The 115343-nt window shown below is 48.9% G+C and carries 124 protein-coding genes (2 of these 124 only partly in view); 37 read left to right on the forward strand and 87 right to left on the reverse strand.

What is annotated here, in order from left to right:
- Positions 1-512, forward strand: the 3' portion of a protein-coding gene (locus LCM29_RS08975) for an MBL fold metallo-hydrolase (protein WP_224862179.1). 250 nt of this gene lie to the left of the window's left edge; 512 of the gene's 762 nt are visible here — the last part of the coding sequence; its start codon lies beyond the left edge, outside the window; the stop codon is at positions 510-512.
- A 37-nt stretch (positions 513-549) separates the two neighbouring features.
- On the opposite strand, the gene LCM29_RS08980 is transcribed toward LCM29_RS08975, so the two are convergent.
- From LCM29_RS08980 to LCM29_RS08990, 3 genes are all read right to left on the reverse strand, one after another.
- Entirely contained in the window at positions 550-1032 is a 483-nt protein-coding gene (locus LCM29_RS08980; protein WP_214874893.1) for a DMT family transporter, read from the reverse strand.
- A gap of 16 nt (positions 1033-1048) precedes the next feature.
- On the reverse strand, positions 1049-1477 hold the full coding sequence (locus LCM29_RS08985) for a DMT family transporter (RefSeq protein WP_214744477.1): 429 nt from the start codon (positions 1475-1477) through the stop codon (positions 1049-1051).
- Between the two features lie 76 nt (positions 1478-1553).
- Positions 1554-1871, reverse strand: coding sequence for an ArsR/SmtB family transcription factor (locus LCM29_RS08990; RefSeq protein ID WP_214742031.1), 318 nt, complete (start codon positions 1869-1871; stop codon positions 1554-1556).
- 338 nt (positions 1872-2209) lie between these two features.
- Here LCM29_RS08990 and LCM29_RS08995 point away from each other — a divergent pair, with 338 nt between their 5' ends.
- Positions 2210-3154 carry a M23 family metallopeptidase gene (locus LCM29_RS08995; RefSeq protein ID WP_224862181.1) on the forward strand — a complete coding sequence of 315 codons (945 nt, stop codon included), beginning with the start codon at positions 2210-2212 and terminating at the stop codon, positions 3152-3154.
- A 32-nt stretch (positions 3155-3186) separates the two neighbouring features.
- On the opposite strand, the gene LCM29_RS09000 is transcribed toward LCM29_RS08995, so the two are convergent.
- From LCM29_RS09000 to LCM29_RS09040, 9 genes are all read right to left on the reverse strand, one after another.
- Positions 3187-3585: a cytidine deaminase gene (locus LCM29_RS09000; RefSeq protein WP_026825163.1), complete on the reverse strand. Its 399-nt coding sequence runs from the start codon at positions 3583-3585 to the stop codon at positions 3187-3189.
- A 129-nt stretch (positions 3586-3714) separates the two neighbouring features.
- Complete coding sequence (locus LCM29_RS09005) at positions 3715-5160, reverse strand: 6-phospho-beta-glucosidase (protein WP_224862183.1); 1446 nt, start codon at positions 5158-5160, stop codon at positions 3715-3717.
- Positions 5161-5174: 14 nt separating this feature from the next.
- Positions 5175-7007 carry a beta-glucoside-specific PTS transporter subunit IIABC gene (locus tag LCM29_RS09010; RefSeq protein ID WP_224862185.1) on the reverse strand — a complete coding sequence of 611 codons (1833 nt, stop codon included), beginning with the start codon at positions 7005-7007 and terminating at the stop codon, positions 5175-5177.
- 171 nt (positions 7008-7178) lie between these two features.
- Positions 7179-8018 (reverse strand): BglG family transcription antiterminator LicT, encoded by an 840-nt coding sequence (gene licT, locus LCM29_RS09015; protein ID WP_224862187.1) that lies wholly within the window; start codon positions 8016-8018, stop codon positions 7179-7181.
- Positions 8019-8244: 226 nt separating this feature from the next.
- Complete coding sequence (locus tag LCM29_RS09020) at positions 8245-9081, reverse strand: ABC transporter ATP-binding protein (protein WP_214687506.1); 837 nt, start codon at positions 9079-9081, stop codon at positions 8245-8247.
- Complete coding sequence (locus tag LCM29_RS09025) at positions 9082-10113, reverse strand: FecCD family ABC transporter permease (RefSeq protein WP_224862189.1); 1032 nt, start codon at positions 10111-10113, stop codon at positions 9082-9084.
- Positions 10110-11111 (reverse strand): FecCD family ABC transporter permease, encoded by a 1002-nt coding sequence (locus tag LCM29_RS09030; RefSeq protein ID WP_412093975.1) that lies wholly within the window; start codon positions 11109-11111, stop codon positions 10110-10112. The genes LCM29_RS09025 and LCM29_RS09030 overlap by 4 nt, the downstream gene beginning before the upstream one ends.
- A gap of 20 nt (positions 11112-11131) precedes the next feature.
- Complete coding sequence (locus tag LCM29_RS09035; protein WP_263600836.1) at positions 11132-12145, reverse strand: iron-siderophore ABC transporter substrate-binding protein; 1014 nt, start codon at positions 12143-12145, stop codon at positions 11132-11134.
- Between the two features lie 175 nt (positions 12146-12320).
- Positions 12321-12914, reverse strand: a complete 594-nt coding sequence (locus LCM29_RS09040) for an FMN-binding negative transcriptional regulator (RefSeq protein ID WP_224862195.1) — start codon at positions 12912-12914, stop codon at positions 12321-12323.
- Positions 12915-12984: 70 nt separating this feature from the next.
- On the opposite strand from LCM29_RS09040, the gene LCM29_RS09045 reads away from it, so the two are divergent.
- The 6 genes from LCM29_RS09045 to LCM29_RS09070 all read left to right on the forward strand — a co-directional run bounded on the left by LCM29_RS09045 (position 12985) and on the right by LCM29_RS09070 (position 17708).
- Positions 12985-13650 carry a haloacid dehalogenase type II gene (locus LCM29_RS09045; RefSeq protein WP_224862197.1) on the forward strand — a complete coding sequence of 222 codons (666 nt, stop codon included), beginning with the start codon at positions 12985-12987 and terminating at the stop codon, positions 13648-13650.
- A 58-nt stretch (positions 13651-13708) separates the two neighbouring features.
- A complete protein-coding gene (locus LCM29_RS09050; RefSeq protein WP_224862199.1) occupies positions 13709-14065 on the forward strand; it encodes a DUF2200 domain-containing protein in 357 nt (118 codons plus the stop codon).
- Complete coding sequence (locus tag LCM29_RS09055) at positions 14062-14493, forward strand: DUF1801 domain-containing protein (protein ID WP_224862201.1); 432 nt, start codon at positions 14062-14064, stop codon at positions 14491-14493. Before LCM29_RS09050 ends, LCM29_RS09055 begins: the two co-directional genes overlap by 4 nt.
- Positions 14494-14571: 78 nt before the next feature.
- Entirely contained in the window at positions 14572-15213 is a 642-nt protein-coding gene (locus LCM29_RS09060; RefSeq protein WP_214744494.1) for a TVP38/TMEM64 family protein, read from the forward strand.
- Between the two features lie 109 nt (positions 15214-15322).
- Complete coding sequence (locus LCM29_RS09065; protein WP_224862203.1) at positions 15323-16048, forward strand: polysaccharide deacetylase family protein; 726 nt, start codon at positions 15323-15325, stop codon at positions 16046-16048.
- Positions 16049-16175: 127 nt separating this feature from the next.
- Complete coding sequence (locus LCM29_RS09070) at positions 16176-17708, forward strand: methyl-accepting chemotaxis protein (RefSeq protein WP_224862205.1); 1533 nt, start codon at positions 16176-16178, stop codon at positions 17706-17708.
- Between the two features lie 38 nt (positions 17709-17746).
- On the opposite strand, the gene LCM29_RS09075 is transcribed toward LCM29_RS09070, so the two are convergent.
- On the reverse strand, positions 17747-18604 hold the full coding sequence (locus tag LCM29_RS09075) for an SDR family oxidoreductase (protein WP_224862207.1): 858 nt from the start codon (positions 18602-18604) through the stop codon (positions 17747-17749).
- Between the two features lie 146 nt (positions 18605-18750).
- Here LCM29_RS09075 and LCM29_RS09080 point away from each other — a divergent pair, with 146 nt between their 5' ends.
- From LCM29_RS09080 to LCM29_RS09090, 3 genes are all read left to right on the forward strand, one after another.
- Complete coding sequence (locus tag LCM29_RS09080) at positions 18751-19179, forward strand: Rrf2 family transcriptional regulator (RefSeq protein ID WP_224862209.1); 429 nt, start codon at positions 18751-18753, stop codon at positions 19177-19179.
- Between the two features lie 128 nt (positions 19180-19307).
- Complete coding sequence (locus LCM29_RS09085) at positions 19308-20225, forward strand: TerC family protein (protein WP_224862211.1); 918 nt, start codon at positions 19308-19310, stop codon at positions 20223-20225.
- An 87-nt stretch (positions 20226-20312) separates the two neighbouring features.
- Complete coding sequence (locus tag LCM29_RS09090; RefSeq protein WP_214694419.1) at positions 20313-20474, forward strand: hypothetical protein; 162 nt, start codon at positions 20313-20315, stop codon at positions 20472-20474.
- 46 nt (positions 20475-20520) lie between these two features.
- On the opposite strand, the gene LCM29_RS09095 is transcribed toward LCM29_RS09090, so the two are convergent.
- Both LCM29_RS09095 and LCM29_RS09100 read right to left on the reverse strand, forming a co-directional pair.
- On the reverse strand, positions 20521-21237 hold the full coding sequence (locus tag LCM29_RS09095; RefSeq protein ID WP_224862213.1) for a peptidoglycan DD-metalloendopeptidase family protein: 717 nt from the start codon (positions 21235-21237) through the stop codon (positions 20521-20523).
- A 194-nt stretch (positions 21238-21431) separates the two neighbouring features.
- On the reverse strand, positions 21432-21908 hold the full coding sequence (locus tag LCM29_RS09100; RefSeq protein ID WP_224862215.1) for a DUF305 domain-containing protein: 477 nt from the start codon (positions 21906-21908) through the stop codon (positions 21432-21434).
- Between the two features lie 168 nt (positions 21909-22076).
- Between LCM29_RS09100 and LCM29_RS09105 the strand changes: the two genes are divergently transcribed.
- Genes LCM29_RS09105 through LCM29_RS09115 form a run of 3 tightly spaced genes read left to right on the forward strand, consistent with a single transcriptional unit; the run spans position 22077 to position 24526 of the window.
- Positions 22077-22415: a hypothetical protein gene (locus LCM29_RS09105; RefSeq protein ID WP_224862217.1), complete on the forward strand. Its 339-nt coding sequence runs from the start codon at positions 22077-22079 to the stop codon at positions 22413-22415.
- 30 nt (positions 22416-22445) lie between these two features.
- Positions 22446-23120, forward strand: coding sequence for a response regulator transcription factor (locus tag LCM29_RS15265; RefSeq protein ID WP_224862219.1), 675 nt, complete (start codon positions 22446-22448; stop codon positions 23118-23120).
- Positions 23117-24526, forward strand: coding sequence for a sensor histidine kinase (locus LCM29_RS09115; RefSeq protein ID WP_224862221.1), 1410 nt, complete (start codon positions 23117-23119; stop codon positions 24524-24526). Before LCM29_RS15265 ends, LCM29_RS09115 begins: the two co-directional genes overlap by 4 nt.
- Before the next feature lie 18 nt (positions 24527-24544).
- Here LCM29_RS09115 and LCM29_RS09120 read toward each other — a convergent pair whose 3' ends face one another.
- Together LCM29_RS09120 and LCM29_RS09125 are read right to left on the reverse strand one after the other, a co-directional pair.
- Positions 24545-25489 carry a F510_1955 family glycosylhydrolase gene (locus LCM29_RS09120; RefSeq protein WP_224862223.1) on the reverse strand — a complete coding sequence of 315 codons (945 nt, stop codon included), beginning with the start codon at positions 25487-25489 and terminating at the stop codon, positions 24545-24547.
- Positions 25490-25547: 58 nt separating this feature from the next.
- Positions 25548-27560: a heavy metal translocating P-type ATPase gene (locus LCM29_RS09125; RefSeq protein ID WP_224862225.1), complete on the reverse strand. Its 2013-nt coding sequence runs from the start codon at positions 27558-27560 to the stop codon at positions 25548-25550.
- Positions 27561-27690: 130 nt separating this feature from the next.
- Here LCM29_RS09125 and LCM29_RS09130 point away from each other — a divergent pair, with 130 nt between their 5' ends.
- The 4 genes from LCM29_RS09130 to LCM29_RS09145 all read left to right on the forward strand — a co-directional run bounded on the left by LCM29_RS09130 (position 27691) and on the right by LCM29_RS09145 (position 31947).
- On the forward strand, positions 27691-29220 hold the full coding sequence (locus LCM29_RS09130; protein WP_224862227.1) for a multicopper oxidase family protein: 1530 nt from the start codon (positions 27691-27693) through the stop codon (positions 29218-29220).
- Positions 29221-29388: 168 nt separating this feature from the next.
- The gene (locus LCM29_RS09135) at positions 29389-30531 is read left to right on the forward strand and encodes a sensor histidine kinase (RefSeq protein ID WP_224862229.1); all 1143 of its coding nucleotides are present in this window, start codon (positions 29389-29391) and stop codon (positions 30529-30531) included.
- A 96-nt stretch (positions 30532-30627) separates the two neighbouring features.
- Entirely contained in the window at positions 30628-30771 is a 144-nt protein-coding gene (locus tag LCM29_RS09140) for a hypothetical protein (protein ID WP_026825140.1), read from the forward strand.
- A 90-nt stretch (positions 30772-30861) separates the two neighbouring features.
- The gene (locus LCM29_RS09145; protein WP_224862232.1) at positions 30862-31947 is read left to right on the forward strand and encodes a GGDEF domain-containing protein; all 1086 of its coding nucleotides are present in this window, start codon (positions 30862-30864) and stop codon (positions 31945-31947) included.
- Between the two features lie 40 nt (positions 31948-31987).
- Here the strand turns inward: LCM29_RS09145 and LCM29_RS09150 are convergent, their stop codons facing one another.
- The 7 genes from LCM29_RS09150 to LCM29_RS09180 form a co-directional block, all read right to left on the reverse strand.
- On the reverse strand, positions 31988-32662 hold the full coding sequence (locus LCM29_RS09150; protein ID WP_224862234.1) for a glycerophosphodiester phosphodiesterase: 675 nt from the start codon (positions 32660-32662) through the stop codon (positions 31988-31990).
- A gap of 1 nt (position 32663) precedes the next feature.
- Positions 32664-33971 (reverse strand): ABC transporter substrate-binding protein, encoded by a 1308-nt coding sequence (locus LCM29_RS09155; protein ID WP_224862236.1) that lies wholly within the window; start codon positions 33969-33971, stop codon positions 32664-32666.
- Between the two features lie 17 nt (positions 33972-33988).
- Positions 33989-34798, reverse strand: coding sequence for a carbohydrate ABC transporter permease (locus LCM29_RS09160; protein ID WP_224862238.1), 810 nt, complete (start codon positions 34796-34798; stop codon positions 33989-33991).
- Complete coding sequence (locus LCM29_RS09165) at positions 34795-35700, reverse strand: carbohydrate ABC transporter permease (protein ID WP_224862240.1); 906 nt, start codon at positions 35698-35700, stop codon at positions 34795-34797. Before LCM29_RS09165 ends, LCM29_RS09160 begins: the two co-directional genes overlap by 4 nt.
- The gene (locus tag LCM29_RS09170; RefSeq protein ID WP_224862242.1) at positions 35697-36788 is read right to left on the reverse strand and encodes an ABC transporter ATP-binding protein; all 1092 of its coding nucleotides are present in this window, start codon (positions 36786-36788) and stop codon (positions 35697-35699) included. The genes LCM29_RS09165 and LCM29_RS09170 overlap by 4 nt, the downstream gene beginning before the upstream one ends.
- Positions 36785-37372, reverse strand: a complete 588-nt coding sequence (locus tag LCM29_RS09175) for a glycerol-3-phosphate responsive antiterminator (protein ID WP_412093976.1) — start codon at positions 37370-37372, stop codon at positions 36785-36787. Before LCM29_RS09175 ends, LCM29_RS09170 begins: the two co-directional genes overlap by 4 nt.
- Before the next feature lie 202 nt (positions 37373-37574).
- On the reverse strand, positions 37575-39056 hold the full coding sequence (locus LCM29_RS09180) for a cryptochrome/photolyase family protein (protein ID WP_224862246.1): 1482 nt from the start codon (positions 39054-39056) through the stop codon (positions 37575-37577).
- Positions 39057-39120: 64 nt separating this feature from the next.
- Between LCM29_RS09180 and LCM29_RS09185 the strand changes: the two genes are divergently transcribed.
- The gene (locus LCM29_RS09185) at positions 39121-39750 is read left to right on the forward strand and encodes a class I SAM-dependent methyltransferase (RefSeq protein ID WP_224862248.1); all 630 of its coding nucleotides are present in this window, start codon (positions 39121-39123) and stop codon (positions 39748-39750) included.
- Positions 39751-39858: 108 nt separating this feature from the next.
- Here the strand turns inward: LCM29_RS09185 and LCM29_RS09190 are convergent, their stop codons facing one another.
- From LCM29_RS09190 to LCM29_RS09220, 7 genes are all read right to left on the reverse strand, one after another.
- Positions 39859-40797, reverse strand: a complete 939-nt coding sequence (locus LCM29_RS09190; protein ID WP_224862250.1) for a sensor domain-containing diguanylate cyclase — start codon at positions 40795-40797, stop codon at positions 39859-39861.
- A gap of 135 nt (positions 40798-40932) precedes the next feature.
- Positions 40933-41211: a hypothetical protein gene (locus LCM29_RS09195; protein WP_012727334.1), complete on the reverse strand. Its 279-nt coding sequence runs from the start codon at positions 41209-41211 to the stop codon at positions 40933-40935.
- 57 nt (positions 41212-41268) lie between these two features.
- Positions 41269-42318 (reverse strand): C45 family autoproteolytic acyltransferase/hydolase, encoded by a 1050-nt coding sequence (locus LCM29_RS09200; RefSeq protein ID WP_224862252.1) that lies wholly within the window; start codon positions 42316-42318, stop codon positions 41269-41271.
- A 63-nt stretch (positions 42319-42381) separates the two neighbouring features.
- On the reverse strand, positions 42382-44118 hold the full coding sequence (locus LCM29_RS09205) for a methyl-accepting chemotaxis protein (protein WP_224862254.1): 1737 nt from the start codon (positions 44116-44118) through the stop codon (positions 42382-42384).
- 95 nt (positions 44119-44213) lie between these two features.
- Complete coding sequence (locus tag LCM29_RS09210; protein ID WP_214784766.1) at positions 44214-44669, reverse strand: hypothetical protein; 456 nt, start codon at positions 44667-44669, stop codon at positions 44214-44216.
- Positions 44670-44680: 11 nt separating this feature from the next.
- A complete protein-coding gene (gene fabZ / locus LCM29_RS09215; protein ID WP_214694486.1) occupies positions 44681-45103 on the reverse strand; it encodes a 3-hydroxyacyl-ACP dehydratase FabZ in 423 nt (140 codons plus the stop codon).
- A 13-nt stretch (positions 45104-45116) separates the two neighbouring features.
- Positions 45117-45377, reverse strand: a complete 261-nt coding sequence (locus LCM29_RS09220) for a DNA-directed RNA polymerase subunit beta (RefSeq protein WP_214784769.1) — start codon at positions 45375-45377, stop codon at positions 45117-45119.
- A gap of 194 nt (positions 45378-45571) precedes the next feature.
- On the opposite strand from LCM29_RS09220, the gene mscL reads away from it, so the two are divergent.
- A complete protein-coding gene (gene mscL / locus LCM29_RS09225) occupies positions 45572-45949 on the forward strand; it encodes a large conductance mechanosensitive channel protein MscL (protein WP_214784772.1) in 378 nt (125 codons plus the stop codon).
- Positions 45950-45975: 26 nt separating this feature from the next.
- On the opposite strand, the gene LCM29_RS09230 is transcribed toward mscL, so the two are convergent.
- From LCM29_RS09230 to LCM29_RS09245, 4 genes are all read right to left on the reverse strand, one after another.
- On the reverse strand, positions 45976-47073 hold the full coding sequence (locus LCM29_RS09230; protein ID WP_224862256.1) for a glycerate kinase: 1098 nt from the start codon (positions 47071-47073) through the stop codon (positions 45976-45978).
- Between the two features lie 65 nt (positions 47074-47138).
- A complete protein-coding gene (locus LCM29_RS09235; protein ID WP_224862258.1) occupies positions 47139-47921 on the reverse strand; it encodes a flagellar hook-basal body protein in 783 nt (260 codons plus the stop codon).
- A gap of 11 nt (positions 47922-47932) precedes the next feature.
- On the reverse strand, positions 47933-48706 hold the full coding sequence (locus LCM29_RS09240) for a flagellar hook-basal body protein (RefSeq protein WP_214792958.1): 774 nt from the start codon (positions 48704-48706) through the stop codon (positions 47933-47935).
- Positions 48707-48804: 98 nt separating this feature from the next.
- Positions 48805-50760 (reverse strand): HAMP domain-containing sensor histidine kinase, encoded by a 1956-nt coding sequence (locus tag LCM29_RS09245; protein ID WP_224862260.1) that lies wholly within the window; start codon positions 50758-50760, stop codon positions 48805-48807.
- A 187-nt stretch (positions 50761-50947) separates the two neighbouring features.
- On the opposite strand from LCM29_RS09245, the gene LCM29_RS09250 reads away from it, so the two are divergent.
- Both LCM29_RS09250 and LCM29_RS09255 read left to right on the forward strand, forming a co-directional pair.
- The gene (locus LCM29_RS09250; RefSeq protein WP_224862262.1) at positions 50948-52729 is read left to right on the forward strand and encodes a sensor histidine kinase; all 1782 of its coding nucleotides are present in this window, start codon (positions 50948-50950) and stop codon (positions 52727-52729) included.
- Positions 52710-53489 carry a response regulator gene (locus LCM29_RS09255; RefSeq protein WP_224862264.1) on the forward strand — a complete coding sequence of 260 codons (780 nt, stop codon included), beginning with the start codon at positions 52710-52712 and terminating at the stop codon, positions 53487-53489. The genes LCM29_RS09250 and LCM29_RS09255 overlap by 20 nt, the downstream gene beginning before the upstream one ends.
- 40 nt (positions 53490-53529) lie before the next feature.
- On the opposite strand, the gene LCM29_RS09260 is transcribed toward LCM29_RS09255, so the two are convergent.
- Entirely contained in the window at positions 53530-54291 is a 762-nt protein-coding gene (locus tag LCM29_RS09260) for an SDR family oxidoreductase (RefSeq protein ID WP_224862266.1), read from the reverse strand.
- A gap of 187 nt (positions 54292-54478) precedes the next feature.
- On the opposite strand from LCM29_RS09260, the gene LCM29_RS09265 reads away from it, so the two are divergent.
- The gene (locus tag LCM29_RS09265) at positions 54479-54985 is read left to right on the forward strand and encodes a hypothetical protein (protein WP_224862268.1); all 507 of its coding nucleotides are present in this window, start codon (positions 54479-54481) and stop codon (positions 54983-54985) included.
- 68 nt (positions 54986-55053) lie between these two features.
- On the opposite strand, the gene LCM29_RS09270 is transcribed toward LCM29_RS09265, so the two are convergent.
- The 14 genes from LCM29_RS09270 to LCM29_RS09335 form a co-directional block, all read right to left on the reverse strand.
- A complete protein-coding gene (locus LCM29_RS09270; RefSeq protein ID WP_074035900.1) occupies positions 55054-56040 on the reverse strand; it encodes a rod shape-determining protein in 987 nt (328 codons plus the stop codon).
- Between the two features lie 81 nt (positions 56041-56121).
- Positions 56122-57423, reverse strand: coding sequence for a UDP-N-acetylglucosamine 1-carboxyvinyltransferase (murA, locus tag LCM29_RS09275; RefSeq protein WP_214874931.1), 1302 nt, complete (start codon positions 57421-57423; stop codon positions 56122-56124).
- 243 nt (positions 57424-57666) lie between these two features.
- Entirely contained in the window at positions 57667-57885 is a 219-nt protein-coding gene (locus LCM29_RS09280; protein WP_074035896.1) for a DUF1146 family protein, read from the reverse strand.
- Positions 57886-58085: 200 nt separating this feature from the next.
- Positions 58086-59276, reverse strand: a complete 1191-nt coding sequence (locus LCM29_RS09285; RefSeq protein ID WP_224862270.1) for an EAL and HDOD domain-containing protein — start codon at positions 59274-59276, stop codon at positions 58086-58088.
- 151 nt (positions 59277-59427) lie between these two features.
- Positions 59428-59838: a F0F1 ATP synthase subunit epsilon gene (locus tag LCM29_RS09290; protein ID WP_012727354.1), complete on the reverse strand. Its 411-nt coding sequence runs from the start codon at positions 59836-59838 to the stop codon at positions 59428-59430.
- A 28-nt stretch (positions 59839-59866) separates the two neighbouring features.
- Complete coding sequence (atpD, locus tag LCM29_RS09295) at positions 59867-61285, reverse strand: F0F1 ATP synthase subunit beta (protein ID WP_159562971.1); 1419 nt, start codon at positions 61283-61285, stop codon at positions 59867-59869.
- Positions 61286-61319: 34 nt separating this feature from the next.
- Positions 61320-62177: an ATP synthase F1 subunit gamma gene (atpG, locus tag LCM29_RS09300; protein ID WP_074035890.1), complete on the reverse strand. Its 858-nt coding sequence runs from the start codon at positions 62175-62177 to the stop codon at positions 61320-61322.
- A 36-nt stretch (positions 62178-62213) separates the two neighbouring features.
- The gene (gene atpA, locus LCM29_RS09305) at positions 62214-63722 is read right to left on the reverse strand and encodes a F0F1 ATP synthase subunit alpha (RefSeq protein WP_224862271.1); all 1509 of its coding nucleotides are present in this window, start codon (positions 63720-63722) and stop codon (positions 62214-62216) included.
- Between the two features lie 18 nt (positions 63723-63740).
- Positions 63741-64274, reverse strand: a complete 534-nt coding sequence (locus tag LCM29_RS09310) for a F0F1 ATP synthase subunit delta (protein ID WP_074035886.1) — start codon at positions 64272-64274, stop codon at positions 63741-63743.
- Positions 64274-64801, reverse strand: a complete 528-nt coding sequence (gene atpF, locus LCM29_RS09315) for a F0F1 ATP synthase subunit B (RefSeq protein WP_214816483.1) — start codon at positions 64799-64801, stop codon at positions 64274-64276. The genes LCM29_RS09310 and atpF overlap by 1 nt, the downstream gene beginning before the upstream one ends.
- Before the next feature lie 71 nt (positions 64802-64872).
- On the reverse strand, positions 64873-65094 hold the full coding sequence (atpE, locus tag LCM29_RS09320; RefSeq protein WP_012727360.1) for a F0F1 ATP synthase subunit C: 222 nt from the start codon (positions 65092-65094) through the stop codon (positions 64873-64875).
- 65 nt (positions 65095-65159) lie between these two features.
- Positions 65160-65897 carry a F0F1 ATP synthase subunit A gene (gene atpB / locus LCM29_RS09325; protein WP_074035878.1) on the reverse strand — a complete coding sequence of 246 codons (738 nt, stop codon included), beginning with the start codon at positions 65895-65897 and terminating at the stop codon, positions 65160-65162.
- On the reverse strand, positions 65897-66304 hold the full coding sequence (locus LCM29_RS09330; RefSeq protein WP_224862273.1) for an ATP synthase subunit I: 408 nt from the start codon (positions 66302-66304) through the stop codon (positions 65897-65899). The genes atpB and LCM29_RS09330 overlap by 1 nt, the downstream gene beginning before the upstream one ends.
- Positions 66301-66528, reverse strand: coding sequence for a hypothetical protein (locus LCM29_RS09335; RefSeq protein WP_026825087.1), 228 nt, complete (start codon positions 66526-66528; stop codon positions 66301-66303). The genes LCM29_RS09330 and LCM29_RS09335 overlap by 4 nt, the downstream gene beginning before the upstream one ends.
- A gap of 893 nt (positions 66529-67421) precedes the next feature.
- On the opposite strand from LCM29_RS09335, the gene LCM29_RS09340 reads away from it, so the two are divergent.
- Complete coding sequence (locus LCM29_RS09340) at positions 67422-68552, forward strand: ABC transporter ATP-binding protein (protein ID WP_214744558.1); 1131 nt, start codon at positions 67422-67424, stop codon at positions 68550-68552.
- Positions 68549-70138 (forward strand): glycine betaine ABC transporter substrate-binding protein, encoded by a 1590-nt coding sequence (locus LCM29_RS09345; RefSeq protein WP_214744560.1) that lies wholly within the window; start codon positions 68549-68551, stop codon positions 70136-70138. The genes LCM29_RS09340 and LCM29_RS09345 overlap by 4 nt, the downstream gene beginning before the upstream one ends.
- An 85-nt stretch (positions 70139-70223) precedes the next feature.
- Here LCM29_RS09345 and upp read toward each other — a convergent pair whose 3' ends face one another.
- The 8 genes from upp to glyA form a co-directional block, all read right to left on the reverse strand.
- Positions 70224-70853 (reverse strand): uracil phosphoribosyltransferase, encoded by a 630-nt coding sequence (upp, locus tag LCM29_RS09350; protein WP_074035874.1) that lies wholly within the window; start codon positions 70851-70853, stop codon positions 70224-70226.
- Between the two features lie 112 nt (positions 70854-70965).
- Entirely contained in the window at positions 70966-72165 is a 1200-nt protein-coding gene (locus LCM29_RS09355; protein ID WP_224862275.1) for a hypothetical protein, read from the reverse strand.
- Positions 72166-72356: 191 nt separating this feature from the next.
- Positions 72357-73052 carry a hypothetical protein gene (locus tag LCM29_RS09360; protein ID WP_224862277.1) on the reverse strand — a complete coding sequence of 232 codons (696 nt, stop codon included), beginning with the start codon at positions 73050-73052 and terminating at the stop codon, positions 72357-72359.
- A gap of 108 nt (positions 73053-73160) precedes the next feature.
- Positions 73161-74396, reverse strand: a complete 1236-nt coding sequence (locus LCM29_RS09365; RefSeq protein ID WP_224862279.1) for a sensor histidine kinase — start codon at positions 74394-74396, stop codon at positions 73161-73163.
- Positions 74397-74398: 2 nt separating this feature from the next.
- On the reverse strand, positions 74399-75076 hold the full coding sequence (locus LCM29_RS09370) for a response regulator transcription factor (protein WP_214744568.1): 678 nt from the start codon (positions 75074-75076) through the stop codon (positions 74399-74401).
- 65 nt (positions 75077-75141) lie between these two features.
- A complete protein-coding gene (locus tag LCM29_RS09375) occupies positions 75142-75390 on the reverse strand; it encodes a hypothetical protein (RefSeq protein WP_224862281.1) in 249 nt (82 codons plus the stop codon).
- A gap of 99 nt (positions 75391-75489) precedes the next feature.
- The gene (locus tag LCM29_RS09380; protein ID WP_224862283.1) at positions 75490-76434 is read right to left on the reverse strand and encodes a hypothetical protein; all 945 of its coding nucleotides are present in this window, start codon (positions 76432-76434) and stop codon (positions 75490-75492) included.
- A gap of 4 nt (positions 76435-76438) precedes the next feature.
- Positions 76439-77692, reverse strand: a complete 1254-nt coding sequence (gene glyA, locus LCM29_RS09385) for a serine hydroxymethyltransferase (RefSeq protein WP_224862285.1) — start codon at positions 77690-77692, stop codon at positions 76439-76441.
- 128 nt (positions 77693-77820) lie between these two features.
- On the opposite strand from glyA, the gene LCM29_RS09390 reads away from it, so the two are divergent.
- The 7 genes from LCM29_RS09390 to LCM29_RS09420 all read left to right on the forward strand — a co-directional run bounded on the left by LCM29_RS09390 (position 77821) and on the right by LCM29_RS09420 (position 82653).
- Positions 77821-78606 (forward strand): alpha/beta hydrolase, encoded by a 786-nt coding sequence (locus LCM29_RS09390; protein WP_224862287.1) that lies wholly within the window; start codon positions 77821-77823, stop codon positions 78604-78606.
- A gap of 82 nt (positions 78607-78688) precedes the next feature.
- Positions 78689-79126: a MarR family winged helix-turn-helix transcriptional regulator gene (locus LCM29_RS09395; protein ID WP_224862289.1), complete on the forward strand. Its 438-nt coding sequence runs from the start codon at positions 78689-78691 to the stop codon at positions 79124-79126.
- A 50-nt stretch (positions 79127-79176) separates the two neighbouring features.
- Complete coding sequence (locus LCM29_RS09400; RefSeq protein WP_224862291.1) at positions 79177-79830, forward strand: SDR family NAD(P)-dependent oxidoreductase; 654 nt, start codon at positions 79177-79179, stop codon at positions 79828-79830.
- Positions 79827-80363: an NAD(P)H-dependent oxidoreductase gene (locus tag LCM29_RS09405; protein ID WP_224862293.1), complete on the forward strand. Its 537-nt coding sequence runs from the start codon at positions 79827-79829 to the stop codon at positions 80361-80363. Before LCM29_RS09400 ends, LCM29_RS09405 begins: the two co-directional genes overlap by 4 nt.
- A 9-nt stretch (positions 80364-80372) precedes the next feature.
- Positions 80373-80711: a winged helix-turn-helix transcriptional regulator gene (locus LCM29_RS09410; protein ID WP_224862295.1), complete on the forward strand. Its 339-nt coding sequence runs from the start codon at positions 80373-80375 to the stop codon at positions 80709-80711.
- An 81-nt stretch (positions 80712-80792) separates the two neighbouring features.
- A complete protein-coding gene (locus LCM29_RS09415; RefSeq protein ID WP_224862297.1) occupies positions 80793-81500 on the forward strand; it encodes a type 1 glutamine amidotransferase domain-containing protein in 708 nt (235 codons plus the stop codon).
- A 16-nt stretch (positions 81501-81516) separates the two neighbouring features.
- Positions 81517-82653: a low temperature requirement protein A gene (locus LCM29_RS09420; protein ID WP_224862299.1), complete on the forward strand. Its 1137-nt coding sequence runs from the start codon at positions 81517-81519 to the stop codon at positions 82651-82653.
- Between the two features lie 117 nt (positions 82654-82770).
- Here LCM29_RS09420 and tnpB read toward each other — a convergent pair whose 3' ends face one another.
- From tnpB to rho, 11 genes are all read right to left on the reverse strand, one after another.
- The gene (tnpB, locus tag LCM29_RS09425) at positions 82771-83859 is read right to left on the reverse strand and encodes an IS200/IS605 family element RNA-guided endonuclease TnpB (protein ID WP_224862301.1); all 1089 of its coding nucleotides are present in this window, start codon (positions 83857-83859) and stop codon (positions 82771-82773) included.
- 249 nt (positions 83860-84108) lie between these two features.
- Positions 84109-84651 carry a TIGR01440 family protein gene (locus tag LCM29_RS09430; RefSeq protein WP_412093977.1) on the reverse strand — a complete coding sequence of 181 codons (543 nt, stop codon included), beginning with the start codon at positions 84649-84651 and terminating at the stop codon, positions 84109-84111.
- Positions 84648-85088 (reverse strand): ribose 5-phosphate isomerase B, encoded by a 441-nt coding sequence (gene rpiB / locus LCM29_RS09435; protein ID WP_074035852.1) that lies wholly within the window; start codon positions 85086-85088, stop codon positions 84648-84650. The genes LCM29_RS09430 and rpiB overlap by 4 nt, the downstream gene beginning before the upstream one ends.
- 4 nt (positions 85089-85092) lie before the next feature.
- Positions 85093-85593 (reverse strand): low molecular weight protein arginine phosphatase, encoded by a 501-nt coding sequence (locus LCM29_RS09440; protein WP_214694549.1) that lies wholly within the window; start codon positions 85591-85593, stop codon positions 85093-85095.
- Positions 85594-85614: 21 nt separating this feature from the next.
- Entirely contained in the window at positions 85615-86625 is a 1011-nt protein-coding gene (locus LCM29_RS09445) for an L-threonylcarbamoyladenylate synthase (RefSeq protein ID WP_224862305.1), read from the reverse strand.
- Positions 86606-87463 (reverse strand): peptide chain release factor N(5)-glutamine methyltransferase, encoded by an 858-nt coding sequence (prmC, locus tag LCM29_RS09450; protein ID WP_224862783.1) that lies wholly within the window; start codon positions 87461-87463, stop codon positions 86606-86608. Before prmC ends, LCM29_RS09445 begins: the two co-directional genes overlap by 20 nt.
- Positions 87463-88533 carry a peptide chain release factor 1 gene (gene prfA, locus LCM29_RS09455; RefSeq protein WP_074036532.1) on the reverse strand — a complete coding sequence of 357 codons (1071 nt, stop codon included), beginning with the start codon at positions 88531-88533 and terminating at the stop codon, positions 87463-87465. Before prfA ends, prmC begins: the two co-directional genes overlap by 1 nt.
- Positions 88534-88615: 82 nt before the next feature.
- Entirely contained in the window at positions 88616-89227 is a 612-nt protein-coding gene (locus LCM29_RS09460) for a thymidine kinase (protein ID WP_214744592.1), read from the reverse strand.
- A 106-nt stretch (positions 89228-89333) separates the two neighbouring features.
- On the reverse strand, positions 89334-90557 hold the full coding sequence (locus tag LCM29_RS09465; protein ID WP_224862307.1) for a cation:proton antiporter: 1224 nt from the start codon (positions 90555-90557) through the stop codon (positions 89334-89336).
- A gap of 99 nt (positions 90558-90656) precedes the next feature.
- Positions 90657-90899, reverse strand: coding sequence for a type B 50S ribosomal protein L31 (locus tag LCM29_RS09470; RefSeq protein ID WP_012727387.1), 243 nt, complete (start codon positions 90897-90899; stop codon positions 90657-90659).
- An 82-nt stretch (positions 90900-90981) separates the two neighbouring features.
- Positions 90982-92319: a transcription termination factor Rho gene (gene rho / locus LCM29_RS09475; protein WP_214784813.1), complete on the reverse strand. Its 1338-nt coding sequence runs from the start codon at positions 92317-92319 to the stop codon at positions 90982-90984.
- Between the two features lie 384 nt (positions 92320-92703).
- On the opposite strand from rho, the gene LCM29_RS09480 reads away from it, so the two are divergent.
- Positions 92704-93639: an SH3 domain-containing C40 family peptidase gene (locus LCM29_RS09480; protein ID WP_224862309.1), complete on the forward strand. Its 936-nt coding sequence runs from the start codon at positions 92704-92706 to the stop codon at positions 93637-93639.
- 40 nt (positions 93640-93679) lie between these two features.
- On the opposite strand, the gene LCM29_RS09485 is transcribed toward LCM29_RS09480, so the two are convergent.
- The 9 genes from LCM29_RS09485 to LCM29_RS09525 form a co-directional block, all read right to left on the reverse strand.
- Complete coding sequence (locus tag LCM29_RS09485) at positions 93680-94450, reverse strand: ABC transporter permease (RefSeq protein WP_012727390.1); 771 nt, start codon at positions 94448-94450, stop codon at positions 93680-93682.
- Complete coding sequence (locus tag LCM29_RS09490; RefSeq protein WP_224862311.1) at positions 94440-95366, reverse strand: ATP-binding cassette domain-containing protein; 927 nt, start codon at positions 95364-95366, stop codon at positions 94440-94442. The genes LCM29_RS09485 and LCM29_RS09490 overlap by 11 nt, the downstream gene beginning before the upstream one ends.
- Positions 95367-95443: 77 nt before the next feature.
- Positions 95444-96415 carry a class II fructose-bisphosphatase gene (glpX, locus tag LCM29_RS09495; RefSeq protein WP_074035838.1) on the reverse strand — a complete coding sequence of 324 codons (972 nt, stop codon included), beginning with the start codon at positions 96413-96415 and terminating at the stop codon, positions 95444-95446.
- Positions 96416-96429: 14 nt separating this feature from the next.
- On the reverse strand, positions 96430-97686 hold the full coding sequence (gene murA, locus LCM29_RS09500) for a UDP-N-acetylglucosamine 1-carboxyvinyltransferase (RefSeq protein ID WP_214784817.1): 1257 nt from the start codon (positions 97684-97686) through the stop codon (positions 96430-96432).
- Positions 97687-97713: 27 nt separating this feature from the next.
- The gene (fsa, locus tag LCM29_RS09505; RefSeq protein WP_224862313.1) at positions 97714-98364 is read right to left on the reverse strand and encodes a fructose-6-phosphate aldolase; all 651 of its coding nucleotides are present in this window, start codon (positions 98362-98364) and stop codon (positions 97714-97716) included.
- 152 nt (positions 98365-98516) lie between these two features.
- A complete protein-coding gene (gene fba, locus LCM29_RS09510; RefSeq protein ID WP_214694578.1) occupies positions 98517-99371 on the reverse strand; it encodes a class II fructose-1,6-bisphosphate aldolase in 855 nt (284 codons plus the stop codon).
- 161 nt (positions 99372-99532) lie between these two features.
- Positions 99533-99892, reverse strand: coding sequence for a response regulator (locus LCM29_RS09515; RefSeq protein ID WP_074035830.1), 360 nt, complete (start codon positions 99890-99892; stop codon positions 99533-99535).
- A 91-nt stretch (positions 99893-99983) separates the two neighbouring features.
- Positions 99984-100343: a DUF1093 domain-containing protein gene (locus LCM29_RS09520; RefSeq protein ID WP_224862315.1), complete on the reverse strand. Its 360-nt coding sequence runs from the start codon at positions 100341-100343 to the stop codon at positions 99984-99986.
- A 127-nt stretch (positions 100344-100470) separates the two neighbouring features.
- Positions 100471-102129: a glycerol-3-phosphate dehydrogenase/oxidase gene (locus tag LCM29_RS09525; protein ID WP_224862317.1), complete on the reverse strand. Its 1659-nt coding sequence runs from the start codon at positions 102127-102129 to the stop codon at positions 100471-100473.
- A 261-nt stretch (positions 102130-102390) separates the two neighbouring features.
- Here LCM29_RS09525 and LCM29_RS09530 point away from each other — a divergent pair, with 261 nt between their 5' ends.
- The 3 genes from LCM29_RS09530 to LCM29_RS09540 all read left to right on the forward strand — a co-directional run bounded on the left by LCM29_RS09530 (position 102391) and on the right by LCM29_RS09540 (position 104723).
- Complete coding sequence (locus LCM29_RS09530) at positions 102391-103506, forward strand: NADH-dependent flavin oxidoreductase (protein ID WP_224862318.1); 1116 nt, start codon at positions 102391-102393, stop codon at positions 103504-103506.
- A 211-nt stretch (positions 103507-103717) separates the two neighbouring features.
- The gene (locus LCM29_RS09535; protein ID WP_214774331.1) at positions 103718-103924 is read left to right on the forward strand and encodes a hypothetical protein; all 207 of its coding nucleotides are present in this window, start codon (positions 103718-103720) and stop codon (positions 103922-103924) included.
- Between the two features lie 46 nt (positions 103925-103970).
- Positions 103971-104723 carry a helix-turn-helix domain-containing protein gene (locus tag LCM29_RS09540; RefSeq protein WP_224862319.1) on the forward strand — a complete coding sequence of 251 codons (753 nt, stop codon included), beginning with the start codon at positions 103971-103973 and terminating at the stop codon, positions 104721-104723.
- An 11-nt stretch (positions 104724-104734) separates the two neighbouring features.
- On the opposite strand, the gene LCM29_RS09545 is transcribed toward LCM29_RS09540, so the two are convergent.
- From LCM29_RS09545 to LCM29_RS09565, 5 genes are all read right to left on the reverse strand, one after another.
- Positions 104735-105271, reverse strand: coding sequence for a GNAT family N-acetyltransferase (locus tag LCM29_RS09545; RefSeq protein WP_224862320.1), 537 nt, complete (start codon positions 105269-105271; stop codon positions 104735-104737).
- Positions 105272-105302: 31 nt separating this feature from the next.
- Positions 105303-106145 (reverse strand): TVP38/TMEM64 family protein, encoded by an 843-nt coding sequence (locus LCM29_RS09550; protein WP_224862321.1) that lies wholly within the window; start codon positions 106143-106145, stop codon positions 105303-105305.
- 138 nt (positions 106146-106283) lie between these two features.
- Entirely contained in the window at positions 106284-107879 is a 1596-nt protein-coding gene (locus LCM29_RS09555; RefSeq protein WP_214774324.1) for a CTP synthase, read from the reverse strand.
- Between the two features lie 247 nt (positions 107880-108126).
- Positions 108127-108606, reverse strand: coding sequence for a DNA-directed RNA polymerase subunit delta (rpoE, locus tag LCM29_RS09560; protein WP_012727404.1), 480 nt, complete (start codon positions 108604-108606; stop codon positions 108127-108129).
- 80 nt (positions 108607-108686) lie between these two features.
- Complete coding sequence (locus LCM29_RS09565) at positions 108687-110003, reverse strand: hypothetical protein (protein ID WP_224862785.1); 1317 nt, start codon at positions 110001-110003, stop codon at positions 108687-108689.
- Between the two features lie 178 nt (positions 110004-110181).
- Here LCM29_RS09565 and LCM29_RS09570 point away from each other — a divergent pair, with 178 nt between their 5' ends.
- On the forward strand, positions 110182-111480 hold the full coding sequence (locus LCM29_RS09570; protein ID WP_224862322.1) for a globin-coupled sensor protein: 1299 nt from the start codon (positions 110182-110184) through the stop codon (positions 111478-111480).
- 38 nt (positions 111481-111518) lie between these two features.
- Here LCM29_RS09570 and LCM29_RS09575 read toward each other — a convergent pair whose 3' ends face one another.
- The 4 genes from LCM29_RS09575 to LCM29_RS09590 all read right to left on the reverse strand — a co-directional run.
- Positions 111519-113645, reverse strand: coding sequence for a (Fe-S)-binding protein (locus LCM29_RS09575; RefSeq protein WP_224862323.1), 2127 nt, complete (start codon positions 113643-113645; stop codon positions 111519-111521).
- Positions 113646-113737: 92 nt separating this feature from the next.
- Positions 113738-114454: a hypothetical protein gene (locus LCM29_RS09580; RefSeq protein WP_224862324.1), complete on the reverse strand. Its 717-nt coding sequence runs from the start codon at positions 114452-114454 to the stop codon at positions 113738-113740.
- A 7-nt stretch (positions 114455-114461) separates the two neighbouring features.
- Entirely contained in the window at positions 114462-114980 is a 519-nt protein-coding gene (locus LCM29_RS09585; protein WP_214744620.1) for a GNAT family N-acetyltransferase, read from the reverse strand.
- 168 nt (positions 114981-115148) lie between these two features.
- On the reverse strand, positions 115149-115343 hold the final stretch of the coding sequence (locus LCM29_RS09590; protein ID WP_224862326.1) for a hypothetical protein. It continues 234 nt past the right edge of the window; 195 of the gene's 429 nt are visible here — the last part of the coding sequence; its start codon lies beyond the right edge, outside the window; it ends in the stop codon at positions 115149-115151.

Genomic DNA, 115343 nt, shown 5'->3' on the forward strand with positions numbered 1-115343 from the left:
AAGAGCTTCCGATCTTCGTTCAAAATGAAGCAGACCAAACCACAATCCAACAGGATGGATTCACAGATGTTCGCGTGTTGACTGAATCGACCGAATTCGAAGGTATTCATCTCGTCAAAACGGTCGGGGAACATGGTCGAGGCGACATTTTATCGTTGACTGGTCAAGTGTGTGGTGTCGTCTTTACACATGAAACCGAAAAAACATTATACGTCGTAGGAGATACAGTTTGGTATGAAGGTGTCGCTGAAACCATTCAATCACATCGTCCAGAGGTGATCGTCGTCAATGCGGGAGACAATCAATTCTTAGAAGGTGGTTCACTCGTCATGAATGAAGTGGACGTGCTTCATGTCGCAGAAGCTGCCCCAGAGGCTCGCATCATCGCCGTTCATATGGAAGCAGTGAACCACTGGAACTTGTCGCGCACTGACTTACGAGCTTATGCAGAAGAGCATCAATTTGCCGATCGACTATTTGTTCCTGAAGACGGTGAATCACTCAGTCTATAACAAAAATCACCTGAAACGCGTGTTTCAGGTGATTTTCTTATGAGGCGATCGATTTGGAAGTAGATCCTTCTTTCGCTTGTTTTACGTTCCCTACATACAATAATCGCAATGCGACAACCATTAGAATCAACGCAATCAACCGCTTCGTGTCGAATGGAATCACAGCACCTTCGAACCATCCAAAATGATCAATCACCATTCCCATTGAAAGTTGACCGATGATGGCTGCTAAATTCGCTGCAATGACACCTATTTTTGGAACTGCTAGAATCGTTAAAAATAGATAACCGACTCCGAGCCAGACGGCACTCAATTGCCAAATCGGAGCGTCTAAAATGCTTAAAATCTTCCCGCTTCCAAAGAACAAAACGAGTAAAAACAACATCATGGCTCCCGTAATGAATGTTAAGAATGCACTTTCTAATGTACCTGCTTTACGGCTGAACGCGCCGTTCACAGAAGATTGAGCGCTCAGTAGCGCACCTCCAAGAACGGTGACGAGTAATAATAAAATAGACATGTTTGCAACCTCCCGATCAATAAATTAAGAATAACGATACGATCATCAGTGCGACCGCAATGATTTTCTCTTTTCGAACTGTCACTTTCGGACTTCCGAGCCAACCGTTGTGTTCGATCACCATACTCATGATCAATTGACCGACGACGACACTGCTCATCGCCATACCGACCCCAATCAACGGGATCCCGACGACAAGAATCGTGAGATAAATCAATCCGAGTAATCCACCTGTCAACTGCCACTTCGGCGCTTCTTTTGTATACGACAACTTGCCTTTGCCGAAGAATAATAACGCCACACCTAAAATAATCGTACCGACAGCAAAGTTATATAAACTACTTTCGAGTTTTCCGATTGTCTCTCCTAAACTCGCATACATCGCTCCCTCAAGACTGAGCGCCACACCCGCTAAAAAAGCGAGGACATAAAAGATTGATTTCATCCTGTCTTCCTCCATTTCCATAAGCTGCTTATATCTATATTTCGAGAAAAGTCGAAATTAAAAGCGCGGAAAAGAGTCAAAGCTCTTCTCCGATATACCGAGACAGTTCTTGGAGCACTTCTTCATTTCTTCGATAGTACGTCCACTGCCCGTGTCGCTCTGACTCTAACAATCCAACGCTTTGCATCATTTTTAAATAATGTGAGACCGTCGACGGGGATAACGTGGTCTTCTCTTGGATATCCCCAACGCAGACTCCTCCCTTCTCGCTCATATTCTTCGTGAGATGCGCTGTCGGTTTGTCAAAGTGACGCATCGGCTCTTTCAACCAATGCAACATTTCGAGCCTCGTTTCATTTCCCAACACTTTAAATAGTTCCACAGCATTTTTCATACGCTCATGTTATTCGATAATTCTCGAAATGTCAAAAAAAGACTCTCATCTTTGATTGATGTGAGTCTTTTTATACATTTCAAATCTATTCTTCCATGATTCGTATAAGCTATGATGTGAAGTAGTTCTTATACTTTTATTGTAGTTTTCCCCATTTCCTTGTTTGCATTTAATCGACGTTCTGCATTCCTAGGGCTACCTAACAAATGAATCGTATACGTTCTCACAACTACCCATTCATGCTCACTATATATCAAAACATTTGCCTATTTTACGACGAATCATTTATAAATTTTTGTCCGTATATAAAATCAACACTCAACAAAGGCGGTATGTGTATGCATCACGAGAACAAAAAGTTCATTCACTTATTCAAAGACGGACAGTTCGATGACATTTATCATCAAATGTCCGATTCATGCAAATCTCATTATTCCATGGACACGTTTCATCACGAAGCGTCTTCTTTTCATCATGGAATTCGGCGCTATCGTCTGCTCAATGAGATGATGTTGAATGGGAATCGGTATGTATTATGGTCGGATTTCCGAAAAGAAAAGTTATTGTCCGTTCAATTCAATCGCGTGAATCAAATTGAATCCATTCAGATGACGGTCACATCCTCTTCAAAAGAGACTAATCCTTTCACGAAAAACAAATACCATCTTCCATTCAAAGAGCAGTGGTTCGTCGTCTCCGAAGGGACGAACGTCGGAATGTATCTTCATGAACCGATTCGAAAGAAACGTGATGGTTATGACTTTTTGAAAACAAAAGATCAGCAACCCTACAATCACAGAAAAGTTGGGATGAATGGCTCGTATGCGTTCGGAGAACAAGTTCTGTCTCCGCTCGACGGTACGGTTTATCAGGTCGTCGATGGATTAGCAGATGAACCAAATCCTGATCATCCACTCGGCAATCACGTCATCATTCAACACAAACATGATGAATACAGCCTTCTCGCCCACTTAGAGAGCGGTTCGATTATCGTCAAAGTTGGAGACCAAGTGAAAACCAAAAAGTTGATTGCCCGCTGTGGACGCTCTGGAAACACATTAGAGCCACGTTTGCATATGCGTGTCATGAATCACCCAGATGTGGACACCGCGACCGCTCTCCCGATTCGATGGAAAGGCCGAAAGCGACCTGTGCGTGGAAAAGTGGTCACCTCCCGCGAAGAGGATGCTTGGTCAAATGGGCTCGTAGCCCTCGATTTTTCAGAACTGCTTTTTTACATCATTCAGGCCATCCCGCGATTATTCTTTCGCTTTTTCGGATAAGAAAACCCCTCAGAAATCTGAGGGATCCGTGATCACATATCCAAATCTGTAAACGCGAGTGGAACGAGTTCCCCAAGCGTCACTTCTTTCACATCGGCGTTGCCGTTTGTAAGGAGTACTTTGAAGTCAGGGTCACCGAATTCGACCATGACCTGGCGACAGATGCTGCAAGGTGGCAAGAAGTCTTCCGTGTCCCCAGACACGGCAACTGCTTCGAAGTCACCTTTCTTGTATCCTTGTGCGATCGCTGTGAAAATCGCAGTACGCTCTGCACAGTTCGTTGCTCCGAACGAGACGTTCTCGACGTTGACGCCGTCGATGACCGTGCCGTCCTTCATGAGAAGTGCCGCACCGACGCGGAACTTCGAATATGGTGAATACGCATTGTCCTTCAATTGGCGTGCGCGCTCGACTAATTGTTGTTGGTTCATCTTAAGTCATTCCTCTCGAATATCGAATGAACTGATGCCAGTCCCCGTGCCTCTCATTTTTGGGCAGGATTTATAGCATACACCTCTCCGAATCAAGAAGTCAACAAAAATTTGAAAGCGGTCACAACTTCACTTCAAACTGGCTTCATATTCCACGTTTGCGCCGTTTGACGCGATCACTTGCTTATACCAATCAAATGAGTCTTTTTTACGACGTTCCATCGTTCCGCTACCATCGTCATGGTAGTCCACATAGATATATCCGTAACGCTTCGCATATTCTCCGGTCGACGCACTAACGAGGTCGATACATCCCCAACTCGTATACCCAATCAACTCAACGCCGTCTTGAATCGCCTCATGCATCTCACGAATGTGGTCCTTTAAATATGAGATTCTGTAATCATCATGAATCTGACCGTCCGTCTCGACTTGATCGAACGCCCCGAGTCCATTTTCAACGATGAACAATGGGAGTTGATAGCGATCGTATAACTGGTTAGCCGTTAGACGCAATCCTTTTGGATCGATTGTCCATCCCCATTCCGATTGTTGCAAGTAAGGATTTTTGACTGTCGGAAAGACGTTGCCTGCCGTCATCTTGTTGAGAACGTCTGGGTCCGTGCTGATGCACCGGCTTGAATAGTAGCTGAACCCGATGTAATCTACCGTATGTTCGCGTAACAATTCTCGGTCACCCGGTTCCATCACAATCTCGATTCCAGCTTCTTTTAACTGTCGGAGTGCATAGCCCGGGTAAGCACCTCTCGCCTGCACGTCGATAAAGAAGAAGTTCTCCCGATCTCGTTCCATCGCCTTCTCGACATCATCCGGATTACACGTATAGGGATACGTCATCGCGGCCGCGAGCATACATCCGATTTGGAGATCTGGATTGATAGTATGACCAATTTTGACAGCTGCCGCACTCGCCACTAATTGATGATGCGCAGCCTGATATTGAATGTGTCGTTTGTTCTCCCCTTCTTGGAAAACCAAGCCTGCCCCCATATAAGGGAGGTGGAACAGCATGTTGATTTCATTGAACGTCATCCAGTAACGTACTTTGTGATGATAACGATTTAAAATCGTCTCGGCATAGCGTTCAAAGAATGTTACCATCTTCCGATTGCGCCAGCTGCCGTACGTTTGAATCAAGTGAACCGGTACATCAAAGTGCGCCATTGTCACGACCGGTTCAATCCCGTGTTTCAATAACTCGTCAAAGACGTCGTCATAAAATTGAAGTCCTTCTTCATTGGGCTCTAGTTCATCCCCTTTTGGAAAAATACGAGCCCAGGAGATTGATAAACGTAACGCTTTGAATCCCATCTCGGCAAAGAGGACGATATCCTCCTTGTATCGGTGATAGAAATCGATCGCCTCGTGTGAAGGATAAGTTTGATTTTCAAGCGGTTCGTAACTTGGTAATTCGCCTAGCATAACTGCTCGTCTTGTCGGACCGCTCGGAATCAAGTCAACCGAAGCGAGTCCTTTCCCTCCTTCTACATATGCTCCTTCAGTTTGATTGGCCGCGATGGCGCCACCCCATAAAAAATTGTTTGGAAATTGCATCGACTCATCCTTTCTTATGCGAGCGCAGGATTTCCTTGCGTGCTCACCCATACTTGTGTTTGATCAAATGTGACGTGACGTTCTTCTGGTAAATTCGTAAAGATTACGGGCGTAATGACTTCATAGCCAGCCGTTTGAATCGCTTCGATGTCAAAACTGATTAACAACTCGCCTGCCTCAACGCGCTGCCCTTTTTCCACATGAAGGTCAAAATGCTTTCCGTCTAATTGAACAGTATCAATTCCGACGTGTACTAAAATCTCCAGACCAGAATCGGACTGAATCCCAATGGCATGCTTACTCGCAAATACGGCGGTCACTTCACCGGATACCGGGGCAGACACTTTTCCTTCTGACGGGATGACGGCAAACCCTCGACCCATGGCACCACTTGCAAAGACTTGGTCTGGAACTGTCTCAATCGAGACGATTTGGCCTGGCACCGGACTCGGAATCGTCATGCTGTCTGTCGTCGTTTCTGTCATCTCTTCTTCAATCGGATCGTCTTCAAAACCGAGTACATACGTTAAGACAATCGATAAGACGAATGAGACCGCGACACCAAGCAACAATCCGTAAAAGGCTGTCATGCTGTCACCGATAAAGACGGGTAACGTCAACAATCCTGGAGGACCTGATGCGACGGCGACACTGCCGAAGTGTCCGACGATCCCCCCACCGACGGCGGCACTGATGACCGCTGCGATAAATGGTCGTTTCAGACGTAACGTGACACCGTATACAGCTGGTTCTGTGATTCCGAACAAGGCGGTGATCCCTGTCGATCCGGCAAGCGTCTTCAATTTCTTATTTTTTGAACGTAGCATGACACCAAATGATGCACCGGCTTGGGCAAAGATGGCAGGTGCAGTCGCCGGCTTGATGTAGTCGTAGCCTTTCGTCGCGATATTGTTGATGAAAATCGGGACGACACCCCAGTGAATCCCGAAGATGACGAGGACTTGCCATACCCCAGCGATGAATGCACCCGCTAAAATCGGGTTGAATGCCAAGACTTTTAAAATGAATGCGGCAATTAAATCCCCTGATGTCACACCAATTGGTCCGAACACAATCAATGTGAGCGGGACAATCGTCACAAGCGAGATGAGAGGCGTGACGAAGTTTTTGACACTTTCATGAATACGTTGGTTGAAGAACTTTTCGATATAACTCATAATCCAGATGGCTAAAATGATTGGAATGACCGTTGATGTATATGACATCATCATGACCGGAACTCCAAAGAAGTCTGTCGGGACCGCCTCATTTTTCAACTGGATGATGGACGGATAGATCAATGCGCCCGCAACCGTCATGGCAACAAACTGGTTCGCACCGAACTTCCTTGCTGATGTAACCGCTAACAAAACAGGCAAGAAGTAAAATAAGCTGTCCGCTGTTGCGTTCAAGATAATATATGTCGTTTCATCCGTCGCGAGCCAGCCCGCGTTCGTCGCGATCGCCAACAATCCTTTCAAGATCCCCGCCCCTGCCATGACGCCAAGAAGTGGTGTGAAGATACTTGAGATAATATCGATGGCACGACCGAAAATGTTTCCTTTTTCTCCGTCTGACGAGTCGTCAGTCGGTCGGTCAATCAAGTTCGTCTGCTTCCCGATTGCCTGATACACTTCCGAGACGTTGTTGCCGATGACGACTTGGAATTGACCTCCACTCTCTTTCACGGTGATGACGCCGTCTAGACGTTCCATGTTTGCTTTATTGGCTTTTGACTTGTCTTTTAGCACGAAGCGTAAACGGGTCGCGCAATGGACAAGTGATTTGACGTTGGACTCCCCACCCACTTGCTGGATGATTTCTTTCGCGAGTTGATCGTATTTCATATGGCACCTCCATTTTGTTTGAAAACGAAAAGAAACCCAGACGAAAACGAGGAACGTGGCTCATGAATACACGTATCGTTTCATCTAGGTTTCGCCTGCATGACCAGTGACAATCCTAATGAATATTCATTTGATAACCATATAATAACTATATAATCAATTAAATGTCAATCAATATTTTTGATCTTTAATTAATCGAGTGAGATGGACGGTCAAATAAAGCTTTTCTTCATCCGTCAATGTATATTCATACTTCTTGCGAATGAACGTAGATACTTTTTCCGTGCACGCATAGGCCATCGGATATTGTGTTTTGACCAAGTCAAAAAGCGGTCCCTCTTCTCCCCCGTATTCCGTTTGTGTCACAAGACGCTGTGCAAAAAATTTAAGATGCGTCACAAAACGGTGATACGTCAAAGATGACTCATCCCACTCTAGAGAGAAATGATACTTCACGAGATTGAGAATTTCTTGAATGACTTTCGTCATCGCCACGATGTTCGGCATTTCCTCATTCAATTCCGCGTTGACGATATGTAAGGCAATATAAGCTGCCTCATCCTCCGGTAACGTGATCTTCAGTTTAGACTCCATCAGTTCTAGCGCTTGCAAGCCGACCCCAAACTCCTCCCCGTACAGGCGTTTGATTTCCCAAAGCAAGGCATTTTTGATGTCGAGCCCTTTCTCATGACGTTCGATGGCAAACTGTAAATGATCGGCAAGCGACACATATAGCAGTTCATTCAGCTTTTTCCCGAGCGTCAACTTCGCCAAATTAATGATATCGTCTGTCAATGTAATCACTTCTACTGGAATTTCTTCTAACAACAATTTGAATCGTTCATGGTTCCCTGCATCATCCAAGTAAAAAACCTTATCGACCTGTGATTCCGAAATGTGTTCTCCCGAACTACGCTTAAATCCAATTCCTTTTCCCATGACGACTCGCTCTCGTCCAGCCTCATCATATACACTGATCACATTGTTGTTAAAAATTTGATGAATAATCATGGTTGTCCTCCTTTCAGACCCATAAAAATAGAAAAACCCAAATCAAAAGACACGTTCCACACGTGTAACCTTTGATTTGGGTTTCGCCTGCATGACCAGTGACAATCCCTATTCCTCTTCTATATTAAACGATTTATGTATACGGTTACAAGAGTGTTTTTTCATATTCAATCAAAAAGGAGTCACGTCCCATTTTCACACGACGTAACTCCTGTTCATTCTCGCCTTATACCAACTCGAGTTGCGCAACAGGCGCCTCTTCCGTTTCTGTCTGCACGTGATGGCGACCAATCGGAATGACGGACGGTGAACCGGATACAGGGTCACACATGACCGAACAGCGAAGGTTGAAGACCCGATGGATCAAATCACACGTGATGACGTCCGACGGCTTCCCTTCCGCAATCAACTTCCCTTTATCGAGTGCGAAAATATAGTCCGCATAACGCGCTGACAAGTTGATATCGTGAAGCACCATGACAATCGTCGTCCCGTACTTTCGGTTCAAGTCCGTCAACAAGTCGAGAATCTCGACTTGATACGTGATATCGAGATACGTTGTCGGTTCATCTAAAAAGAGGACGTCCGTCTGTTGAGCCAGTGCCATCGCAATCCAGACGCGTTGACGCTGTCCGCCTGACAACTCGTCAATCGGACGATCCGCAAACTCCGTGATGTTCATCATCTCCATCGCCTCGGCGACGGCCTCGTAATCGGCTTTCGTCCATCCCTTCAAGAACGATTGATGCGGATAACGACCGCGACCGACGAGATCGGCGACCGTGATCCCTTCCGGTACGACCGGGGACTGTGGCAACATCCCGAGGACACGTGCGAGCTTTTTCGGTGCCATCTTCGAGATCGGCTTGTCGTAAAGCGTCACTTGACCAGCACTCGGCTTGATGAGGCGTGCCATCGTCTTCAGTAGCGTCGACTTCCCGCAACCGTTCGCACCGATGATGATGCTGATCTGGTTGCTCGGAATTTCAAGACTGATATCGTTCAAAATCATCTTGTCCTCGTATCCTGAGGTGAGATGTTCCACTTTCATAATGGATGCCATTTAGAAGTCCCCTTTCTGGTTCATCCGAATCAACAAGTATAAGAGATAAGGCGCGCCGATGATGCCGGTGATGACACCGACCGGATAGCGTGCCGTGAAGGCGAATTGTCCGACGAGGTCGGCCGCGAGCACTAAGATGATGCCGACAAGCGCTGCCGGCAAGATCCCGGCGTGGCTCGTCCCGACGAGCCGTTTGGCGATTGGTCCTGCCAAAAAGGCGATAAAGGCGATCGGTCCTGTCGTCGCTGTCGCGAGAGCGAGCATGAACACCGCCGCAACGATGAGAAGCAATCGGGTTTGGTTCGTATTGATTCCTAGCCCTGTCGCCGCCATTTCACCGAGCTCGAGCATCTCGAGCTGACGGGTGAGTAACAATACAATCGGTAAACAGATGAGTACCGTGATGATTAAAGGCGGCAACTCCTCTAGCTTCGCCCCATTCAAGCTTCCTGTCAACCACCGCATCGCCATCGCGACATCGTTTTGTCGGCTGATGAGCAGTAAATAGTTGATGACAGCTGTCAGCATCGCTTGAATCCCAATCCCAACCAAGACGAGACGACCAATGGAGAACGCGGCACCTTTGGATAGGAAATAGATGACGAGCACGGTGACGAGTCCTCCGATAATCGAGGCAATCGAGATGACCGCTTCGCTCGACTGGAGAACGACGATACAGAAGACGGCAGCCGCACTCGAACCGGTCGTAATCCCGATGACATTCGGATTAGCGAGCGGGTTACGGAGCATCGTCTGGAAAATCGTTCCCGCGGCACCAAACGCCGCCCCGGCGAAGACACCGGCGAGCATGCGTGGTAAACGAAGGACCTCTACGGCGAACGTTGCCCCTTTCACATCTTCTCCGAGCAAGACGCGGATGACATCCTGAACGGGATAAATCGTATTGCCTAGCATAAGCATCAAGCCGCTCAATGTGAGCGCGATGACGGTCAAGAGAAGCGTCATCCCGACGTAGCGACGACGGCGCTTCATGCGTCCTTGTCTGATTTGTTCAATCGCTGGTTGCATCATAATCCTCGTACTTTCACTTTCATCGTCAATAGAATCAAGATCGGGGCCCCGATAAACGCCGTCACAATCCCAACCTCAAGCTCTCCCGGACTACCAAGCAAACGTCCGATGACGTCCGAGAAGGTCAGAATGATGGCACCGGCTAGGGCAGACATCGGCATGAGATAACGCTGGTCTGGACCGAGCACGAGCCGAATCAAGTGCGGGGCGAGTAAACCGATGAAGCCGATCGGGCCGGCAAGCGCCGTCGCCGCCCCGCATAGAATGACGCCTGCGAACGAGGCGGTCAGCTTCAACGTACCCGTTCGAACCCCAAGACTCTTGGCCATCTCTTCCCCGAGTGCGAGTGCGTTCAAGGAAGGTGCGGTCACGACTGCAATCACGAGACCAATCAATAAGAACGGTAAAAACGTATAGATGGAATCGACATTCCCCGCGCCGACGCTCCCGACTTGCCAGAAGCGGAACTGATCCATGACGTTTGACCGCGGGATCATGAGGGCCATGACGAGGGATGACAACGCCGCACTCGTCGCTGCTCCCGCCAAGACGAGTTTGAGCGGGGTCGCCCCACCTCGACCGAGCGAGCCGATGCCAAAGACAAAGATGGCCGTCAACAACGCCCCGACGAGCGCGAACCAGATGAACGCACTCGCTGTCGAGATATTGAAAAACGCGATTCCGATGACGACAGCGAGCGCTGCTCCCGTGTTGACCCCGAGAATACTCGGGTCGGCGATTGGGTTACGCGTCACCGACTGCATGAGTGCCCCCGCCACACCGAGCGCTGCCCCGCACATGAAACTGAAGATCGTCCGGATGACCCGCTCCCGGACGATGTCCGCTTCATACGACTGAACAGCCGGGCGGAATAAACCGTCCAGCAGTTCATTCCACCCGACTGTCCGTGAGCCGAAGGCAAGGGATGCCAGAATACATATCACCGTCAGTACGAGCGTCCCGATCAACAGGAGCGGGAAGTGCTTCGGGGTATGCATCTGCTTCACCTGATGTTGCATCATTTTACTTTCGCGAGCGCATCCGATACGCGTGAGACGTACTCATCGATCGTATATTCAATCGAGAGCGGCGTCGGTGTACCTGCCGCTGCGAGTGGCGTGTTATCTTCGATCAAGACGACCGATCCGCGTTCGATGGCTGGCACTTTACTGTAGAGTGGGTCTGCTTGGAGCGCCTTCAACGTGTCTTCATTTCCGTAAGTGACGAAGATGTCAACGTCGTTCAAGATGTCAGCATTCTCTTTACTGAGTTCAAGATAGAAGCTATCTGTCTTCTCTGCTTCGTCGACAATGTTTTGTGGATACTCCATCCCGAGTTCTTCGATGAAGGCACCACGTGGGTCACCCGTCGTATAGATATAGAATTTTGAAAGGTCTTCCGCGCTCATTGAGACGAATGCGGCTTTCTTTCCAGCAATCTCAGGAACGGCTGTCGCTTTGTCGGTGATCAACTGCTCCGTGTCCTTGATCAATTGTTCGCCTTCTTCACCAAGTCCCATTGCGAGTGAGTCGTAGCGAACCATGTCTTGCCATGACGTGACCCACGGTGTTTCTTGGTACGCCACGACCGGCGCGATTTGGCTGAGCGTGTCATAGTCTTCTTGCGTGATCCCTGAGTAGGCCGCCAAGATGACGTCTGGGTTTGAATCCGCGATTGCTTCAAAGTCTAATCCGTCTGTGTCTTGATAGATGTTCGGGTTCTCTTCCCCGAGTGCTTTCAACTTCTCTGCCGTCCATGGAAGCATACCGCTGTCGTCTTGGACACCGTAGTTCGCAGCCGAGAATCCGACCGGTACGACGTCGAGCGCAAGTGCGACGTCATGGTTCCCCCATGAGATCGTTGCGACACGTTCTGGTTTCTCTTCGATGACCGTTTCACCGAATGCGTGCTCGATTGTGATCGGGTAACCTTCTGCCGATTCTTCTGTCCCTTCATTCGTGGAAGCGTTCTCAGCTTCTTCCGAACCACAACCGGCTAAGATGAGTGCGAATGCCGACACAAAGATGAACATATGTAACCATTTCTTGAATGTGTTGTTCACGTGGTTTTTCTCCTTTTCGAACTTCTCTGTATTTTGTCGATACTGATAATCATTATCAGTTATGAGTATAGACCTGCTCCTAAGTCATGTCAACCGCTATTCGGCAAAGAAATATGAAAAAACCTGCCGTTTTAGGACAGGTTGCTTACGACTTTCGATGCCGTCGCATGACGTCTGCGATCGGTTTATCTTGTTTTTCAAGCTCGGATACGATTCGTTCATGATCCGTGTCGCTTCGGTTTTGACTTAACTTGAACGTCGCCTGGATGTCAGTGATGTCAATCCGAAACCCGACGACGCCCTGCATCTGTCGCTTCACCGGTTCCGATAACGTTTCCCAACGCACCGCATGCTCACGCTCCCCTTCGTGCTCACTTAATAATTCTGCAAGTTCCTCAACTAATTCTTCCTCGTTGAGAATCGTTGCACGTCCATATACATGTACGGCTTGATAGTTCCATGTTGAGACGTCTTCATGACCGTACCATGACGCCGATACGTAGGCGTCTGGTCCTTGGAAGATGACGAGAACGGTTTGATCTTCAATTGTTCGCCACTGCGGATTCGCTTTCGCAATATGTGTCGTCAGTTGTCCATTTGCCTCATTGAATCGTAACGGGACGTGCGTCGCAATCGGCTTGTCTCCGTCATGCGTCACGATCGTACCAAACGGATGGGCATGCAAAAAAGCAAAGATGTCAGCTTCGTCTTTCACAGAATAACGGCTTTGGATATACATGTCGAACCCCCTTTCCCCTATTATATTCTGAACAAGACGGGTATAACGACACAGAAGGAGGAATGTTTTTATGAAACCAACCATCAAAGCAATCGTCTTTGACGTATATGGCACCTTATTCGACGTCCATTCGGTGAAGGACGCCTGTGAACAAGAGTTCCCTGAGAAAGGGGCAGCCATCAGCCAAGTATGGCGGACGAAACAACTCGAGTATTTCTTTTGGCGCCACATGATGGGACGCTACGAAGACTTCGAGTCGGTGACTCGGGACGCACTCCATTACGCTTTAGCCGTCCATGACGCAACATCAACGGAGGACATCGAACAACGTCTGATTGAATCGTATGCGCACCTGACCCCGTATGAGGAGGTCGAATCAGTCCTGAAAGAGCTGCATGACGTGAAGACCGTCATCCTCTCGAACGGGACGGACGAGATGCTTGAGGCACTGCTTCACAACGCCGGTCTTGCCGATTATTTCGATGAGGTCGTCAGCGTCGACGGGATCAAACAACCGAAACCAACGCCAGCCGCCTACATGCATTGGTTCAAGACGTCCGGTCTTCGTCGTGACGAGGTGCTCTTCTTATCGTCGAACGGATGGGACATCGCCGGGGCGAAAAACTTCGGCTTCCATGCCGCCTGGATCAATCGGAACGACTTGCCGTTTGAAGCGTTCGATGTGGAACCGGATACGATTTATGAAGGTTTGAACGGGATTTTGGAATGGGTCTAACCTGCTTCGGTCGAAATATGAGAAAATAGAGAAAATAGGACCGAAACGAGGGAGAAAGATGGCACATCGTATTTACACGACGAGCTTTGCGAGCGTCTATCCGCTCTACGTCGCCAAAGCCGAACGAAAAGGACGGACGAAAGAAGAGGTCGACACGATCATTGAGTGGTTGACGGGATATGATGAGACCGGACTCGAACGTCAAATTGAGGATCAGGTTGATTTTGACACATTCTTCGCTTCAGCACCTCGCCTGAATGAAGATCGCGCCCTCATCAAAGGCGTCGTCTGTGGCGTACGTGTCGAGAACGTCGAAGAGCCGCTCATGCGCGAGATTCGCTACTTGGACAAACTCATCGATGAGTTGGCGAAGGGCAAGAAAATGGAGAAGATTCTACGGGGAGGCGAATTATGATGGACGTGACGACACTCGTGGACGAGGCGCGCCTCGATTCCTTCATCCATCTGATCGAGGTCATCGATGAGCATCTACCAGAAGGGTTTGAAAAGACGACGGACGGATATGGCGTCCATTACGTCGTCCCGCTCGAGCGATATCCGTCCGGTTATCATGTCACACCGGGGACTCCGCTTCCATTCATCAGTGTAATCGCGCAAAAGCGCCATGTCGGACTCTATCATATGGGCATTTACGCCGACCCTGAGTTGCTCGCCTGGTTTGAACAAGAGTATGCGAAACGCGTCCCGACGAAACTCGATATGGGGAAAAGCTGTATTCGCTTCAATAACGTGAAACGGATCCCGTTTGATTTAGTCGGGGAACTCGTCGAGAAGATGACTGTCGATGAATGGATTCAGCGCTATGAAGGAAACCGAGGCTAACGCTTCGGTTTTTTCGCACATTCGTTTTCTTTTGTGAACCGAGTATACGGTATGCTTAGAAAAAAGGAGGGACGCCTCATGCCACGCTGGCTGAAAATCACTTTGTTCTTACTCGTGTTCGGCACGTTGTTCTATATCACCCATTTCCACTATGAGTTGCGTCCGTCTGACATTCGGGACATCGTCTTGTCATTTGGATTTTGGGGGCCATTATTCTTTATATTCCTTTACGCCATCGGTCCGGTCGCATTTTTACCGACTTCCGTGCTGTCACTTGGAGCCGGTCTCGCGTTCGGCGTATGGCCAGGGGTCCTCTATATCATCATCGGAGCGACCGCCGCCGCGACGACCGGTTACGTCATGGGACGCTTCTTCGGACGCTCGGTCGTCAATGTCGACCGCTATCCGTGGTCAGAGAAGCTGTTCACTCAGATGGAGCGCCGCGGCTTCTTATATGTGTTCGTCTTACGACTCATCCCGCTCGTCAGTTTCGACTTGCTCAGTTACGCCGGAGGGATCTCGCGCGTCCGTTTCCGTGCGTTCGTCCCGGCGACCGTGCTCGGCATGATTCCAGGAACGTTTGCCTACAGCTTCCTCGGGGCGAGCCTCGCGTCAGGTAGCGTCACGACGATTTTCATCGCCGCACTCGTCTTCGTCGGATTGATTGTCATCACATATATCTTCCGTGAGCCCGTCAAGAAATGGCTTGGGTTAAATTGAGAAATCGATTTTCCTTCCTCACAAAAAGGCGTTTGAATCCCTAAACCCTAATCCTGTAAATTATATGTGGGAATAATATCCACATTATTAATTGAAGGAGAATCGATTCGTGCTAAAAAAATCAATCGTCTGTTTGGTCACTGTATTCCTTTTGTTCATTTCCTCTGTTCCGGCTTCCGCAAGCGAGCTCCATCCTCGTTATAATAAAGGTGAGATGGTCTATCTAACGTTCGATGATGGACCGAATCAGTACACACCTAAATTGCTAGACGTCCTAAAACGCTACAACGTGAAGGCGACATTCTTTATTCTTGGAAAGAAAATCAAAGGAAATGAAGCCATTCTTCAACGGATTGTTGACGAAGGACATACCATCGGACTACATAGCATGACCCACGACAAAAAGACTTTTTATCATTCGCCGAAAACGGCAGTCAACGAGATGAAACAGGTTCAACAGTTAATTTTTGATATTACCGGTGTGAAGTCGACAACGATTCGTGTCCCTTACGGAAGTGTGCCACATATGACAAAAGCACATCGCCAGGCGATGGAGAAGGCCGGCTTCCGCATGTGGGACTGGAACGTTGATACGCTCGACTGGAAATACAAAAAGGACCAGAACGTGATGCGCTATCAAACCATCAAGCAAGTGCGTGCCCATCGTTCTTACTATCAGGCATCGATTATCTTAATGCACGATCACTCCACTTCCCCAGAATCTCTCTCCTATATGTTGAGACACTTAACGCGTGAGAAGTTTGTATTTTTGACGACAGACCAGGCAAAGGAACCGTATCATTTCTACAAAAAATGGTATGGAAAATCACATTGAACGCATGAACTGGAGCCTCGCGCTCTTTTTTTGTGCGTCGAATATGCATTTTCAATAAACTTCTGGGACATCCGTCCGATATGTATAGAGCCACAACAAATGAACACGAGAATGTGAGGAAAGAAACATGAGTTTGATGAAAAGAAACCAGTTGATGTTGTTGACGACGTTATTGATTGTGATGACGTCGGTTGTCGTCCATTTGCTTCACCGTTTTACGGAATTTGCCTACACGTATACGATTTTACGAAACGGCGCGGATGGCTATGTGTACTCGAGTGTGACATGGGTTCTCTTCGCACTCCCACTCGTCTTCCTCGGGATGATGCTCGTCAGCCTGAAGCGAGAAAGCAAGATGTTCTCATATTGGATGATGCTGACGCTCACCTTTGCGAGCATCTCGACGGTCGCCGGTGGACAAGGACTCGTCGAGTATCACTTCTCCATCTTTGTCGTCTTGGCCATCCTGTCGTTCATGCGTCGCATCGACTTGATTTTGTATAGTGCCGCCATCTTTGCGGTACAGCATTTAGCAGGATATTTTTTATTCCCTGCGCTCATTTGCGGAACGAGTGATTATCCGTTCAGCTTGTTGCTCGTCCACGCCGTGTACTTGATTCTGCTCAGCGCCGTACTCGTCGTTCAGATTCATTTCCGAAACAAGGAAACGGAACGTGCCGAGGCGCATGAACAAGAGACGCGACAGTTATTGCAACAAGCGATTCATGACGTCAGCTCCCTCGTTCAGTCCTTGAATAGTCACGCGGAAGAACTCGAATCGGCTGCGAATCAGTCGCTCGAATCCGGGGAACAAATCGCCATCACGGTCGACCCAATCGTCGCGCACGCTTCGTCTCAACAAGCTTCGATGGTACAAGGAGCGGATGAGATCCAATCGATTCGTTCGCTGACGGCACTTATCCAAGAACGAATGGCGCAAACGGCAGCGGCTTCGTCCCGTATCGCCAAAGACGCCCTCTCCGGAAATACGGATATGCGCCTCATGGAAGAAAAAGTGCATGAAATCATCACGGAGTCCGAGCAACTTGAGCAAATCGTCGCGACGATGACGAATCGTTCGTCTGAAATCCAAGGCATCTTGCAGCAAGTCGGCTCAATCAGTGAACAGACGAACATGCTCGCCTTGAACGCATCGATTGAAGCGGCCCGCGCTGGAGAAGCTGGTCGTGGATTCGCCGTCGTCGCCTCTGAAGTCGGGAAGCTTGCCGTCCAGTCTCGAGAATACGCATCAGAAATGACGCGCGTCCTCGGTGGATTGATGGAAGATACGACGGTCGTCTCGAAGTCAGCTCACCTCTTCAAACAAGCGACTGAAAACTGTCAAACGGTCACAAACGACGTGACGGCTGTCTTCGGTCGTCTCACGGAAGACGTATCGGAAATCGACGCACAAATCGCCTCAATCCAAGAGACGAGACAACTCGTGACGACACAGATGGAGACACTCGAGACACGCCTCGAATCGACGAAACATGCTTCAAGTGAACTGCAACAACAGATTTACCACGTGGCTGCCGCAACGGAAGAACAGGTAGCTGTCCAAAAAGAACTCAGTTCCATGTCGGACCGCCTCGCCGTCACGGCGAACGCACTTGAAGATGTGACGACCCAACTCGAAGATCACGCATCCCGCGCCTAACACAAATGCCCCCGACCGGTTGGTCGGGGGCACATTGTTTATCGGTCAAGCAATTGACGAATTCCTTCTTGTAATGGTGTGACCGGACGTCCGAGAACCGGTTCAAAGTCGCTCTCGTGAATCTCAAGCGTTCCTTGACGGATGCTTCGCTGGATGCCGGCGAGAAGTGCGACCACGTCATCAGGCATCCCTGCCCCGCGCATCGTCTCTTCATATGCCTCAAGGTTCAGCTCTTGCATCATGACGTCACGTCCTAATACCTCGCTGAGTGCATCGACTAAATCTTTTTGCGTATGGAGCGGTCCTGACAATTCATATACCGCACTCTCTTGCTGTTCTTTCAACAGGACATTCGCCGCCGCTTCCGCATAGTCTTGTTGAAGCGCCCAGCCGACTTTTCCGTCCCGAGCCGCCGTGATCCACGGTGCCCCGTCAACGACTGCTTGCATGCTCGGCAATTCATTCTCTAAGTACCAATTGTTCCGTAAGAACGCATATGGAATCCCCGATTCCACGATTGCTTCTTCTGTGACGACGTGTGGAGGCGCCATCAAGTTCTCACTGTCTGTCGCATCGGCAAGACTCGTATAGGCGATGAAGGAGACATCTGCCCGTTTTGCCGCCTCGACCGCGTTCGTATGTTGACGAATCCGCGTGTCGTTATCGCCATCTGCCGAGATGATCAACAGACGCTCGACACCTTTAAACGCTTCATCGAGTGTGTCCGGTTGATCAAAATCTCCATGACGTACATCAACCCCACGTTCTTTCAGCGATGCTGCCTTCTCCGGATTTCGTACGCTGACAGCTAGGTCACTCGCATCGATGGACTTGAGTAACTCCTCTACAATTTTCGACCCTAATTTACCGGTAGCCCCGGTGACTAAGTACTTCATTTTTGATTTCCTCCCCTATGCTGTAATCGAATCAGTTACATGTAATCATGATAGTTACAGGTAACTGATTTGTCAATTATTCTTTCCCTGTTATACTAAACATGTAACAAAGTTGTTTACATGCATGAATAGAAAGGGAGAAATTTATGACGATCAGTAGTCGATTTTCAGTGGCCATCCACATGCTGACTCTTGTCGCACTTTCACCGCCAGAAGTCATCTCGTCTGATTTTTTAGCGCGGAGCGTAAATACAAACCCTGCCCTCATTCGAAAAATTATGGCTATGTTGAAGAAGGCTGAATTGATTCAGGTCAAACCTGGTGTTGCTGGTGCGACCCTTACAAAATCATTAACCGAAATCTCACTTCTCGAAATTTATCAAGCAGTTGCCGTTGTTGAACCGAATGAATTGTTTGGAATTCATGACCAGCCAAATCCCGCTTGCCCAATCGGCCGAAATATTCAAGCGACAATAGAGCCTATTTTTATTACGGCTCAATCCGCAATGGAACGTGTACTCGAACAGATTATGCTTTCAGACGTTGTGAAAGATATTGAGCAACTAACAAATTGAAAGATGTACTTCATGAAATCACTTTTTAAAAGAGTGATTTTTTTCATTGTCCCTTCTTGACTTTAAGTTCATATGAACCTATATTATCAATATAGAAGTTCAAATGAACTTAAAAGGAGGAATTGTTGTTGACCCTACTCATCGGGTTTTTACTCATCGTCATCTTGATGCTCGCACTTGACCTCGGGGTGTTCCACCGCAAGGCTCACGAAGTTTCGCTTCGCGAGGCATGGACATGGACGTTCGTCTGGATCGGAATTGCCATCGTATTCGGGGGCTGGTTGTTCTATACGCAAGGTAGTACGGCGGCGACGGAATATGCGAGCGTGTACTTCATCGAGAAGGCACTCGCCATTGATAACGTCTTCGTCTTCTCCCTTGTCTTCGCTTATTTCGCCATCCCGCTCAAGTATCAGCACAAAGTGTTGTTCTGGGGGATTCTCGGCGCCATTTTCTTCCGCGCCGTCTTCATTGTCGCTGGGGTATCGCTGTTAGAAAACTTCGGTTGGGTGTATTACGTGTTCGGGGCATTCCTCGTCTATACAGGTTGGATGATGTACAAGAATATCGGAAAAGACGAGTCACTTGAAGAGAACAAGACGATTCGTTGGCTCGAGCGACGTCTTCCGATCACGCAAGACATTTCATCTGGGAAGTTCACAAAACGCATTAACGGGAAGTTGTTCTTCACCCCCCTCTTCATCGCGCTCATCTTTATCGAATTGTCGGATATCGTCTTCGCCGTCGATTCGGTCGCCGCGAGCTTCGCGTATTCGCGTGACCCGTATATCATCTTCTATGCGAACATCATGGCGATACTCGGACTCCGTAGTCTCTACTTCGTCCTCGCCAACTTGATCGACCGCTTCTATTACTTGAAACATGGCCTCAGTTTCATGCTCGTCTTCATCGGGGCGAAGATGATTTTAGGTGATGTGTACAAGATGCCGATTTGGATGTCACTCGGGACAATTGTTCTCGTCATCTTGATAAGCGTCCTCTATAGTTTCTACAAAACGAAACCTAGTTCGTCCAAACACGTATAATGAATCAATCGGTCCATTTCGTCGGTGTTCTTTCTTTGAAAATCGGGTAATCATTGAGGTGCACAACTACAGAAAAGGGGATTCATTATGTTTGATCGGATTGGCCTCATGAGTATCGGTCTCGTCTTTGGGATCATCCTCATGTTACTCTTCAATACCTTATTCGGATTAGTGTTCGGTGTCGTCCTTGGTGTCAGCCTCATCGCTGCCAACCAACTCGGACGAAACAAACGAACAACGATCCACTAACCAAAAAGCACGCGCTCCCATTGATTGGGGAGCGCGTGCTTTTGCGTTAAAACATCGTATACGGATTGATACTATTTGCTGGCGATGAACTGCTATACACATAGCTGTTCCGATGTACTTCGAAATGAAGGTGATTCCCGAACGAGTTGCCGGTATTCCCGACGGCTCCGATCGTCGTCCCTTTTGCGACCGTCTGTCCTTTGACGACATTGAGGCGGTCGAGGTGTGCGTACACCGTGATGTAGGTTTGCCCGTTCAACTGATGGGTCATCATGATATGGTTCCCATACGCCCCGTAATTGCGGGAGACGATGACTTGCCCAGAAGCGGCTGCAACGACCGGTGTCCCTCTCGGTGCCGCCAAGTCGATGCCGTTATGGAACGTATAACCGTATTGCCCGCTCGCCGGACCATATTTTTGCGTCAACGTCCCTTTTGTCGGAATGACCATCTTCGCTGTCGACGTCGTCGAGAGTGTCGTCACACTGTACTTCTTCACATATGTACTCGATACGTAACGGGCTGTGCCGTTGAAGTTAATTTTCGTCCATCCCCCGCTCACGCCGAGATATTTGAACGACTGCCCCAACTTGGCACTGCCGACGATCGCATACGTCGTGCCTGGGCCCGAACGGACGTTTAAACTGTTGGTCGTGACTTTGACATAATACGTGGTCGCCGCTTCAGCAGGCGTACCAGCTGGAGTGAAGATTCCGATGGTGAGCAACACAGCACAGAGGAGGGAGAGCATCTTTCGTTTCATGTTATGGTAAATCCTTTCAATTATGTATTTAAATTTTTAATTTTTATATTATCTTGATAAAAAAATTTTACCACCAAAATGAACCGACAAATATGTCATTTATATTTCAAATAAAGGAAAACAAAATATAACTTACTTCCCTTATTTTCCCTCAAAAACAAATAAACACAGTCGATGATGACTGTGTTTGTCTATTATTCTTGATTCTCTTCTGCGTTCTCTTCTTCATCCTCTAATTCTTTAATCAATTGCTTCATCTCTTCGATTTCACGGCGCTGTGCCTTGATGATTTCTTCCGACAGTTCTTTGACGCGCGGGTCCTCAATTTCGGCGCGCTCACTCGTCAAGATCGCGATCGAGTGGTGCGGGATCATCGCCTTCATCCAACTGACGTCATCGACCGTCGTCTGACTACGCACGAGCCAGAGCGAGGCACTGAAGACAAGGGCGCTGACCCCTAGGATGATAAAGTTGAGAGTTTTATTCTTATACATCCCCCACATGAAGAGAAGCATGACGAATGCCATGACCGATCCCATGATGAGTGCCATATACAACCTCGTTTGACTAAAGAAGATATGGTTGATTTGAAAGACGTTCAAATACATGAGCCAATACATAATAAATGTAGAGACCGCAATCATGATTCCAAATTTACCGTACGATTTCATCTCGCTCACCCTTTCTTGTTATGCATGTAGAAATACTTTTACCTACTTGTTCTATACTCAAACCTGCATGTTTTTTAGCTATGGCATGTTCTTGATACTTTTCACTTCTTTTTCACAAACGTCGGGTAGACTAATGAAATTGAGATTTTGCAAGGAAGGGGAACGACAATGCAAGAGCTGACGTTACGTGATGTATTGGCAACACTGGATTCTGTCTTATCTTGGTCGTATCTCGACCGTCCTGAAGAGATGGCGATTCGCGGCATCGGAACGACACCAGAAAAAATAAAAAAAATGTTTTTATATGTATGCAAACGTCCGATTAATGAACGGGGTGTCGATTTAGTGAAGGCGGCCATCCGGAACGGGGCAGTCGCCATTGTCACGGATCGCCCGATTGACGCGAGAGTGCCCGTCATTTACTGTCGAGACGTCGCACGCGCACGCGAACAACTCCAGACTCTTTTCGCCACGGAAGGAAATCACGCGAAGCACGCGGAACGATAATAATAGGAACATAGAAAGGAGGAGTACAAGGTGAAGATTCTCATTGTAGACGACGAAGAAAAGATGAGACATTTGATTCGTCTGTTTCTTGAGGGTGATGGGTACTCTTGCATAGAGGCGAGCGATGCTCGTTCCGCACTCGACAAAATCGAAGAGCGACCGGATCTTGTCCTTTTAGATATTATGATGCCAGAAGTAGATGGGATCTCACTTTGTCGTCAGCTAAAGACGATAGACCCGTCATTACCCGTCGTCTTATTGACGGCACGTTCAGACAATGAAACGACGATCCAAGGATTAGATGCCGGAGCGGATGATTACGTCACCAAACCGTTCGATGGGAACGTGCTCCTCGCCCGTATTCGCGCTGTCTTGCGCCGAACCCGTGTCGTCAACATCCAATACGGACCACTACGTTACGATGAAGAGAGCGGACGCGTTTTGTATGAAGAACAAGAGATTGTCCTCACACCAAAAGCGACGGCCATCTTGAAACTGTTCCTTCAGCACCCGAATCGCCTCTTCAATCGCCTAGATTTGTTTGACCTCGTCTGGCCCTATTCTGCAGAATCCGACCCACGCACCGTTGATGCGCATATTCGTATGATTCGAGAAAAGTTAGGGGATGCAGGATTTCCGATTGATGATTATTTAAAAACGGTATGGGGACGAGGTTATCGATGGACAGAGGAGCGTTCCGGATGAAGCGGAGTCGTAACAGTCTACCATTTCGCATCAGCCTCGTCTTTCTCCTATCCACCCTATTGATTGAAGGTGTGTTGTTCCTTCTCCTCTATCACACGCTTCTCGGCGAACGCGTTGTAGAAGAAATCAATCGCCTCGAATCTCGGGCCGAGAGCCATGCGAGCGTTTTGGCCATGAACTTTTCGGAAGAAACAATCAGTCACGTGGCCACCATGGAGAGTGAGACCGACACGAAAGTCGCCATTACCGATCCGACTCATGAGGCGCTACAAACTTCGCGCTCTTTTCCTCAAGTTTTAGTCGACACCGTCGATGCGAAAAAACGCACTGGTCCCTTCAACGACACAACTGTCCTCGAGGACGACTGGGAACACGAACCGTATTTGAGCGTTCGTACACCAATCACAGATGATACCGACACCCGTTATGGATACGTCTATATGTTTTTACCGACCGAAATCATTCATGGAATTAGCCATCGGCTCCAGTGGCGATTCCTATATATCACGGCGATCGCGCTCGTAACGACCGTCTTGACGTTCATCCTCTTGAGTCGATTGATTTCAAAACCAATTCAATCATTGAAACAAGCAACGGAGAACGTATTGACAAACCCAGACGATTTACAGTTACCGACGAATCGTGTCGACGAAATTGGTGAATTAGCACGTGCCATCGAATCGATGTCAGTGGAACTATCAAGACTACGGCGGGAACGTCGTCAGTTTTTATCCGACCTATCGCATGAAATCAAGACCCCTCTCACGTACTTGAGGGGTTACGCCGAAATCGCTTCGAAAGAAAGCACACCCGAATCATTACGCAAACAGTCGATTCAAACGATTTTAGATGAAAGCCGGTCGCTCACGGAACTCGTCGAAAATGCGTTTCAATTGGCACAGCTCGATGAAAACACGTTCTTGTTGCACCGAGAAGAAGTGACCGTCACGACGTTTTGTGCGGACTTACGTCGAATGCTCGATACGATGTTCCGGATGACAACGATTCGCTTCGATGCTACATCGAACGCGGGACAACAAGATATCGCTCTTACACTAGATCGGCACCGGATGCTCCAAGTCTTCCGCTCCATCGCCCATAATGCGATTGAGCATAGTGAGGCCTCTCATGTCTCCCTGCGTTCAAACGTCACGGACACTCACCTGATCCTGACCATTACAGACAATGGGAAAGGCATTCCTGAAGAAGATTTACCGCACATTTTTGACCGCCTGTATCGTGTGGAAAAATCACGGTCCCGACAGACCGGTGGCAGTGGACTCGGACTCGCCATCGCCGACCAAATCGTCAACCGTCACGGCGGAGAATTGACAGTCACCTCTGACGCATCGGGCACCTCTTTCACCGTCACGCTTCCACTCGACAAAAAGACGCCTATCCTTTAATGGAAAGGCGTCTTTTGATCAGTTGAGCTCACCTTTGTCGAGGCGCATCTCCCATTCCCCGTCTGTAAACTCATATACACTGTTATCCGATGTGACAAGCAACATGCGCTCCTCGTTAACTGCCAATTCGATTGGCACAGCGTCCGCTTGAAGCTCCGGAAGATTGAACGTCTCTGTCGACTCATCGTCTAAGTTGAAACGAACCCCTTCGAAAGAACCATCTGTCTGTCTTACGTAGGCCAACTGCCCCTCATCTGCTCCGACCGTGACAACTTGTTCTGCTTCAACAAGTGGCTCGAACGAATCTCCAGAGTCATTCGAAACGAGGATGCCGGACGGCCCGTACAAGAAGACGCGCTCCGCATCCGTCGCATCGGCGACGATACCTGCCACTTGCGCTTCCTCTATCCCTTGTACCTGCATCGTTTCAAATGATTTCCCACCATCGATGGAACGATAAAATCCCGGCTCTAGCTCCGAGGTCGCTTCTTCCAAATAAACGTAGAGTGTACCCGTGGCATAACCGGCACTCATATAGTGAAAATCTGCTTCGCCTTCAAGCGACCGATTCTCGAGTACCGCCCCATGATTTTTTCCATGCATGACCCCTAGTGGATTTTTGAAATCTGTCCGACGATCGGGGTGACCACTCGCATAAAATCCATCTTCGACGACTTCAAATCCCATGTAGTCATGGCGATTTGTCGGAAGCGTATACCAACCGTCTTCTCGATATTCCATCAATCCGGCATGCGTCGCGATGACAGGACGTTCGTCATCTTGCCAAAATCCAGCCCCGTGGATGTGGGAGACCGTTTCATCCGCTCCTACCCGTTGCCATGCGTCTTGTGTCGCTGTCGTTTCGTTTTCTGATTGGCTTGTATCCGATGGCGACTCTTCTGCTCCACACGCCGACAAGAGCAGGGGAGTCAGTAATAGTGATAACATTAACGTTCGTTTCATCTCGATCCCTCCATCATTAGCATCCCATCTAGCATACGTGCTAAAAATGAAAAACTTGTTAAATCTTCAAAAGTCGGGCGTTGATAGCGACAATGACTGTGCTCAAGCTCATCAAGACCGCACCGATGGCTGGTGATAGGATGATGCCAATTGGCGCCAACACGCCCGCAGCGAGTGGGATGGCGACGATGTTGTACCCAGCGGCCCACCACAAGTTTTGAATCATTTTCCGATACGTGTTTTGTGAAAGATCCAAAATCGATAGGACATCTTTCGGATTGCTGCGGACGAGGACGATGTCGGCTGTCTCGACAGCGACGTCTGTCCCGCTCCCGATCGCGATGCCGACATCCGCTTGCGCCAGTGCTGGAGCATCATTGATTCCATCTCCGACCATCGCTACTTTGCTTCCATCTTTTTGGACGTCTTTCACTTGGTTCGCCTTGTCGTCTGGTAATACTTCGGCATACACGTCATCGATACCGAGCTGACCCGCGACCCAATGCGCGACCTTCTCGTTGTCACCCGTCAACATGATGGAGCGGATGCCTTTTTCACGAAGGGCCTCGACGGTCTCCTTCGCCTCTTCCCGTACTAGATCGGCCATCGCAACCATTCCGACCCATTCTCCGTCCTTCAAAACAAAGACGACGGTCTTCCCTTCTTCCGAAAGTCGTGCGAACGTCTCTTCATCGATTTGAATATGTTGATCACGGATATGACGTGGGCTGACGACTTGTATATGCGCATCGTCGACCGTCCCTTCTAACCCGACACCTGTCATCGACCCAAAGTTGTCGACAGCCGACAATTTCAACTCCCGTTTCTCGGCTTCTCTCAAAATTCCTTGAGCGAGCGGATGTTGCGACTCCCGTTCGACGGCACCCGCTAATCGCAATACATCTTCTTCTGTGAAAGATGAGCTCGCCTGTACGTCCGTGACGCCGAAGTTCCCTTCCGTCAACGTACCGGTCTTATCAAAGATGACGGCATCGAGGCGACGTGCTTCTTCAAATTGGGTCCGATTCCGGATGAGAAGGCCTTGTTTCGCCGATAGCGCTGTCGAGACGGCAACGACGAGCGGTGTCGCCAGTCCGAGTGCATGGGGACATGAGATGACCATGACCGTTACCATCCGTTCGACCGCCGTCCCGACCGAGTAACCGAGCATGAACCAGATGGTGAACGTGATGACCCCAGCGGCAATCGCGATGTAAAACAAATATTTTGCAGCACGATTCGCTAGGTTTTGAGCACGTGACTTCGATTTTTGTGCCTCGCTCACCAACTCAATGACTTTTGACAAGTATGTGCTTTCTCCCGTACCAATCGTTTCAATCGTCAAACTACCTTCTTGGTTAATGGAACCCGCAATGACCTCTTCACCTTCTGTCTTTTCGACCGGTACCGATTCGCCGGTCAACATCGACTCGTCAATCGTCGTTCGTCCTTTGATGATTTTCCCGTCCACAGGTACCTGTTCCCCCGGTTTGACGAGAATTCGGTCCCCTTCCTTCAGCTCAGAGATCGGGACGTCTTCCGTCTCTTCCCCATCGATGCGATGCGCCTCGTTCGGGAGCAGTTGCACGAGTTGTTCTAACGCGTTTGATGCCCCCATGACTGAACGCATTTCAATCCAGTGACCAAGTAGCATGATCACAATCAGTGAAGCGAGTTCCCAAAAGAAGTCATGTCCGCTTCCATATCCAAAGACGACAGCCGCGCTATAAAAGTAAGCGACGCTGATCGCCAAGCCAATGAGCATCATCATGCCTGGACTACGATCCCGCAGCTCCTCCACACTTCCTTTTAAGAATGGCCATCCTCCGTATACATACACAATCGTCGCCAACACAAATAAGATGGTCTTTTCAAGCGGAAAATCAAGTTCAAATCGTAACCATTCTTGAATCATGTCCGACAACAACAAAATCGGAATCATCAGACCGAGCGATACGAAAAAGCGTCGTTTGAAATCGTCAATCATATGCTCGTGTCCGTGTCCGCCATGATGAGAATCGTGACTCTCCTCATGATGTTCATGATGTTGATCGTGTTCATGTTCCATCATTTATCCACTCCTTTACACGATTTGTATACCCCTATGCGGTATGCTGATAAACGGATTTGGACTTTCATGTTTCTTTCACAATTAGGTGGTACAACAAAGTGAGGACTGAACAATGAAGGAGTGTTATTAGATGAAATCAAAAGGAATGTGGTTCCTGTTGACGGGGATTTTGATTGGGGTCATCCTCGTCTTACTAGTCGTCCTCTTCAACGGGACATGGAGCCATAATAACAATATGGATCAAGATCATATGATGGGTAATGATTCGTCAACCGGGCAGATGGGTGACCACATGATGGGGAATAACGGAATGGATGGCAATAGCGGACCGATGGGACACGGTGCGACCCAAGATCTCCAAGAATCGGATGAACCGGAACAGCCGCTTCCGATTCCGACTGCCTTACAGCCAGACCGCGTCACGGAAGACATTGTTTATTACACGGTGGAAGCGACTGAAGGCATGTCTCAATTTTTCCAAGATGGGAAGAAAACAGAGACGTTCGGATATAACGGAGACTTGCTCGGACCGATGCTAGAACTCCCAAAAGGAAAGACGGTCGTGATCGATACAATCAACCGATTGGATGAACCGACGACGTTCCACTGGCACGGTCTTGTTATCCCTGCCGAAATGGACGGAGGGCCGCATCAAGCTGTAGCAGCGGGTGACCGTGCACAAGTTCGACTCGATATCGACCAAGAGCCGAGTACGCTTTGGTTTCACCCCCATCCGATGGGATCGACAGCTGAACAAGTTTACAAAGGGCTCGCCGGTCTTCTTTATGTGACCGACGATGCTCAGACTGGTCTCCCGAATGACTACGGTGTCGACGACATCCCGCTTATCGTACAGGATCGACTCTTCACAAAAGATGGTGAACTTGACTACGATGCCCATATGAATGTCGACGGGACGACGGGCGATACGATTCTTGCGAACGGAGCCATCAACACTACGTTTGATGTTCAGACCGAGACGCTCCGTGTTCGGCTCGTCAACGGTTCAAACGCACGTGATTTTGACTTCACGCTATCGAACGGGGAGGTTATGACGCAAATCGCAGGAGACGGCGGTCCGCTAGAACGTCCGGTCGAGATGAAGACCATCTCATTGACACCAGGAGAACGGGCCGAGGTGTTGATTGATTTTTCACAAGTAGAAGATGACGTGGCCTTAGAAGCGGACGGGGTGACGTTCACCACGTTTCGTGTCGGTGAACTCGACAAAACGTCCATCGATATTCCAACGACCAAAACAATGGAGCGTTCGACAGATGAGAAAGCAGATCGCCGGCTCACGCTGTTTGGAATGGGGAATATGGTGTCCATCAACGGCAATACGTATGATCCAGACCGAATCGACATAAAAGTGAAACAAGGGGATACAGAGATATGGGAAATCGAGAACAAACCTGACATGATGGGTGGGATGACGCATCCTTTCCACATTCATGGCGTCCAGTTCCGAATTATCAGTCGGGACGGCAATCCACCAGCCGAACATGAGAAAGGTTGGAAAGACACGGTCGCTGTTGCTCCTGATGAACGGGTAAAAATTGAACTCTCCTTCACCGAAACCGGCACGTTCATGTATCATTGCCACATCCTCGAACACGAAGAAAATGGAATGATGGGGCAACTGAAAGTCACTAAATGAATCGAATCTCTCCGCTTACGACGCGGGGAGTTTTTTTGTTGTGATTCGTATAATTCGTCCCAATTCCAGTCCGTTTCTGTTAGGACTATTGGCTGTATAGGGATTCCTGCTCGGATGTCGTATACTTGTTGTGAATGAATGTACAAATGTTTGCGAGGAGGTAATTGGATGCATCGATTTCGAAGGGTAAGGCAAAAACAATCCGCTCGTCAAAAACAAAAGCGCCATACGTTCTCTATCGCTTCGATTGTAGAAGAAGTACAGGATGCGATGTGTTATATCGATTTTTCGAAACATCGTCTCTATACAAATGACCTCCTTCATCACTGGTGCCCTTCGATGACGACCCAATCGTTCACCTCGATGGAAGCATTGACTCGATTTCTGTATACGACGTTCGAAGAGCACGGTGCCGACATGGCGCAAGTCACCTATTTGATCCAAGAATTGCTTGAGTGCGAGACAGAGAAATGGCCAAGCATGACGTCACGCCGAATTCAATTCGATGACCGGACGCTACACTTGATCTTCAATTTTACCCGGACACCTCGGGGCGTCTTCATCATGTGGCGTGATCAGACGGAAGCCGTCCGCTTTGAAGAACGAAAAGATGCATTTCTCGCCGAGTTGTCTCATGACTTCCGTACCCCGTTGACCGCAATCCATGGCTTTACCGAATTGTTGATGGCGCGTCATGAAGGTTCCGAGAAGTCGTATCACATGTTGGAACAAGTGAAACAAGAGTCGGAGCGGCTGGAGCGACTCGTCGATAATTTTTTAGACTACCAAAAAGAAAGCTATTCGGCCGAACAATTGAATGTCTCAACGTTTGCGCTTCGTCCCCTGTTAGAGGAAGTTATGGCGAGTTATCAATCGACTTCGCCGCTTCACACGGTGACGTTTGAGACGAATGACGTATGGATTCAAGCAGATTCAGAAAAGTTACGGCAATTGCTCCATAACTTGATCGGCAATGCCATCAAATATTCTCCCGACGGTGGTACGGTCCATACACAAGTCGAGGAATGTGACGGTACGGTCATCTTGTCCGTATCAGACAACGGTATCGGCATTCCGGAAGATGCGCTTCCGTATGTGTTTGATGAGTACTATCGTGTCGACTCGATCGCCCATCAATCGATTAAAGGTACAGGACTCGGTCTACGGATTTGCAAACGAATCGCTGAAGCCCATGGTTGGGTCATCCATGCGGATTCCGTTTACGGCGAGGGAACGACCTTCACCATCGAGCTTCATACCCGACACACATGTCCCTTGCCACGAACATCCTTATCCATCATGTCCGACTGATTCGTTCAGTCGGACGTTTTTCATTTCGGCATGATTCAAGAATGAAGCCCTGTCGTTTCGGGAATAGAGAATTGATGAAGAGAGGAGGAACTCAAGATGAAACAACGTGGATACTTATCCATCCCGGTCGCCGTCGTGTTCGCCGTCGTTTTTGGTCTCACCCTCGATAACTGGTGGCTCGGGATTGGCATCGGCATCGCCATGTTCTTTGCGTTTCGAGGCACGAAGAAAAAAGCGTGAAGACGAAGTGAATTTTTGCACATCTCTGATTGACATTATTTTGAAGACTGCTACGGTTAATGTATAGTCTACCAAAAAGGTCGTGAAGGAATGACGCTCACCGTCTTGTTACTGAACGCCTGTGTTGCGTTCACCGGATTTTACATCATCTCAAAGATTTATCACTCTTCACTATTCAATTCGCAACGTCTTCGCAGTTTCGTGATTGGATTATTAGCCGGGGCGCTCGGTCTCTTCTTAATGTACAATGCCGTCGAGGCCAACGATACGGTACGTGTGGATTTACGTCATCTACCGCTCGTCCTACTCGCGTTTTACGGTGCTCGGATGCCATTGTTTATTGCGACACTCGTCATTGCGAGCACGCGCTTCCTGTTCGGGATGACGGAACAAGCGTTCATCGCCTTTATCGCGACGTTCGTCGTCAGTATCGGAATGCTATGGATTCATCGTCTCCTCCGCGAACGACTTTTCATGCAAAGTATTTTCTTAAACGTGTGGGCGCTATTCGTCATCTCGATTGCCGTCTACATCAATATGGGATGGAATACAGCATACGTGTCCCTCGTCTTGACCATTTGGATGGTCGGCATGCTCGTCGGTCTGCTGTCGAGTATACTCACAATCGACTTAGAAAAGACGACACGACGTGCGCTTGAATATAAACGCTCTGCTGAACGAGATCATCTGACAGGTCTGTTCAATCGTCGCGTCTGGGACCGTTACACCGCCTCGCTCGGTGAGGACGACCGCACGTACAACATCCTCGCGCTTGATATCGATCACTTTAAGCACGTGAACGATACATACGGTCACGGAAATGGCGACCTCGTTTTGCAACAGTTCGCTGACATTTTAAAGGTGGAGACTCGCGCACACGATACCGTCGCTCGGATCGGCGGCGAAGAGTTTGTCATCTTGATGTACGATTTGACGCCAGAAAAGGTGGATAAAGTGGCCAACCGGATTCGGGAACGGATTGCTGCTGAAACGTTCTACTTGAACGACTTTCCACCGATTCAAATCACGACGTCCGTCGGGGTCGCCCACGGTACCTCGCTTCCCATCAAACGGATGGTCGACCTCGCAGACTCGGCGCTCTATCAAGCGAAAAATGAAGGGCGCAACCAAGTCGTCGTCTCGACGGTTGCATCACCAGAACCGATCATGACATGAACGAACCCCGCTCCTTCATAGGAAGCGGGGTTTTGTCTGCTTATTTCGCGAACCGTTCAACTTCATCCGTCATGATGGCTGCCACCGGCATCAGCGGCAGGTCTTTCACGTCGTTGATTGTGTAGACACGTGTCTCGAGTGCCGTCCGTCGCATCTCTTCCCATACTTTCGAACCGATAAATTCGGACTGTGCGTGAATCGCCTCGGCTCGAATCGTTTCAGCGAACGAGACGATGTCCGACTCTCCCGTGAGTGTCAAGACGGCAAGGCGTGCGTGCGGTGCCACATCCCGCATTCGAACGAGTGTCTCCCGATTGAACGAGGAGAAGACGACGCGCCCCGTCATGTGAAACTCATCGACGGCGAGCCAGGCGAGTCGTTCGATGCCCGGATACGCATATTGATCTGTCTTCAATTCGACGTTCAGCGTGATGTCACTCCGTTCAATCAAGCCGAGCACTTCTTCTAGTGTCGGGATGCGTTCATACCCGTCAATTTTCAATTGACGTAGCTCCTGGAGTGTCATGTCTTTTACCCATCCAGTCCCATCTGTCGTCCGATTGACGGTCTCGTCATGGATGACGACAAGCCGACCGTCCTTTGACAGTTGCACGTCGAGCTCGATCCCGTCCACATATGGGAGGGCCGCCTCGAACGCCGACAACGTATTTTCCGGATAATTAGCGCTATACCCACGATGTGCGTAAATCAGCATCTCACTGCCCCAAGGTGGAAGTCGTCTCTTCGGCCGCACGCTTCAATGCGTCTTCGACCGATACGCCTTGATACAAACTCTCCATCGCATTGACGACGCTCTGACGCGATTGAGGGAACGTCGAGATGAGCGCACCTTGTGTCGCTGGTGATGGTTTTGTCTCGCTGAGCTGATCGACCGTTACTTTGAGCTGTGGATATTTCGCCCACATCTCTTCGACGACCGGTTCGTTGTATGCGTCAGGATTGATGGCGAAGTAACCTGTGTCGACATGCCACTGCGCCTGCGCTTCCGTTGAAGACACATACTTCATGAACTCCCATGCGCCTTCTTTCGTTTCTTCGGCGATGCCGTCACCCATCCAGAGTGATGCGCCACCGATGACGACGCCTTGACGGTCTGCTTCGTTCGGTACTGGCAAGTATGAGGCAGCGATCTCAAAGTCTGCGCTGTCCGCGACGGTACGGATCCCGGCTGACGAGTCGAGATACATGGCGACTTTACCCGATTGGAACGCCGCACGCATATCGTCCCAGTTTTGACCGACGTTTAGGAACGTCTTCTCATCGTACATCTCTTTGATCAAGTTGAACGCATTCTGCCCTTCTTCCCCATCGAACACGGCCTTCGTCGGCTCACCACTGCGTCCGTTATCGTTATCGACGTAAAGTCCACCTTGCGCGGCGACAAGCTGTTCGAAGAACCAACCATAGTTGAGCATCGTGAAGCCGGTCTGGTCGTCCGTCGTCAACTTCTTCGCTGCTGCTTTCAATTCGTCATACGTGCGCGGTGCCTTCTCCGGGTCAAGTCCTGCCTCTTTAAATGCATCCTTGTTGTAGATAAGGACAGGTGTCGAAGAGTTGAACGGCATCGAGTATTGCTTGCCGTCCACTTGGTAATAGCTCAAGATGTTTTCTTCCCACACGCTCGTGTCAAAGTCCTCTTTGTCGATGAACTCTTGGACCGGTGTGATTTTATTGGAGTCGATCATATATTTCGTTCCGACCTCGAACGTCTGCATGATGGCCGGCGCGTCTTCCGAACCGGCGACCGCATTGAACTTCGTCAACGCCTCTTCGTACGTTCCTTGGAAGATTGGTTTCACTTCATAGTCGTCTTGCGACGCGTTGAATGCGTCGACCTGCGTATTGAGCGCTGTCTCCAAGTCCCCGCTCATGGCGTGCCAAAAGACGACTTCTGTCTTTCCGTCTTCTGTCGTCGCCGCGACAGGTGCCGCTTCTTCACTTCCACATGCCCCGAGCAATAACACTGAACTTGCCAACCCTGCGAATAATCCAAACTTTTTCATTTTGTCATGTCCCCCTATTATTTGATCGCGCCTTGCGTCAATCCTTCTTGTAGATGTTTTTGTCCTACGAATAACAATAAAAGTGTCGGAATGATGATCAAGATGACCGCTGCCATGACGACACCCCAATCCGAGGCGACCTCGTTCGACTGCATCTGTTTGATTCCGATTTGGACCGTCCGCGCCTGTTCCGTGTTCGTGACGAGAAGCGGCCATAAGTACATGTTCCAAGTCGTCAAAAAGCTATATACCGACAATGTGACGAGCGGTGTCTTCGATACTGGCAAGACAACGTTCCAGAAGAAGCGGAACCGACTGATCCCAGCGATTTGAGACGCCTCATACATCTCATATGGAATCGTCTTGAACTGTTGCCGGAGTAGAAACGTTCCGAACGCAAGTGCGAAGAACGGCACCGATAGTCCCCAGACGGTGTTGAGCCAACCGAGCGACTGGATTGTCAAAAAGTTCGGCACCATCGTCGCTTCCCATGGGACCATCATCGTCGCGAGGAAGAGCATGAAGATGAGCCCTTTTCCTTTAAAGTCGATGAAGACGAATGCGAATGCCGCGAGGCTCGACAAGACGACCTGCCCGATCATTACGAGGAGCGCGACAACCAGACTGTTCACTAAGTAGGTCATCATCGGAATTCGTTCGAACGCGGCCACGTAGTTCTCAAAGGACGGGTCGCGTGGGAGCAGATGTCCCTGGAGCACTTCCTTGCCGTCCATCAGACTAATCGAGAACGCATAGGCGATCGGGAACAGCATGACGACGGCGCTCAAGACGAGTAAGACATATACGCCTATATTCCGTAGTCTCATTGGTAATGCACCTTCCTTTCGACAAGTTTAAATTGGAGCCATGTCAACAGAAGGACGGCGATGAATAAGAACACGGCCTGTGCACTGGCACTCCCGACGTTGTAGTTGATGAACGCATCTTTATAGATGGCATAGACGATGACGTTCGTCGCATTCGTCGGTCCGCCTTTCGTCAACAGATCAATCTGCCCGAACGTCTGGAAGGCGTTGATGAGCGAGATGATGCCGACGAAGAAGAGCGTCGGGGACAACATCGGGATCGTGATCGCGCGTAACTGTGTCCAATAGCTCGTTCCGGCAATATCCGCACTCTCGTAGAGCGTCCGGTCGATGTTTTGCAGCCCGCCGAGAAGAATCAAAAACGTGAAGCCAATATTCATCCAGACGGTCGCAATCGAAACGGATAGGAGCGCATATTGCGGGTCGAGGAGCCACTGTACGCCGCTGGCACCGATCGCCTCGAGGAACCGGTTGAAAATCCCGATTGACGGGTTATACATGAACATCCAGATGACCGACGAGGCGGCGACACTCATCCCCATCGTCGCCGAGAAGGCTGTTCGAAAGATGCCAATGCCCTTCAATTTCTCATTGGCAAGTAGCGCGAGCCCGAGTGCGATGAGAATCGTCAGTGGGACCGTCAAGAGGACGAATCCGACCGTCGCTTGGATGCTTTGCCAAAACGCCGCACTCGTGAACAGGTTGCTGTAATGACCGACGCCGACAAATTCGAGTGGCGTCCCTTGCGTGTCCGTCCGAAAGAAGCTCAAGTACATCGTCCGGAGAAGCGGATAGACGAGAAAGACACCAAACAAGATGATGGACGGAGACAAGTACAACAGCCCGCTCGCCGCGTCCGACAGTCTCGTGCGGACCTTCTCTCTCGGTAAGGCGACCGTCATTGGAACACCTCCAACGCCTCAAACAACTTCGGCTGTCGTGGCTCGATGCGATGCCCGTTCGCGTCAAAGAGCGACATCTGTTTCGGATCCACATAACACGCGACTTTTTCTCCGACGGTGAGTGGCCATTGTCCTGACCATTTCGCCAGCCATTCATTGCCACCGACATCGAACGCAAGGATTGTCTCGGTCCCGAGTACTTCGATGTTTTTCAGCTCTGCATAAAACGTCACGTCTTCGTCTGCCGGTTTGATCTGTTCCGGACGTACGCCGAGCGTCGCTTCCGACACTTCTGTCAATGCGTTCGGATGGAACAGGCGGCCGTCTGCTGCCATCCACCCTTTTTCTTGTCGGGTGACCTCGACTAAGTTCATCGGTGGTGATCCGATAAACGAAGCGACGAACGTGTTCGCTGGTTTGTTGTACAGGTCAAGCGGCTTCCCGACTTGTTGCACTTCCCCTTCATTGAGAAGCATGATGCGATCCGCCATCGTCATCGCCTCGACTTGGTCATGGGTGACGTAAATCATCGTCAGTCCAAGTTTTCGTTGTAACTGACGAATCTCCGAGCGCATCTTCGCCCGTAGTTTTGCGTCCAAGTTCGAGAGCGGCTCATCCATGAGGCAAATCGGTGCCTCCGTCACGATGGCTCGTGCCAACGCGACCCGTTGTCTTTGACCACCTGACAGTTCACGTGGCTTCCGTTTCAAATAATCGGTGAGTCCGAGCGTCTCGGCCGCCTGTAGGCAACGCTCACGCTGTTCTAGTTTCGTCAGTCCTTTCGTATGTAGACCGAACGTGATATTTTTCTCGACCGTCATATGTGGATAAAGGGCATAGTTTTGGAAGACCATCGACAAGTGACGCTCGCTCGGCTTCATCCCGTTTGCTGCCACTCCGTCGATGCGGAGCGTTCCACTCGTGATGGATTCGAGCCCCGCAATCATGCGAAGCATCGTGCTTTTGCCGCAGCCGGATGGTCCAACGAGCGCAAAGAATTCTCCTGCTTCAATTGTCACGTCGATCCCTCGGATGACTTCCGTCTCCCCGAATGATTTTGTCAGTTGTTGTAGTTGAATCGTTTTCATACCATTTCCTCCTTCTGACTTTGGACCTGCCAAAGTCGTTCGTCCCCGGTCGAAACCGCGAATGCCCCATGGTCGAGGGCGCGATGCACATCGATGGGTTGACGAATCATGCCACCCGTCACAATCGGGAAAGAGACTTCCTGGGAAATCTTTTCGACGACACTCGGGATCAGACCGGGCATGAGTTCGATCGCGTCCGGTTGCTGCGCTTCGGCGAGTTTGAGCCCGCTCGTGACCGCGTCCGAATCGACGAGAAACAGTCGTTGAACCGTCAACAGCCCTGCCCGTTTTGCGTGCTGAAGCACCGATGCTTTCGTCGTGACAATCCCGTCGGCGCCGACACGTTTGGCGAGATAGTCGATGCCATCCCGGTCGAGGCTGATCCCATTGATCCGCTCGGCGTGGAGGAAGACCGTTCGGTTCTCTCGTTTCAAATGCGCCACATAGCGGTCGAGCGTACTGAGCGTCCCCATCATGAGGAACGTCGTCGTCACATCCGTCTTTAAAAACGCTTCGATTTGTTTCGGACTCTTGATTGAGGCAATCATCCGCTCCTGCCCCATTCGTGCAATCGCTTCATTCACTTGAATCATCCTTTCTTGAAAAAAAGGACCAACAGAAACGACACGTCATGGACGTACGGGCTTCTGTTGGTCTCTCAAAGGTTCTACCGGTAAGTATTCACTTAGAAGTGAGGGGGTCTCACAGCTCTTATCGTAGCGGACGATTGTAAAGCTACCATAAAGGAATCGCTAAGTTTCATGAAGGAAACGTAAAAAAACCGATTCACGGGGAATCGGCCAATGTCTGTTCGGCTTTTGCTAATATATCTGCTTTGACATCATCGTCTCGCCCTTGCCAATTGCGAACCATCATCTTCATCCGCTGGTTTTTCGAGAAACGCTCCTCGTGCCGATCGATGAAGCGCCAGTAGAGGGCGTTGAACGGACAAGCATCCTCTTCGGTCGTATGTTTCGGGTTATACGGACAATCTCCACAGTAATCACTCATCCGGTCGATATATTTTCCAGAGGCGACATATGGCTTCGTGGCGAGTTTCCCGCCGTCCGCATGGAGGGCCATCCCGAGCACGTTCGGTAAGACGACCCAATCATAGGCATCGATGTACATCTCATTGAACCAGTCGCTCGTCTGCTTCGGTGAGATTTCAAACAACGTCGCGTAATTTCCGAGCACCATCAGCCGCTGGATGTGATGGTTGTGGGCATACGCTACGACCGGCTTCAGACTTTGATGCAGACAGTTCAAGTCCGTCTTCGCATCCCAAAAGAAGGACGGTAAATCGCGTTCATGCTTGAACGTGTTCACCTCTTCATAGCCCGGCATAACAGCGAGATAGACGGCGCGCATATACTCCCGCCACCCGAGGATTTGGCGGACAAACCCTTCAATCGATGACAAGGGAGCGTCAGCCTGACAAGCCGCCTCGACGACTTCATGTGGCGTCAACAGACCGATGTTGATGGCAGCCGACAACAGGCTGTGTGACATCTCTGGTTCATCCGTCATCATCGCATCTTGATAAGGACCGAACGTCTCGAGCCGCTCGTTCACGAATCGATTCAACGCCCGTCTCGCCTCGGTGTGTGTGACCGGCCAGTGAAACGGGGTCACCTTCCCTGGGTGATCCGAGAATGTCGACTCGACTTTTTTGATGACGTCTTTCGTGATCGCGTCCGGTCGAAAATGGATCGCGGACGGAAACGACAGTCCTTCTTTCGGTGGTTTCCGATTTTCCGTATCAAACGACCACTTCCCGCCACGCGGCTTCCCGTCTTCAATTAAAACATCGAACCGTTTGCGCATCTGGCGATAAAACCGATCCATCCGCCACGGTTCGTTTCCGAGCGTATCGGTCGCTTCTTCTTTCGATAAATAGAAGAGCGGGACATCCGTATGTTCGACCAATTTATGTTTCTTACCGAATTGCTTGAGCTTTTTAGCCATCGGTTCATCCGTGACGGCGGTGACATGAATCTCGTCCGGCTCGTACTGGTTTAGATGTTTGTCCCATGCCTCCTGAAACGAATCCGCTTCATGGTAATCGACGGTGTGCCCTTTGTCGCGCAGTTCTTCCGCAAAGTGTCGCATCGCCGAGAAAATGAGGACGAGTTTTTGCTTATGGTACGGACGCCACGTCGCGCGAGACGTCGCCTCAATCATGACGATGACGTCATCTTCTTTTATATGCTTCAACATCTCGAGTTCGTGTGAGAGTTGGTTGCCAAGTATCCAAAATGAACGCATGTTGTTGACTCCTTTGTTTCATCGATATGCTACAATCAAGCTACTCTTGAAATGAGGTGACAGTATGCTCCCACAAGTGTTCAAAAACTGGGTGGACAGTCAGTACGAAAATCCACGCGGTCCCGTTGGAAAATATATCGGGGAAAAGATGGTGCGCCAACACCGTATTGAAGTCGAGTGGACGATCGAACAGTTACAGATGTATCCAAACGCCACCGTACTCGAACTCGGGTGTGGGGCCGGTGATGCGATGGCGACGATTCTTCAAAAGCAGGAGGATGTGAACGTGGTCGGCCTCGATCGCTCGAAGACGCTCATCGCTTCGGCCAAGAAACGGAACGCCACGTCCATTCAAACGAGACGAGCTCGCTTGATGGAAGGCGATTTTCATCAATTGGCGATGACCGACGCATCTATCGATCACGTGTTCAGCATTCACACGCTATATTTTTGGGAAGATGTCACGACCGTCCTGTCTGAAATCGAACGCGTCTTGAAACCGAACGGGACATTCCTCATTACGTACTGTGATGGAAAAGGCGATGTGCAATGGGACGGGATTGCTGACAGGATTCAGAAAGAGTTCATCCCCGAGGCGACGAAATTCGGATTTCAGGACGTGTCGGTACGGCGAGGTCCCGACTCGCGCGACTATCGTACGGTCGCAGTGATGGGACGTAAACCGCATTCTTAATCAGTACCCGTTTTTCATTCGATTCTTTCACGACAATCTGTTCGGCATGACTGAACATAAAATAATAGGCTAAGCCGATGGTCATCCACGGGCTTAGCCTATTAGCGTTCATCTACAAATTTGATACGTGTTCTTCCCGCCCGCCTTTGATTGATACAGTGCGACATCCGCATCTTTCAACAATTGACGGAGGTCTTTCTCCTCATCAGGATTGTATGGAGCGATACCGATACTTGCTGATAAAGGAAGATGGGCGTCCCACTCTTTCAATACAGTTAACATCCGTTCGGCATACTCGATGACCACTGCTTCAGGTAACGCATGTGCGACTTTCACTAAAAACTCATCGCCACCTAAGCGATACACCTTCGAATCATGAATTGGCTCCATCAAGCGTTTCAGACGTCGTGCGACTTCTTTTAAAACGAGGTCCCCTTCGTCATGACCAAACGTGTCATTTACAAATTTAAACCCATCTAAATCGATGAGAAAAAGTGCGCCTCCTTGATTCGGGTTTGTCTCGAAATAGTTATATAAGTAGTGTCGGTTATACAGATCCGTCAGTTCATCCCGTGAAGCCCGACGTTCGAGCTCTAAGTAATAACTGAACATACGCACTACGCGTTTCAGCAATTGGACACTTTTCGAATCATACTGGGCACTTTTATGATTCGCGACACAAAGCGTTCCGAAGATATCCCCGCTTTTCGTCAAAATCGGGATGCCTAAATACGACTTGATGTTCACTTCCCTCAGTAATGATTGAAGGCGTGTCGACTCGATTTGTTCTTCGATGTCTTCATACATCAAGACTTCTCGCTGATTGAATTCAATTCGACTGCACACCGTATCCTTCAAATCAAAAGACATTCCTTCTTCAAGCATGATGGGAGAATCTTGTGACGACAGTTTGAGGATATGCTGGGTGTCATCTTCAATTGATGTAAGATAGACCAATTTATCTGGCATAATCTCTTTCGCTAACTCAATCATGTCAATCGCAAGCTCATCAAAATTTCGATACATTTGGAACTCATATGAGTGCATATTATCCCCCCAACCTCATTCATATCTCATTATAACGAATTCTGATGATGTTTATGTAAAAAAATTACATGAAAAAGAGCCCTCTATTTTTAGAGTGACTCCTTCCGAACTGATACGCGTTGTATCTACTCTCACTTATCCCCGACTCTTCCGCGTCAACGTCAATCCACCGAATCCACTAATCACGGCGATATAAAATCCTAAATCGTAGAACCAGCCGGTATTGTTCACTTCGTACACCCGATACGTGTCATTGAATAACCCTAAAATGAGTGAAATCGGTGCAATCCACCCGTGCCAGATTCCCCAGAAAAAGCCTGCCGGGTCCGTCGTGTACGTCCCGTCGCCGGGCACACATCCACCGAGTAGTGTCACGAGCGTGAGCATAATGAGTATGATGCCAAATCGTTTCATCTTTCATCCCTCCTGTTATGTGTATTCCCGTTTCTACAAAAAAAGCACTGACAAACGTCAGCGCCAAAGTTGGACCGTATTCGCAAACTCGATATCGGTCGCGAGTTCCCCGTCAAGCGCATGAAGGTCGAAGTCTTCTCCGTCGAGCCATTTTTGGAAGTCGAAGATGACCGGGTCTCGATCCCCGCCGAGCGCGAACCATGTCTCGAGCGTTTCCGGGAAATAGGCCGCTGTATGAATCGTACCCGCCCAGCTCTTGTACAGTTCTGAGAAGACGCCCTTATCGGTGTCGTTCATGAGGCGGAACGCACTCTCCGCGTCTTGAATCAAATGTTGTACCACTTTGATTTCCATCATGCGACGCGTGGAATCGTCCAGGTGGTAGCGATTCTCGTGTTGCAGTAACTCGAAATGGTTCGTGCATATATTGGATTCCCGTACTTGGATATCCCGTGGTGTCGCCTCGATTACGCGTGTCTTCGACGACTTGTCGTGGACAACGTACGTGAAGGAACCGCGATGCGGAATCTCTTTTAATAAGTCGACTGCTTCCTCCACGGTCGCGCACGTCTCGAGAATGATGCGCCCGATCATCTGGCAGACAAATCCGTCTCCCGGTCGACGACGGTTAATGAAGTTGTACCCCATCGCGAGACCCTTCTCATTCATCCCGTCCATGCGGCCCGTGACACGAGAGACCGGTCCGGTGACGGCGTACCCGTCGTCGGGTTGAAACACGTTGTAGCGTCCATCGTACGTCATCGGATGATAGTCATAGTTTCGCACAAGAAAGTTGTCCCCTGTCAGAATCGAACACCCGCTGATCGGATTATTGACGCGGAAATGTCCGAAATGGAGCAACGTATCATTGAGAGACAGTTTGAGCTCGTCTTGAAGCCCGATCAACTCTTCCCAAATCTTCGGAGCCACTGCATCAAAAGCAGCCTTTGCCTCCGTCGCGTCAATCTCGAAACGGGGCACACGTAGTTTCCATTGGTCCGTCCGGTTTTCGAGCAGTTGACTGCGTTTTATATATTTACCTTGAAAGCGACCGAAGTCGTAATGACTTCCGCGAAATTGCGTCAGTTCACTAGAGAATTGTTGCATAAAAAAACCTCCCTTGCGCCCATTATAGCGGACACAGGAGAGGTCTGTCTGAAGTGAGACTGCTTATAACTTGAACTGACGACTCATCTGTTGCATCGATTCCGCTGTCGTCGACAAATCTTTGACGAGACGGTTCATCGTCTCACTTGTCGCCGACATCTGCTCCGTCGAAGCGGCCACTTCCTCGTTCCCGGCCGTGCTCTCTTCTGAGATGGAAGCAATCTCTGACAAGCCGTGCTGGATATGGTCTTGGTTCGTCTTCACCCGATCGAGCTGACTACGCATCGAGCCCGTCAGCTGTTGCATATGGCGGACACTTCGTTCAATTTCCATGAAGGCGTGCTTCGTCGACTCGAGCGTTTCCTTCCCTTCCTCTGCCGCCGTCATACTTTCTGTGAACGTCTGGCCGAGGGCGATCGAATTTTGTTTGACGCTTCCGACAATCTCTGAGATCTCACTGACAGACTCGGCGACACTGTCAGATAGCTTCCGAATCTCCGAAGCGACGACCGCAAACCCTTTCCCGTGTTCACCCGCACGAGCCGCCTCGATCGCTGCGTTCAATGCGAGCAGGTTCGTCTGTTGTGAGATTTGGCGAATCATCGTGACGAGCTCCGTCACCTCGTCCGCCTGTTGCTCGAAATCACGGACTTGTCCTTGTGACGACTTCACCTGTTCATGGATATGTGTCATCTGGTCGACGGCACTCTCCATATAGCGAAGCCCATCCATCGTCACCCGACTGACGACTTCTGCCTGTTCGCTCACTTGGTCTCCGTCTGACGTGGTCTGCTCGACGAGCGTCGAGAATTCGTTCATATGTCCATATAGGCGCATCGTCAATACACTTTGATTTTCAACACCGCTCGCAATCTCTTCCATCGTATAAGCGATTTGACGAGACGCATCATTCACTTCTTCCGAGATGCTCGAGACGTTTCCACTCTCGTCCTTGACCGTCTGCGCCGACGTTTGGATCCCAGAGATGAGGTCTTTCAACATATGGGTCATCTTATCCATTGATACCGTCAGACGTTTGATTTCATCATTCGATTTCAATTGAATGGTTTCGACTTCTTTCGTCGCCGTCGCCAAATCGCCTTCGGCAATCGACGTCGCGACGCGTTCTAACGCTTGAAGAGGACGTAACTTCCAGCCAAGATAGCGCCAAATGATGACTCCCGATCCTGCAAGTAAAATGAGAAGACCAATGAGGATTGGTGGCAAACTCTCGGTCAACACATCTCCTGTGATTGCTGCGACTTCTGTGGCTGCCTTGTCAATTCCGAGGACCCCGATGACCTCGCTACCTCGTTTGATTGGAACGAGTACTGTCACATACTTTCCGTATTCCGGATCATCAATGACATTCGTTGTGACCGTGTCACCATTAAACGCATCCGTTGCTCCTTCAACTGTCATCGCCGTAGTAGGAGTCCCGATGTCTGCTGCATCCGCTTGACTCAAACCATCGATGATGATTTGGACTTCTTCGCCCTCGGTGGCAATCGTATACACATACATGGCCCCGATTTGTTGGCGATATGTATCGAGATATTCTCGCAACTGTTCGTACTGCTCATTTTTTGACGGATTTTTCATGAATGACGCATATGCATCCGCATCTAATGTCTCGTTAATCCGTTCTCCATCTTCAATCATCGTCGCATGCAACGTGCTGAGTACGGAATGCTTCGTACTAACATATTGCACGACACCGAACAAGACGATGAGCAAGGTGACGAAGGCTAACATCGCTAATACAATGCGCTTTTGTAACGACTGTGTTTTCTGTTTCATCTCGATTTCCTCCATTCTATCCTTACTCTTTGTATCGGACAGAATGCATCAATCTCCACAAAAAAACAGACGATTTTCGACAAAATCGTCTGTTTTTATTCAAGGTTTGTCGAATCGATGACTTCAAGCGGAATCGTAACTTCCGTCTCGCCTTCCTCTACAAGATGGAAGAGTGGAAGTGTATCCGCTACGAAAAGATCAGGGTCGACGTCGGTCTGATATTCATACGTTCGAATGTCTTCTTCCCGCTCTGCAATCAGTTCGCCGAACGGAATCGCAATCCGTTCTCCATCGACCTCATAACTCATGACCGTCGTCGGATCGAGGCGGCGATTTTCTAGCATGCGAATCGTGAAGAGCATCGTTGTATTGTTCGTCCGCTCAAGCGAAACGGCAATCGCATCGGATTGTCCCGCCCGCTTCTCAATCATCGCCTCATCCACGTTCTGTTCATAGACAATGTTCTCTTCGTTCGACTCTTCCGTCTGTAGTTGCTGACAGCCCACAATCGTCATTAAGCCAACTAGTAACACAATTACTAAAGCACGCATCCCATTTCTCCTTACTTCAAGGCGAAAGTGAGTTCTGCTTCACAAGCAACTTCTCCATCGACTGTGGCCACGGCACGTCCTTTACCGATTGGACCACGAATTTTCATGATTTCTACTTCAAGGCGAAGCTGATCACCCGGGACGACTTGACGTTTGAAACGACAGTTATCAATCCCTGCGAAAAAGGCAAGCTTGCCTCGATTCGATTCGTCTTTCAACATTGCGAAAGCACCGACTTGTGCGAGTGCCTCGACAATCAAGACGCCTGGCATGACGTTATAGTCTGGGAAATGCCCGTTAAAGAACTCTTCGTTCGCCGTGACATTTTTTAATCCGACAGCACGCTTCTTTTCTTCGACTTCGATAATTCGATCAACTAACAGAAACGGGTATCTGTGTGGGATTACTTCTTTAATTTGCTCAATTGTATACATCCATCCACCGCCTTTAAGAGGTTAGCCAAAAATCGGTGATATGGCGCCACGTCTCGATGTCAAACACATCTTTCCAGTCGCCTCCGCCAATGACGCTATATCCAATGATTGCTCCAAGGGCGAGCATCGCGATTGCCAACACTAAAACGACGAGTACACGCAGTAAGATCGGGAATCGACGATGATTCGACAATCGTGATCGCTGCTTCTGCTTCGTCTCTTGTTCTGGTGAACCCTTTTGTTCTTCCGAACTCGTTTGTTCATCGTTCGCCACGTCCAACCATCCTTTCAGCTAAAATGATTATATCATATTAGTACCTGGTATTAAAATGCGTAAATTGCTACCTTTTTAGTGTACCCTATGCACAAATGTCGAACAAGCATCCTTCCCTGACAGAAGCTGAACGATTTTTTCCTTTCATCATAAATATGCTACGCTTATCCTATTCCATGTCAGGAGGTTTGTTTATGTTAAAAGAGTTTAAAAAATTCGCGATGCGCGGGAATGTCATCGATCTCGCTATCGCTGTCGTACTCGGTGCGGCGTTCACGGCCATCGTCAACTCGCTCGTCAATGATATCTTTATGCCGCTTCTCGGAATCATTATCGGAGGAATTGATTTTTCGAACTTAAAAGCGAGCGTGCTCGGAGTGGACGTCTTATACGGGAACTTCATCCAACAGATTGTATCGTTCATCTTGATTGCTTTTGCCCTCTTCCTAATCGTCAAGATCATCAATCGTCTACAACGTGAGAAAGAAGTCGAAGAGGCCGTTGCCCCGACCCCTACGAAAGAAGAGCAGTTGTTGACCGAGATTCGTGACTTATTAAAAGAACGCCCATGACAAGCTAAAAACGCTTTGACGAATCGTCAAAGCGTTTTTTCGAGGACATGGCGAACCCGTTGGACTGCATTCGTCAATAACGGGGCGGCTTCCCATATTGCTTCTTCTAGTGTCATGATGCGTGACACGATAGGAAAGATGGCGACAATCCCTGATTCCACATGAGCGGTCAAGTCAGATTGTCCGGCGAACACGAGTGTCGGGACCCTGTACGTGTGGGCGAGACGCGCCAACCCGTAAGGCGCTTTCCCCTCTAAACTTTGTGCATCAAACTTCCCTTCTCCCGTGATGAGCCAATCTGCCCCTTTCACATGGTCTTCGAACCTTGACCAACGGACGACTTCTTCGATGCCACTCATATAGGTCGCCCCAAGTTGCAGGAGCGCGAATCCGATACCGCCTGCCGCACCGGCTCCGTCGAGTGACTTCATATCATGATTGAAGTGACTCGCATAGTCGTCGAGTAACTGATTGTAGCGAACCACATCGTCCGCTGCCAACCCTTTCTGGGGACCGAACACGTGCGCAGCACCTCGTTTTCCCGTCAACGGATTACGTACATCAGAAGCCATTCGCCACTCAACGTCCCTTACTCTCGGGTCGAGTCCTGACCAATCGATGGAAGCGACGTCTGCAAGTTGATGTGGCATCGAGGATACAGCTGCATCGCTCGCATCTAGAAAACGAACACCTAGCGCCTCAAGCATCCCTTTCCCACCATCAATCGTCCCGCTTCCTCCCAGTCCGATCGTGATGATCGTCGCTCCCCGGTCTAGCACATGAACAATTTGATGCCCGACGCCGACTGAACTATAGCGCCATGGGTCGACGTGGGTGAGGAGCGTTAACCCTGTCGTTTCCGCCACTTCTATCACCGCATGTTTTGTTAATGGTTCAAAACCGAAACGTGTAGGACGCTTCGTCCCATCTAAGCACGTAACGACCTCTTCCACGATGACCGCATCCTCGTGTGTTGCGAGCCATGCATCAAGAAACCCTTCTCCTCCGTCTGAAACCGGGATAGTGATGACGTCATGTCCCGGTAAAGCACGACGGACAGCTTGATTCGCTTCCATACTCGACAATGAACCTTTGAATGAATCCATGGCGACTACGATTCGCATCTCGTTGACCTCCCTCTCCATAACTTATACAAAAACCGCCTCTCTCACGGAGAAGCGGTCATGTTTTACGGACGTAATGCCGTGACAAGTCCCATCATCTGATCACTCATCGAAAGGGCGCGCGAGTTCATTTGATAGGCACGTTGTGTGATGGTCATGTCGGTCATCTCTTTCGTCAAATCCACGTTTGACGACTCGAGTGTTCCTTCCATCAACAAATTCCCTAACGGACGATTGACTTCGGTCTCAAGGTCGGCTGCGAATACGTTATCACCGAGTGGACGCAGTTCAGACGTATTCCGGACTTCTACGATATCGAGTCGTCCAAATTCCTGCTCGACATCGTTCACGCTCGCCACGACTACACCGTCTTGACGAATACGATGCTTCGTTGCCTCGTTCGGCATCGTGATTGCATTGCCGTCATTTCCGAGGAGCGGGTTTCCGTTCACATCGACGAGTGTCGTCTCATCGCCGACAGACAGTTGCATGTTTCCGCTACGTGTCACACCGACACCGTTCGGCGTGTCCACGACGAAAAATTGACGGCTCGCCTTCAAGAAGACATCGAGACCGCGATCTGTCATGCGGACTTGTCCGATATTGAATTGTTGGGTGATATCAGCGACATGACCGCCGACCCCGATGCGAATGCCATTCGGGGTGTCCCGACCGACTTCAAATTCTGGACGTGGCTGGTTATCATACGCTTGCGATAAGAGTGATGCGAAGTGTCCTTGCTGACGTTTGAAGCCGACCGTATCGACGTTCGCGATGTTATGACCTGTCACATCTAGTTGACGCTGAAGTTGAGACAGGGAGTTGACCGAATTATAAATGGACTGCATGGTGTTCCTCCTTAACGAACGCGAGCGATTTCGATGGCTCGCTCGGCACTTTTATCATACGCTTGGACGACTTTTTGGTTCGCTTCAAATTGACGATACGTCATCATGAGATCGGCCATCGTTTGGTCGAGGTTGACGTTCGCTTCCTCGATAAAGCCCTGCAACACGTCAACTTGTGCCGGTGCCGGCGCATCGCCTGTCACGCGCCAATCGTTCCCGACTTGTTCGAGTGTCGTCAAGTCATCGATCTGATAGGCACCGAGTGTCGCCACGTTTTGACCGAGCGACGTGATGACCCCATCTTTCCCTACCTGAAACTCGCTCGAAGGGAGCTGGATGCGTTCCCCTTCATCAGAAAGTACGTATCCACCGTCTGCTGAACGAAGGAATAGCGCCTCATCGATCGAGAAGCGACCATTCGTCGAATACAACGTCTCGCCTGCCTGTTCGACCGCAAACATCGGTGCACCCGTAAAATCAGCAGGAGCCTTCAAATAAAGATCGGTTGGACTTCCTGATTCCGTGATACTCCCTGCCGAGAAGCGTGGCATCGTCTCTTGAAGATAGACACCCATTGAAAGGGTGCCGACTTCCCCGTTCACACGTGACTTCCCATTATCGGGATTGCTCACTTGCGCGAGCAACATCTCCGGAAACGAGCGGACCACGCCGTCAGACGCCTTGAAGCCCGGTGTTCTCACATTGCCAAGGTTATTGCTTAAAATTTCTTGTTGGCGCTGAAGGGCATTCATCGCGCCTGCCGCTGTATATAATCCGCGTAGCATTGTCGTCTTCCTTTCGTCCTGTAACATGATTCACTCTTTATATCGTACCAAATGAGCGATGCATTCACCGTTTTTTCAAAAAAAGTTCATCCTATGATTTAGGATGAACTTTCTTCGCTTACATGATCGACCATCGGCAACTCAACAATCATCGTCGTCCCTTCTCCGATTTGAGAGCGGACATCAATTGTGCCACCGTGCAATTGGACGATTTCTTTACAGATGGATAATCCTAATCCGGTGCCACCTATGCGACGACTTGCTTCGGATTGTGACCGATAAAATTTATCGAAGATTCGACTTGCGTCTTCCTCGGAAAGTCCCAAACCTTCATCCGTGATGGCGATTTGAATCGTGTCTCCTTCACACGTCACATCGACACTCACATTTCCACCGTCCGGGGAATACTTGATGGCATTGTTCAGGATGTTCGAGAACACCTGTCGTAGCTGAGCCGGGTCTCCTGCCACAAAGAGCGTTTCATCACAGTCGAAGTGGAAGAGATGGTTCTCTGTCGACCCCGCATGAATCTCAAGTAAGTCGGATAGTAAATCATATAGACTCTCGACTTTAAACTCAGGCGTTCCCATACCCGCCTCCATTTTTTGAACGTCTAACAGATCGCTCACGAGACGTTCGAGACGTTTCGTCTCACTCGCAATCATCTCCAAGTAGCGCTCTCGTTTCGTCTCATCTAATTGACGACTCTTCAAGAGCTCGGAAAAGCCGAGAATCGATGTGAGCGGTGTCCGCAACTCATGCGATACGGTTGCGACGAGCTCCGTCTTCACTCGATTGATCTCTGTTTCCTGGGTAATATCACGTGATACGAAGATGACACCGACACGCTCGTTCTGCAAATCGATCGGTTCGGCATACATCCGAATCGTCTTCTGACCGTCTTGCATCGTGTACGTGAACGTCTCATCGAACATTCCCTCTTCTTTCGCACGTTTCGTGAAGCGGTTCAGTCCTTCTTTGTCATCAATCTGATTCATGAACATCGGATAATACATCGCAATCGGATATAAACTCCCACGTTCGGTTGTCGGAATCGGATGTTCATATAAATCAAAGAGCGCGCTGTTTCCGAATCGTTCATTCGTCTTGAGTTCCGTGTAGACGATCGAGTCGCGCATCGTGTGCAAGATTCGGGCGGTCTTTTCACGCTCTAGGTCGACTTGATCTTGTTGATTCCGAAGCGAGGTCGCCATTTCGTTAAAAGCCTTAGATAACTGTCCGACCTCATTTTTTAAAGGTTTAATTGGGATGAGAGTCGCACTCGGATTCGTCGCGAGTCGCTCACTGTTCGTCATGAGCGTCTGCAACTGATTCGTCAGTCGTAAAATATACGGTTGTAAGCCAACGAACAACAGGAAGAGTGCACCGAGTAAAATCAAGAGCCACATCCATTGGGCTTGCACTAACTGTTTCGAGAGTGCATCGCGTAATTCACTTTCTTGAAAGTCGAGATCTGCCCGATAGTCGGTAAAGACCGACTCCATATCGACGATGCTTGCACTCATGTCCGCAGCGTTACTTGAGTTGAGCTTAAATCGTGTCTGAGTGGACGTCTCATTTTTCGGCATGAATTGCCCGACCGTACGCATCTGCAGGAATTCTTCATCCACTTCCCCTGCCTGCTTCGCAATCACATATTGTTCAAGCGCGGGCATGACGCGTGTCGTATAAATGGAGAAAAGGAGTCGCGCATCTTCCGCGAACTGCGTTTCTTCCTCATTGCTTGCCTGTGTTTCAAACCAGGTCGTTTGCTCATCGATATTCGTTTGAGCCTTACGCACTTCCTCTAACAGGGCGTTTTCCCCGAGGAGGACGTGACCGCGTAACTCATACTGCATCGATTGCCACGTTTCAAATAAATCTGTCGCCCGTGCACGTTGCTCACTGATCCGCTCCAATTGAACGGTCGTTTGTTGAATCGATTGTTGCGTATAAAAATAGGTCCCAACCGATGTAAGCGTCACTAAGGCAATCAATATATAAAAAATGGTCATCACTTGTCGACTAATGCGTTGTTCAATCCAACGTTTCATGGAATGCCTTCTTCCTTTACTCCTGGACTGCCTCATTTCGTACGGTGAATGACTTTTTCTGTTCAAACAAAAAAAGTTCGGGTACGATGATGAGACGGAGAGTCACTGCAAAAAATCCATTCACCTATTAGGAAGAATAACGTAGTGTCCTCACAAGAAACTCACAAAGAATGAAGGGAATGTGCGCATGACTCGTAATCGAATGACGTTTATCTTCATCCTTGTGATGTTGATTGGCGTCAGCCTCACTTTATTGATTCGACATCAGTCAATCAATCCAACTGTCACCGTGAAACAAGGTGAAGCCTCGCTTATTTCTTCTTCGGTTGACGAAGAGATTCTGCGCCTCGATGGATCGTGGCGTTACGAATCCGGAATCGTCTCGGAAGTCGATCGTCGTTCCTATCGAACCATCCCATTTACGACACCATACAAAGAATCCACATATGAAATCGACCTCTCGCTTCCAAAAGGAACGTATGCGTTACTCATTCCTTCATCACTGTCCTCCTCTACGATTTTGATTGATGGAGCCTCTGTTGACACAACACGTATCAAAAATAATCGTTCAGGTGAACAACCATCACTTCTATTACTTGACGATGGAGTGAAAGAATTTCGATTGACGATTCAACAGACACAACAAGCAGGGAATTTAGTGCCTATCGAAGAAAGTATATTGGTCGGCCCGTTACACCAGATTATGACGACTCAAAATGCTTATACCGGATACGAATTTTTCATGTTGCTGATTTCACTGCTAATTGCCGCGTTCTATGCCATCGTTTACTTGTTCCATCGAAACGAACGATTGTACGGCTATGGCACTGCCTTCTTCATGTTGGCGAGCCTCTCCCTCATGTCCCGAGACGGCATGTGGATCTCCGGAAGTGATAAGTTGACGTTAAGTTTGACTTTATTGAGCATAAATATGTTGATTGAATTTGCGAGATGTTTAGAACGTGTACCGTTCGATCGTTTTTTAGCGATTTTGAGGTACCCGCTTTATGGAATGACCGTTTTAGCTGTCCTCCTACCTCAATCCATCTACAGTGTATTTGAATACTTTGTATGGATCATTGTATTGTTCATCTCGTTCTTTTGGGTCGGATTGAACATTGGATGGCTTCTTGAAAAACAAAAAAACACGAATAAGCTCGAATTATTAACATTCACACTTGCCCAAATTATCGGGTATATCGGGATTATGATGTCGACGTTTATCGTGTCTTCCAATCAACAATTGTATGCCAATACGTTTACCATCGTTTACTTCTTATTAATGTTTTTACTACTACCGATTCACTTGTCTACGGACAAAAAGAAAAAGCAACAAGTCGAAGCTTTGGCCTCACAACATGAGATGTCATTCTTCAACGCCCAAATCAAACCACACTTCCTCTACAATACGTTTGGGAACGTGATTGCACTATGCTATACATCACCACCTGATGCCGCTCGTCTCCTTAGTCATTTGAGCACGTACGTCCGTTTTATTTTCGAAAATGGTCGGACGGATCACGATATTTCCATTCGACAAGAAGTGGACATGATTGACTCTTATCTCGCCATCGAACAGACTCGGTTCCGTGATTCGTTTGAAGTCGTAAAAGAGATTGACGACACGCTGTTAGACTATACGATCCCATCGCTACTGATTCAGCCACTCGTCGAAAATGCAGTTCGTCATGGTCTTTACCGGCATCCAGGGCAAAAGCGGATCACGCTTTCCATCCAAGAACAAGGTGGGATGATTGATATCCGAGTTCGTGATACAGGGAGCGGATTTGACACTGGTCAATCGAACGAATCATCAGGCATTGGAATCTGTAATATAAAACGCCGAATTGAACATCTTCCTGGTGCAACATTTGATTTAACCTCTACTCTAAATAGAGGTACTGCCGTTCACTTGCGATTACCCAAACAAGAAAGGACGAATCACGTAAATGCGTACGATTTTAATTGAAGATGAACATCATATTTTAGGGATGATGGAACGAATTGTGAAAGAAGAGCCTTCTCTTGAATGGGTCGGTTCGTTCCAAAGTCCGACTCAAGCCCTCACGTTTATTCAAGAACATCCGGTCGACCTCGTCTTTTTAGATATCGAAATGCCTGAGATGACCGGTCTTGAGCTTGCGACCTATTTACCGGAACGGACGCAAGTCGTCTTCACCACCGCACATCAACAGTATGCCGTCGAAGCGTTTAATCTGCATGCGACGCATTACTTGCTGAAGCCGATTACAGAACAGATGATCCATAGCGTCATTCCACGTATCGTTCAGCGCTATGAGGCAATCCAACAAAAAAATCCACATCAATCTTGTCGTATTCAATTCCTGGATCGTTTTTCGGTTCGAACGCAGGATGGAAATCTTGTGAAATGGCCCACTCAAAAAACCGAGGAGTTATTCGCCTACCTGGTCTATCATCGAAAACAAGTCATCAACAAATGGGTGCTCGCGGAAACACTCTATCCGGACATCGATGAACCACAGCGCGCCCTACACAATGTGTACAACGCCATCTATCGTTTGAAAAAGACGCTAGCAGAGCACGAACTCGATATTACGGTGAAGACAATCAATAATGGTTACTCCATCGAACTCGGTGACTCTTGTGTCTGCGACTATTATGAGTGGTTGGATGCGACAAATTCTTCGATTTCTAAGACGGAACTGAAAAATCGATTGTTTGTTGATAAAGACTATACATGGCACTAAGAAAAGGCATCTTGCGCAATCAGCGAGATGCCTTTCTGTATTAACGTCCTGTGAATCCACCATCCACATGAAGATGTTGCCCATTCACCCATGCCCCGTCGTTTCCCATCAAGAAAGCGACGAAACGAGCCGTATCTTCCGGCGTTCCTACCCGATTGTATGGGAACAATGGGAGCAGGTGCTGACGAAGTTCATCGCCAATCCATCCCGTATCTGTCGGACCCGGATCGAGTGCATTCACGGAAATCCCGTACTTCCCTACTCCGTTTGCGAGTGCAGGTGTGATCGCAATCAATGCCCCTTTTGTCGCAATATACGCTAGGTTATTCGCATCAGCCCCACCCGATACTAAAAACAAAATGCGACCGTCTTGATATCCCGCTTGCTGATAACGTTCAACAAACGCAAAAGTGAGTCCGAGTGCTCCTTCGTTGTTCACCATATAATGTTGCCTCAATACGTCGGTCGTAAAGTTCTCGGCGCTCACATGACGCTCATAGGTCGCGTTATGAATCAGTCTGCTTGGTATGCCAAGTTTGGCTTCAATCCGATCAAGTAGTCCAACTTCGTCACCCGATGCTAAGTCATACGCCTCATGCTCCACACGGGCTCCTTGTTCGGTCAACTCTTGAGCGAATCGATCGATGAAGCCTCTCTCTTCCCCGACCCCGTCGGTCGCGTCAAACGGACTCCAGTGTGTCAAATAGAGGTCGTGCCCCTCACGTGCGAGTTTTCGTGCGATCGCAGCCCCAATGCCTTGATTGCGACTGACTCCGGTAATGAGTGTAAGTGGTTTGTTCATCATGTCCTCCGATTCGATTTTTTATGTTGTTCAGTCATTTAGTGAATCGGTGCCATCATGATTCCCCTCTTATTCCTTAATGATTGCATTATATACAATTTCACCCATACATAACCTATATATTTGTAGTCTCTTCAGATATGATGAACGTATATGATTCATCACATCGGTATTTGGAGGCGCTTATATGAAAAAGTTAATCATGACGACATTCTGTACACTGACCATCATTGCTGTCTTCTATGCCGCTTGGTCAGATGAATCGTTTGTCACCCTTACCCAATCCGTCGACGTAGATCAAAACGAATTGGAGCGTTACTTGACGGCTGAAGTCATGTCCCCTAATTTCGGTGGGGATGTTTACGCGAGTTATCATATTCTCGGGACGAGTACGACTCGACAGGAAGTGTATGTATGGGCGCTTCTTCAAGAGTATTACCCAAATCATCAACAACTCGAACGAGGAACAGGCATGTCTGTCCCAATCGTCTTACGCATCGACCAATCCACAGGGGTCTCACGAATAGTCGATCATACGTTACCACGCGACGGTTCCTATTATCCTAGCGATTTACACACCTTATTCCCGTTACGTATTTCTATCGGCATTATGTATTATCCAATCGAACTTACCAACCGTCTACAACATCAACTTGAAACGGAGTTACCCCTTCCTGTATCGAATGAATACTAAAGTTGAAGTTCATAAGTCTCAATCTAACCCACACAAAAACAGGCGACCGCGCGCGGTCGCCTGTTCGTTTATTTCAATCGATCTAAGTTTTCGAGCATGATTCCTGTTCCGTGCGCGACACTGAGCGTCGGCTCTTCAGCCATCATGACTGGGAGCATGACACGCTCGGCGACGAGTTGGTCGAGACCGTGAAGGAGTGATCCCCCGCCTGTCATGATGATACCACGGTCGATGATGTCAGCGGCGAGCTCCGGTGGTGTCTGTTCAAGGACACGTTTCGTCGCTTCGACGATCTCGTTCGCTGACTCGGCCATCGCTTCACGGAGTTCTTCCGACGTGATCGTCACTGTACGTGGCAATCCACGTACCATGTCACGTCCGCGAATGTCCATCGACTCGTTACGTCCACCTGGGAACACCGTCGCAATTTCTTTCTTGATTTGCTCGGCTGTCCGTTCCCCGATGATGAGTTTATGCTTCTCTTTGATCGCACGGAGAATGTCCGTGTCGAAACGGTCCCCTGCAATCTTGATCGTTTCACCGCACACGATGTCACCCATCGAGAGGATGGCGACATCTGTCGTCCCGCCACCGATGTCGATGATCATGTGACCGACCGGCTTCCAGATGTCCATGCCCGAACCAACAGCTGCCGCCTTTGGTTCTACGGCGAGGAAGACTTCTTTCGCCCCTGCTTTTTCAGCAGCCTCACGAATTGCTTTCGCTTCGACTGGCGTCACGTTCGCAGGTGTACAAATCAACATGCGAATGCCTCCGAAGAAGCCACGGACTTGAATTTTCTCGATGAAGTGACGGAGCATTTCTTCTGTGGTGGCGAAATCGGCGATGACTCCATCACGAAGAGGACGGATCGCCACGATATCACCAGGTGTACGACCAACCATCTCATACGCCTCTGAACCGACTGCTAACACTTTCCCTGTAGAGCGTTTCATCGCAACGACTGAAGGCTCGTCTAAGACGATTCCTTTCCCTTTTACGTGAATGACAACGTTTGCTGTCCCTAAATCAATCCCGATATCTTTTGAAAACATGATGTATAGGTTCCTCCGTTCATTTCTTCATTGAAAAGAGCGAGAAGAGTCTCTCCTCGCTCTCTAATTCGTGCTCGTTACTTAGTTCTGAACCATTTCACTCGCAACTTCGACAGTTCCTTGAATGCGCTCGATGTCGGCACCGAGTGCTTGAAGTTTTTTGTGGAAGTCTACGTATCCACGGTCGATATGATATAAATCACCAACGCGTGTCTCTTCTTCTGCAATGAGACCTGCTAGTATAAGTGCTGCTCCGGCACGAAGGTCAGTTGCGACGACCTCCGCTCCTTGAAGGTGAACGCCACCTTTGACGATTGCTGAACGTCCTTCAATTTTAATGTCCGCATTCATGCGACGGAATTCTTCCACGTGCATGAAGCGATTCTCAAATACTGTTTCTGTAATCACTGATGTGCCGCCTGCTTTCAAGACGAGAGCCATCATTTGTGATTGCATGTCTGTCGGGAATCCAGGGTGTGGCATTGTCTTCACATCGACCGGCTTCAACTCATCCGGCGCTGAGACGCGCATGCCTTCCGCTGTATCTTCGAAGTGTACACCCATTTCTTCCATTTTTGAAATCAGTGGACGAAGGTGTTCACGCTCTGCACCGATGACTTCGATGTCACTTCCTGTGATCGCACCCGCAACGAGGAATGTCCCTGCTTCGATACGGTCAGGAATGATTGAGTGTTCTGCACCTCGGAGTGTTTCCACACCTTCGATGCGAATCGTTTCTGTTCCTGCGCCACGTACGTGTGCGCCCATTCCATTCAAGAAGTTCGCAAGGTCTACGATTTCAGGCTCTTTCGCGACGTTCTCGATGATTGTTGTACCTTCTGCAAGTACAGCTGCCATCATGATGTTCTCCGTCGCACCAACAGATGGGAAGTCCAAGTAGATTTTCGCGCCTTGGAGACGACCTTCTACAGAAGCTTCCACAAACCCGTTGCCGATGACCGTCTTCGCACCCATCGCTTCGAATCCTTTTAAGTGGAGGTCAATTGGACGTGAGCCAATTGAGCATCCGCCCGGCATCGCGACACGCGCGTGACCGAGACGAGCCAAAAGAGGTCCCATGACGAGGATTGAAGCACGCATCTTCCGAACGTACTCGAGCGGTGCTTCATCTTTGATGTCGCCCGACGCATCGACAGTTACTTCATTCTTCTCTTCATTGAACGACACCTCTGCACCGAGGTGACGAAGTACTTTATTAATCGTGTACACGTCCGCAAGACGTGGTACGTTTTGTAAGATTGACTTTCCTTCGCTAGCTAACAGAGTGGCAACCAATGTTTTGAGTACAGCGTTCTTTGCTCCCTCAACGCGCACAGTACCTGACAGTTTACGTCCTCCACGGACTACAATCAAATCCTTCATATCTCTCTTTGTCCTCCAACTTCATTGTTTTTTTATATAGTGCGTCGATATCCGAGTTCGGATGTGATGATGTCGATTATTAGAATGGTTTGTAAAACGTGACCGTTTCTTCATTCGTAAATAAAATCGTAATAAATAAGTTCAAACAGAATGAAAAAAACATCATGTCAGACGAATTTATCCTACATGATAAACATATAGGAGTCGTTACAGCAGGATTACAGTTTATTAAATATTCTGTGGCTACTGTATAGGTGCGAGCTCTTGCGCTAGTCGGATATACTCCAAAAAGAACTGAGCAATCAACGAACCGAAGACAACAGCTACGAGAACACGCAAGACAGCTGCTTGCGGGCTCCTCACTTGATTGAGCAATTTATCCCATTTGACGGGTAAGAGTGCCCACCAAGCGACGTAAATCGCTATGACGTAAATCGCTAGCGAAAATACGGTGTTGATCATCGACGATTCCCCTCTTTTCTAAAATTCGTACCATTTTTAATCATATCATGTCATGTTAGAGAAAAAAAGACACAGTGTCTCAAGATTCGAGCGGTTTAACCCATTCGATCAACTCGCTTTCTCCACAAACACACCAAAAGGGACGTCATCCGCAGTAAGGCCTTACTACAGTAATTGACGCCCCTCACATATTTCAAACATTATTCACTCGATTCGTCAAGGTTACGGGACCATCGAATCGCTTCAAGGTAGTATTGAGTCCAATTTGAATCTATGTTATGAATAGGGATTGTCAACCGCTCATAGGCGATGACATCCTCGAGCAACATCCGTAATCCGTTCGGTTCTCCGAGAAGCGCCGCTTTCACGGGAGGCGCTACAGGCAGCTCTGCAATCAGCGTCTGCATCGCCTCGTCCAAAATGACGTCGAGCGATGAGAAGATACCCGTGATAAACGCATCGAACGGAGAGGCACCACTATGTGTATCCTCCGCAATCAATTCCATCATCTTCCCACGAATGACACTTTGTTTAATCAGTTCCTTCGATTCAGACGTCTGCATCTCGCGCAGCAACATTAGATAGGACCATCGCTTCATTTCATCGAGACCGATTCGCGCAACAGCTTGTTCGATGGACTGAATCGTATGACGTCCTTTTTGATACACCGTATTGACGGAACGAAGCATTTTATACGATAAATCGACACTTCGTTCAATTTGCGCCGAAATGCGACGGAAACTCGGCTCTGGTCGATCCAGTTCTTTCAATACCTCAATGAGCGTATGACGCAGTGGGTGAACTTCTGCCCCGTGTATGACAATCGGTCGGCTAAAGAAATAACCTTGGAACATCTTATACCCTAGCCGTTTCGCAATCTCATACTCTGCCGGCGTCTCGATTTTTTCCGCTAAAAATTCGACCCGATGTCCGAGAGCATCGATTAACTTTTGTTGCTGCTCAACCGGTGTAGCTTGATAATCAATCTTGATGATGTCAGCTAATCCGATAAAAGGACGATACTTTTCTTCAAACACAAAGTCATCCAGTGCAATCGTGTATCCTTGGCGTCTGAGCGACCGAAGAGACTGCAACACTTTCTCGGTCGGCTCAACGTGCTCAAGTACTTCTACGACGAGGGATTGACGAGGTAACAATGATGGCACCTCTCCTTCAATCAACGTTTGTGGAAAGTTGATGAACGCTCTCGTCCCTTCGGTTAACTCCCGAAAATTAAAAACGAGATAGGCGTTATGAATCACGTCAGCCGTTGCTAACGAGTCATCGACATTCTCGAAAATGTTATTTTCGCTGCGGCGATACAACAGTTCGTAGCCGCAAACGCGTAATTGTTGGTCAAAAATCGGTTGTCGCGCAACGTAAACTTTCATTCCCTATTCTCCTTTACAATCCATTCCCACCTTTATTATCGGTCACCGTCTCTACACTTTTTACTAGTCCCATGATTTAGGAGCAAGACGAAAGACCTATCTTTTCGTTCAAACATAAAAAAACTCCCACACTTTCGTGTGAGAGTTGTTGTTATTCTTTCATATCGCGAATGCTCAAGCGGTTGATCGCTTTTTTGAGCGCAAGTTCCGCACGACGGAATTCGAGTTCTGAGAGCTTCGTGTCTTGGAGACGGCGCTCGGCCCGAACTTTCGCCGCAGAAGCGCGGTCATAGTCGATCTTATCCGCCATTTCGGCTGTTTCAGCTAAGATCGTCACCGTATCGGGACGAACTTCCATGAAACCGCCGCTGATTGCGATCAACGTGCGTCCACCATCTTCGTGGCGCAGTTTGAGGACTGAGACGTCGAGTGGTGTCACCATCGGGATGTGCTTCGGTAAAATACCGAGCTCACCAGTGACCGATTTGGCGATGACCATTCGTGCGTCCCCTTCAAAAGCTGCACCATCCGGGGTGACGACGTTGACGTGAACAGTATTCATCGTCTAGTTTCCCCCTTCCGCGTAGGTCTTAGACCAACGTCTTCGCTTTTTCGATGACGTCTTCGATTGGACCAACGAGACGGAATGCATCTTCCGGAAGATCGTCGTGTTTACCTTCGAGGATCTCTTTGAAGCCGCGTACTGTCTCTTTGACTGGCACGTACGAACCTTTTTGGCCCGTGAACTGCTCAGCCACGTGGAAGTTTTGTGATAAGAAGAACTGAATGCGACGTGCACGGTGAACCGTGAGTTTGTCGTCTTCAGACAACTCGTCCATCCCGAGGATTGCGATGATGTCTTGAAGTTCTTTATAGCGCTGAAGCGTCTGTTGAACGTTACGCGCGATTTCATAATGCTCTTTTCCTACGATTTCAGGAGAGAGGGCACGTGAAGTCGATGCGAGTGGGTCAACGGCTGGGTAAATTCCCATCTCCGAAAGACGACGCTCAAGGTTTGTTGTTGCATCAAGGTGGGCGAACGTTGTTGCCGGAGCCGGGTCCGTATAGTCATCGGCTGGTACGTAAACCGCTTGAATCGAAGTTACCGATCCTTTTGCAGTCGATGTGATCCGCTCTTGAAGCATACCCATTTCAGTAGCAAGTGTCGGCTGGTAACCTACCGCCGATGGCATACGTCCGAGAAGGGCCGATACCTCAGAACCTGCTTGTGTGAAACGGAAGATGTTATCAACGAAGAGAAGAACGTCTTGTCCTTGCTCGTCACGGAAGTATTCTGCCATTGTCAAACCAGTCAAGGCAACACGGAGACGTGCACCAGGTGGTTCGTTCATCTGACCGAAGACCATCGCTGTTTGCTTGATAACGCCTGAGTCCGTCATCTCGTGGAACAAGTCATTTCCTTCACGCGTACGCTCACCGACTCCTGCGAATACAGAAATCCCGCTGTGCTCTTGCGCGATGTTGTTGATGAGTTCCTGGATGAGGACGGTTTTCCCTACACCGGCACCACCGAAGAGGCCGATTTTACCACCTTTAATGTATGGTGCGAGAAGGTCGACGACTTTGATCCCTGTTTCAAGGATTTCAACTTTCGTTGACAATTCGTCAAATGTTGGCGCTTGACGGTGAATCGGTGCACGAAGCACGTCAGCTGCCACTTCTTTATCATCGATCGGGTTACCGAGAACGTTGAAGACACGTCCAAGTGTCATTTCTCCAACTGGTACCGAAATCGGTGATCCTAAGTCAAGTACTTCCATACCGCGGCGAACGCCGTCAGTTGAGTCCATCGCAATCGTACGGACCGTGTCGTCACCAAGGTGAACAGCTACTTCGAGCGTCAAGTCGACACTAACATCGTCTGCTGTCGCTGCCACGTGAGTGACTTTGAGAGCGTTGTAGATGTTCGGTAAGTGGTTGTCGAACTTAACGTCGATAACTGGGCCCATGACTGCGACTACGCGGCCTTTCATGCCGTATTCGTTCATCGTGTTAGCCTCCTACAATCTAGAGAGCGTGCGCTTATTCAAGCGCCGACGCACCTCCGACAATCTCTGTGATTTCTTGTGTGATCGCTGCTTGACGCGCGCGGTTGAATTTGAGCTTGAGTCCGCGAATGAGTTCATCCGCATTGTCTGTCGCACTCGACATCGCCGTCATCCGTGCTGCGTGCTCTGATACTTTCGCATCGAGCAATGCACCGTAGATGAGTCCTTCCGCATAACGTGGGAGGAGCGCCGCTAAGATCGTTTCTTCTTCTGGTTCGTATTCATACATCACATTGGATGCGGACTGTTCGATATCCCCGAGCGGGAGCAATTGTTGAATCTTCACTTCTTGGCTGATGACCGAGATGAACGAGTTGTAGCAAAGCTTCAATTCATCAATCTCGCTCTCGCTGAAGGCACCAACCGTCTGCTTGACGATTTCTGCGACTTCAACAAAAGTTGGTTGGTCGTTTAGCCCTGTCATCGCGCTATACACCGGAATGTTGCGTGACTTGAAGAACTGGACACCGACTTTTCCGATTACGTAAAGACGATACTCATCTGTTGATGTGTGCTTGTCTTTGAGTTCACGGTACACGTCACGCAAGACGCTGGCGTTGTATCCACCTGCGAGTCCGCGGTCTGACGTGATGACGATATAACCAGTCCGTTTGACGGGACGTACTTGAAGCATCGGGTGTGTCGCGCCTGATGTACCACCGGCGATCGACGAGATGACTTCTTGCAACTTGTCCATGTACGGCTTGAAGTTGGCGTTGTTCCCTTGGGCCCGGTTCAACTTCGATGCCGACACCATGTTCATCGCTTTCGTGATTTGCTTCGTGCTTTGGGTCGAGGTGATCCGCATCTGGATCTCACGTAATGATGCCATTTCGATTCACCACCTTAATAGACGCTCGTCACCGGATTAAACCGATGGCGAGAACGTCTTTTTGAATTCCGTAATTGCGTCGACCATTGCCTCGTCTGAAGGAAGGTTTCCTGTCTGACGGATTTCACGGCAGAGGTCTTTACGGTTTTGGTCGAGCCATGCGTTCATTTCTGATTCGAAACGACGGATGTCTGTGACTGGGATGTCATCGAGATGACCTTTCGTGAGTGCGTAGATGATGATAACTTGCTTGTCTACAGAAAGCGGTGCGTTCAAGTCTTGTTTCAAGACTTCAACCGTACGCTGACCACGGTTCAACTTCGATTGTGTCGCTTTGTCGAGATCTGACCCGAACTGAGCGAATGCTTCGAGCTCACGGTAAGACGCGAGGTCAAGACGAAGTGTACCAGCAACTTTCTTCATCGCTTTCACCTGTGCCGAACCACCAACACGCGATACCGAGAGACCGGCGTTGATCGCTGGGCGTACCCCAGAGAAGAAGAGGTCCGACTGAAGGAAGATCTGACCATCCGTGATCGAGATAACGTTTGTCGGGATATATGCTGAAATATCCGATGCTTGTGTCTCGATGAACGGAAGTGCTGTCAATGAACCGCCGCCGAGTTCGTCGTTCAACTTCGCCGCACGCTCAAGAAGGCGTGAGTGGAGGTAGAAGACATCCCCTGGGTAGGCTTCGCGGCCTGGAGGACGACGGAGAAGGAGCGAGAGCTCACGGTAAGCTGCCGCTTGTTTCGAAAGGTCATCATAAACGACGAGGACGTGTTGTCCGCGGTCCATGAAGTACTCACCCATCGATACCCCTGCGAATGGTGCGAGGTAAAGAAGTGGTGCCGGCTGTGATGCCGATGCCGAAACGACGATTGTATAGTCGAGCGCGCCGTTTTGACGAAGCGTCTCTACTACGCCACGTACAGTCGATTCTTTCTGACCGATTGCGACGTAGATACAAATCATATTCTCTTCTTTTTGGTTGATGATCGCATCGATGGCAACAGATGTTTTACCTGTTTGACGGTCACCGATGATGAGCTCACGCTGACCACGACCGATTGGAACGAGGGCGTCAATCGCTTTAATTCCTGTTTGAAGTGGTTCGTGAACCGATTTACGAGCCATAACGCCGTAAGCTTTACGCTCGATCGGGTTATAGTTGTCAGTCACGATTGGTCCAAGACCATCGATTGGTTGTCCAAGCGGGTTCACGACACGTCCGAGGAGTGCCTCACCGACTGGTACTTCCATGATGCGACCTGTACGTTTGACAGAGTCGCCTTCTTTAATGCCTTTGTAATCGCCAAGGATGATAATCCCGACGTTACCTTCTTCTAAGTTTTGCGCCAAGCCCATTACGCCGTTAGAGAACTCTACGAGTTCCCCCGCCATAACGTTATCGAGTCCGTGTGCACGAGCGATACCGTCACCTACTTGAATGACTGTACCTGTCTCGCTGACTTCGATTTCAGAACCGTACGAAGCGATTCGTTCTTTTAGCAGGGCGCTAATTTCTTCAGCTTTGATTGTCATTGAATTCACCCCTATTTCTTACGCATTCAACAATTCACGCTCGAGGCGTGTCAATTTCGTTTCGATCGTATCATCGTACGTCGTGTATCCGACTTGGACACGGAGTCCACCGATGACTTCTTCATCGACGACGTTCTTCAATTGGAGCGTCTTCCCGAGCTTCTGTCCGAAGACGAGTTCGACGTCTTTCAAGTCTGTTGCCGACAACGGGTAGGCGCTTGTGACAATACCCTCTGCAATCCCACGATAGTCGTTGATGTAGTCGCGGACGTAACGTGGCAATGCGCGAACCTCTGCCGCACGGTCGTTTTCGACCATGACGAGAAGTGTGTTCACGACAATCGCCGTCATATCACCAAAGCTGTCTTTTAAAAGCTGTGCAAGCTCGCTGTCACTGACTGCTGGATTCGTTAAGAGATCCATGAGTTCAGGAGTCGCGTGGAGCACTTCATCGAGCAGACGCACTTCCGCTTCGACTTGGTCGAGCGTGCCTTGTTCCCGTGCTAAGTCGAAGAGCGCTTTGGCATAGCGTTTTGCTAGTGATGCGTTCATCAGTTCGCACCTTTCGCTTTAGACAGGAAGTCTGTGACGAGGGCACGTTGTTTCGCTTCATCGCCTTTAAGGTCTGATTGAAGGACGTGGCGTGCTGCCGAAAGCGCCTGTGTGACGACTTCCGTTTGAAGGGATTGTTTCGCAAGCTCGCGCTCACGCTCAATCGCTTTCTCTGCCTCGTTTTTAATTTGTTCAGCTTCCAAACGCGCCTGCTCCACCAAGCGTGCTTGTTCTGCTTCTGCTTGTCGACGGCTTGCGTCGAGCATTTCTTTCGACTCTGTACGTGCCGCACTGAGTGCATCACGTTGTTCGACGACATAGTTTTCCGCATCTTTGCGGCTCTTTTCAGCGAGTTCAATCTCATTCGCTACATACTCTTCACGCTGTCTCATCATTCCAAGGAGTGGTCCCCAAGCAAATTTCTTCAACAGGGCCAAGAGTACGAGGAATGTGAAAATTGTAAAGATCATATCTAGGATGCGGAGGCCTTCGCCGCCGCCACCAGCTGCAATCATCATCGTATCCATGCATACCCTCCTCTTGACTAAATAAGTGAGGGAGACGTGCTCCCTCTCATGCTATTCTCGTTAACTCGGAATCAAGAGTTGAGGAGAAGGAAACCGACAGCCACACCGATGATCGGGAGGGCCTCAACCAAACCGATACCGATGAACATTGTTTGACGAAGTTCGTTTTTGAGTTCTGGTTGACGTGCTTGTCCTTGTACTGTTCCGTATACGATCAAACCGTTACCGATACCAGCTGCGAGTGCTCCAAGACCGATAACAAGTGCTGTTGCGAGAAGATTAAGTTGTTCCATTGTGTATATTCCTCCTAAAAGTTAAGTAAATAAGTTGTTTGTAACGCTTTGGCGAGATGTCCGAATCAATGTTCGGCCGAAGCTTTGTGCCCGATGTACACCATTGCAAGCGTCAGGAAAATGTAGGATTGGATAACCCCGATAAAGATTGAGAAACCTTGCCATAGAATCATTGGGAAGACCGCAAAGATTGCGCCGAGCGGGTTGAGTGCTCCTTCGGCTGTAATCGCGAGTCCCAAGATGATGGTAATCATGATTTCACCGGCAAAAATGTTACCGTATAGACGCAAACCGAGCGTCAATGTGTTCGCAAACTCCTCGATCAACTTGATCGGAAGCAAGAACCAGACTGGTTTTACGAATTCCGCCGAATAGTGCTTGAATCCGTGTAGCTTCACCCCGTAGTAATGCGACATTGCAACGACGAGTGTCGACAACGCCAAGGTTACGTAAGGATCGGCCGTCGGTGAGTTGAACCACAGATAGTGTCCGGAAATGACGTTAAACGGTAGACCCATCAAGTTTGAGAAGAGAATGAACAAAATCAACGTCATCCCAAATCCGATAAAGCGTCCTCCTGTCTTCCAGTCCATCGCACTAGCGATGATTCCACGCACGAACTCCGCGAAGAATTCCATGAAGTTTTGTTTGCCAGTCGGCTTCATAGCCAAACGTCTTGTTCCCCAGATGGCGAATACGAAGACGAGTAACGCTGCTATTAGCACTGTAATGACGTTCGTCCAGCTCCCGTATAACGTATAGTCCCCAAAGTGCAGAGAATATGTGGGAAACTCATGACCCATTAATATTCACCTCTTTTCCTGCTGAGCTGGGCAAGTGTGAACTCGCCAAATTGTATAATGTGGCCGGCGATTAGACCAGTTACCACCGCGATGACGGACACCCGATCCTCATAGAAAAGACCGACTATCACTGCTAACGCACCGACCGCCATTCTTGAAACGGTCCCGTGCGACTTTGGTCGTCGTCCATGCTCGATGACGTCATACATGCGAATGACGCTTCGATTCTGCATATGTAGAATGATGAGACTTCCGACTCCACCGATGAATAGCCCGAGAAATACAGCTTTATACACCGGGATGATGAATGCGCCGATGAGCAAAATCGCAAACCAGACGGTAAACCATTTCGTATAACGCTTCATCAGTTCTTTCTGTGCTTTTCTGTCTGCTTGAATCGTATTCATTCGTCCTCTCCTGTCAATAAACTCCGAAGGGTGAGAACTAGCGCCGTAATCCCGAACACGAGTCCGAGGATGATCGACACATTCCAACCAAACGTGCCCCAAAATTCACGTCTTTCGCCGTACTGTCCGACGAGATAACCGATGACGATCGGTCCAGCAAGTGCTGTTGAAATTTGTGAAGCGAGCGAGGCATAGGATAGGTAACGATTGTCTTTTTTCGCCATCCTGGTCCCCCTTTCACGCACGATGCGCTTCTCTCTTCTTCACGGATTCACACTCGCGTGACCATCAAAAGTCACACAAGTTCAGAGTAATAGAAATGGCATAAGAAGTCAATGAATTTCACAATTATAAAAGCGCTTTAAATCAAGTCGTATCAATAGTTTTACGCACTTCATAAAGTAAACGAATGATGCACTTTTTAAAGAAAGTGTGAAGAAACGTTGAAATAAAAATGTTGACTTTATAACATTTCACAAAAGGAATCAGATGAAGAATAGTTCAGTTATACCCCCACGTTTTGGAAATTTCAATCGGTAAACGTTTACGTTCACAAAGAGTTACGAAACGGTCGTTGACTTCATTTTGAAATCGTTTTCACCGCCCTGTTTTAGTATAACGATAGTCATTTCGCGCTGTCGAGGGGTTCTCGCCAATTTTCCGTGACGTCTCTCACACCCATTCTTTTTAACGTTTAATGTCAGGAAATCCCTTTAAATCAACCTTAAACGATAGGATATACCCTAATTAATCACTCTAACGTTCATATAAGCTTCCTTTATATTTGTGTCGATTTTGTGACTCCTCTCTAAAATGAACTCACTACATCATCGACTGAAAGACGACTGCTCATTTTTTAGCTCGAGTAGATCAAGCATTTTGTCAATAGCGATGCGATGTGTTCGTTCAAACAGTCATCATTCGACCCCAGGTTCGCCATAGATTTCACACACACGATTCATCTCTTATAAGCGACGTTATCACCAATCAAAACAAGGGAACTATAATCCCCGATTTAGATAAGAAGTAAACGCTTTTTCAAAAAGAAATGTTTACAGTTCATTGACATGGGGCATATATGATTATGTGAAAATAATTATTTGAAAAGGGTGAATGTATGATTGAGTTTAAAAACGTCAAAAAGTCGTTTAAGCAAACGACCGTTTTAAAAGAAATGAATCTCACCATCAACAAAGGTGAGCTCGTCGTGTTTATCGGCCCGTCTGGTTGCGGTAAAACAACCTCTCTAAAAATGATTAATCGCTTGATTGAGCCGACAGAAGGAACGATTATCGTCAATGGCCAGGATACTCGGAAGATGGACCCAATCAAGTTGCGTCGTCAAATGGGATATGTCATTCAACAAACCGGTCTCTTCCCTCACATGACGATTCGCGAAAACATTCAATTGATTGCGAGTCTAGGAGGGCAAGCTGAACAAGAAATGGATGCTCGAACCGAGCACCTACTAAAGATGGTTGGACTTGACCCGGACCAATTCATCGATCGATATCCGAGTGAATTGAGCGGCGGTCAGCAACAACGAATCGGATTCGCCCGCGCTTTAATGAACGATCCTGAGGTCATTTTGATGGATGAGCCGTTCAGCGCGCTCGACCCCGTCACGCGAAACGATTTGCAAGAAGAACTTTTTAACTTACAAGAAGAAGTGAAGAAGACGATTGTATTCGTCACCCATGATATGGATGAAGCGATCAAACTGGCCGATCGCATTTGTATCATGCGCGACGGCGAAATCGTTCAATTCGATACACCAGAACAGATTTTGCGTCATCCAAAAGATGCATATGTCGAATCGTTCATCGGTAAAAATCGAATTTGGAGCAGTCCAGAATACATTAAGGCAAAAGATATTATGATTGTCGATCCTGTTTCCATCAGCGGAAAACGGACGGTCCTTCAAGCAATTGAAATCATGCGCTCGCGTAAAGTCGATAGCTTGTTGATCACCGACCGTGACCGAAAGCTCCAAGGATTGATTAAGTTGAAAGATATCAATGCAAATATCGATCAGACAAAACGACTCGAAGAAGTCATGAATCGCGAATACGCGTACGTCTCCATCGATGATTCCCTTCTCGATATATTAGACGTGATGAATACGAGCGACCAAGGTTACTTGCCCGTCGTCGAAGGCCCGACACTACATGGCCTCATTACACGAAGCAGCTTACTATCCGTCCTCAGTGAACAATTTACACAAGACCATGAGGAGGAACCTGTATGAATGCCATCCAAAGCTTTTTTGATTACTTCACAAACAATACAAGCCAAATCGGAACGCTATTACTCGAACATCTCCAACTAACGGTGTTCGCCGTCTCTCTTGCCGTCCTTCTCGGTGTGCCGCTCGGGATTTTGATTTTACGTATACCCCGACTTGCCAAACCGACTCTCGGATTGACGAGTGTCGTCCAGGCAGTCCCAAGTTTGGCCCTTCTTGGTTTCTTGATTCCGTTTATCGGAATTGGATCGACGCCTGCGATTATCATGGTCGTATTGTACTCGCTTTTACCGATTGTCAAAAACACGTATACCGGTCTTTCAAGCATCCCTGGCGATACGCTCGAATCAGCGAAAGGGATCGGCTTAACGAACCGACAAATTTTAAGTAAAATTCAACTACCCCTTGCCTTACCGATTATTATGGCAGGGATTCGAATCTCAGCGGTCACGGCTGTCGGATTGATGACGATTTCCGCATTCGTTGGTGCCGGCGGTTTAGGATATCTCGTCTTCGCCGGGATTCAAACGGTCGACAACAATCAAATCTTGGCCGGCGCGATTCCAGCCGGATTACTTGCGCTTCTCATCGACTTCATCGTCAGCCGAATCGAATATAAAGTCGCTCCGAACGGAATCGTCTTAGCGGATGGTCGAATGAAGAAGAAAAAACGTAGCACGGCCAAAAAGGTCGTCAAACCCGCTTTTGTCATCTCGACCGCGTTAGTCTTATTGCTCGCGGGATCGATTTATGCCTTCACACGAGACGATGATACGATTGTCGTCGGATCAAAAAACTTTACCGAACAATTGATTCTCGGGAACATGGTTGCCGATTTGATTGAAGATCGGACTGACCTTGATGTCAAACGGCAACTGAACCTAGGGGGCACACAAGTCGCATTCAGCGCTCTCCGGACAGGTGAGATTGATACGTACGTTGAATACACAGGAACGCTGTCGGTCGACGTCTTGAAACAAGAAGTCGATAACGACCCGGATGCCGTATACGAGAATGTCAAAGATCAAATCAATGAGCGTTTCGGGATTCAGACACTCGACCCGATTGGATTCAACAACACGTATGCGATTGCGGTAAAAAAAGAAGATGTCGAAAAGTATGACCTGAAGACGGTATCTGACTTAGCGGAAGTGAGCGACACGCTCGTCTTCGGTCCAACGATTGAATTCTCGAACCGAGAAGACGGTTACCTTGGATTAAAAGAAACCTATCCGTTCAACTTCCAAGACGTGAAACCGGTCGACGGCGGACTTCGTTATACAGCACTTATGAATAATGAAAGCAATGCCATCGATAGTTTCTCGACAGATGGTTTATTGAAGCGTTTTGACTTGACGGTCCTTGAGGACGATCAACAATTTTTCCCACCGTACTATGCTGTCCCAATCGTCAGCAACGAGACGTTACAAGAACACCCTGAGCTCGAAGGCGTCTTGAATACGCTAAGCGGTAAAATCACGGATGAAGTCATGCAAGAATTGAACTACCTTGCCGATGTCGAAAAACAGCGTCCTGAAAAAGTCGCGCGTGACTTCTTGATCGAAGAAGGATTGATTGAAACAAACTAAAAAGAGCAGCCTTCGCGGTCGCTCTTCTGTACATCTAAAAGAAACGGACATCTCCCGCGAGATGTCCGTTTTACATATGAGTTATTTATTTTGTACCAAACAAACGGTCACCCGCATCCCCAAGTCCAGGAACGATATAACCGTGATCATTTAATTTTTCATCGAGTGCTGCGAGATAAATCTCGACATCCGGATGTTCTGCTTGCACACGTTCTACGCCTTCTGGTGCTGCACACAGACAAGCCAACTTGATTGACTTCGCTCCGTGTTTTTTAAGAGCCGCGATGGCATCAGCAGCTGAACCGCCCGTTGCGAGCATCGGGTCGACGACGATGAAGTCGCGTTCCGTCACGTCTGTCGGGAGCTTCAAGTAGTATTCGTGTGGCTCAAGTGTTTCCGGATCGCGATAGAGACCGATGTGGCCGACTTTTACGTTCGGCATCATTTTGAGGAACCCATCCACCATACCAAGTCCTGCACGTAAAATAGGGACGATTCCCAATTTCTTGCCGGCAATCATCTTTTGAGTGGAAACAGAGACCGGTGTCTCAATTTCTACATCTGTTAGGGGTAGGCTGCGCGTGATTTCGTATGCCATAAGTGAAGAAACTTCGTCGACGAGTTCACGGAACTGCTTCGTCCCCGTCTCTACTTTTCGCATAATCGTCATTTTGTGCTGAATCAAAGGATGGTCATAAACATGTACTTTTCCCATCTTGTTTCACTCCTCTCTCATTCTCTCTCGAGCATTGTACCCTAACTCTGTTGAGATGGGTAGAGCCAACTTCTATTTTATCAGAGGTCAGACGCCCTGAACGTTAATTGACCTAGAAATAATCGTTCGCAGGAAGTTCGTAAGACCGTGACGTCTTTTGGTCGATTAAATAGAGCTCGGTTTCCGTCTTCCATACATCAAACGACTGTTTCGTCAATTCTCTATATAAATGTAATTGCCCTATGTTGACAGCATTCGTCGGCTTCTCGCGCATTTGGACGTGAGACAATTCATCAAACAGTTCTTGAGTTTTTGGTCCATCTAACCAGACCGTATCTCGACTTGATTCAAAGACAGCGAGTTGCATGTCCTCATCCGCTGGTCGTGACGACATCTTGCTCGGAACAGGTCGGCGGACGTGCCCCCAGATTTCAAGGACGGTACCGTACGTTTTCGAGAGTGCGAGTGAGGTTTGTTCAGACACGTCCTCCTCGATCGGTTGTTCCGAGAGGATGATTCGTTTCATCAGTTCTCGATGGTTTCCTTCGAGCGAGAGTTCTTCTTCTTTGGCATCGACCTTCATGTACGGCGCTTCGTACATACTCGGAAGAACGAGTTGTCTAAGCGAAGGGGTCTTCCCGATTTGTAGAGCGACTCGATTGTCTGCCCGTCTCGTCAAAAAGACATAGCCTTCGTTTTCTCCACTTTGAAACGGAAACAGTTTCGGTTCGACAATCGGGTCAAGCGTACGGCCGTTCCGAATGGTCTCGAACGTCACATAAATTGCTCCTGTGTCAGGAGTCGTGTAACGGAATGCAGAATCTAGGATAACCGTTTCATGTGCATCGTTCACCTTAAACGCACTCGTAATTTCTTTCATGTTCTCGACGCGTTCAAATTCAATCGTCGAGACGACCTCGGATTCGACGAATCGTTCCTTGTCGAGTGCTTCAAACTCTGCAATCGGTTCGATTGCAAACGTCCGCTCCATCAATTGGTTACTGTTAGCACAAGTGAGATATCGCTCTTCTCCCGCAGCAAAATACTTCACATTTTTATAGCCGAGTGCTTCATAAAGGGGATGACGGAATGTCACTTCCGCCACTTTTGCTCTTCGTTTCGGTAAGACATCGGTCGGACGCTTCTCGCAATATGTAAGCATCTTTTCTTTTGTTTGTTCGGTTAATGCCACCTCGGGCTCTTGTTCGACTCGATAAGATGACAAGGGACGTAGTTCAATCGCGTTCAACGTCTCGGCACCACACCCACTCAACAAGATACAACTGAGTAAGATTCCCCAGTACGTCCGCATTGATGTTCCCCCTCATTCCCAATTAGGTGAAAACCACCTAAATTTTTCTTGTACATCATAACATATAACCTATTTTTGTGATGATTTCAGAATTATTACGTTTCTGATGATTGGGTAGAAGCTTTTGACTGCATATACATCTACCAAAAAAGAACCAACCTCTTGAGAGATCAGTTCTTTCGATTCTTTGATTAATCATTCTCACGTTCATCTTCAGAAGAGTCATCTTGTGATGAATCGTCCTGTGAAGAATCCTCTTGCTCATATTGGTCATCATCGGATTCATTGTCCACTTCGATGACTGCTTGATCACGATTCAATTCAAGTTTGACAAGATCTCCGACCCGAGGTGTGTCCTCATCGATTTCAGATCGTGCAGCGAGCGGATACGTCTTATCTTTTCCATCGATGTTGATTGTGACTTCTTGATCTGTGAGTTTGACGAGTGTGCCAGAAATGTATGCATCGTCATCTCCGCTCTCACGGTCCACTTCTTTCACTTCATCGTTTCGATTCAATTCGAGTTTTACTCGGTCGCCAACTTGCGGTGTATCGTCGTCAATCTCATGTGTCTGTGCTAAGCGGTACGTCGATTCTTTTCCATTGAAGCTAATCGTGACATCCTCTTTTGTCAGACTGACAAGCGTCCCGTATAGTTCATAGTCATCTTCTACTCGTGAAGATGATGAGTCGTCGGATGCGTTGGCGCTTGAGTCCTCTGCTGACGCAGAATCATCCGATTGATCTTGTGCTGAGTCGTCACTCGCTTGATTGATCGCTTGCGGGACGATGACCGTGTCCGTCTGATTCCCGCTCACATAAAACCCAATCCCTACAATTGCCATGACGCCAAGTAAAGCTCCGATGATCCAGCCGATGCGTTTCATGTTCATTTCCTCCTCGTTGTGTGTTCTTCTTATTTTCATCATAAGCCTCGTGTGTGAGAGAGCATTTAAGGCTTCATTAGAAGTTGATGAGAAAATGCGAAATGTTCATCATCGAGTGAGGAAAAATACACTGCCATCAGGATCATTCGGTTCGCTTCCAATCGTCCAGCCGTTCACATCTGCGACTTCCTTCGCAATCGCAAGACCAAGTCCACTGCCGCTACGGTCTCGTGCCTCATCCAATCGATAAAACCGGTCGAACAGACGAGCTCTTATCTCATCTGACAAGACAGGTCCCCTATCGCGCACTTCGATTCGATTGTCTGTCAGGTGAAGGTTCGTCTCTTTTGCATATTTCAAACTATTATCGATCAAAATGACAAGAATGCGTTGTAACGATTCACGATGGCCATACCAGCTACCGTTCGCATCGATGGGAAGGTGTACGCCGTGCGACCTTAAAAATCGTTCTATTAACATGTCGCCAAGCTCAGCTAAATCGATGTCTTCTCGGTCGACCTCTTCAAGCGCAACGAAGCGATTTAATTCCAACATCGGTTCAATCAAGTCGTTTCGCATCTGTCGCGACTCCGTCAAAATATGATCGATGGCCTCGGCGCGGACACTCTCGTCCTCTTGTCCCCAGCGCTGCAATAATTTTGCGTAGCCTTCGATGACGGTCAGCGGTGTTTTTAGTTCATGTGAAACATCGGCGACGAAACGACGCTGTTGGTCCATCGTCCCTTCGACCCGTTCAATCATATGGTTGAATCCGTTTGAAAGGAGTGTCACTTCGTCCTTTCGGTCATCGACCTCAATCGTTTCTAATTTGCCCGATTCGGTAATCCGTTCCATCGTCTCCGTCAATCGCCGTAACGGCGACAGCCCTTGGCGTAAAATCCACCATGTACCGAGGAACGTCAAGAGGACGGCTAGAAAAAACATGACGAGAAAAATTGTCGCCAACGCTTGAATCGTGTCACTCACCGCTCGGTCTTGAAACCCGAATGCCAGCCCATCCGTCGTGGCGACGACGAACCAGTCATCGATGAGTGCGGGTTCTCCGTAATTGATGGGAAATGTCGTCCCGTCCGGCACTTCCCCACCGATGATTCCCCACTCCCCGTTTTCTTGACGCTCTAGGACGACACTGTCCTTGTGAAGGGACAGCACGGCATCGCTGTTTCGGACGTCTTCTTCTAATAAGTTTAACGCTTGTAGTAACACGTCAAAACGTGAATCGACAATCTCTTGCCTCGCGACGAACCATGTCACGCCAAACGAGACGAGAAGGAGCAGCAACATGAACCCGGTCATCGCCCAGGCGATTTTTGTACGTAACATGCTCACTCACCACGCTTCAACATATACCCGACACCACGGACGGTTTGAATCCAAGACCCGGTCAGTTTCTTTCGGACATAACGGACATATACGTCCACGACGTTCGTATCACCGAAGTAATCAAATCCCCACACATGTTCGACGAGTTGATCACGGGTCAAGACGCGCTCGGGGTTCTCTAAAAAGAAGACCAACAAGTCAAACTCACGCCGCGTCAAATCGATTTTATTTCCCTCGCAATACACTTCATGTCGATTCACATCGACCTTGAGTGTCTCATAGGTCAGGACATGCTCGGAATGGTCCTGCCGAACGAGCTGGCGCATGCGCAAAAACGCTCGGATTCGAGCGAGCACTTCTTCGATTTCAAACGGTTTTGTGATGTAGTCATCGGCACCTAGGTCGAGTCCACTCACTTTGTCATAGCGGTCTCCCCGAGCCGTCACCATGAGAACGGGTAGCAGCGGTCGTTCTTCTTTTAATCGACGGACCACCTCGAGTCCACTCATTTGAGGCAACATGATATCGAGTAAGACGAGGTCAATCTCGTCGGCGACGGCCCGCTCTAAACCACTACGCCCATCTGTCGCCACGACGACTTCATACCCTGCATGTTTCAACTCTAGTTCCAGTAACCGCGCAATCTTCGAATCATCTTCTACGACCAGAATCGTCTGCATCCTGCTCACTCCTTTGAAAAAACGCCGAGCGGACCGCTCGACGTATTGGTATTCATTTCCCGAAATCAATCCTCAAAAAACAGACGGACGCCTTCCGGGATTGCTGATTCCACTTGTCGTTCGAGACGGTCTTCCCATTGGTCCCACGTCTCATCGACTTGCTCGATTCGCTGCTCGATGCCCGTTGCCGCGAGCGACAGTTGCGTGAGGCTTGATTGCCCCGGTGTCGTAAAGAACAAGAAACCGGCAAGTCCGATTCCCATCAGGCCGATTGCCAATAAACTAGTCCCAATCATTTTCATTAAACGTTTCATTCGTGCATCCCTCCTACTTGCATCATACGATGCGAAAACGAGAAATCGAGGTGGAGTTCATTAAAATTTCATGAGAAAAGGCGTTGCTTGCGCAACACCTCACTCGTCGAGCACGGATTTCGCAATCGGCGCCCAATACGTTCCTTTCATTTCTGACACGGTCGTCAGCGTATCCCGATAAGCCGGATCGTCCGCTTTTTTCTCGGCAATCCCTTTCATCCATAGGACATCTGCCTTGTACCCAGACTCAGGATAGGAATCGAGATAAGCCGCGTAATCCGCGATTTTCGCTTTTCCTAACTTATTGTCGACAAGGAGTCGATAAAATCCAACCGCCTGCTCTTGACCTGCTTTCGCTTTCCCGTCGAGCAACTGTTCAGCTTGCTCGTACTGTTTGTCTTGTACGAGCGCTTCGACCTCCGCTAACGGCACGACGTCAGTCGCTTGATCCGGCTTCTCTTCCACTGAATCACTTGGTGCTTCTTCTTGACCTTGGAGCTGTTCATTTTCCTTCTCAAGTCGAGCGACTTCCGCTTCTAGTTCCTTCAAGCGCTCCGCCATCGCCTCTTCCTCGGTCACCGTCTCGACGACGACTTGATCGGTCTCGCTTGGCGGGACAATCGGAGGTTCGGTATCTGGCCAAAACACGAGCGCAGCGGCAGCAAGCCCCACGACGAGCGGAAGACCGAGCCATTTCTTATCAAACTTGAACGCCAGTCGCCACTCGGCTAAATCTGAATGCTGGATGACGGCCGGAGAAAACGAACGAAAGCGGCGCTTGGCCGCTTTTTTCCCGTTCGCCTTCACTTCTAGCGCAAGACCTAGTCGATGGAACGCAGCGGGCACTTTCATCCCGAGGAGCGGTACGATTCGTTCGCTCGCTTCTTCGTAATAGCCATGGTCGAGGAGCGTCGTGATGACCCCGAACTCACTGGCGACAAGACGGAAAGATGGGTCGTGTTCCCCCTTACGAGCCAACCATTCCGTCATATCGAACAATGGGAGTTCGGATAGCTCTCGTTCTGCGAGTGTCCGGATGTCCATTGACTCAGCCTCGTTCTGGGTAAAGTGGGAACTTCGCAGTTAACGTACGCACGTCTTGAAGTGCTTCTGCGAGTACCGACTCATCTTCATATTGTTTGAGTACACGACCGATTAGGCGTGCCACTTCTTGCATATCGTCCTCTTTGAAGCCACGTGTCGTCATCGCTGCCGTACCGAGACGGATTCCGCTTGTGACGAACGGTGATGCTGGATCGAATGGGATCGTGTTTTTGTTGACCGTGATTCCTGCAGCGTCGAGCGCATGCTCCGCCGCTTTCCCTGTGATGTCGATTCCTTGAAGGTCGACGAGTAAGAGGTGGTTGTCCGTTCCGCCCGATACGATTCGGAGCCCCTCTTCTTCAAGACCAGCCGCAAGTGCCTGTGCATTGGCGATGACTTGACGTTGATACTCTTTGAATTCTGGTTGGAGTGCCTCTCCGAACGCGACTGCTTTCGCTGCGATGACGTGCATGAGCGGTCCACCTTGAATTCCTGGGAAGATGGATTTGTCGATTGCTTTCGCAAACTCTTCTTTACAAAGAATCATACCGCCACGTGGTCCACGAAGTGTCTTGTGCGTCGTCGTCGTGACGAAATCCGCATGCTCGACTGGGTTCGGGTGAAGACCTGCTGCCACGAGTCCAGCGATGTGCGCCATATCGACCATGAGGTACGCATCGACACTGTCTGCAATCTCACGGAACTTCGCGAAGTCGATTGTACGTGGGTAAGCCGATGCACCCGCGACAATCAATTTCGGTTTATGTTCTTTCGCGAGCGCTGCGACGACGTCATAGTCGATGTGTTCTGTCTCTTTGTCTACACCGTATTCGACGAAGTTATACTGCACTCCCGAGAAGTTGACCGGGCTACCGTGCGTCAAGTGACCACCGTGTGATAGGTTCATCCCGAGCACCGTGTCTCCTGCTTCAAGCACTGTGAAATAAACTGCCATGTTCGCTTGTGCACCAGAGTGTGGTTGTACGTTCGCATGTTCTGCACCGAACAATGCTTTCGCACGGTCACGCGCCAAGTTTTCAGCGACGTCGACAAACTCACAGCCACCATAATAACGGCGTCCTGGATATCCTTCGGCATATTTGTTCGTCAATACGCCTCCTTGCGCTTCCATGACTGCTTCTGAAACAAAGTTTTCTGAAGCGATGAGTTCGATGTTGTCGCGTTGACGACCGAGTTCGTGTTGCATTGCCTCAAACAATTCTGCATCCTGCACTTTTAACTTCGTCGTGTTTACCATGTGAAGACCCCCTCTAAATGTCTAAAAATCAACACCCCCATCGTACCACACGCTTGTTTTTTTGGGTATCGCTATAATCTGACGAAAAGTTGGGTATCATTTAGAGAGAATGCAAAGGAGGTCACTTCATGATTGAGACAAAAGAAATCACGATTACACCGTTCGAACGCACCCGGACGGTTCGGGTGTATACACCTGCCGACTATGAGACATCGGAAAAACGGTATCCCGTTCTCTATATGCATGACGGGCAAAACTGTTTCGCCGACGAGGAGGCAAGCTACAACATGAGCTGGCGCGTTGGTGAATATTTAGACGCCTCGAAACGTGACTTGATCGTCGTCGCACTCGATAGCGCACCTGGGGAAAAACGACTCGATGAGTACGGACCATGGGAAAACCCATATATCGGGGACAGCCTGCTCGGACGCGACATCGTCCTCGGCGGAGAAGGATCGGCGTATATCGAATATATCGCTCAAGAATTGAAACCAAAAATCGATGCCGACTACCGGACCATTCCGGAAGAAACGGCGATGATGGGAAGCTCGATGGGTGGACTCATCTCGGTCTACGCAGCGTGTGTGTATCCTGAAATCTTTAAGCGTGTCGCTTCTTTATCGTCTGCCTTTTGGTTCAATCAAACCGAGCTGGAGCAATTGATTGAGGCGAGTGACTTAAAAGGTGTAGAACGTCTCTATTTAGATGTCGGTGCCAAAGAAGTCGAAGAACCGATGGAGAACGGACCGACGAACGAGATGTACCGTGAGTCGAGCGAACGGGTGTACAACCTGTTAAAAGACAAGGTCGAACACATCCGTTTCGAAGTGATTGAAGAGGGTGTTCATAACGAACTTGCTTGGCGCGAGCGTTTCCCGATGGTCGTGTCGTATTTATTCGGCGAAGAATTATAAACCTGAGGTGAGTGTCCATCGTTGACACTTGCCTCATTTTATTTTAAGTTGTATATGCAAATGTTTAAGGAAGGAGGATCCGATGGAACGTATTCAAGAAGAAGATGATCTTTTGATGTATTGTCTTTATTTCACGGCTAGCCGCTTCGCACGCAACATCTCAAAGCTTGCGGATGACGCAATCGATGGTGAATTGGCTCCGTCTTACTATTATTTGATGCTCGTCGTGCATTTCCATCCTGGAATCACTCAAAAAGAATTGAGCGAACGTTTATCACTCGCGCCTTCAACGAGTACACGTTTCCTCGATAAACTAGAGAAATTAGGCTTGATTCAACGTGACGTCATCGGAAAGCAATCGCACATCACGTTAACGTCATCTGGAGAAGAAGCATACACAGAGTTTCGTCAATCGTTGAAGACGTTATTTGCGAACTATGCGTCCATTCTCGGGAAAGAAGAGAGCGAACTTCTCAGCAAAACATTGCACGAAGCAAATGAACAACTCGAAAAAAAATAAAAATTTTTACACTATCATGTGTATATACAACTATTAAGGAGGACATCATCATGTCAATGAAAACAGCAGTCATTATCGGAGCCGGTCCAGGGATTGGTCTTCATACAGCAGAACAATTTGCTAAAAACGGCTACCAAATCGCACTTCTCGCCCGAAATGCTGATCGATTAGCAGACTATGAATCACAACTCGTTCAAAAAGGATATACGGCAAAAGGGTTCGAGGCCGATACACGTTCGGAAGCAGATTTACAACTCGTGATGGGTCAAATTCATGAAATGTTCGGCTCGATTGATACTGTCGTCTACAACGCAATGGCTGCGACACCGGGACGTCCGACTACCCTTACTTCAGCGGACGTCATCCGCGACTTCGAAGTGAACGTACTCGGCGCATTGATGAGCGCGCGTTTTGCCGCTCCATATATGGACGGCGGATCGATTTTATTGACGGGTGGCGGACTCGCCCTTTATCCGTCGGCAGACTACGCGTCACTTGCCATCGGAAAAGCCGCACTTCGTAATCTCGCCTACAGCCTTCACGAAGAACTAGCCGACTCATCGATTTACGTCGGGACGTTGACCATCAAAGGATTTGTACAAGAAGGAACGTATTTCGCACCTGAACGCATCGCGGAAGCATTATATGACATGCACGTTCAGCAAACCGAAGTCGAGCGCATGTACGAGGAAGAGCAAGCATGAGAACACTCGTCATCCTCGTACATCCGAATTTAGAAACATCCCGCGTCAACAAAACATGGAAAACAGCTCTTGAACAGCATGAAGATGTGACAGTACACGACCTGTATGCGGCTTATCCCGATTTCCGAATCGACGTGGCACGTGAACAGCAACTGCTTCTATCGCACGACCGGATCGTATTCCAATTTCCGTTCTATTGGTATAGTAGCCCTGCCCTTTTGAAAGAATGGCAAGATGTCGTCCTCTCCTATGGGTGGGCATACGGACAATCGGGTACAAAATTACATGGGAAAGAATTTGTCCTGGCCGTCTCAACGGGCGGTCCCGCTGATGCTTATCGACCGGATGGGTACAATCGTTTCACGATGGAAGAATTGTTGTCCCCGTTTCACGCGATGGCCAACTTGACAGGCATGACGTATCTCTCCCCTTATATCGAGAGCGGGGTACGGACACTCACAGCCGAACAATTAGAACTGAGCGCACGTCATCTTGTAGAACACGTCACCGAAGTTCATCTCATTCGAAAGTGAGGAATATCTATGGCTACTTTTTTGTATCAAGACCGAAAGTTTGAATGTCCCGTGCAATTGAGTATGAATGTCATCATGGGGAAATGGAAAGTGCTTGTGTTATGGCACGTGTTACGTCGTCCGCGCCGTTACGGTGAACTAAAGCGATCAATCCAAGGAATCAGTCACAAAGTTCTGGCTGAGACATTAAAATCTCTTGAAGAGGACGGTTTCTTGTTACGAATTGATTTTCATGAAAATCCTCCTCACGTTGAATACCAATTGACCGATCAAGGTCGAGAACTGGAGCCGGTTTTACTCGCCCTACAACAATGGGGTATGCGTTATAAAACAGAGTCACTTACCTAAAAGTGCGTACTTGTCCTCCTTTTTATAGCTGATACGATTGAAGAAAGTAATCGTATTCACCTAACGAAGGAGGAATTTTTTATGAAATCCGTATTATTGGTCGTATCGAATCCAGCTGTTTCGACCACAACAAATTGGCCTGTCGGTTTTTGGTTATCTGAATTGACGCACCCATACGAAGTATTGAGTGCAAAAGGTTATCAACTGACGATTGCTAGTCCGAACGGTGGCAAAGTCGAGTGGGATGCGCTGAGCGATCCGACACATGAAAGTGGTTACTCGAAACATGATACGTTGTCTCTCAAGTATCTAGATGATGCTGATTTCCTTGCTTTACTAGAGAATACGCCAAAAATTGGCGACCTCGATCTCTCTGGCTTCGATGCGATTCTCGTTGCCGGCGGACAGGCACCCATGTTTACATTCCAAGATGCTGACTCATTAAAAGAAGCATTCGAAGCTTTTTATGCAAGTGGAAAACCTTCTATCGCCCTGTGCCATGGAACGAGTTTATTATTATACCTCCAAGAGGAGAATCGTCCATTCATTGAAGGTAAAGTGATGACAGGATTTACAAACGAAGAAGAAGATCAGGCCGATGCATCAGTAGGAATGAAAGTCATGCCATTCCGAATCGAAGAAGAAGCGATAAAACTTGGAGCTCACTTCAAAAAGGCTGAACCTTGGGCACCATTCGTCGTTCGAGATGGTCATTTGATCACCGGTCAACAACAAGAATCTGGTCAAGCTGTCGCAGAAGAGCTCGTTCGCTACTTTGAAGGTACATGACGAGGGAGGAGATGACATGAGTGAGTGGTCCCGACCACATGTTCATTCAACCGAGGGACATCGACAAGCTTCCTGGATTGAACTCTTTTTCGATCTTGTGTTTATCGCCTCGCTGGCAGAAGTCATTCACTATGTAGAAGCGCATCTTGCGGATGGTTTCGCTCATACTATCGGATGGTTTTTCATCTTGTTTACAGCACCTTGGATTGTGTGGAGGAGTTCAACCTTTTACTCAGATCGATATGAAGAAAATACGACACGACATCGTCTACTCATGATTGTTCTCATGATCCCAATCGGATTATTCGCCTACTCGATTCATTACACAACTGATCACGAGTATGGATGGTTTGTTTTAAGTTTTGTCCTGTCCCGTTTATGGCTGTTATTTATGTGGGGCAGTGTCAAGATGACCGAGTCAGCCCAGAAGCAGACGTTCCGTGTCTTACTGATTGGTCATGGAAGCGCGATGATACTGGTGACGCTCGGATGGTTGACCCATTGGTTCGTTCCACTCGTGATGCTCGCACTTCTCATCGAACTATTTCAGACGCTCTTCACACTTCGGTCTCATGAAAAACTCCCTGCCCTCACGCGTAACCATCTACCTGAGCGATTCGGACTCTTCACGATGCTCGTCCTCGGGGAAGGTGTGCTCGGGGTCATCTATATTTTGAGCGAATCATCTCAGTTGTTACTGCCATTCCTCTTGTTTTTACTCATTGTTGCTTGCTTTTGGATTTACTACGATCAAGTCATATACCGTCTGTTCGAACCGACGGCTTGGCATATTTACTGGTGGAGTGTCTGGAATTTAGGCATTGTCGCTTCACTCCTACTCATCCGTTCTACCTTTATCGGTTTAAAAGCAGAAGACCCGAAATCGATGCTCTTACTGTTAATCGGTGTACTCCTTTTCCTATTCACGACAAGAGGCTCTGGCATCGTCGGTAAAAAAGATGAACTGTCGCAACGTATGACTCGACACTTTCTTCAGTTACGGTTATTACTTGGTGTTCTTCTAATCGGAGGCTATTGGTTGATTGACTCTGTTTATCTTTTTATATCCATGACAATCGTCGCACTCTTCATCGTCCTATTACAAGGGATGTATTATTGGATAAGACACTTAAAGCCTTATGCACAAAAGTGAACTACTCGCCACTTATTTGCTTCACAAATTGAAGTGGGAGCTTCTTGGGAAGACCGTGCTCTTACCAGCCACGGTTATTTACCAAGCTCGTCGGACAGTCCCTGCCCTGAATGGTTGTCAGTCAGCCAACATCAATAGGTTGATGCTCGCGTTGATGTCACGGTCATGATGCGCGCCACAAACACACGTCCATTCACGGACATCCATCGTCTTCTTCTCGCCTTTGACGCCACAAGAAGAACAGATCTGCGTGGATGCGTACCAGGGGTCCGCCTTGATGAGCGTCCGTCCGTAGAAGGTACATTTGTATTCCAACTGTCGGACGAACTCGTACCAACTGACATCCCCGATGGACTTCGCGACCTTGTGATTCTTCATCATGTCCTTCGATGTCAATGTCTCCACGACGATGACTTGGTTCTCGTCAACGATCCGTCTCGACAGTTTGTGGAGGAAATCCTTACGTTGATTCGCAATCTTTTCGTGTTTCTTGGCCAAAAGTAACTTGGCTTTTTCACGATTTTTACTCCCGATCTTCTTGCGTGACAGCGCGCGTTGCGCCTTCTTGACCTTCGCTTCGGATTGTCGGAGAAAGCGAGGGTTGTCAATCTTCTCCGAGACCATCGCATCGTTCGTCATGACGGCGAAATGTTTTAGGCCGAGATCGATCCCGACCTTGTTCTCGGCTGGAATCCATGGTTCATCGTCCTGTTCGACAAGGAGGGAGACAAAGAACGTGCCTGTCTTGGTCATCGAGACCGTCGCCGACCGGATGACGCCCTCGAACGGACGATGCTGTGTGAACTTCACGAACCCGACCTTCGGCAGACGGACCTTGCCCGCCTCGATGCGGATCGTGCCATGCTGGTTGTTCGTCGTGTAGGAGGCGCGCGACCGTCGTCTCGACTTGAAGGCCGGGAAGCCGCCCGTCCCGGCGAAGAACTTTGCGAACGCCGTGTCGAGGTTCAGCTTCGCGTTCGCGAGCGCGAGGCTGTCCGCCTCGGCGAGGAACGGGAACAGGGGCTTGTAGGAGGCGGGTGTCGCCGGTTTCCGTCTCGTTCCGCTCCCCGCTTTCGCCTCCTCGCGGATGGCGATGCGGTCCTCGAGCAGCTTGTTGTAGATGAACCGGGCGCAGCCGATCGTCTTGATGAGGAACTCGGCCTGTGCCGGCGTCGGGTGGAGCCTGTATTTATAGCCTTTCAGCATGTCCGTCCCTCCTCCCTCCAGAAGATTGTGATGTGTCCTCCTCGTCCGATACCCGCGGAAGGGGAGGGCGAATCCGACGGAATTACGAACTTTTGTTCGTAACATCTGTCATAGGGAGAGCAAACTGTTGGACCGGGCGATTCATCTCCCACCTACGTCGGGCTTCGCCCCGAGACGCTTAGAGGAGGGAGAATTCTCGCCTGATTTAGTTAAAAGAACTCCTACCGATGAAAATCGGTAGGAGTTCTTTTAATTTGCCGAATACTGAGCCCTTGGCCCACCAATCAGTTTCGGTCTCGTGACCGCAAACGTGACGTACGCTTCGCCGAGATGTTTCGACGATAGTCGGACCGGGATGGCCACTGGTTTCAAATGCATCCCAATCAACGTCGAGCCGATATCGATTCCCGCATCCGCTTGAATCGATTCGACGACACATGGTTCCTCGAAGTTCGCATATGCCTTCTCCGACATCGCCCCACCCGCAGAACGGACAGGAACGACCGTCACTTCCGTGAGACCGAACTGCTTGAGCGTCCGTCGTTCCACGGTGAGAGCACGGTTGATATGCTCGCACCCTTGGAACGCCAAATGGACACCTGTCTTCTTTCTAAACTCAAGGAAAGCTTCCATCAACTCTTCTGCGACGTCGATGGACCCTGCCTTCCCAATCGTCTTCCCAAGCACTTCACTCGTGGAGCATCCGATGACGAGAATACGCTCATCATGTAACGGGAACCGTTCGTGAAGCTCCGTTAATAATCCGAGAAGTTCCGTCTTCATCGGGCTCACTTCGATTCGTATGCGCTCATCTTGTCGACACGGTTTGAATGGCGACCGCCTTCAAAGTCCGTCTCGAGCCACGTCGCCACCAAGTCGACCGCAAGGCCAGGTCCGATGACACGCTCGCCCATCGTCATGATGTTCGAGTCGTTATGCTGACGTGTCGCTTTCGCACTGAATGAGTCATGAACGAGTGCCGCACGAATCCCTTTGACTTTGTTCGCTGCAATCCCGATTCCGATTCCTGTACCGCAAATCAAGATTCCGCGATCGAATTCGCCTGCCGCGACAGCTTCTGCGACCGGAATGGCTACGTCTGGGTAGTCAATCGAGTCAGCCGAGTGCGTGCCAAAGTCTTTATACTCATGTCCGAGTTCCTCAAGCAATGCTACGATGTCTCTCTTTAAGTTGAATCCGCCGTGATCGGCGCCAATTGCAATTTTCATTCGTTCATTCCCCCGTCTTCTTTGGTAGGCGTCTCGGTGGTTTCGTCACCTTTGACCCATCATTCGTTAATTTTAGCACAAGTCGATTCACGAGTGGCTCGAGTTCGTTTCGCACTTGACGATACACATTCATCGAACCGCCGAACGGGTCGTTGATGTCTCGCTCAAGCCCTGTCACGAATTCGTAGAGCGTGTACGTCCGCTCCGCCAAATCCGGGTATGTATCCCGAATTTGTTCACGGTGCGCACGTGTCATCGTCAAGATGATGTCCGCCCAATTGCCTAACACCTCATCGAACGTCTGGGTGACGTGATCGAGCTCAATCCCACGTTCTCTGAGAACTTGCAGTGCATTTTCAGAAGCATCGAATCCTTGCATCGTCCGTAGACCGGCTGAGCGAATATCAAACTCGTCCCCAGTCATTTTCGAACGGAGCAAGGCCATCGCCATCGGGCTTCGGCACGTGTTGCCACTACATATGAATAATACGCGTTTCATTGACATCGCGTGTCCTCCTCTATGTCTTTAGGCATCTTTCGTCGGGTGAACGACCTTCCCTCCCGCCGCTTTGTACAAGCGGTTGTAAACGGCTAAGGCGACCCCGACCGGTTCAATCTTGTTCACATAAATCTCATCGACGTCCGTTTCATCAAATCGACGAAGGGCATCGTATAAACGTTGCGCCGCCACTTCCATCGAAGTACCGAGGGAATAGGTGACATCAGCCATTGTCGGCTCTTCATCGAATACGAGTGCACCGATCCGCAATCCCGTTTGCTTCCGCTCCTCGATGACACGTTGCAAATCCTGACGTGTGCCATCAACTAAAAAGACGGGCGCCGTTGGGGCATAATGCGTGTATTTCATTCCCGGTGATCGTGGTGCGGCTTTGTCGTCACTCAAATTGGCATCTAAGGCAACCGGTCCGATGACAGCTTCGATTTCTTCTCGCGTCACGCCACCCGGTCGTAAAATCGTCACCGTGTCACCCGTACAATCGATGACGGTTGACTCGACGCCGATTCCAGTTGGTCCTCCATCGACAATCCCCGCAATCCGCCCGGCCAAATCGTCAGCCACATGTTGAGCGGTCGTCGGAGACGGACGCCCGGAACGGTTCGCACTTGGTGCCGCAAGTCCTAAGCCTGACTCGCGAATCAACTCAAGTGCCGCCGAATGATTCGGCATCCGAAGTCCGATGGAATCCAGTCCTGCGGTCACGAGCGATGAGGCTCGGCCGTTTGAAGGCAAGATGATCGTCAAAGCGCCTGGCCAAAACGCATCCATCAAGCGCTTGGCAACGGGAGGAATCGTATCGACAAACAACTTCGTTTGTTCGATTGAAGCGATATGGACGATGAGTGGGTTATCCGACGGTCGGCCCTTCGCCTCAAAAATCTTGCGAATCGCCACATCATTCATGGCGTCCCCTGCGAGACCATAGACCGTTTCTGTCGGCATAGCGATGATTTCACCCGCTTGAAGAAGACGTACCCCATCTTCAATCTCATTCGATTTAATCCATTTCGTTTCCATACGCAATCCCTTCCCTTACGGCATAGACGATACGGTCCTTGCCGTTTATATCTTTTAAAATACCCGTTTCTGCTTCAGGATAACGTTCAGACAGTAATGATTTCACATCTTGTCCTTGGTTATACCCGATTTCAAACGCAATCAATTGCCAATCGGCACGTAAGACGCGCACTGACTCTGAAATCAGTTGGCGATACATATCGAGCCCATCCGCTCCGCCAAAAAGAGCGAGGTGTGGTTCATAACCAACAACCGTCTCATCTAATAGAACGTCAGCCTCGATATATGGTGGGTTCGAGACGAGAATTCGAATCGATTGATCGGCAATCGGGGCGAGCCCGTCTCCTTCATAAAAGCGTACATTCGCACCGAGCGCTTCCGCATTCCGTTTCGCGACCGCAATCGCTTCCGGGGAAATATCGACCGTCTGTACCCGGACACCGAGTTCTAAACTGAGCGTGATCGCAATCGCTCCGCTCCCTGTTCCAATATCCACGATTTCATCGTCCGCTACGTGACGAATTTGTCCGAGAAGCCAGTCAATCAATTCTTCTGTTTCCGGTCTTGGGATCAAGACGTCCCGATTCACTTCGAACGAGCGACCATAAAACGGTGCCTGTCCGATCACGTGTTGCACGGGTTCTCCAGTCAATAGACGCTCGATTCCAGCTTCGAACCGTTCCGCTTCATCCGTGGATAGTTCATCCGACAATCGAATGAGGAGACCCGTCCGGTCGACATCGAGCACGTGCATGAGCCACCATTCGGCAGCCGCACGGTCACGCCCGGCCTCTTGAAGCCGCTCTTCTGTCTGCTTAAGTAGCGCAGCGACACGCATCATTCCGCATCCTCCATGAGACGTGCCTGTTCATCCATGATGAGGGCGTCAATGATGTCCTCGAGTTCACCCGCTAATACACGATCTAACTTTTGGAGCGTCAATCCGATACGGTGATCGGTGACACGACTTTGTGGGAAGTTATACGTGCGAATTCGTTCAGAGCGGTCCCCTGTCCCGACAGCAGATTTCCGCTGTGCCGACAGTTCTTCCATATGCTCGCTTTGCATCTTGTCATATAGGCGTGCTCGAAGGACCTTCATCGCCTTGTCTTTGTTTTTATGTTGCGATTTCTCGTCCTGACACGAGACGACGAGACCAGACGGGATGTGTGTCAAGCGGACAGCGGACTGCGTCGTGTTGACGGACTGTCCCCCTGGACCTGACGAAGTGAACGTATCGACACGTACATCTTTCATATCGATGTGCACCTCGACATCTTCCGCTTCAGGTAAGACGGCAACCGTCGCCGTAGACGTATGAATCCGTCCACCTGACTCCGTCGACGGGACGCGTTGTACACGATGCGCGCCGTTCTCAAATTTGAGCTTTGAATAGGCACCTGCCCCGTTGATCATGAACGTGACTTCTTTGAACCCACCGAGTTCGGTATAGTTCGCGTCAATCAGTTCAACTTTCCAGTTTTGACGCTCGGCGAAGCGCGTGTACATCTTATATAAATCGCCTGCGAAAAGGGCTGCCTCGTCTCCTCCTGCTGCACCCCGGACTTCGACGATGACGTTCTTATCATCGTTCGGGTCTTTCGGAAGCAGTAAAATCCGCAACTTCGCTTCTAACTCTTTCACTTCCGGCTCTAAGAGGTTCATCTCTTCTTTAGCAAGCTCGCGCATGTCGGCGTCGAGCGTTCGGTCTTCGAGCATCGCCTTCGCTTCTTTGAACGCCTCGCTCTTTTCTTTATATTGACGATACATCTGTACCGTCTCTTCTAACTGCGCCTGTTCTTTCGAATATTGTCTCAACTTCGTCGAGTCGCTGAGCACTTCTGGGTCGGCGAGCATTTCATTCAATTGCATATAGCGATCTTCTAATACACTTAAACGGTCAAACATAATGATCCGTCCTTTCTCCGTCAAATCAAACTCTATCTATTATAGCAAAAAAACGGACCGCCGAGGGCGGTCCGTCGATTCATCAGTCTGCCACCGTATGGCGGACCGGATGTGGTTTATTCGGTACGTCATGACAATGACGGCATCGCGGTTCGTACGACTCCGAAGCCCCAACCAAGATGACTGGGTCTTCATAACGAGCCGGCTGTCCGTCAATCAAGCGCTGCGTCCGTGAAGCTGGTGCACCACAAGACAAGCAAATCGCCTGCAGTTTCGTCACAAACTCTGCACGCGACAACAGCTCAGGCATCATCGTGAACGGTTCACCTCGGAAGTCCATATCGAGTCCGGCACAGATGACGCGTTTGTCCTCATTCGCGAGCTGTTCGATGACATCGACAATCCCTTCGTCAAAGAACTGTACCTCATCAATTGCGATGACTTGCGTTTCTTCGCGCACGGCATCGTATAAGTCTTGGCTCGACGCGACGGGTACCGCCACGACCGAGTTGCCCGTATGTGAGACGACGTTCTCTTCATGATACCGGTCGTCGATTGCTGGTTTGAACACTTGGACCGGAATCTTTCCATAGTGAGCTCGGCGGACACGGCGAATCAATTCCTCCGACTTCCCTGAAAACATACTCCCACAAATCACTTCAATCCAACCATATCGGTTCGTCACATGCATCATTGTTCTTCGCCCTCTCCATCGATAATCGCTTTCCGATTATACCTATCTTTCGAGTTGAGGAAAAGGGTTGACTTCTTCCAAATTCTCTTTGAAGTGAATCTGTCCTTTACTCGTCAGCTTTCGCTTCTTTTTGCACATCAATTAATTTCAATTTACGTGCGAGTGGCCGGATCGTGAGACCGTGTAACGTTACGGAAAGGAAGACGAGTCCGAGCGTGAGCGGTAACATTTGCTTCGCATCGTCAATCCCAAGATGAGCGACTTCTTCAGCAAAGAATCCAGCGACCGTCATCGCGACGATTCCACGCGGTGCAATCCAGCCGATAAACCCTCGTTCCGCTAGCGGCAATCCCGCACCGACGGTCGACAAGTAAATAGCCACTGGGCGAACCAAGAAGAGAATCCCGGCAATCGTCAAGAGCAGCGGCCATTGGAAGATATTTAAGAGCTCTGCGCGTGAAAGTGACGCCGTCAATAAGATAAAGACAGACGAAATGAGCAAGATTGAAATGTCTTCTTTAAACGATTGCAGTTCTTCGATAATCTCTTCGTCCCGATGTTTCGTATTGGCCATCGTCATCCCCATCGCCGTCACGGCGAGAAGACCGACTTCATGCATCATGAGTTCGCTGAGCGAGAACAAAATGAGGACGGCCGTCAATGTGACCGAGGCACGCAGGTAACGTGGTACTTTCTCCGCGACAAACCACCCCATGAGGAGATGCCCAAACAAGTACCCGAGTCCGATCCCGACAATACAAGCACCGGCAAACAAGAGCTGCATCCATAAGTCCATTCCTTCATATACGATGTATCCGAGCCGGACGACGAAGAGCCCGAGCAGCGCCCCGACCGGATCGACGATAATCCCTTCCCACTTCAAAATCGCTCCGACGCGATCTTTCAAGTGTGCTTGTCGTAATAGCGGGATGACGACGGTTGGTCCTGTCACGACGAAGAGTGCGCCCATCGTCCACGCGACGACCCAATGCAATCCTCCGACGTGTTGAATGAGTAGCGACATTCCGACGAATGACAGCGCGACTCCCACCGTGACGATGCGGACGATCGACCGTCGGAATTGATTGATCTCGCTAAAGTGAAGCCCGAGACTTCCTTCGAATAAGATGATGGCGACGGCAAACGAAATGATGGGACTATATAAATCCCCTAGTAGTTCACGCGGATCAAACAGCCCAAGAATCGGACCTGCCAACACCCCGGCGAGTGTCATAATGATAATTGCCGGAATTTGATAACGCCATGCCAACCATTGTGACATGATGCCGACCCCGATTAACAAGCTGATACTGATGAGTATAAGTTCCATAACGGCCCCCTAACGACAGTCTTTTGTCTCTTTACCCGCGTCTATGTAACAAAAAACCGCCAAGGGCAATCCCTAGGCGGTGAGCATACAACTTTACGATTAACGTTGGTATTTCTTGTTGAAGCGCTCGATACGACCATCTGCAGATGCGAATTTCTGGCGACCTGTGTAGAACGGGTGCGAATCAGAAGATACATCGACACGGATGAGTGGGTACTCGTTTCCATCTTCCATCGTGATTGTCTCGTTAGAGTAACGAGTTGAACCAGTGATGAATTTGAATTCTGTCGTCGAGTCCATGAATACGACTTTACGGTATTCTGGGTGGATTCCTTGTTTCATTGCTTTTCAACTCCTTCGGCCCTAAGTATTCTTTCAACCTAGAGAAAGTTCACTAGAATATAATATCACCCTACTATAGGATTTACAAGTCTGTTTTCGTTTTTTTCACCGGTCGTCTTTTTTTCTTATCTGCCTCTAACGCAGCGAAAAAGTCGAGGTTCGTTTTCGTCTCACGGACACGGCGTAAGAAGTGTTCGACAAAGTCCGAAGACTCGTTCATCGTGCGGCGAATCGTCCATAGTGAGTCGAGTTCGTCCTTGCCGAGTAACAGCTCTTCTTTCCGCGTCCCCGAACGACGAATATCGATTGCCGGGAAGATACGGCGTTCCGCCAATTTCCGATCCAGGTGGAGTTCCATATTCCCCGTTCCTTTGAATTCCTCATAGATGACGTCATCCATTCGTGAACCGGTATCGACGAGTGCGGTCGCAAGAATCGTCAAGCTACCTCCGTCTTCGATATTTCGGGCTGCCCCGAAGAATTTTTTCGGTTTGTGGAACGCTGCCGGGTCAATCCCCCCAGAGAGCGTCCGTCCGCTCGGCGGAACGGATAGGTTATACGCACGCGTCAATCGTGTGATGGAATCAAGTAAGATGACCACGTCTTTTTTATGTTCCACGAGACGCATCGCACGTTCGAGGACGAGCTCTGAAATGCGCGCATGGTTTTCCGGTGTCTCATCAAACGTCGAAAAGGCCACGTCCGCATCCGGTACAGAACGTTGGATGTCGGTCACTTCCTCCGGTCGCTCATCGATTAAAAGAATGATGAGTTCGACGTTCGGATGATTCGTCGTGATCGAGTTCGCAATTTCTTTTAAGAGCGAGGTTTTCCCCGCTTTCGGTGGTGCGACAATCAATCCACGTTGTCCGAATCCGACTGGCGCAATCATATCCATGACACGTACTGAGAGATGTTTCGGCTCTGTCTCGAGCACCATCTGTTGTTCCGGGTAAATCGGCGTGAGCGCTGGGAAGTAATCGCGTGACCGCGTCGAGTCCGTCGACTCCCCGTTGACCGCCTCTACACTCAACAATCCTTGGAATCGTTCGTTCTCTTTCGGTTTGCGGACTTTCCCCGTCACGAGGTCCCCGTTTCGGAGGTTGAAACGACGAATTTGTGAAGCAGCGATGTAAATGTCTTCTGAAGATTGAGAGTAATTGATTGGTCGGAGGAAGCCAAATCCGCCGTCATTTTGCGACTGAGGATTCGGTGGAATGATTTCTAGAATACCTTCGAGGAAGTATAAATCTTTTGATTCGGCCTGAGATTTCAAAATTCGAAACATGAGCTCACGTTTCCGTGCTTCTCGGAAGTTTGGAACTTTGACTTCTTTGGCGATCTCATATAATTCTTTTAACGTCTTCGTCTCGAGTTCACGAAGCGTGTAATTTTTTGTCGGTTCTGTCTGTTGACTCATTCAAGTCACCTATCTTTCTACATTTCATTACAAGAAGTATTCAACTTGATTCTTTTTGTTCTGTCATCATCTAATCACATTTTCTTCGTGTCGTCACCGTGAAAAAACACCTTTTGTCTAACGGTTTCCCTCTTGTACAAATCCTTACACAATAATAGATGGTTTTGTAACAAAATAAGTACTATACCCACATATTGTTTCATTTCTGTTACAAGAAAACGCTTTTTTGACTTGTGATTGAAAAATGCCATCGGTCTTGCGCATGATATAGTTTATTTGCACAGGAAACCGGGTAATACTCGCAACTTGTGCTCGACTATTAAAATATTACTCGACTTTGTCATATAATAACGATTTGATTTTAAAAACGGAGGGAATTACACAATGTTAAAGCGTATTGCATCTATCGTCGTCGCTGCTACTGTTGCTTTCTCGGGTCTCATGTTCTCAACTGGTGAACAAGCAGAAGCCGCTTCGAATACATCGGTTTATTCAAGGGTAAATTCTCTAAATATCCGTACTACTGCATCATTAACATCTTCTAAAGTTGTTGGAAAAATGAACAGAGGACAATCTTATCAATATCTTGGCAAATCTGGTTCATTCTATAAGATCAACTACAAAGGTAGCACACGTTACGTTTCAGCTTCTTCAAAATATACATACACGAAGAGCACAAGTACAACGGTAAGCAAAACTTCTACTACTTCTACAAAATACAACACAGTAAAATCAAAAGTAAATTCATTAAATATTCGTTCGAGTGCGTCATTAAAATCGTCTGTGGTTGGAAAGATGAACAGCGGTCAGTCTTATAAGTATCTTGGAAAGACTGGATCTTTCTATAAAATCGATTATAAAGGTAAAACACGATACGTTTCAGCTTCTTCTAAATACACGACACTAAGCAGTTCGACTTCAACTACGAAAGCCACTACTTCTCAGGCACCAACAGATGCTCGCTCAAAACTCGTTGCTGAATCGAAAAAGTACCTCGGTACACCTTACCGTTACGGTGGAACAACGACTGCTGGATTTGACTGCTCAGGCTACACTGGACATGTTTACAAAAAAGCAATCGGCAAAACACTCCCACGTTCTTCACGCCAGCAATATGCAAGCGCGAAGAAAATTTCGAAGTCATCGATTCAAGCTGGCGACCTCGTCTTCTTCTCACACTCAGGTGGGACGATCCACCACGTTGGGATGGCACTTAGCAAAACACAAATGATCAACTCAGAAACAGGTGGCGTGAAATACGCGAGCTTCACTTCTGGATACTGGGCACCACGTTACGTTGGCGCTGGATCATACCTCTAATACAACATCACGACTCGGTTCATGGGAACCGAGTCGTTTTTTATTTTTGCTTCAATGCCCCTCTCGCATTCGTCGCCGCGAAGACAATCATAAGTACACTCATCGTACCAGCAACCGCGAGTCCTGCCGATAGAGCACCCCAATCAATCTCCGGTTGGGTCAAAACGGCCCGCATCCCTTCAAAAATGTACGTGGTCGGATTGAATGTCGCCGCCACTTTCAACCACTCTGCCTCAATCAATTCTTTCGGAACGAACGTCGTCGATAAGAAAATGAGAGGGAAGAACAAAAGCGTACCTGCCTGCGCCGCTTGTGCATTCCGTGTCTTTAACGCGACGCCTACCGAATAGCCCGCAAATCCAAGGCCGAAGCCGATGGCGAGTAATACCGTGAAGAAAAAGCCGACCGCCCCGACCGGAATCGTGAGACCGAGTAAAAACGCGACCGCAAAGATAAGTAGCGTTTGGACAAGTAACTGCAACATCCCGGCAATCATTGGTCCGAGCACGATCGCAGTCCGAGTCGCGGGAGTTAATAATAACCTCGCAAAATACCCACTCTCGATATCACGAACAAGCGCTTGTCCGGTCCCCCCTGCCCCACCGACCGCTCCTGACACAATCGATACCGGTAAGATGAAGTTCAAGTAGTCACTTCCCTCGAACTGAGGAAGGGACGCCACGCTCGACAGTCCGCTCGTATACACGAGTAAAAAGAATACAGAGATGATCAAGTTCGGAATAAATGAAAACGGATTTCGGATCGTCGTGACCAAACTCCGTTTTGTGAATAACCACGTCTCAGTCCACACGAAGCTCGCCCCCTTCATAAGATTCGCCCGTCACTTGTAAGAATACGTCATCAAGCGATGGTTGTTTCACCGTCAAACGTTCAGGTTGTAGCCCTTGTTCATCTAACGCCCGAACGATTTCGGTCAGCGTCACATCACGCAGTTCGAACGATACATGGTTCCCGTTCGCCGTGGTCTGAAAGAGCGCGGCGGCAGTCGTCGCATCTGACTCGTTCGAGAAATCCATCGCAATCGTCTCACCGCCGACGAGTTGTTTCAGCTCCTCTGCCGTTCCTTCACTGACAATCTTCCCGTGATTGATGATGGCGATTCGGTCAGCCAATTCATCCGCTTCTTCTAAGTACTGGGTTGTCAAAAAAATCGTCGTCCCAAACTCTTGGTTCAGTCTGCGCACTTCATTCCATATTTCAATCCGACTCGCCGGATCAAGACCCGTCGTCGGCTCATCTAAAAACAAGACGGTCGGGCGATGGACGAGCGTAAGGGCTAAGTCAAGACGTCGCCGCATCCCCCCTGAATACGTGCCACTCCGTCGATCTGCGGCATCTGTCAGGGACACGACTTCTAACAACTCATCCGCACGACGACGCGCCTCCTCGTTTGACATCTTAAACAATCGCCCTTGTAAGACGAGCAACTCACGCCCCGTCAGCACTTTATCAATCCCGGTTTCCTGCAAAGCGACCCCAATCGACAAGCGGACGTCTTTTTCTTGTTTGACGACATCGAATCCGTTTACCCGTGCCACTCCGAATGTCGGACGCACGAGCGTCGTCAACATTTGCACCGTCGTCGATTTGCCGGCGCCGTTCGGTCCTAAAAATGCAAAAATCTCTCCTTCTTTCACGGAGAACGAAACATCGTTCACCGCCGGAACATCTTTAAATGTCTTCACGAGTCCTTCCACTTCAATCATCACACCCACCTCCTGACTATCCATTCCCGTTTTCACCACAAAAAAGTCGCGGACGTTTACACATCCGCGACTCCATGTTATTCGGGTTTCATGACCATTTTCGGTTTTTTCGTGAGGGAGTGGTTCCCTTCTACGAAGCGTACGGTACCAGACTTGGCACGCATGACAACGGAATGTGTTTGCCCACCTTGCGACGTGAATTGGACGCCACGTAACAATTCACCGTCCGTCACACCTGTCGCCGCAAAGATACAATCTTCACCTTTTACCAAGTCATTGAGTAGAAGGATTCGATCCGTGTCTTCGATGCCCATGTCATGGCAACGTTGTTTTTGTGCCTCATCTTCCGGGAGCAGACGTCCTTGGAAATCTCCACCGAGACACTTCATCGCGACAGCGGCGATGACGCCCTCAGGTGCCCCACCTGAACCGAGTAGCAAGTCGACGCCTGTTTTCGGGAAGGCCGTGTTAATGGCTGCGGCGACATCTCCGTCTGGAATCAACTTGATTCGCGCTCCAGTCGCCCGGACCCGCTGAATGATTTCTTCGTGTCGGTCCCGATGTAAGATCGTCACAACGACATCTTCCACGTTTTTCTTCTTCGCCTTCGCCACAATCTCGATGTTCTCTTCAATCGAGTTGTCGAGACTGACGAGACCAGCCGCTTCCGGTCCGACCGCGATTTTTTCCATGTACATGTCCGGTGCGTGAAGAAGGTCTCCCGCATCGGCGACCGCGAGAACAGCAAGCGCTCCCCATGTACCAGTCGCCACGATGTTCGTCCCTTCTAACGGGTCGACCGCGACATCGAGACGTGAGCCATAGCCGTTCCCGACCTTTTCTCCGATGTAGAGCATCGGGGCCTCATCCATTTCGCCTTCTCCGATGACGACAATCCCTTTCATCGGAATCGTATCAAAGACGTCACGCATTGCCGTCGTTGCTGCATCATCTGCCTCGACCTTCAAACCGCGACCCATCCAACGGGCTGAAGCAAGTGCCGCTGCTTCTGTGACCCGGACCAGTTCCATCGATAAACTTCGTTCCACCCGAAATCTCCCCTTTATGCCTCGGTGTGATCTTCCACCCAAATGAGCGCACCGAGTTGTTTTAATTTGCCGACAAAGTCGACGTATGAATCATTCAATCGTTCTGCATGAAGTAACGTCGATTCTCCAGACGCCTGAAGTGCTGATAAGACGAGTGCTGCGGCACTTCGTGCATCTGTACATTCCATTTCTGCGTTTGCGAGTTGATTTCCTCCGCGAATGACCGCCGAGGAATCTTCTAGCGTGATTTGCGCGTTCATTCGGCGCATCTCGGCGATATGTCGGAATCGTTGAGAATACAGTTTGTCCGTGACAACGCTCGTCCCGTCTGCCTTCAACAAAGCCGCTGACATGATCGGCTGCAAGTCGCTCGGATATCCTGAATAATGGAACACGCGAATGTCTGTCGGCAAGGATTGATTGGCGGTCACCGTCACCGACTCCTCGCCAACTTCCACTTCCGCACCATAATCCAATAGTTTTTGGATGACTCCTTCAAGGTGAGTCGAAATGACCGGTTGCACGGTCACACTCCCCGACACCGCGCCGAACATCATGAACGTTCCTGCCTCGAGGCGATCGGGGATTAACGTATGCGTACACCCATGCAAACGTTCGACTCCTTTGATACGAATCTCATCGGTACCCGCTCCACTCACGTGTGCGCCCATTGATGTGAGCATCGTTGCCACATCGACGACTTCAGGGTCACAGGCCGCATTTTCGATGACCGTCGTGCCTTTCGCCAAGACCGCCGCAAGCATCGCACTCACAGTTGCCCCGAACGACCGTAAGTCTAAGTAAATCCGATTCCCGACGAGTTCTTCGACCCGGACGTGATAGAGACCGGATTCATTCTCGACATGAATGCCGAGACGCTCCAACGCTTTCAAGTGTAAATCAATCGGTCGTGGACCAATCGCATATCCTCCAGGTAGCCCGACCGCCCCTTTTCCGAATCGAGCGGCGAAGACACCGAGTAAATACACAGCGGCACGGACTTTCCGCGTCTCCGAACCGAGGAGAGGCATGGCGACAGCTTCATTCGAATGAATGGTCATCCGTTCGCCCTCACGCTCGACCCGAACCCCTAGCTCTCTCAACAAGTTGACCATCACTTCTACATCTTCAATCATCGGGACGTTTTCAATCGTCACCGATTCTTCGGTAAGAAGTGCAGCCACAAGACAAGGGAGGGCGCTTTGTTTCGCTCCGCTAATTTCGACGGTTCCTTCTAATTTTTGCTGCCCAACGATATGGAGAATTTCCACGCTGATCAAAACCTTTCTACGACGGACTTATTTGGATTGAGCGTTGTTCCAATCCGCTAAAAACTGCTCAATGCCTTTGTCTGTGAGCGGATGTTTCATCATCTGTTCGATGACTTTGTAAGGGACTGTCGCAATGTCAGCCCCGAGGAGTGCGGCTTTCGTCGCGTGAACCGGATGACGTACCGATGCCGCGATGATTTCTGTCTCGATGCCATGAATCGCAAAGATGTTGGCAATCGTCTCGATGAGTTCGAGTCCATCTTGACCGATGTCATCCAAACGACCGATGAATGGAGAAACGTATGAAGCGCCGGCGCGCGCCGCGAGCAATGCTTGGTTCGCGTTAAAGATGAGCGTCACGTTCGTTTTGATTCCGAGCTCTTTAAACTGCTTCACCGCTTCCATTCCCGCAGGCGTCATTGGTACCTTTACCGTAATATTCGGCGCAATGGCAGCAAGTTCCTTTCCTTCTTCCACCATACCCTTTGCATCAAGTGCAATAACTTCCGCGCTGACTGAGAGATCCCCGACGATCTCACAGATTTCACGAAGTCTTGTATGGAAGTCGACACCTTCTTTCGCGACGAGCGACGGATTCGTCGTCACGCCCCCGATGACGCCCATCTGATGAGCTTGTTTGATGTCTTGCACATTTGCTGTGTCAATGAAAAAACGCATATGTGTCTCCTCCTCAATTTGTGATCGCTTACAATCTCTATTATGAGGAAAGAACAGGTGAATTACTACACCCTTTGTCAGATTCAGAGCCTGATGTCAGTCGGACATACAAAAAGTCGGTCCTCAAAGAGAACCGACTTGATCAAACAGGATTATGCTTGGTTGCTAGAACCAAACTCACGCATTTTGCCAGTTACGACGTTGTAGATCGCTTCGATCCCAGGTCCGATAACTTTACGTGGGTCATATACTTTCGAGTCAGCGTCAAGCTTCTCACGTACCGCACGAGTCCACTCTTGTTGGCACTCAGTGTTAACGTTGATTTTGCTGTGTCCGAGCTCGATTGCTTTTTTAACTTGGTGCTCAGGAATACCTGATCCGCCGTGAAGAACGAGTGGAGTTTGTGTCGCTTTCGCGATTTCTTCCATCTCTTTGAAGCCAAGCTTCGGCTCACCTTGGTATGGTCCGTGTACAGAACCGAGTGCTGCAGCAAGTGCATCCACTTTCGCTTCTTTAACTACACGTACACACTCTTCGAGGTCAGCGTATTGTACGCCACCGATGACGCCGTCTTCTTCGCCGCCAACTGTACCGACTTCTGCCTCAACAGAAGCGCCTTTAGCGTGCGCGTACTCGACAACTTGTTTCGTCATTTCGACGTTTTCGTCGATCGGGTGGTGTGAACCGTCGATCATGACTGATGTGAATCCAGCGTCGATCGCTGCTTTACACTTGTCGAATGAAGAACCGTGGTCAAGGTGGATTGCAACTGGAACAGTGATGTTGTAGTCGTGCATGAGACCTTCAACCATTTTGACAACTGTTGTGAAGCCACCCATGTACTTCGCTGCACCTTCTGATACACCGAGGATTACTGGTGATTTCTCGTCTTCCGCAGCGCGAAGAATCGCTTGCGTCCACTCGAGGTTGTTGATGTTGAATTGGCCTACTGCATACTTGCCTTCGAATGCTTTGTTAAGCATTTCTGTCATTGATACTAATGGCATAATGACATCCTCCTGTCTGTTCGCTATTATACACGTTTGGGAAAAGTTCCCCCGTGCAATTCGTTCCCATTATAACACACCGTAAAACATGTGCCTATGCTATTCGGGCATAGAAATGGCTTAGCGCAAGCGTTTACATATGTCATCTTGGTGACGAAACGTCAAATTTTCAAGACTTCCTTCACTTTTTCAATCATTCCGTATATATCAAACGGCTTCTCAAATTGCGCAGTAATTCCGAGACGACGCACCTCGTCAATAACCGTTTCTTCTCCGAACGCCGTCATGATCATGACAGGTGTCTCTAGTTCCTGTTCTCTCATCCGACGCAATACTTCGTGACCGAACATACGGGGCATGTTCATATCGAGAAGTACTAAATCGTATTGCTCTCGCTCTAAAAACTCCCAGGCTTTGATGCCGTCTTGCGCAGTGTCCACGTCAACCCCCATGTTCGTGAACACTTGTGCGAGCATCGTACGAATTCCGTCCTGGTCATCTGCAATCAACATCCGTGACATGTATGTCCCTTCTTTCATTCATCATTTTCCATAATCAAGCAATTCAACCATACCAAACTCGTCTCTCTTTCGCGATGCTTATCTTTTGAAATCAAGGGAACATTGGCTCGGATTCATCTTCTTGCTGTTCTTCTTTCAACTGTGCAGGTACTTCTAGCGCGTTCACGCGTTCATAATCGGTCACTTCAGGAGCTTCCTCTTTGACATACACTTTCAAAAAGTCTCCTTCTGCTAATAATGAAGGAGTCGCAATGGCGAGCGGTCGTTTCTTCCCATTTTCATCGTAGCCGATGAGATCGTACCGATATCCGTTCGATGTCTGTGTCGCCACTTCCGCGCTCGGGACCTTGACATAATACACATCGGCTAACAGACGATCCAGATTGACATAACGCCAGCCTACTATGAATAGAACGCCGATTAATAAGACGGCGATGAGCTTTCGTATCATAAACAGTTCTCCTTCAATGTAAGAGTGACTACTTATGAGATATACCGTTATTCCGAAGTCATGAAACCATTCCACAAAAAGAGGTTCATCCTGTTCAGAATGAACCTCTCGTGTGACGCGTTGGATATTATGATTCGACAGTCACTGGAACGACTGCGATTTCAATCTCTTTCTCGACCTCTTCACGTTCCTCTTTCAAACGCTCATCTGACCACTTGAAGACATCGGCCATACAGCGAAGGACACCGTCTTTATATTGACGGACGAAGTCGATATCGAAGAACATTGCGCCCGTGCGGCGAATTAAGAAGTCGATGGCACGAACGACTGATTCTTCTTCGATTCCGTAAACCAATTGCGCATAGACGATTTCAGGAAGGTCATATGCGTTCGCATCCATCCGTTCGATGACACGATCGATATTCGATCCGTATAGACGAACGAGTTCTTCCGCATGGTTTGCGTCTAAGCCATGATTTTGAAGTTCTTTTGTTTTCTTCTCAAGGAAGTCTTTGAAGCCTTTCGAACCGCCGACGTGACCACCTGACATCGGCATATGCTTCGTCCGGCTAGCCAAATAGACGACACCGTCTTCTTCTTTCAACAGTTTTGCGACGAGGTCGACGACCGTTTCCGACATCTTGCGATACCCTGTCAATTTACCGCCGGCAATCGTAATCAAGCCGCTGTCTGACTGCCAGATTTCGTCCTTACGTGAAATTTCAGAAGGGTCTTTTCCTTCTTCGTAAATCAACGGACGAATACCTGCCCAGCTCGACTCCACATCATCCGCTGTGACATGGACGTCTGGGAACATATAGTGAATGGCTTCTAAAATATAATCGCGGTCTTCCGTCGTCATGCGTGGATGCGCTTTGTTTTTATCGAAGAACGTATCCGTCGTTCCGACGTATGCTTTGTTTCCGCGTGGAATCGCAAAGACCATGCGACCGTCCGGTGTATCGAAATAGATCGCTTGTTTGAGCGGGAATTTCGACTGGTCGATGACCAAGTGAATCCCTTTCGTGAGGCGAAGCTGCTTCCCTTTTTTCGAGTTATCTTCTTCTCGTAACTCGTCGACCCATGGACCGGTCGCGTTGATGATTTTCTTCGCATAGACGTCATACGTCGACCCGTCAATCTGGTCTTCCACGTGTACACCGGCCACTTTGCCGTTTTCGTAAATCAACCCTGTCACTTTGGCGTAGTTCATGAGAAGCGCACCATGATTCGCCGCTTCTTTCGCCACTTCGATCGTCAATCGTGCATCATCTGTACGGTACTCGACGTAATAGCCGCCTCCGACCAAATCATCTTTTTTTACGAGCGGCGCCTTTTTGATGACCTCATCTGGTTTGAGCATCATGCGACGTTCTGCACGTTTTACACCTGCGAGGAAGTCATAAACCATGAGTCCAATCGATGTTGAGAAGGGACCGAACGTACCTCCCTTGTGCATCGGTAAGAGCATTTGTTCCGGTGTCGTGACGTGGGGACCATTCTCGTATACGATGGCCCGCTCTTTCCCGACTTCTGCGACGAGCGCTACTTCGAATTGTTTCAAATAGCGGAGTCCCCCGTGAACAAGTTTCGTCGAACGACTTGATGTCCCTGCCGCAAAGTCTTGCATCTCGAGGACAGCTGTCTTCATTCCACGCGACGACGCATCGAGCGCAATCCCCGCTCCGGTAATACCTCCACCGACAACAAGAACGTCATGACGTTCACTCGTCAGTTGTTCATATCGTTTCGCTCGTTCTTTCGCTGAGAAATTTCTGATTTCCATCTTATTCCCTCCTATAGTAAGTACGGTTCAATGAATAGAAAAAGAGACCACAACAAAAACAAGGCTTCCCCCTTCTGTTGTGGTCTCTCTATTGTCTCGAACCGAATATCAACTTTTCTCCTGTATTATACCCTATTCTTTTGAGTTCAATCATCTCTTACGCTTGAGCAACCTGTAATGTGTTCATTCACAAGCATCCGACTCGCATTTTTGAGTTGAGAAGCTTAGACTTCAAGGTATCATGTTGAAGGAGGATTTCAGATGAAACGTATGTTACAACCTTTTCAGTTCAAAAATGGCGTCGAAGTACCGAATCGCCTCGTATTGGCACCGATGACACATTACTCATCAGAACCAACGGGCGAAGTATCCGAGCATGAGCTCGCCTACTATCGGAAGCGGGCGCAAAACGTCGGGCTCGCCATCACGGCTTGCGCCTACGTGACAGAAGACGGGAAAGGGTTCCCGAACGCATTCGGGGTCAATGACGACAAATTCATCCCGGGTCTCCGTCAATTGGCGGAAAGTTTAAAAGCGGAAGGCGCAAAAGCCATCCTTCAAATTTTCCACGCAGGACGGATGTCACCACCTGAACTCGTCCCGAACGAACAACCTGTCAGCGCAAGTGCCGTCGCACCGGTCCGCGAAGGAGCCGCTACACCACGTGCCCTCGAGACGTCAGAGGTCGAAGCCATCATCGAGGCGTTCGGCGAAGCGACGCGTCGCGCCATCGAAGCCGGATTTGACGGAGTCGAGATTCACGGAGCGAACACCTACTTGATTCAACAATTCTTCTCACCGCACTCAAATCGCCGTGAAGATCGCTTCGGCGGTGATGTCCATGGACGTTTGACGTTCCCACGCGAAGTCATTCGCCGTGTCAAAGAAGCAGCCGCAGATGCAGAAGACTTCCTCGTCGGCTATCGCTTCTCACCAGAAGAAATCGAAGAGCCAGGCATCACGCTCGACGACACGGATGTGTTGCTCGATATGATTTTAGAAGAAGGCGTCGATTATATTCACGCTTCTCTCTGGAACTTCAATACGGCTTCCATGCGTGACGAGAACGTCACGGAACGTTCGATTGACCGCATCGCCAAACGCATCAATGGTGCCATCCCGCTCATCGGAGTCGGGCAACTTCAGCGTCCGGCGCAAGTCGAAGACGCACTCGAGGTCGTCGACCTTGCCGCACTCGGTCGCGAACTCATCATCGAACCGGAATGGCTTGAAAAAGTGAAATCGGACCGCGAAGACGAGATTGAGACAGAACTCGACTTGAACAAACAAGCCGAACTCGCTGTTCCCGCCCCACTCTGGAACGCCATCACGACTCGTGCCGGTTGGTTCCCGATTAAAGATCAAGAAGTGAAATAAATCGTTAGTATGCGACAGACATGTTTTGTGTCTGTCGCTTCTTTGTGCTCGCGGACACATTTTAGACACATATTCGACACATTTATATTTAATTTTCTTTCTAAATTTTATATATTCCACTTTTCACATTTATCACACAATTTTAATCTAGTATTGACGATGCGTTGGGTCAGTCTGTTTGATTTTTTGTTGAAAGGGGCATTCTATCCTAATGGCAGATCAACCAGTAGATATGAATTTACACCATGAACAACACCGTCAGTATCAGCAACAATTTAAACGCAAAACGGAAGCATTTCGACAGCAAAGCCAGGCCATTCAGCAACGAATGCAAGACTCTTCAGAATCACACGAACGAGCATTTACTAAAGAAATCGCGGAGCTAAAACAGCTAACGAAACGACATGCGTCTAAATGAGCATTCTTGATCGCTTCTACCCGCAAGGAAAGAAGTGAACCGTTATATGGAAAATAGAATCCGACAACAATTTTTAACCCATCTCGCCCGAGAGAACAATCATTTCACAGATCAAAGTTACGTGGAAAATTTTTACGAATTGGATGAGCAGATTATACGGGCTCTTCAAACCAATCAACTTCAATTAGCCAACACGTTGTTGGAGACATTGACACTCGATTTGTTACAGCATCCCATGATCGATGAATATCATGGGGTTCGGCTTTACTTTCGAGGACTCACCTATCATGTGAGTCGCCTTGTTCCTGTCTCGAATTCAAATGTTCAAACATCACTTGCCTACACGAGTGCGCTGTTGAGACTGGTCGATGAACTTCATACCCCACTCGATTTTGTCTATGCAATCCCTGTTGTTACAGAAGCACTGGCTACGATGATATCATTCATCTCGACACAAAGTTTTTCGGATCATCGCGTTCTGTCTGCCATTCGACTAATTGAGAAACACTTAACCGACCCCACTCTGTCTCCATCAAACGTAGCGACCGGAGTCGGGTTGTCGAACAATTATTTATCTTCCTTATTTAAACAAGAGACGGGTGAAACCATTTCAGAACGCATTCGCAGACGTCGGATCGAGGCCTCGATGAACGATTTAATCGTGACCTCGTTGCCTATTTGCTCTATTGCGAAGTCGTATTGTTTTTCATCGTGCACAACGTATATCAGTACATTTAAGACTTACAAAGACATGACTCCCCTACAATATCGTCAATCACACCATAAGAAAAAACGTTGAGGTTCATTTCCTCAACGTTTTTCATTCCACTCTTCCCGTAACATGCCCATCCGAATCGAATCATAGCGCTTCTCGTTCACGACACGCACTTGACGGATTCGACCTTCAAGCTGCATCCCTACTTTTTCAGCGACCCGCATCATCCGTTCATTCCCGGACCATGTCGTCAAGCCGACACGAACGACTGGTAGCGTCTCAAATAGATGCTCTGTCCATAGACGAAGGGCACGCGTCCCAACACCGCGATTCCAGCGATCGGACTGATGCAAGATGATGCCCATCTCGAGCCATTCTCGTCCGGCATCTTCGAAATAGTAAGAAACGGTCCCATAGACGGCGCCATCGACTTCAATGACCCACATGTCATCTTTTTGGATGAGCGTCTGCTCGATTTGCTGAAACTCTTCGTAGGACATCGCCTTGTGTTCGAAGTAAGGGGCGTCCCACTGTTTCCACTCCGGTGTCGCATCCCGATAAATCAATTCCCATAGTCGTGATAAGTCTTGTTCTTCAATCGGTCGAATGACCACTTCATTGTCTTGTCGCATCTTGTCTTCCTCTCTAAAGATCGTCATTACCTTATTCTTGTGTCCCGTTCGAATCCCCTTTTTTTCGCTTGCGCCAAATGAACGCGAGAATCAAGACGATCAAACTCGCCATGACGGAGGCGATCGCAATCGGACTCGAATCGGTCATAAACAATTGTCCGATGGAGACAGAATAGGCAAGCCCGAACGACGTGACGAGTTTTGCGCCGAACGCGATGACCGCGAAACGCGGGAACGGCACACGGCTGAATCCGGCCGCAAGACAGATCACCTCGTCCGGCAAAATCGGAATGATGAATAAGACGAGCAAGATACCTAGACCATACTTCTCGACATATCGATCGTACGTCTTCAACTTCTCCTCGTCGACCCAGCGGATGATTCGCTCACGACCAAATCGGGCCAACCCATACATGACAAAGATACCAAGCGTAGTCGAAATACTTCCGACTAAAGCCGCTCGAAACGGTCCGAGCGCTACACTTCCAATCGGCACACTGACCGCTTCCGGGACCGGTAAGGCAATCGGCTGTAAAAAGCTGAATGCCGCGAACACCCAGACCGCCTGTCGTTTATATTGTTCTAATAGACGATCTAATCCGTATGTGTCATAGAGAACAAGTCCGAATGAGACGTAATAGACGAGAACGAAAATCAAGAAGAGAGAAAACGTAATTTTCCACATCTGCTTCAGGATGACGTTCGAGCCGTCCCGAATCGCCCGTAGTAGTCCGACCGAGAGTGCGAGTAAGACAATGCCCGTCCACCCGAGTTGGTACGGTAATAGGAGGGAAGGCAAGACGATGAACGGCAACAGACTGAGCGCCACAAGCCCCAACCCGTATCCAAGATAAATCGAATGTCGTTCTTTCATGAGCCATCACCCTCTCCCCGTTCTACTTCTAGTGTACCCAGAAAGTGAAGGGGATGTATCCTGCCAAGGGCACCTTCTCTCTCATGCTTTTGATGTAGAAAAAACCACGATCCGCAATGGACCGTGGTGTTCAATCACTTATTCTCCAAGTGACGCTTGGATAAAGTCATGGAATAGACGTTGTGGACGTTCTGGACGCGAAATCAACTCTGGGTGGAATTGTGATGCCACGAACCACTTGTGTTCTGGAATCTCAATGATTTCTACGAGACGACCGTCCGGGCTCGTACCTGAGAACTTGAAGCCTTCTGCTTCAAACGCTTCACGGTACTCGTTGTTAAACTCATAACGGTGACGATGACGCTCGTAGACGAGCTCTTGATCGTATGCGGCGTGTGCGTTCGTCCCTTTTTCGAGTTTACATGGGTAGAGTCCGAGACGGAGTGTGCCGCCAAGGTCTTCGATGTCCTTTTGCTCTGGAAGAAGGTCGATGATCGGGTACGGTGTCGATGGATCGATTTCAGCCGTATGGGCACCTTCCAACTTCAAGACGTTACGGGCAAACTCGACCGTCGCGAGTTGCATTCCGAGACAGATTCCGAAGAATGGGACGTTGTTTTCACGAGCGAAACGTGTCGCTTCGATTTTCCCTTCGATACCACGTTCTCCGAATCCACCAGGAACGAGGATACCGTCAGCATCGCCGAGGATGTCTGAGACATTTTCAGCTGTCACGTCTTCTGCATTGATCCAGTCGATGTCGATGTCCGCGTTGAACGCATAACCTGCATGCTTGAGTGCCTCTGCGACTGAGATATACGCATCACGCAACTCGACGTATTTCCCGACGAGTGCGATTTTCACTTTCTTCTCAAGGTGTGTGACCGTGTGAACGAGCTCTTTCCAAGCCGTCATGTCAGCAGCCGGTGTGTTGAAACCGAAGTAGTCGTTGACGAGTTGGTCCATTCCTTGTTTTTGAAGGTTGAGTGGTACTTCGTAAAGTGTCGACGCATCTTGCGCTTCGATGACCGCCTCTTTGCGCGTATCACAGAAGAGTGCGATTTTCTCACGCATGTCTTCCGGAATATCGTGCTCTGTACGGAGAACGATGATGTCTGGCTGAATCCCGTAGCTGCGAAGCTCTTTGACGCTGTGTTGTGTCGGTTTCGTCTTCATCTCACCTGCCGCACGAAGGTAAGGAACGAGCGTACAGTGAACGTACATGACGTTCTCTTTCCCGATGTCATTTTTTACTTGGCGAATGGCTTCGATGAACGGAAGAGATTCGATATCTCCGACTGTTCCACCAATCTCTGTAATGACGACATCAGCGTTCGTCTCACGTCCTGCACGGAAGACACGGTCTTTGATTTCATTTGTGATATGTGGAATGACCTGAACCGTTCCACCGTTATAGTCTCCACGACGCTCTTTCTTCAAGACAGTCGAATAAATGCGCCCTGATGTGACGTTCGCGTTTTGCGACAAGTTGATGTCGATGAAACGCTCGTAGTGTCCGAGGTCAAGGTCAGTCTCAGCGCCATCATCTGTGACGAATACTTCTCCGTGTTGATACGGGCTCATCGTACCTGGGTCAATGTTGATGTATGGGTCAAACTTTTGAATCGTCACGTTGAGTCCTCGATTTTTGAGTAGACGCGCGAGTGAAGCTGCCGTGATCCCTTTACCGAGCGAAGATACTACCCCGCCTGTTACGAAAATGTACTTTGTCATGTTTCTTTCTCCTCTCTTGAATACCAACCATCGGGAAACGAAAAAACAAAAAAAGCAAAAGTGCCCCCAAAGATGGAGGACACTTTTGCTGCATCGTTACGTGCTAAACTAGCCCATGACTAATTTACGCCAGAGACGATACAGTCGTCAAGATATTATTTTTTCTTTTTTTCAAGTCGGTGAAAACGACTAAAAAAGAAAAAGAGACACGCCTAGCCGGGCGCGATGCCCGGCTTTTTGCGGTCTCTTATAAATCATCCTCGTCTTCGAGATCGAGGTCGTCGTCCAAGTCGTCATCCTTGAAGTCATCAAGGCCTTCTACTTTTTCTTCTTCGTCCTCATCGTCAAATTCAGATGAATCATAATCTTCTACTTTTGCGAATACATCCAAGTCATCTTCGATATCGACGATGCCTTCGTCTGCTTCTTCGAACTCTTCTTCGAATTCGTCAAGTTCACCACGTTGACGTGCTTCGATGACGAGATCCTCATCCGACTTGTCGAATGGGTACCAAACGCGAAGCGCCCAACGGTTTGCTCCCAAGTTGACGAACAACCCGTCGATGTTCAAATCGGTGTAAAGTTGTGCGATTTTCTCGAGCTCTTCTTCTTCACTCGCAAACGTATAGTTTTGCTTGATCTTTTCGCGAATCTCATCAAAAGAAACAGGCTGCTCGCCAGTTTCTTGGAGAAGTTCATAAACGAAATCAATCAACGATTTATTCATTAAAGGACACTCCTTTTCCGTCACTAGTTAAACATCACTCCTCATTATAAACAAAAGCGATATGAAAAAGCTAGAGAAAATTATGATTCATTGGATACCTCGGCTCGAACACGGAACCAATAAACAGTGATCAACCCGATATTGAACAACCACGTCAGTCCGAGAACGCCGAACATCCAACCTCGTGGGATTTGGAACGACAATTCCGCATTGACGGTCTGTCCGACGTACAAACCGTATCCTAACAATCCGACCATCAAGAACGAATACGATACGACCATTCCGAATCGCTTCCACAATTGAATGAGCAGCGAGGCAAACTCTTTGTTTTCCCCGTACTCTTCGAATAAGTAAGCATGACTGACACTTGAATACATGGTTTGTGTATAACCACTGACAAATAATACTGGTATGAATGCGAGAGGTTCGATAAACCCTAGAAAAAAAACCAAAGAGGAAATGAGTAACACAAGATAAGGATGGCGCGCAAAATCAAATATATGACCAAACAAGATCCAACCAATCACGCCGGCTAAAAACGGAACGAACACATATATCATTAGCACTTGGAACGAATAGAGAGCAATGCTGACAAATACAGCACCAATCAACGTCCAACCGCCGAACAACCCGATGACAAATGACAATAATTGAACTTGGCGCGTTCGACTCGCCCCAATGAAGGCCCGAACTCGTTTTTGGAATAACAACCAACCCACATATGCTAACAAAATAATCATCAGACTAAACACTTCAATGTAGCCTCGCGCTCCTTCCAAGAGACTAAGGAGACGACTAATCAACGTAAAGACGGTGACCGCGATAAAGGCGCGGAGAAAAGAACGGGTTTCAAACTGCCATGTCGCAGATTTTTGAAGAGGCAACTTGCGTACGAATAGCCAAGGCAAAATCAGACTCACTAAGAATAAGGCGATGGCAAGATTGTACGACTGCGTCAACGCATAAGAGAACACAGCGATCCAGCCGACTAATGCGAGGACTAATGGTAATGAACTGCCACTTTCTTCATTCGAGTCAGCTTTCGCAGCAGACTTCAGTTCATTCAATTGCGATAAAATCGTCGTCATGATGGTACCGACTCCAATCGAGCCGACGCCTACAAAAAATGCGCTCCATTCAATGGCACGATCAATTGGAAGCACAAAACACACGAGACCGACGACAAGGACAGACAAAGCCATTAAAAACGTATCCTTTGAGCCACGTCGTCCGATAACATAAACCCACAACAAGAGTCCTGACATGCTCGATACGTAAAAAATAAGGAACGGAATCAATCGTCCGACCCCTTCTTCGACTGCCATGATGGATAAAAACAAAATTTGGGGAAGGATTTGGCTACTGAGCGCGCTGACAATCGTCAACAAAACAACCATATTTTTCACGGTTCGCACCCCTAACTCAAGATTGAATATTCTGCTCTTCCATCACCTTTTCCCATATCCATTTATCGGTGAACCTTTTTCAAAACACATCAACTTCTCAGTTTCTTCACACTTCTGCCGATATAGAAGAGAACGCCAATTTTAATGTAAATAGAAGGAGAATAAACATATGGCACTTTTTCGTAAGACAACCTCAACAGATTTCGTCGCTTCCGAAGGTTTTCCCGACATTCAGACAATCGCCAAGCCATCTGACTCGAGTTTGAGCGGACGTGCTCACTATATGGGGTATACGGCCTCTCAAGTGAAGCGCCTACAAGACATGGCTCCACTCGTGGAGTCCGTGCTAGATGAAGTACTTGAAAACGTACTCGATCACTTAATGCTCCAACCCGAAATGGTCAGAATCGCGAACGCCTCATCGACGAGAGATCGTTTAAAAAACGTATTCGCCGATTACTTTCGTAGTTTGTTGACGGGGAACATCGATGACAAATTCTTAGCCATGCGAAAACGAATGGGACAGACACATCACCACTTCGCGGTCCCTGTCGTCTGGTTCTTGGCGACGTATTCTGCTTTCAACACACTACTTGTCCCAAAAGTCGTCGAGACGTATCAACATGACCCGGCTACTTTGACAGAATCTCTTTTGGCGTTATCACACGCGATGAACTTAGACGCACAAATCGTTACCGAACAATACGTCAACGCCCGACTCGATGAACTCGAGTCCGCAAACGAGGCCCGTGCCACATTGTTAAGCGACGTCTCACGCGTCAGTGCAGAAGTCGCTACGACGATGGACCGAACAGGGCAAGCGATGTCTGAAACAAGTAATCGCGCGCACCAAGTTCTTGCGGAAACGGAGCAAACGGAAAAGATGAGTCGTCACTTGATGACGTTGACACATACGAACGGCGAACAAATCGAACAGATGGAAGTCGAATTCAAACAATCTGCCACTTATGTAGACACTTCGCTCGATCGCATCACAGCTCTAAAAAATGGTTCTCAAGAAATCGTCAACATGACGCGAAGCATCGAACAAATCGCCAACCAAACGAACTTGCTCGCCCTAAATGCCTCAATCGAAGCGGCTCGAGCGGGTGAACACGGGAAAGGATTCGCTGTCGTCGCCACCGAAGTGCGCACACTCGCGGAGAACGCGAAACAACTGAGCAGTCAAATCAATGCGCTCATTAACGAAAATGAAGCCAATATCGCAGCACTCTTTGATCAAATGGGACATATGCATCGGACGAACGATGAAGCCATGCGTCAATTGAATGACGTCAAGGCTAGTTTCTCGACCGTTCAAGAAGAAATGGGGCAATACGTCCTTTCGTTTGAACGGAACAAACAAGATCTCGGACAGATGGTTGAAACCATTTCATCCATCAACGAGACGACACAAGGTTTGTCTCATTTGACCTCTTCGCTTCTTTCCACAGCTGAAATGCAATAAACAAATAAGGCACGGTCCGCGGACCGTGCCTTCCTGCATTATTGTACAACCGGTTCTGGTATCTCGATGGCTTTCAGCGAACGATCGAGTAATTCGACGACGTCGAACGTGCCGACCGTCTCATCGACTTCCTTCGCTTTCGTTCCATCAGACAACATCGTCAAACAGTACGGACATGCCGAACCGATGACCGTCGGTTTCGTCTCAAGCAATTGTTCCGTCCGGGCCACGTTTACACGTGTCCCGACTTTCTCTTCTTGCCACATGAGACCACCACCGGCTCCACAACACATGCCGTTTTCACGGTTACGTGTCGCTTCGACGAGTTCGACACCCGGAATCCGTTCGAGGACGAATCGTGGTGCATCATAAATGCCGTTGTAACGACCGAGGTAACATGAGTCGTGATAGACGACACGTTCGTTCACTTGAAGATCCGGCTGAATCCGACCCGTATCGAGCAATTCGGCGAGTAACTCCGTATGGTGATACACTTTCACACCATCAAGTCCGAAGTCTGGATACTCATTTTTGAATGTGTTGTAGGCGTGTGGGTCAACCGTGACGATCTTCGTCACCCCATACTTCTCAAACAATTTAATGTTCGCTTCGGCGAGTTCTTGGAAGAGTAACTCGTTTCCGATTCGACGAGGTGTGTCCCCTGAGTTCTTCTCTTCGTTTCCGAGAATGGCGAATGAAACGCCCGCCTTGTTCAAGACGCTCGCAAAGCTCTGCGCGACTTTTTGGCTACGGCTATCGTAAGATCCCATTGCGCCGACCCAGAAGAGGTATTCGAATTCTTCGCCTGCTTTTTTCTTCTCTTTTGCCGTCGGAATGACGAGTTCTGTATCCTTGCGCCAGTTCTCGCGTTCTTTCCGGTTCATTCCCCATGGGTTTCCTTGACGCTCGATGTTTGCGACCGTGCGCTGCGCCTCCGGATCCATCTTCCCTTCCATCATGACGAGGTAACGACGAAGGTCGATAATTTTATCGACGTGCTCGTTCATGACCGGACATTGATCTTCACAGTTTCGGCATGTCGTACACGCCCAGATTTCTTCTTCCGTGATGACGTTGCCGATCAATTCGTCTGCGACGAGCATATGGCCATCTTGCGCCGCTGCTGCGATTTCAGCACCTTGCGTGTTTTGGAACATGAGTGCCGGTGCCCACGGTGATTTTCTTGTGACCGCCGCACCTTTCATATTCATATGGTCACGAAGTTTGACGATCAAGTCCATCGGCGACAACATCTTCCCTGTTCCCGTTGCCGGACATACATTCGTACAACGTCCGCACTCGACGCAAGCGTACAAGTCGACGAGTTGCTTCTGGTTAAAGTCTTCAATCTTGTTGACCCCGAAGACGATTTCTTCATCTGACTCTTCTGCTTCTTCCATCGCTGAAAAATCAACTGGTGCCAAGCGACCGACTTTATGTGTGCGCCCGAGCCAGACGTTGAGCGTCCCGGCAATCAAGTGCGCGTGTTTGCCTTGCGGGATGTAGACCATAAAGCTGAGTAAGAATAAGAGGTGCATCCACCAAAAGACGACGAACAAGGCGAAAGCGACCGATCCTGGTACCCAAGCAAACGCTGAACCGATGAGTGTCGCAACCGGTTCACCCCACATCGGAAGCTCTTCTTTATAGACGAGGTAAAACCCGTTCCCGAACAAGACGGAAACCATCAACCCGCCGATGAAGATGAGGGCGAGACCTGCTAAAAAGTTTCGTTTCAAGCGCACGAGCTTCTCGACGTAACGACGGTAGAATCCCCAAACGACCGCGACGAGAATCATGAGCATAACGATTTCTTGCATAAATGTGAAGATTGGATAGAGTGGACCGAGCGGGATATGTGGGAAACGTGTTCCGACCGCTAGTCCTTTCCAAATAAAATCAATCGCCCCGAATTGGACGAGGATAAAGCCATAAAACATCATGACGTGAATGGCGCCACTCTTTTTATCCTTTAACAATTTCTTTTGACCGAACACGTTGATCATGACCTGTTCGAGTCGTTCTTTGTTCGTTTGGCTCCATTCTGCCTTCTTCCCAAGCTTGATGAATGTATAACGCTGATGAACCAGCGAAGCAAATAAATACACCCCATAGCCGAGGACGAGCAAGAATAGAATCCAGTTGACGATTAAAAATGTAGACATCCCCAAAACTCCCCCTTTTGAAAACGGATTCAATCTTGAATTCAGTATATCAAATGATGAATGAACAGTCATTCATTTTTGTGAAGTTCTCGTCAGAAGTTTAGAAGATGTTTCAAGATGAGCAATAATCCCCCATAACTACATACGGCCAAAACGAATGTGCGGAAGTGTAGATTTCGGTCGGATGGGAGTTCAAACTTCACGATATTGAGAATCATCGCCCCGGCCACGAACGCAAAACAGAGCGCTTCGACGTGCGCGGCCAAGTCAATCCAGCGTGAAAAAAACCCACCGAGCAAAATTCCACCGCTCAACAAGTAGCGTCCTTGTCGCATATAACGTTCACCATAGTGCCGGTTCAAGTCATGCCCGAGTGCCAAAAAGTGGACACCGAGCGCCGTCGCATAGAAGCTTCTCGCAACGAACGTCACGGAGTCGGCCGTCACCACATACGCTGAAAATGTCATGTATGCCGTGAGCAAGGTCACCTGCAGCCAATACGAAACGGCCCGATCGACCGCTTCATCTTGGAAGTGAGGCGTCCGAACGAACCGCATCGTACCGTAGAACAACGTAAACCCGATGAGACTGACGATGTAAATCTCTGAAGGTAAGGCCAGATTCAACCAATCGACGCGAAGCGTGTCCTGGCGTTTATTCAGCGACGGCAAGAGATACATGAAGAAGTACGTGATGGCGACCCCGCTCGAGAAAGAGAACCACTTCTTTGAAGGAACGGTCTCTTCCCGGAACAAATAGATGCCGAAGAAGTTAATCAGCGCCAAATAGATGATGATCCAGTTCGCCATCTCGTCTTCATCCTCTCAAGTCAATCCAAAACCGCTCAACGATCGTCCCGTCTTCTTCCGTATACGGTGTGTCCGCGACGCCTCCATTGTTTAAAATGACCTGACGGGAAGCGACGTTTGTCCGGTTACACGTAATGAGTGCACGCTCAATACCTAGCTCTTTCACTTTCTCAAGCGCAAGTTGTAATTGAATCGTAGCGAGTCCACGTCCGCGCGCACTCGGCTTTACTCCATATCCGACATGCCCGCCAATCTTCAAGAGCGATTCATTCAACTCGTGACGAATGTTCGCCGCCCCGAGAAGCTCCTCTCCGTCCGTGAGCCAATACGTCGTGCTCGGAACCCAGCCTTCCTCTATGTTCTCACGTAACTCTTTCTGACGTAACGTGTTGACGTACGCCTCGAAGTCTGTCGTTTCACGGTCCACCGAGGTCGGGACGATCCGCTCATCCCGTTCGTACCATTCCTCTAAAAATGCGAGAATCTGTTCTTTTTGTTCGACAGATGTCTTGATTAGTCTTAACATCACATTTCCCCCTTTATTCATTTCCATTCGCGCTCTCTAAATGGATTTCCTTGTTCCTTCATCTTAGAGAACGCACAATCGAAATAAAATGGACGTTCTCGTCGAAGTGTGTCCCCTTTCAACCATAAAAAAAAGTGCCATCCTGTTCGGATGACACTGTCGGTATGCTTATTCTTCGAGTCCGAGACGTTGCGGCATGTGCGGAGCGAGTTGTCTCGCTTCTTCTAACCGTCCTGCTTCGACGAGCGTATGGAAATGTAAGAACTGTTCGTGCGATGCATCGCTGATGGCTGCCAAATAATCGACGTACCGATCGTAGACCGCTTTGTCTTCTGGGCGTGCCTCGATGAGTGCGATATACAG

The sequence above is a fragment of the Exiguobacterium aestuarii genome (assembly GCF_020171655.1).
Classification (GTDB): Bacteria; Bacillota; Bacilli; order Exiguobacteriales; family Exiguobacteriaceae; genus Exiguobacterium; species Exiguobacterium aestuarii_A.

Coding starts and splice junctions, on each gene's coding strand:
- LCM29_RS08980 (WP_214874893.1), bottom strand. CDS start 1,032: ATGTCTATTTTATTATTACTCGTCACCGTTCTTGGAGGTGCGCTACTG.
- LCM29_RS08985 (WP_214744477.1), bottom strand. CDS start 1,477: ATGAAATCAATCTTTTATGTCCTCGCTTTTTTAGCGGGTGTGGCGCTC.
- LCM29_RS08990 (WP_214742031.1), bottom strand. CDS start 1,871: ATGAAAAATGCTGTGGAACTATTTAAAGTGTTGGGAAATGAAACGAGG.
- LCM29_RS08995 (WP_224862181.1), top strand. CDS start 2,210: ATGCATCACGAGAACAAAAAGTTCATTCACTTATTCAAAGACGGACAG.
- LCM29_RS09000 (WP_026825163.1), bottom strand. CDS start 3,585: ATGAACCAACAACAATTAGTCGAGCGCGCACGCCAATTGAAGGACAAT.
- LCM29_RS09005 (WP_224862183.1), bottom strand. CDS start 5,160: ATGCAATTTCCAAACAATTTTTTATGGGGTGGCGCCATCGCGGCCAAT.
- LCM29_RS09010 (WP_224862185.1), bottom strand. CDS start 7,007: ATGAAATACGATCAACTCGCGAAAGAAATCATCCAGCAAGTGGGTGGG.
- licT (WP_224862187.1), bottom strand. CDS start 8,018: ATGATTATTCATCAAATTTTTAACAACAATGTGATCAGTGTATATGAT.
- LCM29_RS09020 (WP_214687506.1), bottom strand. CDS start 9,081: ATGGCATCCATTATGAAAGTGGAACATCTCACCTCAGGATACGAGGAC.
- LCM29_RS09025 (WP_224862189.1), bottom strand. CDS start 10,113: ATGATGCAACCAGCGATTGAACAAATCAGACAAGGACGCATGAAGCGC.
- LCM29_RS09030 (WP_412093975.1), bottom strand. CDS start 11,111: ATGCATACCCCGAAGCACTTCCCGCTCCTGTTGATCGGGACGCTCGTA.
- LCM29_RS09035 (WP_263600836.1), bottom strand. CDS start 12,145: ATGTTCATCTTTGTGTCGGCATTCGCACTCATCTTAGCCGGTTGTGGT.
- LCM29_RS09040 (WP_224862195.1), bottom strand. CDS start 12,914: ATGTATATCCAAAGCCGTTATTCTGTGAAAGACGAAGCTGACATCTTT.
- LCM29_RS09045 (WP_224862197.1), top strand. CDS start 12,985: ATGAAACCAACCATCAAAGCAATCGTCTTTGACGTATATGGCACCTTA.
- LCM29_RS09050 (WP_224862199.1), top strand. CDS start 13,709: ATGGCACATCGTATTTACACGACGAGCTTTGCGAGCGTCTATCCGCTC.
- LCM29_RS09055 (WP_224862201.1), top strand. CDS start 14,062: ATGATGGACGTGACGACACTCGTGGACGAGGCGCGCCTCGATTCCTTC.
- LCM29_RS09060 (WP_214744494.1), top strand. CDS start 14,572: ATGCCACGCTGGCTGAAAATCACTTTGTTCTTACTCGTGTTCGGCACG.
- LCM29_RS09070 (WP_224862205.1), top strand. CDS start 16,176: ATGAGTTTGATGAAAAGAAACCAGTTGATGTTGTTGACGACGTTATTG.
- LCM29_RS09075 (WP_224862207.1), bottom strand. CDS start 18,604: ATGAAGTACTTAGTCACCGGGGCTACCGGTAAATTAGGGTCGAAAATT.
- LCM29_RS09080 (WP_224862209.1), top strand. CDS start 18,751: ATGACGATCAGTAGTCGATTTTCAGTGGCCATCCACATGCTGACTCTT.
- LCM29_RS09090 (WP_214694419.1), top strand. CDS start 20,313: ATGTTTGATCGGATTGGCCTCATGAGTATCGGTCTCGTCTTTGGGATC.
- LCM29_RS09095 (WP_224862213.1), bottom strand. CDS start 21,237: ATGAAACGAAAGATGCTCTCCCTCCTCTGTGCTGTGTTGCTCACCATC.
- LCM29_RS09100 (WP_224862215.1), bottom strand. CDS start 21,908: ATGAAATCGTACGGTAAATTTGGAATCATGATTGCGGTCTCTACATTT.
- LCM29_RS09105 (WP_224862217.1), top strand. CDS start 22,077: ATGCAAGAGCTGACGTTACGTGATGTATTGGCAACACTGGATTCTGTC.
- LCM29_RS09115 (WP_224862221.1), top strand. CDS start 23,117: ATGAAGCGGAGTCGTAACAGTCTACCATTTCGCATCAGCCTCGTCTTT.
- LCM29_RS09120 (WP_224862223.1), bottom strand. CDS start 25,489: ATGAAACGAACGTTAATGTTATCACTATTACTGACTCCCCTGCTCTTG.
- LCM29_RS09125 (WP_224862225.1), bottom strand. CDS start 27,560: ATGATGGAACATGAACACGATCAACATCATGAACATCATGAGGAGAGT.
- LCM29_RS09130 (WP_224862227.1), top strand. CDS start 27,691: ATGAAATCAAAAGGAATGTGGTTCCTGTTGACGGGGATTTTGATTGGG.
- LCM29_RS09135 (WP_224862229.1), top strand. CDS start 29,389: ATGCATCGATTTCGAAGGGTAAGGCAAAAACAATCCGCTCGTCAAAAA.
- LCM29_RS09140 (WP_026825140.1), top strand. CDS start 30,628: ATGAAACAACGTGGATACTTATCCATCCCGGTCGCCGTCGTGTTCGCC.
- LCM29_RS09145 (WP_224862232.1), top strand. CDS start 30,862: ATGACGCTCACCGTCTTGTTACTGAACGCCTGTGTTGCGTTCACCGGA.
- LCM29_RS09150 (WP_224862234.1), bottom strand. CDS start 32,662: ATGCTGATTTACGCACATCGTGGGTATAGCGCTAATTATCCGGAAAAT.
- LCM29_RS09155 (WP_224862236.1), bottom strand. CDS start 33,971: ATGAAAAAGTTTGGATTATTCGCAGGGTTGGCAAGTTCAGTGTTATTG.
- LCM29_RS09160 (WP_224862238.1), bottom strand. CDS start 34,798: ATGAGACTACGGAATATAGGCGTATATGTCTTACTCGTCTTGAGCGCC.
- LCM29_RS09165 (WP_224862240.1), bottom strand. CDS start 35,700: ATGACGGTCGCCTTACCGAGAGAGAAGGTCCGCACGAGACTGTCGGAC.
- LCM29_RS09170 (WP_224862242.1), bottom strand. CDS start 36,788: ATGAAAACGATTCAACTACAACAACTGACAAAATCATTCGGGGAGACG.
- LCM29_RS09180 (WP_224862246.1), bottom strand. CDS start 39,056: ATGCGTTCATTTTGGATACTTGGCAACCAACTCTCACACGAACTCGAG.
- LCM29_RS09185 (WP_224862248.1), top strand. CDS start 39,121: ATGCTCCCACAAGTGTTCAAAAACTGGGTGGACAGTCAGTACGAAAAT.
- LCM29_RS09190 (WP_224862250.1), bottom strand. CDS start 40,797: ATGCACTCATATGAGTTCCAAATGTATCGAAATTTTGATGAGCTTGCG.
- LCM29_RS09195 (WP_012727334.1), bottom strand. CDS start 41,211: ATGAAACGATTTGGCATCATACTCATTATGCTCACGCTCGTGACACTA.
- LCM29_RS09200 (WP_224862252.1), bottom strand. CDS start 42,318: ATGCAACAATTCTCTAGTGAACTGACGCAATTTCGCGGAAGTCATTAC.
- LCM29_RS09205 (WP_224862254.1), bottom strand. CDS start 44,118: ATGAAACAGAAAACACAGTCGTTACAAAAGCGCATTGTATTAGCGATG.
- LCM29_RS09210 (WP_214784766.1), bottom strand. CDS start 44,669: ATGCGTGCTTTAGTAATTGTGTTACTAGTTGGCTTAATGACGATTGTG.
- fabZ (WP_214694486.1), bottom strand. CDS start 45,103: ATGTATACAATTGAGCAAATTAAAGAAGTAATCCCACACAGATACCCG.
- mscL (WP_214784772.1), top strand. CDS start 45,572: ATGTTAAAAGAGTTTAAAAAATTCGCGATGCGCGGGAATGTCATCGAT.
- LCM29_RS09230 (WP_224862256.1), bottom strand. CDS start 47,073: ATGCGAATCGTAGTCGCCATGGATTCATTCAAAGGTTCATTGTCGAGT.
- LCM29_RS09235 (WP_224862258.1), bottom strand. CDS start 47,921: ATGCAGTCCATTTATAATTCGGTCAACTCCCTGTCTCAACTTCAGCGT.
- LCM29_RS09240 (WP_214792958.1), bottom strand. CDS start 48,706: ATGCTACGCGGATTATATACAGCGGCAGGCGCGATGAATGCCCTTCAG.
- LCM29_RS09245 (WP_224862260.1), bottom strand. CDS start 50,760: ATGAAACGTTGGATTGAACAACGCATTAGTCGACAAGTGATGACCATT.
- LCM29_RS09250 (WP_224862262.1), top strand. CDS start 50,948: ATGACTCGTAATCGAATGACGTTTATCTTCATCCTTGTGATGTTGATT.
- LCM29_RS09255 (WP_224862264.1), top strand. CDS start 52,710: ATGCGTACGATTTTAATTGAAGATGAACATCATATTTTAGGGATGATG.
- LCM29_RS09260 (WP_224862266.1), bottom strand. CDS start 54,291: ATGAACAAACCACTTACACTCATTACCGGAGTCAGTCGCAATCAAGGC.
- LCM29_RS09265 (WP_224862268.1), top strand. CDS start 54,479: ATGAAAAAGTTAATCATGACGACATTCTGTACACTGACCATCATTGCT.
- LCM29_RS09270 (WP_074035900.1), bottom strand. CDS start 56,040: ATGTTTTCAAAAGATATCGGGATTGATTTAGGGACAGCAAACGTTGTC.
- murA (WP_214874931.1), bottom strand. CDS start 57,423: ATGAAGGATTTGATTGTAGTCCGTGGAGGACGTAAACTGTCAGGTACT.
- LCM29_RS09280 (WP_074035896.1), bottom strand. CDS start 57,885: ATGATCAACACCGTATTTTCGCTAGCGATTTACGTCATAGCGATTTAC.
- LCM29_RS09285 (WP_224862270.1), bottom strand. CDS start 59,276: ATGAAAGTTTACGTTGCGCGACAACCGATTTTTGACCAACAATTACGC.
- LCM29_RS09290 (WP_012727354.1), bottom strand. CDS start 59,838: ATGAATACTGTTCACGTCAACGTCGTCACCCCGGATGGTGCAGCTTTT.
- atpD (WP_159562971.1), bottom strand. CDS start 61,285: ATGAACGAATACGGCATGAAAGGCCGCGTAGTCGCAGTCATGGGCCCA.
- atpG (WP_074035890.1), bottom strand. CDS start 62,177: ATGGCATCATTACGTGAGATCCAGATGCGGATCACCTCGACCCAAAGC.
- atpA (WP_224862271.1), bottom strand. CDS start 63,722: ATGACAATCAAAGCTGAAGAAATTAGCGCCCTGCTAAAAGAACGAATC.
- LCM29_RS09310 (WP_074035886.1), bottom strand. CDS start 64,274: ATGAACGCATCACTAGCAAAACGCTATGCCAAAGCGCTCTTCGACTTA.
- atpF (WP_214816483.1), bottom strand. CDS start 64,801: ATGGATACGATGATGATTGCAGCTGGTGGCGGCGGCGAAGGCCTCCGC.
- atpE (WP_012727360.1), bottom strand. CDS start 65,094: ATGGAACAACTTAATCTTCTCGCAACAGCACTTGTTATCGGTCTTGGA.
- atpB (WP_074035878.1), bottom strand. CDS start 65,897: ATGGGTCATGAGTTTCCCACATATTCTCTGCACTTTGGGGACTATACG.
- LCM29_RS09330 (WP_224862273.1), bottom strand. CDS start 66,304: ATGAATACGATTCAAGCAGACAGAAAAGCACAGAAAGAACTGATGAAG.
- LCM29_RS09335 (WP_026825087.1), bottom strand. CDS start 66,528: ATGGCGAAAAAAGACAATCGTTACCTATCCTATGCCTCGCTCGCTTCA.
- LCM29_RS09340 (WP_214744558.1), top strand. CDS start 67,422: ATGATTGAGTTTAAAAACGTCAAAAAGTCGTTTAAGCAAACGACCGTT.
- LCM29_RS09345 (WP_214744560.1), top strand. CDS start 68,549: ATGAATGCCATCCAAAGCTTTTTTGATTACTTCACAAACAATACAAGC.
- upp (WP_074035874.1), bottom strand. CDS start 70,853: ATGGGAAAAGTACATGTTTATGACCATCCTTTGATTCAGCACAAAATG.
- LCM29_RS09355 (WP_224862275.1), bottom strand. CDS start 72,165: ATGCGGACGTACTGGGGAATCTTACTCAGTTGTATCTTGTTGAGTGGG.
- LCM29_RS09360 (WP_224862277.1), bottom strand. CDS start 73,052: ATGAAACGCATCGGCTGGATCATCGGAGCTTTACTTGGCGTCATGGCA.
- LCM29_RS09365 (WP_224862279.1), bottom strand. CDS start 74,396: ATGTTACGTACAAAAATCGCCTGGGCGATGACCGGGTTCATGTTGCTG.
- LCM29_RS09370 (WP_214744568.1), bottom strand. CDS start 75,076: ATGCAGACGATTCTGGTCGTAGAAGATGATTCGAAGATTGCGCGGTTA.
- LCM29_RS09375 (WP_224862281.1), bottom strand. CDS start 75,390: ATGAAACGTTTAATGAAAATGATTGGGACTAGTTTATTGGCAATCGGC.
- LCM29_RS09380 (WP_224862283.1), bottom strand. CDS start 76,434: ATGGACATCCGGACACTCGCAGAACGAGAGCTATCCGAACTCCCATTG.
- glyA (WP_224862285.1), bottom strand. CDS start 77,692: ATGGTAAACACGACGAAGTTAAAAGTGCAGGATGCAGAATTGTTTGAG.
- LCM29_RS09390 (WP_224862287.1), top strand. CDS start 77,821: ATGATTGAGACAAAAGAAATCACGATTACACCGTTCGAACGCACCCGG.
- LCM29_RS09395 (WP_224862289.1), top strand. CDS start 78,689: ATGGAACGTATTCAAGAAGAAGATGATCTTTTGATGTATTGTCTTTAT.
- LCM29_RS09400 (WP_224862291.1), top strand. CDS start 79,177: ATGTCAATGAAAACAGCAGTCATTATCGGAGCCGGTCCAGGGATTGGT.
- LCM29_RS09405 (WP_224862293.1), top strand. CDS start 79,827: ATGAGAACACTCGTCATCCTCGTACATCCGAATTTAGAAACATCCCGC.
- LCM29_RS09410 (WP_224862295.1), top strand. CDS start 80,373: ATGGCTACTTTTTTGTATCAAGACCGAAAGTTTGAATGTCCCGTGCAA.
- LCM29_RS09415 (WP_224862297.1), top strand. CDS start 80,793: ATGAAATCCGTATTATTGGTCGTATCGAATCCAGCTGTTTCGACCACA.
- LCM29_RS09420 (WP_224862299.1), top strand. CDS start 81,517: ATGAGTGAGTGGTCCCGACCACATGTTCATTCAACCGAGGGACATCGA.
- tnpB (WP_224862301.1), bottom strand. CDS start 83,859: ATGCTGAAAGGCTATAAATACAGGCTCCACCCGACGCCGGCACAGGCC.
- rpiB (WP_074035852.1), bottom strand. CDS start 85,088: ATGAAAATTGCAATTGGCGCCGATCACGGCGGATTCAACTTAAAGAGA.
- LCM29_RS09440 (WP_214694549.1), bottom strand. CDS start 85,593: ATGTCAATGAAACGCGTATTATTCATATGTAGTGGCAACACGTGCCGA.
- LCM29_RS09445 (WP_224862305.1), bottom strand. CDS start 86,625: ATGGAAACGAAATGGATTAAATCGAATGAGATTGAAGATGGGGTACGT.
- prmC (WP_224862783.1), bottom strand. CDS start 87,463: ATGCGTGTCGCTGCGCTACTTAAGCAGACAGAAGAGCGGCTTCAAGAG.
- prfA (WP_074036532.1), bottom strand. CDS start 88,533: ATGTTTGACCGTTTAAGTGTATTAGAAGATCGCTATATGCAATTGAAT.
- LCM29_RS09460 (WP_214744592.1), bottom strand. CDS start 89,227: ATGATGCATGTGACGAACCGATATGGTTGGATTGAAGTGATTTGTGGG.
- LCM29_RS09465 (WP_224862307.1), bottom strand. CDS start 90,557: ATGGAACTTATACTCATCAGTATCAGCTTGTTAATCGGGGTCGGCATC.
- LCM29_RS09470 (WP_012727387.1), bottom strand. CDS start 90,899: ATGAAACAAGGAATCCACCCAGAATACCGTAAAGTCGTATTCATGGAC.
- rho (WP_214784813.1), bottom strand. CDS start 92,319: ATGAGTCAACAGACAGAACCGACAAAAAATTACACGCTTCGTGAACTC.
- LCM29_RS09480 (WP_224862309.1), top strand. CDS start 92,704: ATGTTAAAGCGTATTGCATCTATCGTCGTCGCTGCTACTGTTGCTTTC.
- LCM29_RS09490 (WP_224862311.1), bottom strand. CDS start 95,366: ATGATTGAAGTGGAAGGACTCGTGAAGACATTTAAAGATGTTCCGGCG.
- fsa (WP_224862313.1), bottom strand. CDS start 98,364: ATGCGTTTTTTCATTGACACAGCAAATGTGCAAGACATCAAACAAGCT.
- fba (WP_214694578.1), bottom strand. CDS start 99,371: ATGCCATTAGTATCAATGACAGAAATGCTTAACAAAGCATTCGAAGGC.
- LCM29_RS09515 (WP_074035830.1), bottom strand. CDS start 99,892: ATGTCACGGATGTTGATTGCAGATGACCAGGACGGAATTCGTACGATG.
- LCM29_RS09520 (WP_224862315.1), bottom strand. CDS start 100,343: ATGATACGAAAGCTCATCGCCGTCTTATTAATCGGCGTTCTATTCATA.
- LCM29_RS09525 (WP_224862317.1), bottom strand. CDS start 102,129: ATGGAAATCAGAAATTTCTCAGCGAAAGAACGAGCGAAACGATATGAA.
- LCM29_RS09530 (WP_224862318.1), top strand. CDS start 102,391: ATGAAACGTATGTTACAACCTTTTCAGTTCAAAAATGGCGTCGAAGTA.
- LCM29_RS09535 (WP_214774331.1), top strand. CDS start 103,718: ATGGCAGATCAACCAGTAGATATGAATTTACACCATGAACAACACCGT.
- LCM29_RS09540 (WP_224862319.1), top strand. CDS start 103,971: ATGGAAAATAGAATCCGACAACAATTTTTAACCCATCTCGCCCGAGAG.
- LCM29_RS09545 (WP_224862320.1), bottom strand. CDS start 105,271: ATGCGACAAGACAATGAAGTGGTCATTCGACCGATTGAAGAACAAGAC.
- LCM29_RS09550 (WP_224862321.1), bottom strand. CDS start 106,145: ATGAAAGAACGACATTCGATTTATCTTGGATACGGGTTGGGGCTTGTG.
- LCM29_RS09555 (WP_214774324.1), bottom strand. CDS start 107,879: ATGACAAAGTACATTTTCGTAACAGGCGGGGTAGTATCTTCGCTCGGT.
- rpoE (WP_012727404.1), bottom strand. CDS start 108,606: ATGAATAAATCGTTGATTGATTTCGTTTATGAACTTCTCCAAGAAACT.
- LCM29_RS09565 (WP_224862785.1), bottom strand. CDS start 110,003: ATGGTTGTTTTGTTGACGATTGTCAGCGCGCTCAGTAGCCAAATCCTT.
- LCM29_RS09570 (WP_224862322.1), top strand. CDS start 110,182: ATGGCACTTTTTCGTAAGACAACCTCAACAGATTTCGTCGCTTCCGAA.
- LCM29_RS09575 (WP_224862323.1), bottom strand. CDS start 113,645: ATGTCTACATTTTTAATCGTCAACTGGATTCTATTCTTGCTCGTCCTC.
- LCM29_RS09580 (WP_224862324.1), bottom strand. CDS start 114,454: ATGGCGAACTGGATCATCATCTATTTGGCGCTGATTAACTTCTTCGGC.
- LCM29_RS09585 (WP_214744620.1), bottom strand. CDS start 114,980: ATGTTAAGACTAATCAAGACATCTGTCGAACAAAAAGAACAGATTCTC.